This is a genomic window from Streptomyces sp. CA-111067, from assembly GCF_050956065.1.
Lineage (GTDB): Bacteria > Actinomycetota > Actinomycetes > Streptomycetales > Streptomycetaceae > Actinacidiphila.
In genome coordinates, this window is record NZ_CP192103.1 from 4,484,676 (window position 1) to 4,596,830 (window position 112,155).

The window sequence follows — 112,155 nt, forward strand, 5'->3', positions numbered from 1 at the left end:
GGTTCGGCATGTTCATCCACTTCGGGTCCTACTCCTACCTCGGCCACGGCGAGTGGGCCTTCACCAACGAGAGCTGGACGAAGGCGAACTACCAGTCCCAGGTGTCCGCCCGGTTCAACCCGGCCTCCTTCAACGCCGCCACCATCGCCGGGCTGGCCGCCGACGCCGGCATGAAGTACCTGGTGATCACCGCCAAGCACCACGAGGGCTTCGGCATGTGGGACTCCAATGTGGCCGGCTTCACCGACACCACCGGCGCCAAGACGTACGACCTGCACGACTACACCGCCTACCAGGGCGACCTGCTGGCGTCGCTGAAGACCGCGTGCGAGGCGCGGGGGATCAGGTTCGGCCTGTACTACTCGATCCTCGACTGGAACCACCCCTCCCAGACCGACCGCGGCGGCCTCACCCACATGTCCTCGCTGGCCGCCCGCACCAGCTACATCGCGGACATGAAGGGCCAGCTCCAGGAGCTGCTCGACCGCTACGACCCGGCGGTGCTGTGGTTCGACGGCGACTGGTTCGGCGAGCCGGCCAGCCCCACGCTGGACGACTGGTGGCTCAAGGCCGACGGCCAGGACCTCTACAACTGGCTGATCGCCCGCAAGCCGAACCTGGTCGTCAACGAGCGGGTCAAGCGCAACCTCGGCCTGGGTGACTTCATGTGCCCCGAGCAGACGGTGCCGGCCGCGCCGCTGGCCCGGCCGTGGGAGACCTGCGCCACCATGAACGGCGCCTGGGGCTACAACTCGGGCTCGGAGAACTCCTACCGGTCCGTCACCGACATCGTGCGCGAACTGGTCACCGTGGTCTCCCGGGACGGCAACTACCTGCTCAACATCGGCCCCAAGGGCGACGGCACCGTCACCCCCGGCTCGGTGACCGTCCTGCAGGGCCTCGCCTCCTGGATGTCCACCTACGGCGACAGCGTCCACGGCACCACCGCGAGCCCGTACGCCACCGACCCGTCCTGGGGCCGGGCCACCAAGAAGGACGGCACGCTGTTCGCCCACGTCTTCAGCTGGCCGGCCGGCGGAAAGCTGCAGATCCCGGCGCTCACCAACGCCGTCAGCCGGGTCTACCTGATGAACAACCCGTCGGCCTCGCTGCCGTTCACGATCAGCGGCGGCCAGATCAACGTCACCGTGCCGGCCGCGGCGCCGAACGCGTCCGACTCCGTGGTCTGCGTCGCGGTGAGCGGCACACCGGCCACCACGCTCAGCACGACGGCGTTCACGGACGTCGACTACGCCGGCGCGAGCGCGGCGCTGCCGCTCGGCACGTACACCGCCTCCCGGCTGTCGGCCGCGGGCGTCGGGCCGTCGGCGATCTCCTCGCTGCGGATCCCGCGCGGCTACCAGGTCACCGGCTACTCCGCGGACAACTTCGCGGGCACCGCCTGGACGTTCACCGCGGACGCCTCCGACCTGCGGCAGACGGGCAACAACGACGCGATCGTCTCGCTGAAGGTGACGTTCGACCCGTCCGGCTACTTCCAGCTGGTCAACGCCACTGACGGCCTCGCCCTCGACAGCGGCGGCAGCGTCGCCTCCGGCTCCAGCCTCAAGCAGTGGACGCCGGGGGACAGCACCAACCTCCAGTGGCAGGTGATCGACCTGGGCACCGGCTACTACCGGCTGGTGAACCGTACGAACGGCATGGTCGCCGACGGCTGGGGCTCGACGACCGCGGGCGACCCGGTCAGGGAGTCGGCCTGGAGCGGCGGCAACAACCAGCAGTGGCAGATCACCGACCGCGGCACGGCCCGCTACTCGATCGCGAACCGCGCCACCGGCCTGGTACTCGACGGCGGCGGCGCGGTGGCCTCGGGCTCGGTCTGCAAGCAGTGGACGTGGCAGGACAGCCCCAACTTGCTGTGGACGTTCCAGCCGGCGGGGTGACCGCGCGCTCGGGTCGGGAGCCGGTGACCGGTGACCGGTGACTGGCGACCGGGGCCGGGTCTCGGGTCTCGGGTCTCGGGTCAGGACCCGGTCACCGGGACCGGCGGGTTCGCGGCGGTCGCGCGGGCCTGGACCCGGGCGGGGTAGCGGGCCGTGAAGACCGCCGGCAGGACGAAGCCGGCGACCTGCACGGGAACGGAGACCGCGGCGCCGAGGCCGGCGGCGGCGACCGCGGTCAGGATGCCGGCCGTCACGGTGAAGGCCGCCGCCCAGGCCCTGGTGATCACGACGTTGACCCGCAGGAACACCGGGGTGTGCCAGATCTCCGGCGGGGTCTGCCGGCGGGCGATGCCCAGCGTGAACGGGCGGCGGACGGCGAGGGTGGCCCAGGCGGTGACCGCCAGCCAGCCGAGCGACAGCGCGCCGGTGTAGTGGTGCAGGCCGCTGTCGGTGCGGGCGAACGCGACGGCGGTCAGTACCGCGAAGTACAGCAGCGTGCTGTGCTCCAGGATCAGCGAGTCCGCGGCCTCGCCCGCCCTGCGGTACTTGACCACCAGCCGCAGCCCGAGCAGCAGGCCGGCCAGGGCGCCCCACTGCCAGCCGAACGGCGAGACGGCCGCGAAGGCGATCCACGGGATGAAGCCGCGCAGGTAGTTCATGGCGTTGCCCTCCGGCGTCCGACGGCGATCCGCGCCGCTCGACGGCGCCCGATCTCGTCATTCCAAGTTTGACATGGCAAACATAGAAGGTCGCTCAATGACCTGTCAACAGTGGAATGTCGGGTGAGGGCTCGGGGGTTGTCGGCGGGACGACAAGGAAATCCCGTCAGGGTGGCAGAGCGCCGGGAACCGGGGCAGGGTGGTGTCCGTTGGAGCCATTGGGCAAAGGAATCGTCAAGAGGCGCGGCCCGCGCCGAACTGAGCAGGGAGATCCACCATGGGTGTCAGCCTCTCCAAGGGCGGCAATGTCTCACTGACGAAGGAGGCCCCCGGCATGACGGCGGTCACCGTCGGCCTGGGCTGGGACGTCCGCACCACCACCGGATCGGACTTCGACCTCGACGCGAGCGCGCTGCTGCTCAACACCGAGGGCAAGGTCGTCTCCGACAAGCACTTCATCTTCTTCAACAACCTCAAGAGCCCTGACGGCTCCGTCGAGCACACCGGTGACAACCTCACCGGTGAGGGCGAGGGCGACGACGAGGCCATCAAGGTGAACCTGGCCACCGTGCCCGCCGAGATCGACAAGATCGTCTTCCCGGTCTCGATCTACGAGGGCGAGAGCCGGCAGCAGAGCTTCGGCCAGGTGCGCAACGCGTTCATCCGGGTGGTGAACCAGGCGGGCGGCGCCGAGATCGCCCGCTACGACCTGACCGAGGACGCCTCCACCGAGACCGCGATGGTCTTCGGCGAGCTGTACCGCAACGGCGCGGAGTGGAAGTTCCGGGCCGTCGGGCAGGGCTACGCGTCCGGGCTGCGCGGCATCGCGCAGGACTTCGGCGTCAATCTCTGACCGTTCATGACGGTGACCGTTCACGACGGTTGACGCGCGCGGGGCCCCTCGGTCGGTGAACCGAGGGGCCCCGTCTGCGCTTTGCCGGGTGCGCGGTGGACCGGGTGTGCGGGTGGACCGGGTGTGCGGGTGGCCCGGGCCTGCGCTTTACCGGTCTCAGGCGGCGGCGAGCTTGGCCGCCAGCGTCTTGGCCTTCGCCGCGGCATCCTCGTGCGCCTTGGCACGGGAGGCGTCGGCGGCGTCGATCAGCGGTGCCATCTGCGGGACGGTCCTGGCCAGCGTCAGCTCCGGGATGATGAAGTCCACGTCCAGGGCCAGCAGCTCGGTCAGCACCTTGCCCAGGTAGGTGGTGAGGAACTCGAACTCCTCACGCGGCGTACCGGGCCCGTAGCCGCCACCGCGGGCGGCGACCACGGTGGTCGGCTTGCCGGCCGTCGTCGAGGTGGGGCCGAGCGTCCGGCCGCCGATGATCACCTGGTCGAGCCACGCCTTCAGCGCGGACGGCACGGTGAAGTTGTACATCGGGGTGCCGATCACGATCGCGTCGGCCTGCTCGATCTCGTCGGCCAGCGCGTCGCGCAGCGCGACGGCCTCGGCCTGCGCCGGGGTGCGCTGCTCGGACGGGGTGTTGGAGCCGGTGAAGCCGTCGGCGGTCAGGTGCGGCAGCGGGTCCTTCGCGAGGTCGCGGTAGATCACGGTGCCCCCGGGGTGCTGGCTCTCCCACTCGCGCCGGAAGGTCGCGGTGACCTCGCGTGAGACGGACGACTCGTGGAAGGCCGAGGAGTCGATGTGCAGCAGGGTGGCCATGGATGCCTCATTCACAGATTCTCGGAAGACGTCTGACGAACCCGTAGTTCGTTCGTAGCTATTGATAACACAGATACTTACTTTTTTGCAGCACCTACGGTGCGTGAGTACGCGGGGAGTACGCTGTGAGCATGGGTCAGGGGCCGCAGGCGCGGGAGCACGTGGAGTGTTCGGCCGTCGACGTGGGGCTGACCAGGGTCTTCGAGCTGTTCGGCAAGCGCTGGACGGGGCTGATCGTGGCGGTGCTCACCCAGCGCGCGGCCTACTTCGCCGAGGTGCGGCGGGCGATCCCCAAGATCAGCGAGCGGATGCTCTCCGACCGGCTCTCGGAGCTGGCCGACGCGGGCCTGGTGGTGCGCGAGGTGGATCCGGGGCCGCCGCTGCGGGTCAGCTACGGGCTGACGGAGGCGGGCAAGGCCATCCGGCCGGCCCTCCAGGAGCTGACCCGGTGGGCCGAGGAGTATCTGCCCGAGACGGGGCCGTGCGTGGAGCAGCCCTGTACGGAGGTCGACGCGGAGGCGCTGGCCGCTCGGGCCGCCGAGAACTAGCCGGCGTGCGGGCCGCGGAGAACTAGTCCGTGGGCGCGTCGAGGTCCGGGTCCGGCGCGAGGTCCGGGTCGGGCGCTGCCGGGTACGGGTCAGCCGTCGAGTCCGGGTCCGGGTCGGGCGCCGGGTACGGGGCGGCGTCCTGGTTGTAGCGCACCAGGTACTCCGCGAAGCGCGAGAGGTCGTCCGCGTCCCAGCCGGCCAGCCGCTCCTGGAACGCCTCCCGGCGCCTGATCTGGGCCGCCGCCAGGATCTCGACGCCGCGCGGCGCGAGGTGCAGCACCTGCACCCGGTGGTCGGCGGCGTCCACCCGCCGCTCGATGTAGCCGAGCCGCTCCAGCGCGGCCACCTGCCGGCTCACCGTGGACTTGTCCAGCAGGTAGTGCGCGGCCAGGTCGGTCGCCCGGCAGTCCTGCTGGACCTCCAGGTGCGCCAGGATCGTGTACGACACCAGGGAGAGGTCCGGGTGCATCCGCGCGGCGGTGGCGCGGGCCCGGCGGGCGAATCCGGTCAGCTCGCGCTGGATCGTCTCCAGCGCCGACTGCCGCGCGGGCTCCGGTGCCTCCGGCGCTTCCGGCGCGCTTTCCGGCTTCCGTGCCGGCGACTGCTGTGACGACTCCTGTACCGGCATCGCGCCGCTCCTCCCCCGATAGGTTGCAGATTGCAACTATATCAGCTGTCGCTGTCTCAGGCGGGCAGCGGGAGCTCGAACCAGACGACCTTGCCGACCGCCTTCCGGCTGGTCCCCCAGCGCCGTGACAGATGCGAGACCAGCGCGAGACCGCGCCCCTCCACATCATCGGCGTCCGCGGGCTGCAACTGGGGCAGATTGTGATTGTCGTCGGTGACTTCGACGAGCAGCTTGCCGACCCGCATCAGCCGTACCTCGACCTCGTGCGAGGCGGCGCTGATCGCGTTGGTCACCAGCTCGCTGATCAGCAACTGGGCGGTGTCGCTGAGCCGTTCGAGTCCCCAGACGGCCAGCTGGCGGCGGGTCAGCTCCCGGGCGGTGGCCACCTCGCGGTAGTCCAGCGGCAGCGTCCACTGCACCACGTCCTGCGGGGCGATGCCCTCGAAGCGCGCGACGAGCAGCGCCACGTCGTCCGCCCGGTCCTCGGTGTGCACCCGGTCCAGGATCTGCGCGCAGACGTCCTCGGGGGTCTGCTGCGGTTCGATGACGTTGGCGCAGAGCGCGGCGAGCCCGACGTCTATCCCCTGCCCGCGCACCTCCACCAGGCCGTCGGTGCACAGCACCAGCCAGCTGCCGTCGGGCGCCGGGATCTCCACCGTCTCGAACGGCACGCCGCCGACGCCGATCGGCGCCCCGCCGGGGATCTGCAGCAGCTCGCCGCGCCCGTCGGAGCCGGCGAGCACGGGTGGGATGTGGCCGGCGTTGGCGAGGGTGAGGGTGCGGTTGATCGGGTCGTAGACCGCGTAGACGCAGGTGGCGAGGTGTTCGGTGCCCAGCCGGTGGGCCAGGTTGTCCAGGTGCCGCAGCAGCTGGGCCGGCGGCAGGTCGAGGGCGGCCATGGTGATCACGGACGTACGGAACTGGCCCATCACCGCCGCCGCCTGCAACCCGTGCCCCATCACGTCGCCGACGATCAGCGCGACCCGGCCGCCGGGCAGCTGGATCGCGTCGAACCAGTCGCCGCCGACCTGCGCCTGCCGGTCGCCGGGCATGTAGTGGTGCGCGATCCGGACGCCGGGGATCTTCGGCGGCTTGGTCGGCATCATCGAACGCTGCAAGGTGGCGGCGGCGCGCGATTCCAGCCGGTGCAGCCGGGCGTTGTCGATGTGCACCGCGCCGCGGGCGACGATCTCGGCCGCGCTCGCCGCGTCCCGCGCGTCGAACGGGCGGCGGCCCGGCGAGCGCAGGAAGCAGACCCGGCCGAGCACGGTGCCGCGCGCGGTCAGCGGCGCGATGATCATCGAGTGGCCGGGCAGCAGCGGGCCGAGCGCGGGCACCCCGAGGTCGGCGGCGATGTCCGGGGCGAGGGTGGCGTCCACCATGGGGATCAGTACGGGCTCGCCGAGCCGCGGCACGACGCCGTTCGCGACCAGCGTGAGCAGCTCGCCCTCCGGCAGCACCGGCTCCCAGACGCCCGGCGGGCCCTGGTAGGCGGTGGCCACCCGGCGGACCATCACGCTGGCCGGCGGGCGGTCGTCCTTGGGCGGCTCGGTGTCGGAGAAGAGCTGGTCCACGACGAGGACGGCCGCGAAGTCCGCGAAGCGCGGCACCGTCACCGAGCACAGCTCGCGGGCGGTGGTGTGCAGGTCGAGGGTCGAGCCGACGACGAAGCCGGTCTCGCGCAGCAGCGCCACCTGCTCGTCCAGCGCGTTGCCGGGCAGCCGGGCGGCGGAGGGGTGCTCGGCACGGGCCTGGCTCGCGTGCGGGCCGCCGCCGTTCTGCGGGTGGCCGGGGCCGAGCCCGGTGAGGACCGGGAAGGGGACGGCGGTGAGCGCGGACGCGCTCGAACGGTCCTCCCCGGCGGTTGCCGGTGGCGCGTCCTGGCCGGTGCCGTCGGGGTGGACGGTGCCGGGCGGGCTTCCGGGGTCCGCCGGTACCGGACGCGGGCCCGGCAGGATCTCGCGCCGGACGCTGCTGGGCGCGGGCTCGGTCCCGGACGCCGCCGCCACCCGGGCGTAGTCGTGCGGCACGACGGGCAGCCGGGCGCTGCCCTCGACCTCCAGCGCGGGCCGGCCGAGCGCCGCGATCTGCCGGGCGATCCGGTCCAGCCGGCCGGGGCTCGCTCCGGGCAGCGCGCTGCCCAGCCGGGCGGCCAGGGCGTGCGCCTGCGCCGGATCGGCGGCCGGGGCCAGCACGGCGGCCAGCGCGATGTCCTGCCGCTGCGGCCCCTCGGCGGTGTACGGCAGCATCCGGCCGCCGACTGCGATCCGCAGCCCGCCGGTGCGCAGCGGCTTGGCGTGCGCCGCGATGGCCAGCAGGGTGCTGCCGGCCGGCTCCTCGATCCGGTAGGTCCACCACAGGACGTCCCGCAGGGTGCCGTCCCGGTCGGTGGCCGCCAGGGTGCCGGACCAGGCGGTCTGGGTGAGCTCGTCCAGCAGGTCGAGGGTGTCGTGCTGCGGGACGGCGCCGGACGCCCGGGCCGCGGGAGCCGCGGCGGGGCGGGCCCCGGTGAGCAGCCCGGAGGCGCGGTGGCCGAAGACGTGTTCCCAGCGGTGGCCGAAGAGCTCCTCCGCGCCGCGGTTCCAGTACGAGATCCGGCCGTCGGGATCGACGCAGAGCACGGCGAGGCGCAGCAGGGCGGCCACCCCGGCGTCGGCCGGGGCGTCGTCGCCGGCCTTCACCGCCGCGGTTAACGGGCGGTCGTGGCCGGCCGGGCCGTCGCCCTGCGCGGCCCGGTCGTGGACGTCCCTGATGACCGCCTTGACCTGCCGGACGGCCTCGGGACTGCGGTGCTCGTACTCGTCGCGCTGCTCGTGTGACCGGGCCGGGGGCCCGGGCTGGTGATCTGCGTCGTGGTGGTCTGCGTCGGTGTCCTCGGGATACCGGGTGATCTCGTCCAACGTCGTGCACCTGCGGTTCGGCGCTGAGTGATGTCCTGCACCAAGGCAAGCACGAAACGGCGGGCAGGGCGACCGAATGGCCGGAATACCCCCTCCGTGGGGTAGTTGGGAGGCGTGGGGCTGACGCGGGGGCGGGCCGGGGCGCTGTCGCCGGGGCGGCGGGGCGGACGGCGGCCGGACCGTATGTGGCCGGGGGCGTGGTTCCACGTGGAACATCTCGGGCGCGCGGTTGCGTCCTTCCCCCGGGCTGATCACCGGCACCGGGCCGGCGCAGGGCCTAGGCTGTCCGGGTGACGAACACCTTCGGAACCGGCTCCCCGACCGCCTCCTCCGCCGCCTCGGCCGCGCCGGAGGCCGGCTCGCACGAGCGGCTGGCGAAGGCGGTCCGGGCGGCCGAGCAGGCACTGATCGAGCTCGAGATCGCCGTGGAGACCTTCCGGGTCGAGGTGGAGAACTTCTCCCGGCTGCACCACCAGCGGCTCGGCCCGATGTACGCCCGGCTCGACGAGCTGGACGCCCTCATCGCGGAGGCCGTCGCCGCGCACAGCGGTGAGCGCGCCGACATCGAGCGGGCCTGGGAGGCCCGGGCGCTGGTGATGCCGATGCCGGGGGTGGAGGAGCTGTTCGGCGGGCTGCTCGGCAGCGACGGCGTGCGGCCGGTCGAGGACCCCAACCCGCCGCGCCGGGTCCGGCCCGGCAAGGAGGCCCAGCGGCTCTACCGGGAGCTCGCCCGCAAGGCGCACCCCGACCTGGCCCAGGACGAGGCCGAGAAGGAGCGCCGCAGCGCCTTCATCGCCCGGGTGAACGAGGCCTACGCCTACGCCGACGAGGACGCCCTGCGCGCCCTGGCCGAGGAGTGGGCGGCCGGGCCGCCGCCGGAGGAGGCGCTGCCGGACGAGGCCGAGGTGCTCTACGCCCGGCTGGAGTGGCTGGCCGAGCGCAAGGAGAAGCTGTCGGTGATCGCGGCCGAGCTGGACCAGAGCGCCATCGGCCAGATGATGCGGCTCGCCCCCGACGACCCGGACGCGCTGCTCAACGAGATCGCCGAGCAGCTGCTCACCCAGGTCGGCGTGCGCGAGGCCAAGCTCGCCGAACTGGTCAAGGACGCCTCCGCCGGCTGAGGTAGTTTTTCCAGACTGCTGTGAACGGTTCGCGATTCGGGCGGACCGTGCTCCCCGTGCTCAGGAGGCGCGTCCGATGTTCAACTCCCAACTGCCCGCGGTGGATGCCGCCGCCGTGCCCGCCGACTCGTTCGTGCTGGACGTCCGGGAGAACGACGAGTGGGCCGCCGGGCACGCCGAGGGCGCGCTGCACATCCCGATGGGCGAGGTCGTCGGCCGGATCGGCGAGATCCCCGAGGGCGGCAGGATCCATGTGGTCTGCCGGGTCGGCGGGCGCTCCGCCCAGGTCACCCAGTACCTGGTCGGCCAGGGCCTGGACGCGGTCAACGTCAGCGGCGGCATGCTCGACTGGGAGGCCGCCGGCCGCCCGGTGGTCGACGACAGCGGCGCCGACGGCTACGTCGCCTAGCCCCTCCTCGCGCAGCCCCCGCCGGCGGCGCGTCCTGTCAGCCGTCGAAGTCCACCTCGACCACCGGCGTGACCGGGTGCGACTGGCAGGCCAGGACGTAGCCGGCCTCGGTCTCCTCCGGCTCCAGCGCGAAGTTGCGGTCCATCCGCACCTCGCCCGACACCAGCTTGGTCCTGCACGTCCCGCACACCCCGCCCTTGCAGGCGTAGGGCGCGTCGGACCGGTTGCGCAGCACCGTCTCCAGCACCGACTCGCCCTCCAGCGACGGCCAGCTGCCGCCGCGCCCGTCGAGCGTCGCCCGCACGGTGGCGCCGCCGGGTATCAGGGCCCCGACCGGGGTCGGCGCGGGGACCTCGTCCACGTGGAAGATCTCCTGGTGGACCCGGGACCGCGGCACCCCGAGCGCCCGCAGCGCCCGCTCGGCGGCGCTCACCAGCCCCAGCGGCCCGCACAGGTACCAGCCGTCCACCTCGGGCACCGGCAGCAGGGCGGGCAGCAGCGACGTCAGCCGGGCCTCGTCCAGCCGTCCTGAGGGCAGGCCGGCCTGCTGCTCCTCGCGGGACAGCGCGGACACCAGCTGGAACCGGTCCGGCCACCGGTCCTTGAAGTCCGCCACCTCCTCCAGGAACATCGTCGACGCCGCCGTCCGGTCACTGCGCACCAGGCAGAACGTGGCACCGGGCTCGCGGGACAGCACGGTGGCGATCTGGGACATCACCGGGGTGATCCCGCTGCCGCCCACCACCGCAGCGAAGCGGCCGGGGCGCGGGTCGAGCACGAAGCGGCCGGCCGGCGTCATCACATCCACCTCGTCGCCCACCGCCAGCTCCTTGGCCGCGTAGGTGGAGAACTCGCCCTGCTCCAGCAGCCGCACCCCCACCCGCAGCAGCCGCGGACCGGCACCGGGCGAGCCGCCGTCCGGGGCACTGCCCGGTGCGCCGTCCCCTGCCGCGACCGGGTCGCACAGCGAGTACGTGCGGCGCACCTCGGGGCCGTCGGACAGCCGGCGCAGCGCGATGTGCTGGCCGGGCGCGTAGCGGTAGGCGGCGCGCAGCTCCTCCGGGACCTCGAAGGCGATGGTCACCGAGTCCTCGGTGAGCCGGCGGATCTCCGCCACCCGCAGTGGATGGAACATTCACACCTCCTTGAAGTGGTCGAACGGCTCACGGCAGGACTCGCAGCGGCGCAGCGCCTTGCACGCGGTGGACGAGAAGCGGCTCAGCAGCACGGTGTCGGTGGAGCCGCAGTGCGGGCAGCGCACGGCCAGGTCCACCGCCACCGGGCCCGGCTCCCCGGCGGCCGGCAGCCGGCGCGGCGGCGCCACCCCGTGCTCGGCTAGCTTGCGGCGGCCCTCGGCGCTGATCGCGTCGGTGGACCAGGCGGGGGAGAGCACGGTCCGCACCGACACCTCGGACATGCCGTGCGCGGTGAGCACCTCGGTGATGTCGGCGGCCATCGTGTCCAGCGCCGGGCAGCCGGTCCAGGTCGGCGTCAGCTCCACCTGCACCCGGCCGGGCCCCGTGACCCGTATGCCGCGCAGCACGCCGAGCTCGGCCAGCGAGACCACCGGCAGCTCCGGGTCGGGCACCGCCCCGGCCAGCCGCAGCAGCTCCTCCTCCAGCGGGGTGGCGGTCGTGGTCACCATGACGCCCCCGGGTGGGCGCGGTGCAGATACTGCATCTCGGCCAGCAGTCTGCCGAGGGCCTCGGTGTGGACGCCCTGCCTGCCCGCCCCCGCCGACCACGCGATGCGGTCGGGGCCCTCCGGCATCTCCAGGGTGGCCCGGCGGACGGTGCCCGCGACCCGCTCCAGCCAGGCATCGCGCAGCGCGGGCAGCTCGACGCCGAGTCCTTCGAGCGGCTCGAACAGCTCGCCGGTGTACCGCCACAGCCCGTCCAGCGCGCGCTGCATCCGGCGGCGGCTCTCCTCCGTGCCGTCGCCGAGCCGCAGCGTCCACTGCTCGGCGTGGTCGCGGTGATAGGCGACCTCCTTGACCGCCTTGCCGGCCAGCGGGGCCAGCTCGCCGCCGGCGGCGGCCAGCGCCGCGTACAGCAGCTCCTGGTAGACGGAGTAGTACAGCTGCCGGGCGATGGTGTCGGCGAAGTCGCCGTTGGGCCGCTCGACCAGCTGCACGTTGCTGAACTCGTGCGGCTCCCTGCGGTAGGCCAGCTCGTCCTCGTCGCCGGTCAGGGACAGCAGGGTGCGGGCCTGGCCGAGCAGGTCCAGCGCGATGTTGGTGAGGGCGACGTCCTCTTCCAGCACCGGCGCGTTCCCGGCCCACTCCCCCAGCCGCTGGGCGAGCACCAGGGCGTCGTCGCCCAGCGCGAGCGCGGCGCGGGCGGTCGCCGCCGCGGCCGCCGGGCTGGCCTCGGGGGTGGCGGGCGGTGTGGTCGACGGCGTGGTCTGCGTGCTCACAGGTGCTTCACCCCTTCCGGGATCTCGTAGAACGTCGGGTGCCGGTACGGCTTGTCCGCGGCCGACTCGAAGAACGGGTCCTTCTCGTCCGGCGAGGACGCGGTGACCATCGCCGACGGCACGACCCAGATCGAGACGCCCTCGGCGCGCCGGGTGTAGAGGTCCCGGGCGTTGCGCAGCGCCATCTCCGCGTCGGGCGCGTGCAGGCTGCCCGCGTGGCTGTGGCTCAGCCCGCGCCGGCTCCTGACGAAGACCTCCCACAGCGGCCAGTCGCCCTGCTGCTGCCCGCTCATGCGACCGCCTCCGCGTCTTCCCCGCCGGCCGGTCCGGCCGGACCGGCCTTTCCCGCCGCCTGCTTGGCCGCGTACGCCGAGGCCGCCTCCCTGACCCAGGCGCCCTCCTCGTGCGCGGTGCGCCGCCGCTCCAGCCGCTCCTCGTTGCACGGCCCGTTGCCCCGCAGCACCTCCTGGAACTCCGTCCAGTCGATCGCCCCGTAGTCGTGGGCGCCGCGTGCCTCGTTCCACCGCAGATCGGGGTCCGGCAGGCTCAGGCCGAGCACCTCGGCCTGCGGGACGCATATGTCCACGAAGCGCTGGCGCAGCTCGTCGTTGGAGTGGCGCTTGATCTTCCACTCCATGGACTGCGAGGAGTGCGCCGACTCGTCGTCCGGCGGCCCGAACATCATCAGCGACGGCCACCACCAGCGGTCCACCGCGTCCTGCGCCATCGCGTGCTGGGCCGGGGTGCCGCGGCTGAGGGCGAGCAGCAGCTCGTACCCCTGCCGCTGGTGGAAGGACTCCTCCTTGCAGATCCGCACCATGGCCCGGGCGTAGGGGCCGTAGGAGCAGCGGCACAGCGGGACCTGGTTGGTGATCGCCGCGCCGTCCACCAGCCAGCCGATCGCGCCGACGTCCGCCCAGGTCAAGGTGGGGTAGTTGAAGATCGAGGAGTAGCGCTGGCGGCCGGCGTGCAGCTTGTCCAGCAGCTCGTCCCGGCCCACCCCGAGGGTCTCGGCGGCGCTGTAGAGGTAGAGGCCGTGGCCTGCCTCGTCCTGCACCTTGGCCATCAGGATCGCCTTGCGGCGCAGCGAGGGGGCCCGGCTGATCCAGTTGGCCTCCGGCTGCATGCCGATGATCTCGGAATGGGCGTGCTGGGCCATCTGGCGGACGAGCGTGGCCCGATAGGCGTCCGGCATCCAGTCCCGCGGCTCGATCCTGCCGTCCGCGGCCACCGTCGCGTCGAACGCGGCCAGCAGGGCGTCCGCGTCCCGCGCCGCCGCACCGCCGGCCGTCGGACCGGCCGTCGTCCCGCCCGCCGCCGCGGTCGTCGCCGTCGTCGTCATCCGGATGCCTCCCACTCCTGCTCGGCCGCCGATCGGTCCTGGACCAACCGACCGATCGTTCGGTTCACTCCATGGTCGGTGTGCCGCGGTAGGGGTGTCAACCCGTTCCTCAGCCTGTGGATAACTCGGTAAGGTCACCGCCGGAGCCCGTGATGGGTAGCGTGCTGCGCGGCAACCGCATTCGGGGCGCAGGTGAGAGCGGAGAGACCATGCAGTCATTGGACGGGCCGCCGCCCAGAACGGCGGGGCTTTCGCTGCCGGCGCGAATAGCCGTGGCGGTGATGGTGGGCGCCGTCGCGGTCGGCGCGCTCTACCACCTCGGCATGGTGTTCCTGCATGTCGCGCCGTCGAACTCGCTCAGCAAGGACCACAGCGCGGCGGTCACCGAGTACATCTATCCGGAGTTCGAGCAGAACTGGAAGCTGTTCGCGCCCGACCCGGTGCAGCAGAACGTGCACGTCCAGGCCCGTGCCGAGGTCCGCATGGCCGACGGCAGCACGCGGACCACCGGCTGGGTGGACCTGACCGCGCAGGACATCAGCGCGATGCGGCACGATCCGCTGCCCAGCCACGCACAGCAGAACGAGCTGCGGCGGGCGTGGGGCTTCTACACCGACACCCACGACGCGCAGGACCAGCCCAACAGCGGCGACCGCAGCGACCTGAGCCGGACCTACCTGCAGCGGATCATCCAGCAGCGGTTCGGCGCGCGACTCAACGGCGGCTCCGTGGTCCGGATCCAGGCGCGGTCGGCCACCACCCCGCTGCCGCAGCCGTTCGTCACCGGCGCGCAGACCGTCACCACCCAGTACCGGGTACTGCCCTGGTGGTCGCTCAGCGGCACCTCGGCCGGGCAGGAGAACGCCTCATGAGCGCCCCCCGCACGCACGCCGACCTCGCCGCCGACGGCCCGCCGCCCTCCCCGTTCGCCGGGCTGGCCGCCGGGATGGAGCGGGGCATCGCCCGCGGCCTGGCCCGGATCACCGGCGGCGCCATCGGCCAGTACCAGGTCGCGATCGTCCGGATCGGCTTCGCCCTGACCGAGCTGCTGTTCCTGCTGCGCGAGATCCCGCACCGCTCCGCGCTGTACGGACCGGACAGCGCCTGGGGCTTCGACCTGGCCACACAGCTGGTGGCCGGCAACCACGCCTTCACCGTGCTGCTGTGGAGCGACAGCCGCGCCTGGTTCGAGCTGGTCTACGTCGGGGCGATCGCGGCCTGCGTGATGCTGCTGCTCGGCTGGCGGACCAGGACCGCGTCGGTGCTGTTCATGATCGCCGTGCTGTCATTGCAGAACCGCAGCGTCTTCATGGGCGACGGCGGCGACAACGTCATCCACCTGATGGCGATCTATCTCGTCTTCACCCGCTGCGGCCAGGTCTGGTCGCTCGACCGCTGGCTCGCCGACCGGGCCGAGCGGACGCGGAAGGCGGCGACCAGCAGTCCGGACGGCGCGGAGCCCCCCGCCGCCGTTGCCCGGCCCCTCGGAGCCGGGCTCGACCCCGCCGGTATCGCGCTGTGGACGGTGCTCGGCGCCGCGCTGCTCGCCGCCTCGCTCGCGGGCAAGCTCAGCACCGGCTGGGCGCTGGCCTTCTGGGGCGGCTGGCTGCTCCAGGGCATCTGGTGGACGGTGCGCCGGTACGCGCCGGGCGAGCCGCGCACGGTGATGGACATCTTCGCCGACATCATCCACAACGGCGCGATGCTGGTGATCGTCGTCGAGGTGTGCCTGATCTACTCCACGGCCGGCTGGTACAAGATCCAGGGCAGCCGCTGGCAGGACGGCACCGCGCTGTACTACCCGCTGCATCTGGACGACTTCACGCCCTGGCCCGCGCTGTCGCACGCGCTGGCCGGCAACGAGCTGATGGTCATGCTGATCACCTACGGCACGGTCATGGTCCAGGTCGCCTTCCCCTTCACACTGTTCAACCGCCGGGTCAAGAACGTGCTGCTGGTGGCGATGATCCTGGAGCACGCCTCCATCGCCGTCGTACTCGGCCTGCCCTTCTTCTCGCTGGCGATGATCGCCGCCGACGTCGTCTTCCTGCCCACCGGCTTCCTGGTCTGGGCCGGCGACCGGCTCACCCGGCTGGTGCGCCCCCGCCGGGAGACACCGGCGCCGGTGATCCACGGGCAGCGCGAGGCGCCCTCCGAGGAGTCAGCGGTGGGCCGGCCGCCGCCCAGTGCGGTGACGTGATCCGGGCCGCCGCCGTCCCCGTACGCTGACGGCATGACCGAGGACGCCGGAACGGCGGCGGGCGGCACCGCCCCTGACGAGGGCGGCGAAGGGCCCGCGGAGGCCGTCGTAGGCCACTGGCGGGCGGCCGACGGCAGCGACGACGTAGTGCTGCTCGACGGCTTCCACGCCCTGAAGCACGCCCTGCGCTTCGGCGCGGACGTCCGGGTCGCGGTCAGCGCCGACAAGGACGCCACGCTGCGGCTCGCCGCCGACCTGGCCCCCGACCTGACCGCGGACCTCGCGGCCCGGCTCAGCCGGCTCCCGGCCGGTGTGCTGCGCGGCCTGGTCGGCCGGGTGCACCCCACCGGGGTGGCCGCGCTGGCCGGCCGCCGCGAGCGGGCGGCGAACCTGGCCGCCCTCTCCGGCACGCCCCGGCTCGCTCCGGTGGTCGTCCTGGACAGCCCGCGCAACCTCGGCAACGTGGGTGCGGTGATCCGGCTGGCCGCGGGATTCGGCGTCACCGGTGTCGTCACCACCGGCGACCTGGACCCCTGGCACCCCAACGCGGTGCGCTCCGGCGCCGGACTGCACTACGCGACCGCCGTGGAGCGCCTCACCCCGGACTCGCTGCCGCCGGGACCGCTCTACGTCCTCGACCCCGAAGGCGCCGACATCCGCCGCACCGAGCTGCCCGATGACGCGCTGGTCGTCTTCGGCTCGGAACGGCACGGGGTCTCCGACGAGCTACGGGGCCGGGCGGCCGCGCTGGTGGCACTGCCCATGCGGGCCCAGGTCTCCAGCTACAACCTGGCCACCAGTGTCGGCATGGCGCTCTACCACTGGGCCGCCACCTCCCGCTCCCCGCTGGTCCCCGGCCTGTCCGCCGCCGACCCGCACTGAGCGCCCGGCGCGCCGGGCGGCTCTCACGCCGGCCGCCGCACCTCCACCATCCGGAACCGGCTCGCCACGAACGCCCCGTCGCAGAGCGCCGCGTTGGCCGCCGGGTTGCCGCCCGAGCCGTGGAAGTCGGAGAACGCCGCCGTCTGGTTGACGTACACCCCGCCGGTCAGGTTCAGCGACAGCTGGGCGCACTCCTCCCAGCAGACCTCCTCCAGCCGCCGTTCCACCTCGGCGGAGGTGGTGTAGCCGCCGACGGTCATCGCGCCCTTGTCCCGGATCGTGCGGCCCAGCAGCTCCAGCGCGTCCTCGGTGGAGTCCACGGTCACGGCGAACGCGACCGGTCCGAAGCACTCCGACAGATACGCCGCCTCCGGGTCCGGCTTGGCCCCGTCCAGCTTGACCAGCACCGGGGTGCGGACCGTCGCACCGGGGAAGTCGGGATGGCTGACCTTCCGCGAGGCGAGGGCGACCTCTCCTATGCCGGGCGCGGCGTCGAGCCGCGCCTTGACCTCCGGGTTCACCAGGGCGCCCAGCAGCGCGTTGGCCCGGGCGTCGTCACCGAGCAGCCCGTCCACCGCGGCGGCAAGATCGGCCACCACCTCGTCGTACGTGCGCGGCCCCTGGTCGGTGGTGATGCCGTGCCGGGGGATCAGCAGGTTCTGCGGGGTGGTGCACATCTGGCCGCTGTAGAGGGACAGCGAGAAGGCGAGGTTGGCCAGCATCCCGCGGTAGTCGTCGGTGGAGTCCACCACCACCGTGTTGACGCCGGCCTTCTCGGTGAAGACCTGCGCCTGCCGGGCGTTGGCCTCCAGCCAGTCGCCGAAGCCGGTGGAGCCGGTGTAGTCGATGATCCGGACCTCGGGGCGCAGGGCCAGGGTCTTGGCCAGGCCCTCACCCGGACGGTCGGCGGCCAGGCAGACCAGATCGGGGGAGAAGCCCGCCTCGGACAGCACGTCACGGGCGATCCCGACGGTCAGCGCCAGCGGCAGCACCGCCCGCGGGTGCGGCTTGACCAGCACCGCGTTGCCGGTGGCCAGCGACGCGAACAGGCCCGGGTAGCCGTTCCAGGTCGGGAAGGTGTTGCAGCCGATCACCAGGCCGATGCCGCGCGGCACCGCCGTGAACGTCTTGCGCAGGTTGATCGGATCGCGCTTGCCCTGCGGCTTGATCCATTCGGCGCTGTCAGGGGTGCGCACCTGCTCCACATAGGCGTACGCCACCGCCTCCAGGCCGCGGTCCTGCGCGTGCGGGCCGCCCGCCTGGAAGGCCATCGTGAACGCCTGGCCCGAGGTGTGCATCACCGCGTGCGCGAACTCGTGGGTACGCGCGTTGATCCGGGCCAGGATCTCCAGGCACACCATCGCCCGGGCCTCGGGACCCGCGTCCCGCCAGCGGGGCATCGCCGCGCGCATCGCCGGCAGCAGCACGTCCGGATCGGGGTGCGGGTAGGTCACGCCCAGCTCGATGCCGTACGGCGACCGCTCGCCGCCGGTCCACTCGTCGGTGCCCGGCTGGTCGAGCGCGAAGCGGTGTCCGAGCAGCGCCTCGAAGGCCGCCCGGCCCTCCTCGGCGTCGGCATACGCTTTCGGGTGCTCGGGATACGGCGTCCAGTAGGCACGGGTCCTGATCGCGTCGAGCGCCTTGTCGAGCGTGCCGCGGTGGCGTTCGAGCAGGGGCGCGGGTTCGATCGTGGAGACGGGGGACGGATCGGCGGACATGGGACCAACTCCTTGCCGAGCTGGGCTGAGTGGATGCGACACGGCTAGATTAACCGAATGTTCGGTCGGGACAAGGGGAGAGATCCCGGCCTGTGGATAACTTCAGAACCCGGCAGGAACCGGCAGGAAGGCGTGCAGACCGTGACCGCACTTGACCGCGAGAGCACCGTGGCCGTCGTCGGCACCGGCACGATGGGCCAGGGGATCGCGCAGGTGGCGCTGCTGGCCGGCCATCGCGTGCTGCTCCACGACACCGCGCCCGGCCGGGCGCAGGCGGCGGCCGAGGGGATCGGCGGCCGGCTCGACCGGCTGGTGGCCAAGGGCCGGCTCGAACCCCGTGACCACCAGGCCGCGATGGCCCGGCTCACGCCGGCCGAGTCCGTCATGGAGCTGGCCGGATGCGCGCTGGTGGTGGAGGCCGTGGTGGAGGACCTGGCCGCCAAGCAGCGGCTCTTCTCGGAGCTGGAGGAGGTCGTCACCGAGGACTGCCTGCTGGCCACCAACACCTCCTCGCTGTCGGTGACGGCCGTGGCGGGCGCGCTGGCGCGGCCCGGCCGGCTGGTCGGGCTGCACTTCTTCAACCCGGCCCCGGTGCTGCCGCTGGTCGAGGTCGTCGCGGGCGCCGCCGGCGACGCCGCGGCCGTCGCGACCGCCTACGACACGGTCGCCGCCTGGGGGAAGACCCCGGTGCACTGCACCGACACCCCCGGCTTCCTGGTCAACCGCGTCGCGCGCCCCTTCTACGCCGAGGCGCTGCGGGTGTACGAGGAGCGGGCCGCGGACCCGGCCACCATCGACGCGCTGCTGCGCGAGAGCGGCGGCTTCGCCATGGGCCCGTTCGCACTGATGGACCTGATCGGCCAGGACGTCAACGAGGCCGTCACCCGTTCGGTCTGGGAGGCGTTCCTGCACGATCCCAAGTTCACCCCGTCGCTCGCCCAGCGCCGGCTGGTCGAGTCGGGCCGGCTCGGCCGCAAGTCCGGGCGCGGCTGGTTCTCGTACGACTCGCAGAACGAGGGCGCCCCGCACCGGATGGGCGGCGCGCACGGGGAGGCGGCGGGACCGCGGAACGCGCAGCCCGCCGCAGGGCCCGGCCGGGTGGTGGTGCGCGGCTCGCTGGGACCCGCGCGGGCGCTGGCGGAGCTGGCCGCGGAGTCCGGTATCGAGGTGGCCGTGGACCCCTCGGCGGGCGACGCCGCGATCCTGCTGCCGAGCGGGACACCGATGCGGCTGGCCGACGGGCGGCTGCCGGACGGGCCGGGGATCCAGTTCGACCTGGCGCTGGACTACCGGGCCGCCACCCGGATCGGCATCGCGCCCTCGGGCCCGGTGCACGCCGCGGACGTAGACCAGGCCGTCGGGTTCTTCCAGGCGCTGGGCAAGGAGGTCAGCGTCATCAGGGACGTGCCGGGCATGGTGGTGGCGCGGACGGTCGCGATGCTGGTCGACCTCGCGCTCGACGCACTGGCCGGCGAGATCGCCTCGGCCCGCGACATCGACACCGCCATGCGGCAGGGCGTGAACTACCCGCTGGGCCCGCTGGAGTGGGGCGAGCGGATCTCCGCCTCCTATGTGCGCGATCTGCTCGAGGCCCTGCACGTCTGGTACCCCGGCGGCCGGTACGCGCCCTGCCCCGAGCTGAGGCGGCGTGCGGCCGCGGAAGGAGGTGTGGTCTCCTCATGACCATGTCCAAGCGCGACACCTATACGCCTGATTCGCTGCTCGCCGTCGCCGTCGGGGTCTTCAACGAGCGCGGTTACGACGGCACGTCCATGGAGGACCTCTCGCGTGCGGCGGGCATCTCCAAGTCGTCGATCTACCACCATGTGCGCGGCAAGGAGGAACTCCTGAACCGGGCGGTGGGCCGCGCCCTGGACGGCCTCTTCGGCATCCTGGACGAGCCGGAGGCGCTCAGCGGGCGCGAGGTGGGCCGGCTCGAGCACGTCACCAGGCGTACGGCGGAGGTGCTGATGGACGAGCTGCCGTACGTCACCCTCCTGCTGCGGGTGCGCGGCAACACCAGGACCGAGCGCTGGGCGATGGAGCGGCGCAGGGAGTTCGACCAGCGGGTGGCGGAGCTGCTGCGGGCCGCGACCGCGGCGGGCGACCTGCGGGCCGACGTGGACGTCAGGCTGGCCACCCGGCTGCTGTTCGGGATGATCAACTCGATCGTGGAGTGGTACCGCCCCGACGCCAAGGGTTCGGCGGACCGTCAGCAGGTGGTGGACGCGGTGGTGCGGCTGGCGTTCGACGGCCTGCGCACGTAGGCGGGCCTGATCAACCGCGGGTCACCGGGTCCGTCTCCTCGAAGACCAGCAGCGTCCGGCTGCTGAGCACCTCCTCGATCGCCTGCAGCCGGGTCAGCACCAGCTCGCGCAGGCTGCGGTTGTCCACCGTGTGCACCAGCAGCAGCACATCGAAATCCCCGCTCACCAGTGCGATGTGGACGACGCCCGGAAGAGTGACGAGCTTCTCGCGGACGGTGCGCCAGGAGTTCTGGACGATCTTGAGCGTGATGTACGCCGAGGCGCCCTGCCCGGCCCGCTCGTGGTCCACCCGGGCGGTGAACCCGCGGATCACCCCGTCCTCCATCAGCCGGTTGATCCGGGCGTAGGCGTTGGCGCGGGAGACGTGCACCCGCTCGGCCACCGACCGTATGGAGGCCCGGCCGTCCTCCTGGAGCAGCCGCAGGATCGTGCGGTCGATGGAATCCAGCGGCCGGACCGCCGGCTCCTCTTCGGCCATCTGTTCGCTCGCCATCCCCCGGGGCCTCCTTACCATGGACGTACTGGCTCCATCTCAGGCTGTGCAGAACCGTTTGTCCACAGGCAGAACCACCCGGTAGCCAAAATGCCTCCGGCAACCGAACAATCGGTAGGGAGCGAACACGCTCACGCCCTTCGGTCACCGATCACAAGGAGGTGCTCGTGATGACCTTGCTTGACACCCCCGCGTGGCGTCCCCGCACTGCCGCCGCGCCGCTGCTGCCGGACCCGGAGCCGTACCGGCTGCTCGGCACCCCCGCCGCCGACGGCATCGACCCCGCACTGCTCGGCCGGCTGTACGGGCAGCTCGTGCGCGGCCGCCGGTTCAACCAGCAGGCCACCGCGCTGACCAGGCAGGGCCGGCTCGCCGTCTACCCGTCAAGCACCGGCCAGGAGGCCTGCGAGATCGCCGCCGCTCTCGCGCCGCGCCCCCAGGACTGGCTGTTCCCCAGCTACCGCGACACCCTCGCGGTCGTCGCCCGCGGGGTGGACCCGGTGCAGGCGCTCACCCTGCTGCGCGGCGACTGGCACACCGGCTACGACCCGCACGAGCACCGGGTGGCGCCGCTCAGCACCCCGCTGGCCACCCAGCTGCCGCACGCGGTCGGCCTGGCCCACGCGGCCCGGCTCAGCGGCGACGACGTGGCCGCGCTCGCCATGGTCGGCGACGGCGGCACCAGCGAGGGCGACTTCCACGAGGCGCTGAACTTCGCGGCCGTCTGGCGCGCCCCGGTGGTCTTCCTGGTGCAGAACAACGGCTTCGCCATCTCCGTACCGCTCGCCAAGCAGACCGCGGCCCCCAGCTTCGCCCACAAGGCGGTCGGCTACGGGATGCCCGGACGGCTGGTCGACGGCAACGACGTCGCGGCCGTGCACCAGGTGCTGACCGAGGCCCTCGACCGGGCGCGCGGCGGCGGCGGACCGACCCTGGTGGAGGCCGTCACCTACCGGATCGACGCGCACACCAACGCCGACGACGCCACCCGCTACCGCGAGGACACCGAGGTCGCCGCCTGGAAGGCACACGACCCGATCACGCTGCTCGAACGGGAGCTGACCGGCCGCGGGCTGCTGGACGACGCGGCCAGGAGCAGCGCGAAGGAGGCCGCCGAGACGATGGCCGCCGCGCTGCGCGAGGGCATGAACGCCGACCCGGCGCTCGACCCGATGGAGCTGTTCGAGCACGTCTACGCCGAACCCACCCAGCAGCTGACCCGCCAGGCGGCGCAGCTGCGGGCCGAACTGGCAGCGGAGCACCAGTCATGACGACCGCGGCACCCACGGCCGGCCGCGCCGCCGCGCCGGCCCGCAAACCCGCCACCATGGCGCAGGCCCTCAACCAGGCCCTGCGGGACTCGCTGGCCGCCGACCCGGCCGTGCACGTCATGGGCGAGGACATCGGCACGCTTGGCGGCGTCTTCCGGATCACCGACGGCCTGGCCGCGGAGTTCGGTGACGACCGCTGCACCGACACCCCGCTGGCCGAGGCCGGCATCCTCGGTACGGCCGTCGGCATGGCGATGTACGGGCTGCGGCCGGTGGTCGAGATGCAGTTCGACGCGTTCGCCTACCCGGCGTTCGAGCAGGTGGTCAGCCATGTCGCCCGGATGCGCAACCGCACCAGGGGCGCGCTCCCGCTGCCGATCACCATCCGCATCCCATACGGCGGCGGCATCGGCGGCGTCGAGCACCACAGCGACTCCTCCGAGGCGTACTACGCGCACACCCCCGGGCTGCACGTGGTCACCCCGGCCACCGTCGAGGACGCCTACGGGCTGCTGCGCGCGGCCATCGCCTCCGACGACCCGGTGGTCTTCCTCGAACCCAAGCGGCTGTACTGGTCCAAGGCCGACTGGTCCGCGGCGGAGCCGGCCGAGGTGGCGCCCATCGGGCGCGCACAGGTGCGGCGGGCCGGCCGCACGGCCACCCTGATCACCTACGGTCCCTCGCTGCCGGTCTGCCTGGAGGCGGCCGAGGCGGCGAAGGAAGAGGGCTGGGACCTGGGCGTGGTGGACCTGCGCAGCCTGGTGCCCTTCGACGAGGAGACCGTCGCGGCGGCCGTACGCGGCACCGGACGCGCGGTCGTCGTCCACGAGTCGTCGGGATTCGGCGGCATCGGCGCGGAGATCGCCGCGCGCGTCACCGAGCGCTGCTTCCACCATCTGGAGGCGCCGGTGCTGCGGGTCGCCGGATTCGACATCCCCTATCCGCCGCCGATGCTGGAACGGCACCACCTGCCCGGTGTCGACCGGATCCTGGACGCCGTCGGGCGCCTGCAGTGGGAGGAGGGGTGATGGCCGCGGTCAAGGAGTTCACCCTTCCCGACCTGGGCGAGGGACTCACCGAGGCGGAGATCGTCCGCTGGCTGGTGGAGGTCGGCGAGGTGGTGGCCGTCGACCAGCCGGTGGTCGAGGTGGAGACGGCCAAGGCGGTCGTCGAGGTGCCCTGCCCGTACGGCGGTGTGGTCACCGCGCGCTTCGGCGCGGAGGGCGACTCGCTGGCGGTCGGACGGCCGCTGGTGACGGTGGCGGTCGGGTCGTCGGGTGCGTCGGACGAGGCTCCCGGCGGTTCGGACGACGCGGGCTCGGGAAACGTGCTGGTCGGCTACGGCACCGGGGCAGCGGTGGCCCGGCGGCGGGGCCGGGTACGGGAGGTGGCGCACGCGGTCGCGGCCCCGGCCGCTCCGGAGACGGACGCGGGCGCGCGGGTGGCGGTCGCGGCGCCGGCCGCTGCCACGGATGTGCCTGCGGGCGCCGAGGACGGGCCGGTGGCCGTCATCTCGCCGCTGGTCAGGCGGCTGGCCAGGGAACACGGCCTGGACTTGCGGGCCTTGACCGGCAGCGGCCCCGAGGGGCTGATCCTGCGGGCCGACGTCGAGCGGGCGGTGACACGTGCCGCTGCCCCGGCCGTCGCCCCCGCTGCCGCCGCCACGTCCGCCGACGCGGCCGGGCAGCGGGTGCCGCTGCGGGGCATACGCGGCGCCGTCGCCGAGAAGCTGACCCGCAGCCGGCGTGAGATCCCCGACGCCACCTGCTGGGTCGACGCCGACGCCACCGAACTGCTCGCGGCCAGGGCGGCGATGAACGCGGCGGGCGACTGGCGGATCTCGGTGCTCGCGCTGTTCGCCCGGATCACCACGGCGGCACTGGCCAGGTTCCCCGACCTCAACGCCGCGGTGGACACCGAGCACAACGAGATCGTCCGGCTGCCCGCCGTCCACCTCGGTTTCGCCGCGCAGACCGAGCGCGGGCTCGTGGTGCCGGTCCTGCGGGACGCCCAGGACGGGACCACCGCGTCGCTCTCCGCCGAGATCGGCCGGCTGACCGAGGCGGCGCGCACCGGCGCGCTCTCGCCCGCCGAGCTGACCGGCGGCACCTTCACCCTGAACAACTACGGGGTGTTCGGGGTGGACGGTTCCACGCCGATCATCAACCACCCGGAGGCGGCGATGCTCGGGGTCGGCCGGATCGCGGCCAAACCGTGGGTGCACCAGGGCGAGCTGGCGGTACGCCAAGTGGTGCAGCTGTCCTTCACCTTCGACCACCGGGTGTGCGACGGCGGCACGGCGGGCGGTTTCCTGCGGTTCGTGGCCGACTGCGTGGAGCACCCGGCGGTGCTGCTCGCGGCGATATGAGCGGCGCCGGCAGCGGTGGGCCGGGGCGCGCGGCTCGGGGATACTCGCGGGCATGACGACAACGGGCTTCGACGCGGTGGTGCTGGCCGGCGGCGCCGCCAGCCGGCTCGGCGGCACGGACAAGCCCGCCCTGACGGTCGGCGGCCTGATGCTGCTCGACCGGGTGCTCGGGGCCTGCGCCTCGGCGGCCGGCACCGTGGTGGTCGGGCCGCGGCGGCCGACCGCGAGGCCGGTGCGGTGGACGCGGGAGGAACCGCCCGGCGGCGGCCCGCTGCCCGCGCTCGCCGCGGGACTGGCCGCACTCGGCGCCGGGGAGGGCGGTTCCGGCGGGCGGCAGCGCCCCGGCATCGTGCTGGTGCTCGCCGCCGACCTTCCGTTCCTGACGGCGGACACCGTGGCGGCACTGGCCGGCTCGCTCGCCGCGACGGAGGACGAGGGCGTGCTGCTCGTCGACGCCGGCGGCCGGGACCAGCCGCTCGCGGCCGCCTACCGCGCGGAGCCGCTGCGCCGCGAGATCGCGCTGCTGTCGGCCGAGCACGGCGGTCTGTCCGGGCTGCCGCTGCGGCTGCTGACCGGGGAGTTGGCGCTCCGCCGGATGCCCGATCCGACCGGCGAGGCGTCGTTCGACTGCGACACCTGGGACGATGTCGCGGCGGCCCGGGCCCGGTCTGACGCGGCGTCCGAGGGGTGAGCCTGCCGGGCACGGCGGGCCGGATCAGGGACGATGGTGCTTGTGTTGGACGAATGGATCGCAGCAGCCAAGACCGAACTGGGCATCGACCTCGACGTGGACACCGGCGTCCTGCTCGACCTCGCCCGTGACGCGGCGCACGGCGTCGCCCGCCCCGCCGCCCCGCTGACCACGTTCCTGGTCGGCTACGCGGCGGCGCAGGCCGGCGGCGGCCCCGAGGCGGTGCGCGAGGCGGCCCGCAAGGCCGCGGCGCTCGCCCTGCGCTGGGCCGAGGAGTCCGACGGCGACTCGGACCCGGCGAGATGAGCGGCCCAGGCGGTCAGGACGCCGCCGACCGGGCTCTCGACGACGCCCTGGCGCTGGCCAACGAGCGGCGCCGGCCGTCCGCCCCCGGCAGCCCCGCGACCCCCCCGGATCCCCACGACCCGCTGTCGGTCGCCCTCGGCCACGACGAGCCGCCGCGGCCCGCCCGGCCGGCCGAGCGACCGCGCGAACCCGGCGCGGCGGCCGATCCGCTGGCGGTGGCGCTGGGGCTCGGCCGCGAGGACACCGGGTCAGACCCCGCCGCCGAGCCGCCCGGCCGCCCGGGCCGCTCCCCCGCGCAGGCCGAGGACGGCATCCCGTGGCCCGAGGCGCGGAAGGCGGCCCGGCTCGCCGGGCGGCGGCTGCCCGCCCGGACCGCGGAGCTGGGCGAGGGCGCGCTCGGGATGGCGCTGGCCCGCGCGCTGGTGGCGCTGACCGACCTGCCGTCGTTCGACACCTCCGCGATGGACGGCTGGGCGGTGGCGGGCAACGGCCCCTGGCGGCTGCGCGGACGGCTGATGGCCGGACACCGCTCCGCCGAACCGCTGCACGACGGGCACGCCGTGGACATCGCGACCGGCGCCGCGCTGCCGCCCGGCGCGACCTCGGTGCTGCGCAGCGAGCACGGCCGGATCGAACGGCGCACCGACGGCGAGTGGCTGCGGTTGCGGCCGGACCGGCGGGCCCCGGAGCCCGGGCAGGAAGTGCGGCGGCGCGGCCAGGAGTGCCGGGGCGGCGACGAGCTGCTGCCCGCCGGGACCGTGGTCACCGCGGCCGTACTCGGCCTGGCGTCCGCGGCCGGCTACGACGAGCTGGCCGTCACCACCCGCCCCCGGGTCGAGGTGCTGGTGCTCGGCGACGAACTCCTGGACCACGGCCTGCCGCGGGCCGGCCGGGTACGGGACGCGCTGGGCCCGATGCTGCCGTCCTGGCTGCGCGCGCTCGGCGCCGAAGTGACCTCCGTGCGGCGGCTGGCGGACGACGAGGGACAGCTGTACGAGGCGGTGGCCGGCAGCACCGCCGAGCTGGTGATCACCACCGGCGGCACCGCGGGCGGACCGCGCGACCACGTCCACCCGGTGCTGGCCAGGGCCGGCGCCCGGCTGCTGGTCGACGGGGTGGCGGTACGCCCCGGGCACCCGATGCTGCTGGCCCGGCTGCCGTCCGGCGGTCACCTCATCGGACTTCCCGGCAACCCGCTCGCCGCCGTGGCAGGGGCGCTGACGCTCGCCGCTCCCCTGCTGCGCACCCTCGCCGGCCGGCCGGTGCCCGCCCCCTACGCGGCGCCGCTCACCGCCGACGTGCCCGGCCACCCGGTGGACACCCGGCTCGTGCCGGTCGTCTTCGACGACGAGTCCGCCGCCCGCCCGCTGGACTTCGCCGGCCCGGCGATGCTGCGCGGCCTGGCCGCCGCCGACGGCATGGCCGTGATCCCGCCCGGCGGCGCCCGGGCGGGAGACGACACCGCGGTGCTCGACACCGGCGTGCTCGACTCCGCCTGGGGGAGCGGCGGTTGACCCGTCGTCAACACGGGTGTGTCCAGCGGGCCGCCGGATGCCCCGTGGGACGCCGGGTGCGCGGGAATGCTTAGCTGTACGGCGAAACTCGAGGGAAGATCGAACCGGTCTCCGGCCCGATGCGCCTCGACCGGGCCCGGACTCCCCAGCGGGCGTCCGGCCACCCGGCCGGACCCGCCGCGGTCCGGGCTCCTCGTGGCACACCCCACCTCAAGGAGGCCATGTTGGTGAAGAAGAAGCTCCTCAGGGCCCTCGGCCTGCTCGCCGCGGCGGTGGGCCTGGTCACCCTGGCGGTGCCCGCGCAGGCCGCGGCCCCCGTGTACTCCGGGACGGGCTGGAAGATCGAGACCTACAACGGCATCCACTCGCTCAGCCCCGACCCGTATGTGATCCAGCTGGTCAAGCCCACCACCGGCGACAAGCTCACCGCCGCGCAGAACAAGACCGCCGAGGCACAACTGCGGGCGCAGCTGACCAGGACCGCCGCGCTGCTCACGTCGATCACCGGCACCACGTTCACCCTTTCCAGCACCTATCACTCGGCCGAGACCTCCTGCACCACCGCGGAGCGCCATGTGATCGTGGTGGGCCTGCGCTACCGGCCGGCCCCCGGCGCCAAGCCGGGCACGTCGCAGACCTGGCCCTGCTACGCCAGCGCCAACAATTCCGCCTGGGGCAGCTGGATCTGGATGGACAGCGAGTACTGGAACCCGGCCGTCTGGACCATCGACCCGTGGCGGCTGGCGAACGTCGAGAGCCACGAGATGGGGCACGCCGTCGGCCTCGATCACCCGAACGTGGACGGTTCGGACGCCGACTCCACTGCTGACCCGTACGAGTGCGTCACCAACAGCAGCAAGGACACCCCGCTGATGTGCTCGCCCAACGGCGGTTACGGCGCCGGCAGCGGCGGCAGCGTGACCCGGGCCGAGCAGCACGCCGGCGAGTACACCCCGTGGGACATCGCCGGCCTGAAGGCGCTCAAGGCGAACTTCGGCTGAGCCCGGCCTGCTCCCGCCGCTGCCCCGGGACCTGGCCGCGTATGGCGTGGCCGGTGCTCGGGTGCAGCCGCAGCGCGCCCGCGGTGGCCGCGAGCGCGCTCAGGGCGAGCAGGCAGAACGCGATCCCGTAGTCCGTGCCGAGCGAGACGCGGTGGCCGGTGGACAGCCGGCCCAGCGGCCCGCCCAGCCGCAGCGCGACGGTCGCGGCGGCGACGCCGAGGCCCGCGGCGAGCTGGCCCATGGTGGCGTTGAGGGTGTTGGCGTTGCGCATCTCCTCCGGCGGTATGTCGGCGAAGGCCAGCGTCGTGTAGCCGGTGAGGCCGAGCGAGCGGGCGGCGCCGCTCACCACGGCCATCACGGCGATCAGGACGAGCGGTGTGCCCGCGGTGATGAAGGCGAAGCCGGCCATGGTGCCCGCCAGCACCAGCCCGGACAGCGTCAGCAGCGGCCGGTAGCCGAACCGCGAGAACAGGTAGGTGGTCGCGGGCTTGATGCCGATGTTGCCGACGAAGACGAACAGCAGGACCGCGCCCGCCCTGACCGCGCTCCAGCCGAACACCACCTGGAACAGCAGCGGCAGCAGGAACGGCACCGCGCTGACCGCCACCCAGAACGCCGAGCCGCCGGAGACGGTCGCCCGGAACGACTGCAGCCGCAGCGTCCGCAGGTCGATCAGCGGGTGCCGCGCCCGCCGCAGGTGCCGGACGGCGAAGACGAGCAGCAGCAGCGACGCGGAGCCGAACGCCGTCGGCAGCTGCCACGATCCGCCGGTGCCGGACAGCAGATGGCCGGTGTACGTGAGGGCACCCAGGCCGGCCGAGGTCAGCAGCACGCCCAGCCAGTCCAGCGGCGGCGGCACGGACTGCGGCCCGGCCGTGATCAGCCGTCTGGCGAAGGCGAACGCGGCCGCTCCGAGCGGGATGTTGATCAGGAACAGCCAGCGCCAGCTGGCGTAGGTGGCGATCGCCCCGCCGAGCGGCGGCGCGATGACGGGGGCGAGCAGCGCGGGCCAGACCATGAACGACACCAGTCGCGGTATGTCCGGCTTGGCTGCGCCGCTCAGTGCCGTCAGCCGGCCGACCGGCACCATCATGGCGCCGCCGGCGCCCTGGAGCACCCGCAGCCCGACGAGCTCACCGAGGCTGGTGCTGCACGCGCAGGCCAGTGACGCGAAGGTGAACAGGGCGATGGCGGTGAGGAAGACCCGCCGGGCGCCGTGGCGCGCGGTCAGCCAGCCGCTGAGCGGGATCAGTACGGCCAGGGTGAGCAGGTACGCCGTGACGACCAGGCCGATCGCGGTCGCCGAGACGCCGAGCGAGGTGCCGATTCGCGGTGCGGCCGTCGCGACGATCGTGCCGTCCAGGTTCTCCATGAACAGGCAGCCCGAGACGAGAAGCGCGATGGCGCGTTGCCGAGAATCGATCATATGTCCACCCTGCGGGGTGGTAAATGCCGAGCACAAGGTCCGGACCATCGAACGGGGGCGCCGACCTTCGTCCCTGGTCCGGCGGGCGCTAACGTCGGGAGCATGCGTGCGATCACGATTGACGAGCCGGGCGGTCCCGAGGCGCTGGTCCTGGCGGACGTTGCCGACGCGGTGGCCGGGCCCGGCGAGGTGCTGGTCGAGGTCGCGGCCTCGGCGGTGAACCGGGCCGACGTGCTCCAGCGGCAGGGGCACTACGCGCCTCCGCCGGGTGCGTCGCCCTACCCCGGACTCGAGTGCTCCGGGCGGATCACCGAGGTCGGGGCCGGGGTGGTCGGCTGGGCGGTCGGCGACGAGGTCTGCGCGCTGCTGGCCGGCGGCGGCTACGCCGAGAAGATCGCCGTGCCGGCCGGGCAGCTGCTGCCGGTGCCCAAGGGCGTCGACCTGGTGACGGCGGCGGCGCTGCCCGAGGTCACCTCGACGGTGTGGTCGAACGTGTTCCAGCTCGCCCACCTGCACCTGGGGGAGACGCTGCTCGTGCACGGCGGGTCCAGCGGGATCGGGACGATGGCGATCCAGCTCGGCAAGGCGGTCGGGGCGAGGGTGGTCGCCACCGCCGGCAGCGCGGACAAGCTCGCGGTCTGCCGGGAGCTGGGCGCCGAGCTGGCCGTCAACTACCGGGAGCAGGACTTCGTCGCCGAACTGGGTGAGCACGGCGCCGACGTGATCCTGGACGTGGTCGGGGCGAAGTACCTGGACCGGAACCTGGACGCGCTGGCGCTCAACGGCCGGCTGGTGGTGATCGGCATGCAGGGTGGGACGAAGGCGGAGCTGAACCTCGGCAAGCTGATGGCCAAGCGCGGCGCCGTCCTCGCCACCAGCCTGCGGGCCCGGCCGCTGGACGAGAAGGCGGCGATCGTGGCGGCCGTGCGCGAGCACGTCTGGCCGCTGATCGAGTCGGGAGTCGTGCGGCCCGTGGTCGATCGGGTGGTGCCGCTCGGGGAGGCCGCCGACGCGCACCGGCTGATGGAGAGCAGCGCGCACATCGGAAAGATCCTGCTCGCCGTCTGACCGCGGGCCGGCCCTCCCCACCAGGCTTGCCTCGCGCCCGAGATGCCGGAATTGTCGCCGCGTGTGACGCTGAACGCACACAGGGTTCGGCGGAGAGGCGATACGCGTGCGGTGGCCATCCGGCAGGCGAGACGCAATACGCACCCGGCGGGGCACGGCCGGTCGCTCGGCGCCGGTCGCCGCTCCGGCTTCCGCCGCCGCGGGGGCCGCCGATCGGATTCCCAGCAGCGCGCCGACCGCGGTTCTCACCCGCCGGGCGACGCCCCTGATCCTGGCGGCCACCCTGCTCGGCCCGGCGGCAGCCACGGTGTGGGCCGCCGACCAGGCGGCCGCCGCCACACGGCACGACATCCGGCGGCCGGCCGTCACCAAGGCGCTGAGAATGCCGGGCGGAGCCGGACGGTTCCCCGTCGGCCCGGCCGCAGCCCCGCTGCCCTTGCCGTCCGTACCGGGCGAAACCGGCCTGTCCGCGCTGGTGGACGGCCTGCTGCCCGGACTCGCGGGTCCCGACCGGGATCCGGCCGTCGGCGGCCCGCCGGCCGGCGACCCGGGCTCCGCCGAGTCCGGCAGCGGCGGCACCGATCCGCGGCAGCCTCCCGCGGAGCCCGCCACCACCGAACCCCCCGCTGCTCCGCAGCACTCGGCGGCCGGATCCGGGCCGTCCGGCGCTCCGCTCGGGAGCGCGGTCGGCGCGGCGGGCGCCGCCGCCGATCCCGCTGAACCCGCCGCCGGGACCGGGATCACCGACGATCCGGGGCAGGGCCTGCCTTCGGCAGGCGGGGTCGCCGTCACGACGCCAACCCCCTCGTCTTCTCCCGCCGCGGCCTTTCCCTCCACGGCCGTGCCGACGACGGCGCCGCGGCCGCCGGCCCCGACCGCACCCGCGCGGGCGCCGGCCGGGGGAACGGCACTGCATCACCGGCCGCCGCCGATGCCGGCGCCGCGGCTGGACCTGACCGCCCGCGGGCTGGTCGTCCGGCCGCCCGCGCGGGGTTCGTCGGGTAGCCAGTCGCTGGTGCCGGACGCGGCCGGGGCCGCTCCGGTGGCGGTGGTTCCGGTCGCGGGGCCGGAGCAGCCCCGCGATCAGGTGGCCGCTTACATTCCCGCGCGTCGCGTGTTGCCGCTCGGGGCCGGACTGGCGCTGATCGGGCTGGGGTTGGGATTTCTGGGGATACGGCTGCGGCGTCAGTGACGTCTCGGCTGATTACTCTCTGTGATGACATGGGATCATGATTACCCCTCCCTCGGTCGATCTCAAAGCCCCGAGCTAATCGACCACTCGTTCGAGTGAAGTCGGATCCCCGATCCCGGATCGGCCTTGCCATCCACCACCTTACTCGGTATACATACTCAGTATGTCGATCCGTCACGGCCTGCTGGCCCTCCTCGACCGGGGCCCGCGCTACGGCTACCAGCTCCGCACCGAGTTCGAGACCCGCACCGGTTCCACCTGGCCGCTCAACGTCGGGCAGGTGTACACCACGCTTTCCCGGCTGGAACGGGACGGCCTGGTGGTGCCCGCGGGTGAGGACGAAGGAGGCCATGCCCTCTTCGCGATCACTGAGGGTGGCCGGGACGAGCTGCGCGCGTGGTTCGCCAGCCCGGTCGACCGGGCGAATCCGCCGAGGAACGAACTGGCCATCAAGCTCGCGATGGCGGTCGGCTCCGCGAAGGTGGACGTGCGCGCGGTCATCCAGGCCCAGCGCGTCCACACCATCCGGGCCATGCAGGACTACACGAGGCTGAAGAGCCAGGCCCTGGAGGCGGCGGCCCGCGGCGAGGGCGCTCCCGACACCGACGACGTGGCCTGGCAGCTGGTCCTCGACCAGCTGATCTTCCAGGCGGAGGCCGAGGCCCGCTGGCTCGACCACTGCGAGACCAGGCTCGTCCGGCTGTCGGCCACCGCGTACACCGACCCCGATGCCAACGCCGCAGCCAACGTGGCCGCCAAGTCCGCGACGACCGCCCCCGGCCCCGGTACCGCCCCGGCCGACCCCGCCGCCGACCCCGAACGCGAACCCGATCCGGGCCCCGTCGCCGCAGCCGCGGACGGAGGGCTGCGCGCCGCTCTGCGCCGCTCCCGTCCGCGCAACTAGCCCGCCCCACCCGCACGCCGACCGCCTAAGACCACGTCAGACCGCGGCAGACCGCTCCAGAAGCCCCACCAGCTCAGCAGCTCAGCAGCTCCAGACCGTGCCCGACCGCCGTACCGACCCAGGGGGATGCAGCACCGATGTCCAGCCGGCCCACACCACCCGCACCGCGCGAGCCTTCGGCCGCGCCGCCCGCCAAGTCCGCGGGCTCCGCCCCCGTCCTCCGCCTGGAGGGGCTCACCCGTGTCCACGGCAGCGGCGCCACCGAGGTGCACGCGCTGCGCGGGATCGATCTGGACGTCAATCCGGGCGAGCTCGTCGCCGTGATGGGACCGTCCGGCTCGGGCAAGTCCACCCTGCTGACCATCGCCGGCGGCCTGGACCTGCCGACCTCGGGCCGGGTGATCGTCGAGGGCACCGACCTGACCACCGCCGCCCGCAAGGACATCGCCGCCCTGCGCCGCCGCAGCATCGGCTATGTCTTCCAGGACTACAACCTCATCCCGGCGCTGACCGCCGTGGAGAACGTGGCGCTGCCCCGCGAACTGGACGGCAGCGGCGCCCGCAAGGCCCGCCGCGAAGCGCTCGCCTCGCTGGAGGAGATGGGCCTCGGGCACCTCGCCGACCGGTTCCCCGACGAGATGTCCGGTGGCCAGCAGCAGCGGGTGGCCATCGCCCGGGCGCTGGTCGGCGACCGCCGCCTGGTGCTCGCCGACGAACCCACCGGCGCCCTCGACTCGGAGACCGGCGACAGCGTCCTGGCGCTGCTGCGCTCCCGCTGCGACGCGGGTGCGGCCGGCATCCTGGTCACGCACGAGCCGCGGTTCGCGGCCTGGGCGGACCGGGTGGTCTTCCTGCGGGACGGCTCCGTGGTGGACATGACGCTGCGGTCCTCCGCGGACTCGCTGCTGACCGGGACCGGCGGTGCGGCGCAGTGAGCGAGGACACCACCGGCGCCGGCCGGCCGGGATCCGAGGGCCGGCTCAGCCTCGCCGGCCGGTTCAACTCCTGGCGGGTCGCGGTCCGGATCGCCCGGCGGGACGCCTGGCGCGCCAAGGGCCGCAGCGCGATGGTGCTGGCGATGATCGCGCTGCCGATCGTCGGGGTGAGCGCCGCCGACATCACCATCCGCAGCTCCCAGCTGTCGCCCGAGCAGAAGGTGACCCGGGACCTGGGGGCGGCCGACGCGCGGCTGAGCGACGGCGACTTCGGTCCGGTGCCGATCTACCAGGCGCCGGCGGGCGACGAGAGCCGGATGCCCGCCAAGGACGCGAACAGCACCGCGAGCAATGACGGCACGGACAACGCCGACCAGGGCGAGGAGGAAGACCTGCCGGCGGTGGACGTCCCGGCCGCGATGCCGCCCGGTGCGCGCTGGCTGCTCGACGCGAACGACTACGCGCAGTTCAAGTCGAAGTACGGCCTGCTCTACTCCGAGATGCGGGAGCTGAAGGCCGCCGACCCGATGGCCCGCGGAATCATGGATCTCGACCGGGGCCGCTACCCCGAGGCGCTCGACGAGGTGATGGCCACCAACGCGTTTCTCAAGTCCAGCGGTCTGCACGTCGGTTCCACCCTCAAGCCGCACGACCTGGACCGCACCTACCGGATCGTCGGGGCGTACGACCTGCCGAACGAGCTGAAGACCGTGCAGCTGAACGCGCTGCCGGGGGCGTTCATCGAGCCCTACGACGCCGACCAGACGGCCAATGGCGGCGCACCGTACTCCCGCAAGTCGTATCTGGTCTCGGTGCCCGGTGACTTCACCTGGCAGATGGTGATGAAGGCCAACACCAAGGGCGTCGTGGTGGACTCGCACGCGGTGCGCCTGCACCCGCCCGCCCACGCCGACGTGCCGCTGTTCACCGCGCCGCACGGCGGGACCCCGGCGCTCGAGGGCAGCAGCTCGCTGCGGGCGACCCAGGTGGCCGCCGCCACGACCATCGTGGGCCTGTCCATGCTGGAGATCTGCCTGCTGGCGGGCCCCGCGTTCGCCGTCGGCGCCCGCCGCTCCCGCCGGCAGCTCGGCCTCGTCGGCGCCAACGGCGGTGACCGCAGGCACATCAGGGCCATCGTGCTCTCCGGCGGTCTGGTGATCGGAGCCGCCGCGGCCGTCTGCGGCACGGTCCTCGGCCTGCTGCTGACAGCCGTGCTGCGCGGTCCGCTGGAGGAGTTCGTCGGCAAGCGGTTCGGCGGCCTGACCCTGCGCCCGCTGGAGCTGCTGGGGATCGCCGCGCTCGCCGTGCTCACCGGGCTGCTGGCGGCGATCGCGCCCGCGGTCACCGCCTCCCGGCAGAGCGTGCTGATGTCGCTGACCGGGCGCCGCGGGATCAGGCACGCCAACCGGGTGCTCCCGGTGGTCGGCCTCGGCGCGGTCTGCCTCGGCGCAGGCGTGGCCGTCTTCGGCTCGATGCGCACCAGCAACACCATGGCCGTCGGCGCCGGTTCCGGCATCGCGGAGCTGGGCGTGGTCGCCCTCACCCCGACCCTGGTCGGCCTGTTCGGCAAGCTCGGCAGGTGGCTGCCGCTGGCGCCGCGGCTCGCCCTGCGCGACGCCGTGCGCAACCGGGGCCGTACGGCGCCCGCTGTGGCCGCGGTGCTCGCCGCGGTGGCCGGCACCGTGGCGGTCGCCACCTACGCGACCAGCAACGACCGGGGGAGCCGTGACGAGTACCAGGCGCGGCTGCCCTACGGCACGGTGTCCGTCGTCGCCTATGACGGGAAGGACCTGGACACGGTGCGGGCGGCGGTCGAGAAGCGGTTCCCGGTCGAGCACCGCGCCGACGTGTCCCAACTGGCCGTCGGACCGACGAAGTGCGACTACGGCAGCTACTACAGCGCCACCAGCAAGGACTGCGGTGACATCCAACCGGAGGTGCCGAAGGCCAACAAGTGCCCGATGAACGAGGACAACGCCCAGGAGACGTACACAGAGGCGCAGCGGCGCGCGTTCGCCTTCGACTCGCGCTGTGCGAGCGGCAGCGACTCCCTGTCGGTGGCGATCTCCGGCAACTCGGGTGTGCTGGTCGGCGGTGCGGACGTGATGCACAGCCTCGGCGTGCACGACAAGGCGGCCGAGCAGGCACTGGCCCGCGGCGAGACCGTGCTGTTCGACAAGACCTACGCCGATCGCGGCAGCATGATGTTCAAGATCGTCACGGACGTCAACAAGTACGTCCCCGACGGCCAGGAGCCGGTGGGCCCGGTCAAGGCGGTACCCGTGTATGTGGCGCACGAGGGCGTCAAGCAGACCTACGGCCTGGTCGCCCTGGTGCCGCCGAAGGCGGCGGCCGACGCGGGGATCAGGACCATACCGGCCGGTTCCTACTACACCACCTCCCGGATGCCCGACAGCAAGGAGCGGCAGGGGCTGCAGAGCGATCTGGCCAAGATCGGCACCAACACCGAGACGTACGTGGAACGCGGCTACACCGCGAAGAACAGCCTGGTGCTGCTCGCGCTCACCCTCTTCGCGGGCCTGGTCACGGTCGGCGCGGCCGGTATCGCCACCGGTCTCGCACAGGCGGACGCCGAACCCGATCTCAAGACGCTGTCCGCGATCGGGGCGCCACCGCGGGTGCGTCGGCTGCTGTCCGCCTTCCAGTGCGGGGTGGTCGCGGCGATGGGCGTGCTGCTCGGATCGGCGGCAGGCGTCCTGCCGGCGATCGGGCTGCGGCGCAACGAGCGGCGGCTGGCCTGGGTGGACTACTGGAACGGCGTCAGCTCCGGCTGGGCGGGCCAGGGCAAGCCGCATGTGCCGATCGTCATACCGTGGAGCACGCTCGGGCTGCTGCTGATAGCCGTGCCGGTCGGCGCCGCGCTGCTCGCGGGGCTGGTGACCCGGTCCCGCGGTCAGCTGGGCCGGCGCGCCGAGACGTAGTCCGGGACCCGGGGGCCAGCCGCCGTCCTGGACGGGGGTGCGGGACACTGGGCACATGGAGATTCCCAGGAACGAACGGTCGCCGGAGAGCTCGCCGCACCACCAGGACGCGCAGAATCCGCAAGTCCTGGTGGTGGGGCCGGACGGGATGGCCCTGGGCGGCGGCACCGGCGGCGGTGAATCACGGGAGATCCCGGTCACCGAGATGGTCGAGCAGCCGGCGAAGGTCATGCGGATCGGCAGCATGATCAAGCAGCTTCTCGAGGAAGTACGGGCGGCACCTCTGGACGAGGCCAGCCGGGTCCGGCTCAAGGAGATCCACGCCAGCTCGGTGAAGGAGCTGGAAGCGGGTCTCGCCCCGGAACTGGTGGAGGAGCTGGAGCGGCTGTCGCTGCCCTTCACCGAGGAGAGCGTGCCGAGCGAGGCCGAGCTGCGGATCGCCCAGGCCCAGCTGGTCGGCTGGCTCGAGGGGCTGTTCCACGGCATCCAGACGGCGCTGTTCGCCCAGCAGATGGCGGCCCGCGCCCAGCTGGAGCAGATGCGCCGCGCGCTGCCGCCCGGCGTCGGCGGCGGTGACGACGACCCGGGCGACCACCAGGGCGCCCGCTCCGGCCCGTACCTGTAAACGGACGACCAGACGGACGACCAGACCGGCGACCAGACGCAGAGCGGGCCCCGGCCGTCGGCCGGGGCCCGCTGTCACGCGCGGAAGACGGTGCCCGGGGTCAGCCGGAGCCCTTGCCCGTGGACACCCAGATGGTGACCTTGTCCCCGGCCTTCGGGTTGAAGTCGTCCAGGTACTTCGGGGACTGGTCGGTGATCGCGCCCTTCCCCCACTGCTGCTCGTTCGTGTACTTGATCGTGTAGCTCCAGTGCGCCGCCTTCATGCAGGCGGTGACGGAGTCCACGTAGATCGAGGTGAAGTCCGGCATCGTGACGATGTTCGGATTGTTCGGGTTGATGATGTCGTTGTGCGCCTTGGTGCACTCGCCGGAGTCGATGGTCCGGCTCTGGTCGCCCTGGATCACGGCGTCGGCGCCCGTTGTGGCGGTCGGCGCCGTCGTCACGGGGGCCGTGGGGCTGGCCGTGGTGGTGGGCGGCGGAGTGGTGTTGTCCGCCTCGCCCTTGTCGGGGCTGCCGTTCATCGCCAGGACGATGGCGATGATGACCGCTATCGCGGCAACGGCGACGATCCCGCCGATGATGACCGGGGTGTTCTTCTTGCCCCCGGGACCACCGGCGCCCGGACCCCCGCCCGGTCCGCCACCCGTCCGGCCCGGCCCCTGGTGCTGGGCCGGCACCTGGTGCGAGGGCGTCAGGTTGTACGCCGAGGCGGGCGTGGCCGCGGGCGGCGGCGTGGCGGCCCGCTGCGGGTAGCCGTAGGCCGACGGCGGCGGCGTGGACGGCCGGTAGCCGCCCTGCTGCTGCGAGGGCTGCTGCTGGAAGGGCTGCGGCGTGGGCGCGTACGGCGTCTGCATCTGCTGCGGCGGGCTCTGCACCGGCCCCTGCGCGGACGGGAAGACCGAGGCGGACACGCCCTCGCCGCGGCTGCCGACGGCGCCGCCGCCGGAGATGATCGGCATGGTGTTGCGGGTGGTGGCCGCCAGCACCCGGTCGAGCTCCTCGTGCATGGTGTCGGCGCCGGGGAACCGCTCTGCGGGGTTCTTGCGCAGCGCGCGGGCCACCAGGGCGTCCATCGCCGGGGTGATCGCCCGGTTGAAGCCGGACGGCGCCGGCGGGGTCTCCTGCACGTGCTGGTAGGCCATCGCCAGCGGCGAGTCCGCGTCGAACGGCAGCCGGCCGGTGAGCAGTTCGAAGAGCATGCAGCCGACCGAGTACAGGTCGGAGCGCTCGTCCACGCCGCGCCCCAGCGCCTGCTCGGGCGACAGGTACTGCGGGGTGCCGACCACCATGCCGGTCTGGGTCATCGAGGTGACGCCCGACTGCATGGCCCGCGCGATGCCGAAGTCCATGACCTTGGTCACGCCGCGCTTGGTGAGCATGACGTTGCCGGGCTTGATGTCCCGGTGCACCAGGCCCATCTCGTGGCTGGCCGCGAGGGCCGCCAGCACGTCGCCGGTGATCCGCAGCGCCTGGTCGGCCGGCATCGCACCGTGCTGTGCCACGGCGGCGTCGAGGACGTCGCCGAGCGGCTGCCCCTCGACGTACTCCATGACGATGTACGGGACGTTCCGCTCGTCGATCGTGTCCTCGCCGGAGTCGAAGACCGAGACGATGTTGGTGTGGTTGAGCTTGGCGACGGCCTGTGCCTCGCGGCGGAAGCGCTCGCGGAAGGACTGCTCGCTGCCCAGGTTGGTGTGGAGGGTCTTGACGGCCACCGGGCGGTCCAGGACCGTGTCATGTGCCAGGTGCACCGAGGCCATGCCGCCCTGACCGAGCAGTTGACGCAGCACGTACCGCCCGCCGCCGACCGAGCGTCCCGTGTACTCGCCGCCGCCCTGCGTGGCGTCCCCGCTCATCAGTACCGCTACCCCCTGAGAAGTCCATCCGAGAAGTCCACCGGATTATCCACCGGACGGTCCGGGCGGGGGCACAGACCCCCCATCCTGCCCGCCAAGTCTGGCTGATCGGGCGGGCACGTCAAGTTCGTTGACCATCTCGTCACCTGATGCGCATCGGCCCCGCACATCGCGGTACTTGGCGCGGGCGTTCCTGGGACCTACCAGAAAGACGATACGGTGGCGCCCCCGGGCCCATGCGCGGAGCGCATTCAAGGCCATGGACGAAACGACGGCGAGGACTGATGGTCGACCCCAACGAGACGACCGCCGGCACCGGAGCGTCGGGGACCTCCGGCAGCTTCGGCGTGGGCACCGTCGTCGGCGAGGGCCGCTACCGGCTGACCGGTCGGCTCGGCCGCGGCGGGATGGCCGAGGTGTTCGCCGCGGAGGACGTGCGCCTCGGGCGGATCGTGGCGGTGAAGCTGCTGCGCGGCGACCTCGCGGAGGACCCGGTCTCCAAGGCCCGCTTCACCCGTGAGGCGCAGGCCGTGGCGGGCCTGAACCACCACGCGGTGGTCGCGGTCTACGACTCGGGCGAGGACCGTACGCCCGACGGCAGCGTCGTGCCGTACATCGTGATGGAGCTGGTCGAGGGCCACACCATCAAGGAGCTGCTCGGCGGCCCCACCCCGCCGCCGGTGGACCAGGCGCTGCTGATCATCTCCGGTGTGCTGGACGCGCTCGCCTACAGCCACCAGCACGGCATCGTGCACCGTGACATCAAGCCCGCCAACGTGATCATCACCATGACGGGCGCGGTCAAGGTGATGGACTTCGGCATCGCCCGCGCGCTGCACGGCGCCGCGAGCACCATGACGCAGACCGGCATGGTGATGGGCACCCCGCAGTACCTGTCGCCCGAGCAGGCGCTCGGCAAGTCCGTCGACCACCGCAGCGACCTGTACGCGACCGGCTGCCTGCTCTACGAGCTGCTGGCGCTGCGTCCGCCGTTCACCGGCGAGACCCCGCTGTCGGTGGTCTACCAGCACGTGCAGGACGAGGCGCAGCCGCCGTCGCTGGCCGCCGACCGGGTGCCGCCCGAGCTGGACGGAATGGTGCTGCGGGCGCTCGCCAAGCAGCCCGACGACCGCTTCCAGAGCGCCGAGGAGATGCGCGGGGTCGTCGGCTACGCGCACCAGGCGCTGACCCAGCAGGGCGGCTGGACCGGCGGCATGTGGAACACCGGCGAGGTGGCCGCGGTCGCGCCGCCGCGGGGCGGCCCGGGCACCGCGCCGACCGTCGTCGCGCAGGGCGGCCCCGGCGGGCGGACCGGCTCCACCGCGGAGCTCGGCCTGCCGCTGCTGACCGGCCTGTCCGGCGCCGGTGCGGACGACGGCGGGCAGGGTTACGGCGAGCGCCCGCCGGGCGCCGGCAACCGCTGGCTGAAGCCGGTGCTGTTCGCGATCGCCGTGGTGCTGGCGATCGCGCTCGGCGTGTACCTGGCCACCAAGGGCAACGGCGGGGGCGGCGGCGCCGACCCCGGCACCACGACGGCGCCCCCGGTGACGCAGACCAGCGGGCAGCAGACCGAGCAGCCGACCGACGAGCCGACGGACGACAGCCAGGTCCCCACCGATCCGACGCAGGAGGAGACGACGACGGCCCCGCGCAACGAGCCGACGTCCACGCCGCCGACGAAGGACACCACCCCGCCGACGACGCCGACGACGACCGCGCCGACGACGCCGGAGACCACGCCGCCCACGACGGCCCCGACGACGCCGGAGACCACCGCGCCGACGACGCCCGCGACGACGCCCACCACCGAAGAGCCCCCGCCGAACGACAACTGATCAGGGGCGACGGCCGACCCGGTCGGCCGTCACGGGAGCCGGGGCCTCAGCCGCCCCGGCTCACGCCGTGAAGGCGTCCAGCACCGCGTCGTACTCCTGCGTCCACCACACCGCGAGCGCCGCCGCGGCCGGGAAGAGCGGGTCGGAGCGCCGGTCGCGCCGCTCGTAGCGCCAGTGCAGCATCCAGAAGTCGTTCAGCCGCTCCCACCAGACCCGGTGCACGGCGGCGGCGATCTCGTCGCCGCCGACGCCCGCCGCGGCCCGGTAGGCGCGGGCGTAGGGCGCGATCTTCCGCAGGTCGAGACGGCCGTCCACCGGGTGGACGAAGAAGATCGCCGCGGCCCTGACCGCCTCCTCCGCGCGCGGCTGTACGGCCAGCCGGTCCCAGTCGACGATCGCGGCCGGCTCGTCGCCGCGGTAGAGCAGGTTCAGCGGGTGGAAGTCGCCGTGCACCCAGCCGCTGACCGGCCCCTGCGCGTCCGGCGGGCGGCGGTGCGCGTGCCGCAGCAGCAGGTCGCGGCGCTCCAGCAGCCGGTGCTCGGCCAGCTCGTCGAACGGCTCGTACGGGCGGTGGCCGCGCACCAGGGCCAGCAGCTGGTCGATCTGGGCGTGGGTGCGGACCGGGTGCGCGCTGGGGTGCAGGGGCGCGGACGGCGGCGGCTGCACCCGGACCAGGCCGGCGTGCACCAGCCCGAGCAGCCTGCCGAGCCGTCCCGACTGGCCCGTGGTGAGCTCGGTGCCCTCGCGGTGGCTGCCGTCGATCCACGGGAAGAGCGCGTAGCCGTCGCCGCCGAGCAGCGTCACCGTACGGCCGCAGACGTCCGGCAGCGGGGGCGCGGCGGGCAGCCCCAGCCGGGCGAGGCCGCGGGTGGCGCGGTGCTGGCGGGCGATCACCGCCGGATCGGCGGTATCGGGGGCGACGTACTGCTTGAGGAAGAACTCGCCGCGTGTGGTGCGGATCCGCCAGCCCCGGTTGAGCAGCCCGCGGGGGACGACTTCGCAGCTCAGCGGGGTGCCCGCGTCTTCGTACCGGTGCAGCAGAGCGGTCAGCGAGGCCCGCGCCGGCGGCTCCGTTGCCGTGCTCGTCACGTGCCAAAGCGTAGATCACAACGAGCTCGGGCTTCCGAGAACTGGCGGCGCGCACGGCGTTCGTGCTATTGGCCCCGCTCCCGGGCACCCTGCTGCCGTGCCACATAAGCCGCCGCCTGCGTGCGCCGCTCCATCCCCAGCTTCGACAGCAGCGAGGACACGTAGTTCTTGACGGTCTTCTCCGCCAGGTGCAGCCGCTCGCCGATCTGCCGGTTGGTCAGGCCCTCGCCGATCAGGTCAAGGATCCGCCGCTCCTGGTCGGTGAGCTCGGCCAGCGGGTCGCCGCCGCCGTCCGCGGCAGGGCCTGAGCCGTCCCGCCCGCCGCCCTGCCGCAGTCGCTCCAGCACCTTCCCGGTGGCCACCGGGTCCAGCAGCGAGCGGCCCGCGGCGACGTCGCGCACGGCGGTGATCAGGTCGGTGCCGCGGATCACCTTCAGCACGTAGCCGGCCGCGCCCGCCATGATCGCGTCGAACAGCGCCTCGTCGTCCGCGAAGGACGTGAGCATCAGGCACTTCACCGACGGGTCCTGGGAGCGGATCTCGCGGCACACCTCGACCCCGCTGCCGTCCGGCAGCCGGACGTCGAGCACGGCGACGTCGGGCCGGACCGCGGGGATGCGGGCCAGCGCCTCGGCCGCGTTACCGGCTTCGCCGACGATCTCGAGGCCCGGTTCGACCGAGAGCAGCTCGTGGACGCCCCGCCGGACCACCTCGTGGTCGTCGAGCAGGAATACCCGGACGTTTCGCTCCTCCGACACCCGTCCAGCCTCGCACCCCTGTGATCTTCCCGCCTCTTACGGAGTTTCTCCATCCGGGATACGGTGCCGTTGTTCCGGTGTGGCCTGCGGTAACGCCCACTTACTAGGAAATCCAAGCAAAACCGCAGGTCAGAAACTATGCCCCGCGCGTACGCGCAGGCGTTGCGTTATGGGTAACGTCTGAGTTGCAGGGCATTTGCCGGGGCACCTGTCACGCCTGGCTCGGCCATGCCGCACACACCCCGTGCGACACGTCGTACCAGGTAGGCCGCACTGGTCGCCCGGCGGATCCCGGGGGCCGGACAGACGGAGGAGCGAACGTGAGCGTGAAGAGCACTGCCGCTGGGGGCACCCCCGCCAAAAGCAGGGGGCGGACGACCCGCGGCACCGTTGCCAAGCGCCGTGGGGCCGCGACCGGGCCCGAGACCGAGCCCGGACTCGTACAGCTGCTGACCCCGCAGGGCGAGCGCGTCGAGCACAGTGAATACTCCATCGACCTGACGGCGGAAGAGCTGCGCGGCCTGTACCGGGACATGGTGCTGACCCGGCGGTTCGACGCCGAGGCGATCACCCTGCAACGGCAGGGCGAGCTGGGCCTGTGGGCCTCGCTGCTCGGCCAGGAGGCCGCCCAGATCGGCTCGGGGCGGGCCACCAGGGCCGACGACTACGTCTTCCCGACCTACCGCGAGCACGGCGTCGCCTGGACCCGTGACGTGGACCCGCTGAACCTGCTCGGCATGTTCCGCGGCGTCAACCACGGCGGCTGGGACCCCAACGAGAACAACTTCCACCTGTACACGATCGTCATCGGCTCGCAGACACTGCACGCCACCGGTTACGCCATGGGTGTGGCCAAGGACGGCTCGGACGCGGCCGTGATCGCCTACTTCGGCGACGGCGCCTCCAGCCAGGGCGACGTGGCCGAGGCGTTCACCTTCGCGGCGGTCTACAACGCCCCGGTGGTGTTCTTCTGCCAGAACAACCAGTGGGCGATCTCCGAGCCGACCGAGAAGCAGTCCCGGGTGCCGATCTACCAGCGCGCGGCCGGCTTCGGCTTCCCGGGCGTCCGGGTGGACGGCAACGACGTGCTCGCGGTGCTCGCCGTCACCCGTGCGGCCCTGGAGCACGCGCGCAGCGGGCAGGGGCCGATGCTGGTGGAGGCGTTCACGTACCGGATGGGCGCGCACACCACCACCGACGACCCGACCCGCTACCGGGACGACGAGGAGTACCGGGAGTGGGAGTCCAAGGACCCCATCGCGCGGCTGAAGACGTACCTGGAGAAGCAGGGCCTGGCCGACGAGGACTTCTACGCCGGCATCGACCAGGAGAGCGACGCGCTGGCCAAGCGGGTCCGCGAGGGCGTGCGGAGCATGCCGAACCCCGGCACGATGGCGATCTTCGACCATGTCTACGCCGACGGGCACGCGCTGGTGGACGAGGAGCGCGCGCAGTTCGCCGACTACCTGGCCTCGTTCGAGGACGCCGGCGCGGGCAGCCATGCCGGCGCCGGGGAAGAGGGGCACTGACATGACGCAGATGGCATTGGCCAAGGCCCTCAACGAGTCGCTGCGCAAGGCGCTGGAGAACGACTCCAAGGTGCTCATCATGGGCGAGGACGTCGGCAAGCTCGGCGGCGTCTTCCGGATCACCGACGGCCTGTACAAGGACTTCGGCGAGGGCCGGGTGATCGACACCCCGCTGGCCGAGTCCGGCATCGTCGGCACCGCGATCGGCCTGGCGCTGCGCGGGTACCGGCCGGTGGTGGAGATCCAGTTCGACGGCTTCGTCTTCCCCGCCTACGACCAGATCGTCACCCAGCTCGCCAAGATGCACGCCCGTGCGCTCGGCAAGGTCAAGGTGCCGGTCGTCATCCGGATCCCGTACGGCGGCGGCATCGGCGCGGTGGAGCACCACAGCGAGTCGCCCGAGACGCTGTTCGCGCACGTACCGGGCCTGAAGGTGGTCTCGCCCTCGAACCCCTTCGACGCGTACTGGATGCTCCAGCAGGCGATCGAGTGCGACGACCCGGTGATCTTCTTCGAGCCCAAGCGGCGCTATTGGGACAAGGGCGAGGTCGACACCTCCGCCGTCCCCGGGGCACTGCACAAGGCGGTGGTCGCCAGGCAGGGCACGGATGCGACGCTGGTGGCGTACGGCCCGATGGTGAAGGTCTGCCTGGAGGCCGCCGCGGCGGCCGCGAACGAGGGCCGCGACCTGGAGGTCGTCGACCTGCGGTCGATGTCGCCGATCGACTTCGACACGGTGCAGACCTCCGTGGAGAAGACCGGCCGGCTCGTCGTGGTGCACGAGGCGCCGGTCTTCTACGGTGCCGGTGCGGAGATCGCCGCGCGGATCACCGAGCGGTCCTTCTACCATCTGGAGGCCCCGGTGCTGCGGGTGGGCGGGTTCCACGCGCCCTATCCGCCGGCCCGCCTCGAAGAGGAGTACCTGCCCGGTCTCGACCGGGTACTGGACGCCGTCGATCGCGCTCTGGCGTTCTGAGGAGGAGGGTGGTGACGACCATGACCGCACAGGCACGGCCGCATGCACAGGCCCAGCGCTTCCGTGAGTTCAGGATGCCGGACGTCGGTGAGGGACTGACCGAGGCGGAGATCCTCAAGTGGTACGTGGCCGTGGGTGACGCGGTCACCGACGGCCAGGTGGTCTGCGAGGTGGAGACGGCCAAGGCCGCCGTCGAGCTGCCGATCCCGTTCGACGGGGTGGTCAGCGAGATCCGCTTCGACGAGGGCACGACGGTGGACGTCGGTACGCCGATCATCGTGGTGGACGCGGGTGCCGGCGGCGCCGGGCCCGCGGACGAGGCCCCTGGCGGCGGCGCTGCCGCTGCCGACGGCGGTCCGGTGACCGTCGAGCCGGAGCCTCCGGCCGAGCCGGCCGCCAAGCGGGAGGCCGTCCTCGTCGGATACGGGGTGTCGCAGGCGTCCACGACGCGCAGGCCGCGCAAGGCGGCGGTTCCGCCGCAGGGGGCGGAGCTGAACGGGCACGGCGGGGGTGCCGTTTCCGCGGCTCCGGTCGCTCAGGCTCCGGTTGCTCCGGCCGCTCCCGCTGCCCCGGCTTCCGCTGCCCCGGCTTCGGCTGTGGCGGCGCCGGCCGACCGGCCGCTGGCCAAGCCGCCGGTGCGCAAGCTGGCCAAGGACCTCGGCATCGACCTGGCGACCGTGGTGCCGACCGGGCCGAACGGGGTCGTCACGCGTGACGACATCCGGGCCGCGGCCGCGCCGCCGGCGCCGCTGCCGTCGGCCGCCGCCGAGGCGGCTGCCGCCGTGGCGCCCGGCGCGCGCGAGACGCGGGTGCCGATCAAGGGGGTGCGCAAGGCCACCGCGCAGGCGATGGTGGCCAGCGCCTTCACCGCGCCGCACGTCAGCGAGTTCGTGACGTTCGACATCACGCGGACGATGCGGCTGGTCCAGGAGCTCAAGGAGGACCGGGCCTTCGCAGGGCTGCGGGTCAGCCCGCTGCTGCTGGTCGCCAAGGCGCTGCTGGTCGCGATCAAGCGGCACCCGGAGGTCAACGCGGCGTGGGACGAGGCGAGCCAGGAGATCGTGCACAAGTCGTACGTGAACCTGGGGATCGCCGCGGCCACCCCGCGCGGCCTGATCGTGCCCAACATCAAGGACGCCCAGGACAAGACGCTGCCGGAGCTGGCGGCGTCCCTGTCCGAGCTGATCTCCACCGCGCGGGACGGCAAGACCTCGCCCGCCGCGATGCAGGGCGGCACGGTGACCATCACCAATGTGGGCGTCTTCGGGGTGGACACCGGTACGCCGATCCTCAACCCGGGTGAGTCGGCGATCCTCGCCTTCGGCGCGGTCAAGCTCCAGCCGTGGGTGCACAAGGGCAAGGTCAAGCCGCGCCAGGTCACCACGCTGGCGCTGTCGTTCGACCACCGGCTGGTGGACGGCGAGCTGGGGTCCAGGGTGCTGGCCGATGTGGCGGCGATCCTGGAGCAGCCCAAGCGGCTGATCACCTGGGCGTAACGCGCACAGAGGTGTGGTGCGCACAGAGGTGAGGCCCGCGCATATGTGCGGCGCGCACACAGGCGACGGGTACGGGTAGCGGGCCCGGTCGGGCATCTGCCGACACTCATGTGTCGGACAGGTGTGCGGCCGGGCCCTCTCCCGTGCGTGGTTCGCACACTTACCGGACGATTTGTGCTGCCATCAGCCCATGGTCGTCTCCGTGTCCGTCGTCCTGCTGCTCCTGGTCCTCACCGCGCTGCTGCTGAACGCCAAGACGCTCAAGCCCAGCCACGCCGTGACCTGCGTCCTGCTCGGCTTCTGCCTGGCGTCGACGAGCCTCGCCCCCACCATCCAGTCCACCGTGGCCTCGGCCGCCGACCTGGTCGGCACCCTCCACCCGTAGCCGCCCGGCCTACGCTCCGATCGCCGCCCGCAGCCGCTCGGGTCTGCGGGTCGGCACGACCCAGGTCAGGCTCTCCTCGCCGGTGAGCCGGGTGCGCAGCGGCCGTCCGGCGGCGTTGGGAAAGAACCAGGCGCTTCGGGTGGCCGGAAACCGCGCCCATCCACCGTCGAGCTCCACCACGAGAGCGGCCCGCATGAACGGCGAGGTGAGAACGCCCAGCTTGCAGACACCTGCACCGCGCGGCTTGCCCCAGCGGTTGGTGAGCGTGAAGAGGTCGGGCGACCGCTTGATCTGCCGGATCCGGGCGGGGTCGGTGACCACGTCCATGCTCCGCACCCCGGCCAGCGGGCAGCAGAACAGCGCGCGGCTCTGGTGGGTGACCGTCGGCCCGCGGCCCGCGGCCCGCCTGGAGCCGATGGCGCCGATCCACAGCTCGCCGCCGGTGATCCGGATGCCGGTCGGCCAGTTGCGGAAGGCGAGCGCGCCCCAGATCACCAGCACCAGCACGAGAGCCGGCGCCGCGACCCCCCACAGCGCCCCGACCCCCGTGACCACCCCCACGACGAACGCCACCGCGAGCACTCCCGGCGCGACCACCCCGACCCCCACGAGTGGCCACCGCAGCGCGACCCGCCGCTCCAGGTAGACCGGGTCCGTCCCGTCCGCTGACGCGCCGGGAGAGGACGGTGTCAGACCCCGGTGCCACGATCGGTTCATTGGGATCACACCGTACGGCGGTGTCCGCGGCGGCGACAGGAGGGGTGATGGGCGTTCGGTGGGGACTGACGATCGACTGCGCGAAGGCGGGGGAGCTGGCGGCTTTCTGGGGGGTGGCGCTGGGGTACGTGGAGAAGCCGCCGCCGGTGGGATACGGGAGCTGGGAGGAGTGGTTCGCGGAGATGGGGGTGCCCGAGGAGGAGTGGGGGGAGGGGGCCGCGCTGAGCGATCCCGACGGGGTGGGGCCGAGCATCTCGTTCCTCCAGGTGCCGGAGGGCAAGGTCGTCAAGAACCGCGTGCACATCGACATCCAGGCGGGCGGCGGGCGGGACACGCCCTGGGAGGTGCGCTGGCCGCGGGTGGTCGCGGCGGTCGAGCGGCTGACCGCCGCCGGGGCGAGCGTGATCCGGGAGGACCTGCTGCAGGGCAGGCCCGACCACGTGGTGATGGCCGATCCCGAGGGCAACGAGTTCTGCGTGGTCTGAGGGCCTGGCGGGGCCGCGGTGTCCGGATCGCGGACGGCCGTGCCGACGGGATACCTGTTGTATCTATGATGCGTGCATCATGGATGCCACCGCCCTCACGACACCCGCCGCCACCAAGTCACCGGCCGCCGCCGAGCGCGTCTACCTGCATGTGAAGGGCGGTGTGCTCGACCGCAGTTACGAGGGCGGCACGCTGCTGACCGAGGGCGACCTCGCCGAGGCCGTCGGGGTGTCGCGCACGCCCGTCCGGGAGGCGCTGCTGCGGCTGGAGGCGGAGGGGCTGCTCAAGCTCTACCCGAAGAAGGGCGCCCTGGTGCTGCCGGTGTCGGTGCAGGAGATCGCCGACGTGGTGGAGACCCGGCTGCTGGTGGAGCTGCACGCGGTGGCCAAGGTGGTGGACGCGGTGCCGCAGCGGCTCATCGAGCGGCTGGAGGAGTCGCTCGCCGAGCAGCGCGGACATGCCGAGGCCGGCGACCTGGCCGCGTTCGCCGTCGCTGACCGGCAGTTCCACGCGGAGATCGTCAAGGCGGCCGGCAACCGCATCCTCGCGCACCTCTACGACCAGCTCAGAGACCGGCAGTTGCGGATGGGCGTGGCCACCATGCACGCCGAGCCCAGCCGGGTCGCCAAGAACCTCGCCGAGCACACCGAGATCCTGCACGCGCTGCGCGACGGCGCGGCGCGGACCGCCGCCGACGTCGTCGAGCGGCACGTGTCCTGGGTGAACGTGCTGGCCAGGGGGGAAGGGTGAGCGCCAAGGCACTGCCGGGCGACCCACCGGGCGGCCGGCGCGCCGCCATGGTCTGGGGGGTCGGCACCTCGGTCTACCTCGTCGCGGTGGTGCACCGCACCAGCCTCGGCGTGGCCGGCATCGACGCCGCCCACCGCTTCCACATCGGCGCCTCCGCGCTGTCCACGTTCTCCATCCTCCAGGTGCTGGTCTACGCGGCCATGCAGATACCCGTCGGGCTGATGGTGGACCGGCTCGGCACCAAGAAGGTGCTGCTGTGCGGGGCGGTGCTCTTCACCGCGGGGCAGGGGGCGTTCGCGCTCTCGCACTCCTACGGCATGGCGCTCGCGGCCCGCGCGGTGCTCGGCTGCGGTGACGCGATGACGTTCGTGAGCGTGCTGCGGCTCGGCTCGCGCTGGTTCCCGGCCCGGCGCGGGCCGCTGATCGCGCAGGGCGCGGCGCTGTTCGGGGTGGCGGGGAACCTGGTGTCGACGGTGGCGCTGTCCCGGCTGCTGCACTCGGCGGGCTGGACCCCGACGTTCCTGGGCACGGCGATCGTCGGCGCGTTCGTGATCGTGCTGGTGGCGCTCTTCCTGAAGGACCACCCGGAGGGCCACGAGCCGGCGCCGGCCGAACACGCCGGACTGGCCTACGTACGGCGGCAGATCGCCGACGCCTGGCGGGAGCCCGGCACCCGGCTGGGCATGTGGACGCACTTCACCACGCAGTTCTCCGGGATGGTGTTCCTGCTGCTGTGGGGGCTGCCGTACCTGGTGGAGGACCAGGGGCTCTCGCGCGGCGCGGCCGGCGGGCTGCTGACCGTGGTGGTGGTCGCCAACATGGTGTTCGGCATGGTCTTCGGCCAGCTCATCGCCCGGCACCACAACGTGCGGATGCCGCTGACCCTCGGCGTGATCGGGGCGACGGCGCTGGCCTGGGCGGCGGTGCTCGGCTGGCCGGCGCTCGCGGGAGGCGGGCACGATCCGCTGTGGCTGCTGGTCGCGCTGTGCGTGGTGCTCGGCGCGTGCGGCCCCGGTTCGATGATCGGCTTCGACTTCGCTCGCCCGGCGAACCCGCCGGAACGATTCGGCACGGCGTCGGGGATCGTGAACATCGGCGGGTTCACGGCCTCGATGGTGACGCTGCTGGCGATCGGCGTGCTTCTGGACGCCACCGGCGACAACTACCGGATCGCGTGGAGCAGCGTCTTCGTCCTCCAGGCCGTGGGCACCTCCCAGATCCTGCGCCTGCGCCGCCGCAGCGAACGGCTGGAGCGCGAGCGGATCGCCGTCAGCCGGGTGGAGAGCGTCCACCGATCGGTGGCCCTGACCGAGTAGCCCGCGCCCCGGCTTACAGCGGGGTGAAGGTCACCGGCAGGGTGACCGGGCCGCGGAGCCAGATGGAGCGGCGCCATTGGAGCTGGGTCGGGGGCAGGGTCAACTGGAGGTCCGGGATGCGGTCCAGCAGGACTTCCACTGCCGCGCGGGCGATGATCTCGGCCATCTCCGGGGCGGGAGCCGGGCAGCGGTGGTCGCCGTGGCTGAACGACAGGTGGGCCTGGTTGCCGTTGCTGCCGGAGCCGAAGTCCGGGCGCACCGCGGGGTCGGTGTTCGCGGCGGCGAGGCCGAGCACCAGGCAGTCGCCCGCCGCGATCCGCTGACCGCCGAGCTGGGTGTCCCGGGTCGCCCAGCGGCCGATGAAGTTCTGCGTCGGCGTCTGCGTCCACAGCACCTCGCCGAGCGCCTGCCCCACACTGCGCCGCCCACCGGAGAGCGTCACCGCGAACCGGTCGTCGGTGAGCGTCAACCGCAGGGTGTTGGCGATCCAGTTGGCGGTCGGCTGCTGGCCGGTCGCCATCACCGCGATCAGGTCCTGGATGATCTCCTCGTCGCCGAGCCGGGCGGGGTGCGCGAGCAGCCGTGACGCCATGTCGGGGCCCGGCCGGCGCCTGCCCCGTTCGAGCAGCAGCTCCATCGTGCCGTGGATCCGCCCGTAGGCGGCCGCCGAGCCGGGCCCGTTGTCGAGCGACGCGGCCATGTCCCGTTCCAGCTCCGCCGGTTCGTCGCCGTCGAGCCCGAAGAGACCGGCCATCACCAGCATCGGCAGCGGTCCCGCGTACTCGGCCACCAGCTCCGCCCGCCCCACCCCCGCGAAGCGGTTGACGAGCGCGTCGGCCGTCCGTTCCGCGTCCAGCCGCAGCTGGTACGGGTCGAACGTGGACAGTACGTCGCTGATCGCGGCCGCCCGCCTGCGGTGGTCGGCGCCCTCGGTGAACAGCACGGAGGCGTTGTGCGCCACATAGGGCAGCAGCGGCCAGTCGTGCGGGATGCGGTCCCAGGCGTGCCAGCGGCGCGAGTCGCGGGCGAACAGCTCGGGGGCGCCGGTCACGTAGTGCACCTCGCGGTAACCGAGCACCAGCCAGGCCGGGATGTCGCCGTCGAGCAGCACGGGGGCGACCTGGCCGTAGGTCTGCCGCAGCATCCGGTACAGCTCGGCCGGGTCGTGCTGGAACGCGGGCGAGGACAGCCGCACCGGGCCCTGCGCCGTCATGGCGTGATCTCCCGCGGCTGCCCGGCCTCGGCGCCGGATTCGGCAGCGGCCTCGGAAACCGGCGCAACTGCGGCGGGTTGCCCGGACGCGCGCAACTGCGCGGCCTCCCCGGCCGCGCGCACTTGTGCGGCCTCCCCGGCCTCCCCGGCCTCCGCCGCCTCCCCGGCCATCCCCGAAGCCTGCGCCTCCCGCCTCTCCCGCGCCGCCGACAACCCGTGCAGATGGTCCACCAGCGTGATCAGCACCTGCTTGGCCGACGACCGCTGCCGCGCGTCGCAGTCGACGAGCGGCACGTGGTCGGGCAGCGAGAGCGCGTGCCGCAACTCCGCGAGCGTGTGGTCGGGTTCGGTGAAGTTGTTGCGGGCCACCACGAACGGCAGGCCGTGCTGCTCAAGGCGGTCGATCGCGTACCAGCAGTCGGCGATCCGCCGGGTGTCGACCAGCACGACCGCGCCCAGGGTGCCGGAGAAGAGCCGGTCCCACAGGAACCAGAACCGCTCCTGCCCGGGCGCGCCGAACAGGTACAGCACCATCTCGTCATCGAGCGTGATCCGGCCGAAGTCGAAGGCCACGGTGGTACGGGACTTGAGCCCGATGCCGTCCGGGTTGTCCAGGCCGATGGCCGCGGCCGTCATCGTCTCCTCGGTGCTCAGCGGGCGGATCTCGCTCACCGCGCCGACCAGCGTGGTCTTCCCGGCGCCGAAGCCGCCGACGATGACGATCTTCAGGCCGTCGGCGGCCGTCGACCGCAGCGGCGTCCCGGCCGCGTGCGGCGAGTCGTCCGGGTACGGCGAGTCGTCCGCGTACGACGCCGGCCCCGTACCGTCGTCTCCCGGGGGCGGGCCCCCGCCGCCGTCATAGTTTGTGAAGGCCACTGAGCACCTTCTTCAGCGTCTCGGACGGCGGCAGCCGGTCGCCTCGGGTCACGCTGCGCGGGCGCCGGGCGCTGACCCGGCCGTCCGCCAGCAGATCGCCGAGCAGGATCTTCACCACGCCCACCGGCATGTTCAGATGCGCGGCGATCTCCACCACCGCGACCGGGTACGCCCTGCACAACCGCATGATCCGTACGTGCTCGGACTGCATGCCCAGCACGGGTTCGCCCTCGCTGATCACGAACGTCACCAGGTCGAGCCCGTTGTCCCGCGGCCGGCTGCGCCCCCCGGTCACCGTGTAGAGCCGGTCAGGCCCGCCACTGTCCACCGGCCCCCCGCCGGTCACGCCGTCGACCCGCCACGCGCACCCGGGCCGCCCGGCACCGAGAGCTCCCGCTCCGCCGGTTCCCGCGCCCCCGTGTACTGCCGCGGCACGATCCGCAACTGCCGCCCGATCAGCGGCACCAGCTCGCTCATCGCGTGCCCGATCTCGCCCGCGTCCGCGAACTCCTCGCCGATCACCGCGAGATGTGCGCCCTCGCCCGCCGCCACGATGAACAGGATGCCGCCGTGGAACTCGGTCATCGACTGCCGCACCCCGCCGCTGCCGTCGCCGAACTCCACGGACGCGCCGTGCGCCAGGCTCTGGATCCCGCAGGCGATGGCCGCCAACTGGTCCCCCTGGTCCGCCGAGAGGCCGGACGAGTGGCACAGCTTGAGGCCGTCTCTCGACAGCACCAGCGCGTGCCGCGCGCCCGGCGTTCGTATCAGGAGCCGGTCCAGCTGGTCAGCCAGCTGCGCCAGGTTCTGCTCGGCGGTCGTCATCGGCCACGCTCCGGTCCCGGCGGCCGGCCGCCTGTGGTGTCGCCGCCGGGGGCGTCCCCGGTCGGGCGGTCGGCGGGGTGCTCGGTGTCCTGCGGGCCGGGCCGCTCGGCCGTCCACGGTTCGGCCGGGGCGGGCCCGGCCGTCGCGGGGTGGGTGGCGGTCTGCCCGGTCCACGGGTCGACGCCGCTGCGCTCGGCCGGTGCGCCGGCCCACTGGCCCATGGCGCCGCGCCCGCCTGAACGGTGCTGCGCCGTGGTGTCCTCGTCGGCGCTGGGCGGCCCCTGCGGCGGCTGCCGGTCCCAGGGTCCGGCGGGGCCGCGTTCGTCCGTCCACGGGCCCGTCGCGCCCCGTCCCGCGGCACGGTGCTGCCCGGCGGTCTCCTCCTCGGGCGGCCTGGCTCCCGTCCGGCTGTCCGGGGGGCTCCACGGCTCGCCCGTGGCGCGCTCGGCCCGCCGGCGGCCCGACGGGTCGTCACCGGCCGGCGCCCCCACCGAGCGTTCGCCCGCGGTGCGGCCGAGACTCGCGTCCCGGAACGCGGTGAAGCGGGCGCCCGCGTCGGCCCTGGCCCGCGCCTCGCGGTCCTGCCGCTCGCGTGCGTAGGGCGACGGCGGCGGCACCGGCGCGAGCCCTGCGGAGGACGACTGCCGGGCGCCGCCCGACTCGGCCCCGGGCTCGCCGTGCTCGGCGGCGGCCAGCGTCTGCCCCGGGGGCCGCTTGGGCAGTGCCACGGCGGCCGGGTCGGCGGCACCGCTGCGCGCGGGGGAGCGCTGCCCGCCGCGCGGATCGGCGTACTGCGGCTCCGGTACGGGGAAGTCGGCCGGCGGCTGGGTGAGCAGCCGCGGCGGGATCAGTACCACCACACCGGTGCCGCCGCGCGAGGACGGCCGGAAGGAGACCGTCAGGCCGTGCTTTCCGGCCAGCCGGCCGACCACCGCGAGTCCCAGCCGGGTGCCGGGCAGCGCACGGGCGTCCTGCGGCTGACCCGACACGAGGTGCTGCGCGCGGGACAGGGTGGTGTCGGGCATCGCGAGCCCGGCGTCCTCGATGGTGACGACCACGCCGGAGTGCGTCTCCTGCACGTAGACGTGCACTTCCTCGGTCGGCGGGGAGAAGTTCGCCGCGTTGTCCATGAGTTCGGCCAGCGCGTGCATGACGCCCTCGGCCGCGTGCCCGGCGACGGCGACCACGCTCGCGGAGTGCAGCTTCACCCGGCGGTAGGCGTCGATCCGGCCCATCGCGCCGCGCAGGATGCTCTCCATCACGATCGGCTTGGTCCAGCGGCGGCCGGTGCGCGCACCGGTGATGACGGCGATGCTGTCGGCCAGCCGGCCGGTCTGCGCGGTGCAGTGGTCCAGGTGCAGCAGGTCGCCGAGCACCTCCTCGCTGTGCCGGTTCTCCATCTCGCGCAGCGACGCCAGCATGTCCGTGGTCAGCGCCTGCATGCGCCCGGCGGCGCTCGCGCAGGCGGTCAGGCCGGCCGCCCGCATCCGTTCACCGGTGCCCAGTTCGTGCACCAGGACGCCCAGCAGCCGCTGGTGGGCGGTGCCGGTGGGCTGCGGGAGCCGGGCGAGCACGGTGTCGGCCGAGGTGCCCGCGCGCAGCCGCTCCACGGCGAGCGGGACGGTGACCTCGGCCAGCCGCGCCGTCTCGCCCTCCAGGGCCGCCGCCCGCGCCGTCTCCGACTTGAGCGCGGCCCGCAGCGACACCTGCGCCTCGCCGGCCGTACGCCGCTGGGTCTCGGCGATCCGCACCCGGCGCTGGGCGGCCTCCAGATCGAGGGCGGCGCGGCGCGCGGTGTCGGCGTGCTCGGCGACCGTGATGGCCGCCTCGGCGTGCAACGCCGTGACGCGCTGCCGCAGTTCAGCCGATAAGCGGCGCCTGGACATCGCCAGCGCGATGGCGGCGCCGAGCAGCACCGCGACCAGGACGCCGGCGCCGAGCACCAGCCGCCGGTCCTGTTCGGCGGCGCGGCCGAGCGCCCACCAGCAGCCGGCGCCGGCCGCGGCCATCGCCACCAGCGGAACACCGAAGGTCAGCACTACCGGGGGTCTGGCGCGCGGCGCCCCGGATATCGCGGGGGGTGTGGATAACGAGGAGTTATGGGCTGACATCAATCGGTACCTCATGACGGGAGGCCGACAGCCGCCCGCCGTGCCGGGGACGTTGACGTACTGGTACGGGGGGTGCGCGGGAAGTGCTGAGCGATCTGGCCACAATCTACTCGCTCAACCCACTGTTCCCGGGCGTATCCCGGATGATCGGTCATCGGACCGTTACCAGAAGATCACGCCCCGTACAATGCCCACATGCGCCGGCGCGCAACCCGGCGCACTCGAAGTCGTACCCGCAGTGCCCTGCTTGGGCTACTTCGTCACGGCGATGTGCGTGAGGATCGCCTCCGCCAGCTGCGGGTCGCCCTCGGTTTTCAGCCGGTCGGCCACCGCGGTCGCCCGCACCCGGCCGGCCAGCAGCCGCAGGAACGTCTCCCAGTCCACCACGAAGGTCACCGCCGGGCCGAGCGAGACGGCCGAGTCGATGGTGCCGTGGCCCTCGGCGTTCACCCGTACCGTCCGCATGAACTCCAGCTGGCCGTGCACGTCGAAGACCACCGCGGAGCCGGCCTTGGCGCCGGCCTCCTCGACCAGTTGCGGCAGCAGCCGCAGGACGTGGTCCCTGGCGAGGACGGCCGCGGGCGAGGCGAGGTTGCCCGGCTTGTCCAGCGCCCGGCGCAGGTCCTGCTCGTGCGTCCAGACGTCGAACACCCGTCCCCACAGCTGCTCTTCGAGGGTGGTCTCGCCGCCGCTGATCGCCCGGACCACCGCGTCCGGCTGCCGCGACTCGTTGCGCAGCTGGCGGGACCTGCGGATGATCGTGTACTCCAGCTCCGAGGTCATCTCGGGCGCGGTGTGGTGCCGCCGGATGTCGACCGGGACCTCGGTGTAGCGGGCGGACTCGCTGTGGATGTGCCGCAGGTCGCTGGGCAGGGTGTGGATCGGCCGCGGGTCGCCGAGCAGTTCGCACTCGAAGCCGATGATGTGCGAGACGATGTCGCGCACCGACCAGTAGGGGCACTCGGTGGCGCGGCTCCACTCCCCCTCGGTCAGCGGGGAGACGAGGTCGTTGATGGATTCTATGGAGTGGGTCCAGGCGTCGATATACGGCTGGAGCTTGCTGTGGACGGTCACGGGACCCCTCGACGGTCGGTGCTCGGTCGTGGCGGTTGGCGCCTAAGTTACGCTGCGCGCGGGCGCCCACGCAGTGCTTTCGAGTGACGATGGTAGGCCCGACTTGACGACCGGACGTATGGGCGGTGCACAGGTGCGCGTGACGCTGTTGCAGATCGACGTAGACCCGAAGGAAACGGTCGCCGCGCGGCGGGAACGGGTGGCGGCGTCCGTACGCGAGTCGGGACGCGGGTCGGGACGCGGGTCGGTACGGGGATCGGTGCGGGAACGTGGCGGCGCCGATCTGGTGGTGCTGCCCGAGCTGTGGCCGGTGGGCGCCTTCGCGGCCGCCGACTTCGCCGCCGAGGCGGAACGGGTGGACGGCGGGCCGACGGCGGTGGCGATGGCCGCCGCCGCACGGGACGCCGGGGTGTGGCTGCACGCCGGTTCGATCGTGGAGCGCGGCGAGGACGACGGCCTGCTCTACAACACCTCGCTGGTCTTCTCGCCGGAGGGCGAACTGCGGGCCTCCTACCGCAAGATCCACCGGTTCGGCTTCGACGAGGGCGAGGCCGCGCTGATGGCGGCGGGCACGCGGATCGTCACGGCGCGGCTGCCGCAGGCCGTGCTCGGCCTCGCCACGTGCTACGACCTGCGCTTCCCCGAGCAGTTCAGGCTGCTGGTGGACGCGGGCGCGCAGGTGCTGGTGGTTCCGGCCGGCTGGCCGGCCCGGCGGCTGGCGCACTGGCGGCTGCTGGTGCGGGCGCGCGCGGTGGAGTCGCAGGCTTACGTCGTCGCCTGCGGCACGGCGGGCACGCACGCCGGCGTGGAGCAGTCCGGCCACAGCATGGTCGTCGACCCGTGGGGCGAGATCCTGGCCGAGGCGGGCCCGTCGGAGCAGCCGCTGTCCGCGGAACTGGACATCCCCCGGGTGGCCGCGACGCGCGCGGACTTCCCGGTCCTGCGCGACCGCGTCCTCGGCCTGCCCCGGCCGGCCCCGGGTCGGTAGTCCCGGCCGGGGCGCGGCCCCGAGCGGCCGTCAGTCGTCGCCGTGCTCCTTGTCGACCAGCCGGTCCACGCAGATCGCGATGGCGATGAGCATGCCCGCGTCCGCGTCGTCCCGCTCCACGCCGATCGCGTACGCGTCGCGCAGCGTGAACCACTTGCGGGAGATCCGCGCCAGGCGCTCCCCCTCGTACTCGATGTCGAACTCCTTGTCCACGATGTCACCGCGGATCTCCAGCTCCTCGCCGGAGGCCAGCTCCGCCCGGAAGACGTCGTGCAGCAGGTGCAGCCGCTTCTTCTTGACCTCGACCAGCACCTCGCCCTCCCGCTCCACGGTCATCGTGTCGCGCAGGCTCACCAGCTTCTTGCGGATCACGGCGACCACGGCCCCGCTGGGGTCCTGCAGTTCCAGCGTCTCCCTGACCCGCATCACCTTGCCGTCGACGTAGAACGCCCTGCGGCCGTCCTCGTCCTCGATCCAGTAGTCGTCGCCGATGGCGAACATCTTCTCCCGCACCACGTATTTCATGGGGGAATGCCTACCCCGGACCATGCTGTTGGATGGGGATATGACTGCACGTGCACGCGTCCGGGCGCCCGAGCTGATCGGCAAGGGCGGCTGGCTCAATACTGGCGACAACCATCCCACCCTCGCTGACCTGCGCGGATCCATTGTGATCCTGGATTTCTGGACGTTCTGCTGCGTCAACTGCCTGCATGTCCTCGATGAGCTCAGGGAGCTCGAGGAGCGGCATCGTGACACTGTGGTGATCGTCGGGGTGCACTCGCCGAAGTTCGTGCACGAGGCCGAGCACCAGGCCGTGGTCGACGCCGTCGAGCGGTACGAGGTGCACCACCCGGTGCTCGACGACCCGGATCTGGCCACCTGGCGGCAGTACGCGGTGCGGGCCTGGCCGACGCTGGTGGTGATCGACCCCGAGGGGTACGTGGTCGCGCAGCACGCCGGCGAGGGGCACGCGCACGCGCTGGAGACCCTGGTCACCGCGCTGGAGGCCGAGCACGCCGCCAAGGGCACGCTGCGCCGCGGCGACGGGCCCTACGTGCCGCCGGAGCCGGTCGCGACGGATCTGCGCTTCCCCGGCAAGGCGCTCGCGCTGCCCGGCTCGGGCCACTACCTGGTCTCCGACTCCACCCGGCACGCCCTGGTGGAGCTCGCGGCGGACGGCGAGAGCGTCGTACGGCGGATCGGCACCGGGGAGCGCGGCCTGGTGGACGGCGACGCGGCCACCGCCCGGTTCAGCGAGCCGCAGGGGCTGGCGCTGCTGCCCGACGGGAGCGTCATCGTCGCCGACACCGTCAACCACGTGCTGCGCAGGCTCGACGTGGAGAGCGGCCGGGTGACCACCGTCGCGGGCACCGGCAGCCAGTGGTGGCAGGGCTCACCGAGCAGCGGACCGGCCCGCGAGGTCGAGCTGTCCTCGCCGTGGGACGTGGCCTGGTTCGAGGACCGGGTGTGGATCGCGATGGCGGGCGTCCACCAGCTGTGGACGTACGACCCGGCCACCGAGCGGGTCGAGGTCGCCGCCGGCACCACCAACGAGGGCCTGGTGGACGGGCACGCGTCCGACGCCTGGTTCGCGCAGCCGTCGGGCCTCGCGGCGGCCGGCAACGGCCTGGGCCGGCTGTGGGTCGCCGACTCCGAGAACTCCGCGCTGCGCTGGGTGGAGCGGTCCGAGGGCGACGGCTACGTGGTCCGCACCGCCGTCGGCACCGGCCTGTTCGACTTCGGGCACCGGGACGGCCCGGCCGGGCAGGCGCTGCTCCAGCACCCGCTGGGCGTCACCGTGCTGCCGGACGACTCGGTCGCCGTCAGCGACACGTACAACAACGCGCTGCGCCGCTACGACCCGGCGACCGGCGAGGTCAGCACGCTCGCCACCGATCTGCGCGAGCCGTCGGGCGCGGTGGTGGTGGACGGCGACATCGTGGTCGTGGAGTCCGCCCGGCACCGGCTGACCCGGATGCGGCTGCCGGAGGAGGCGGTACGGGTGGCGGCCGTCGCGCACCGCACGCGCCGCGCGGCCACCGACATGGCGCCCGGCCCGGTCCGGCTCGACGTGGTCTTCTCCGCGCCCGAGGGGCAGAAGCTGGACGAGCGCTACGGCCCGTCGACCCGGCTGCTGGTCAGCGCCACCCCGCCCGAACTCCTCGCGGAGGGCGCGGGCAAGGGCACGGACCTGGGCCGCGACCTGGTGCTGGATCCGGCCGTCGGCGAGGGCGTGCTGCACGTCTCGGCGATGGCGGCCTCCTGCGACGACCCCGCGGGCTCGCAGCCCGCGGCGGAGTACCCGGCCTGCCATGTGCACCAGCAGGACTGGGGAGTGCCGGTCCGCCTCACGGCGGACGGCGGGTCCCGGCTGGCCCTGGTACTGGCCGGCCTGGACGAGACGGGAATGGACGAGGGCTCCCAGCCGGCCTGAGTCCTGGCCTTCCAGGGAGCGGGGTGAACGGGCCGGCCGGGGCATTCCCCGGCCCGGCGCCCGCTCAGTACCGGCGCTCGCCGGGGTAGTACCGCTCCTCGACGACCGGCGGCACATCGCCGCTCGCCGTCGGAGGAATCCGCCGCCGCTTGAAGATGCTCACGTAGGCCGCGAGGCCGATCATGCCCACGGCCATCATGATCAGGCCGAGCAGATCGGTGTTGACGCCCTTCATGTGCCAATCGGTGGCGAAGGTGATGATCGCGCCGACCGCGATCAGGATGATGCAGCCTCCGATGCCCACGATGCCCGCCTCCAGAAGTAGTTTGAGCAACCACTGCTCGCGGACCGCCTACCCGAAGGCTTGACGTCCATTCAGCCGACCCCCCGGCCAAGCGGGTTCGGCGCCGGAGGCGGGCTGCGGCTCAGCCCGCCAGGAAGGATGTCAGGGCGGCGGCCAGGAGGGCGGGGTCGGTTGTGGCGCAGAGTTCGCGGGCGGAGTGCATCGAGAGGATCGGGACTCCGATGTCCACCGTGGTGATGCCGAGGCGGGCCGCGGTGAGGGGGCCGATGGTGGTGCCGCAGGGCATGGAGTTGCTGGAGACGAAGTGCTGGAAGGGGACGCCGGCGCGGTCGCAGGCCTCGGCGAAGAGGGCGCGGCCTGCGCTGTCGGTGGCGTAGCGCTGGTTGACGTTGGTCTTCAGGATGGGGCCGCCGCCGGCCAGGGGGTGGTGGGTCGGGTCGTGGCGCTCGGCGTAGTTGGGGTGGACGGAGTGGCCGACGTCGGAGGAGACGCAGACGGTGCCGGCCAGGGAGCGGCGGACCTCCTCGTAGGAGCCGCCGCGGGCGCGGACCGAGCGCTCCAGCACGTTGCCGAGCAGGGGGCTCTGCGCGCCGGTGTCGGAGACGCTGCCGGTCTCCTCGTGGTCGAAGGCGGCGAGCACCGGGACGAACGGCAGGTCGTCGCCCTCGGCGACGGCGATCAGCGCGGCCAGGCCGGCGTGCGTCGACAGCAGGTTGTCCAGCCGGGGCGAGGCCAGCAGCTCGCGGTCGCGGCCGAGGTAGGAGGGCGGCTGCACGTCGTGCGCGGCCAGGTCCCAGCCGGTGACGTCGTCGGCGGGGATTCCGGCCTCGTCGGCGAGGAAGCCGATCAGGTCGCCGTCGGCGGCGTCGCCGAGGCCCCACACCGGCTGGAGGTGCCGCTGCTTGTCGAGCTTGAGCCCGTTGTCGTTGACCCCTCGGTCCATGTGCACGGCCAGCTGCGGGACCCGCATCAGCGGGCGGTCCACGTTGACCAGCCGCGTCGAGCCGTCGCGCAGCGCCAGCCGGCCGGCCAGGCCGAGGTCCCGGTCGAGCCAGCTGTTCAGCAGCGGGCCGCCGTAGATCTCGACGGCGACCTGCCGCCAGCCCGCCGAGGACATGTCGGGCTGCGGCTTGACCCGCAGGCAGGGCGAGTCGGTGTGCGCGCCCGCGATCCGGAACGGCGTCTCGGGGCGCGCGCCGGCCGGCACGTACCAGGCGATGAGCGTGCCGCCGCGCAGCACGTAGTGCCCGCCGGGCTCCCCGTCCCAGGCGGCGGTCTCCACGGCCTGGCTGAATCCGGCCCTCTCCAGGCGTTCGGCCGCGGTGTGGGCGGCGTGGTACGGGGAGGGACTGGCCTGCACGTATGCGGCGAGGTCGTCGGTGTGGGCGCGGTCGAACGTACGAGGCTGTGGACTCATACGCGCCAGCATAGGAAAAACCGCGTGCCGCCACCCGGACGGGTCGCGGCACGCGGTTGCGGAAGGGAAGCGGAAGAGAAGCGGACGGCAAGCGGGCGGCAAGCGGGCGGGAGTCAGCCCCGGGGCGTCAGAAGGACTCCTCCGGCAGGTCCATCACGTCGAGCGTGACGGCCTCGGCCTGGGCCCGCTGCACACCGACGTTCGGCAGGATGTCGGTGGCGAAGAACTTCGCCGCGGCGACCTTGCCCGCGTAGAAGGCGCGGTCCTTGGGGCCGGCCGACGGCAGCTTCTCCGCGGCCACACCGGCACCGCGCAGCAGCAGGTAGCCGATCACCACGTCACCGGAGGCCAGCAGCAGCCGGGTGGTGTTCAGCCCGACCTTGTAGATCGAGCGGACGTCCTGCTCGGTGGCCGCGAGATCGGTGAGCATGGTGCCGACGATCGCCTCCAGGTCGGCGGCGGCCCGGGCGAGCTGGTCGCGGGCGACGGCGAGCTCCTCGCCGCCTACCGCCTCGGCCAGGAACTTCTTGATCTCCTCCGACAGCGAGGTCAGCGCCTGCCCCTGGTCGCGGACGATCTTCCGGAAGAAGTAGTCCTGGCCCTGGATCGCGGTGGTGCCCTCGTACAGGGTGTCGATCTTGGCGTCCCTGATGTACTGCTCGACCGGGTACTCCTGCAGGTAGCCGGAGCCGCCGTAGGTCTGCAGGGACTGGGCCAGCTGCTCGTAGGACTTCTCCGAGCCGTAGCCCTTCACGATCGGCAGCAGCAGGTCGTTGAGCCCGTGCAGCCGGGTGCTGTCGTCGCCCGCGGCCTCGGCGACCTGGATCGCGTCCTGCACCGAGGCGGTGTAGAGCACCAGCGCCCTCATCCCCTCGGCGTACGCCTTCTGCGTCATCAGCGAGCGGCGCACGTCCGGGTGGTGGGTGATGGTGACCTTGGGCGCGGACTTGTCCATGAACTGCGCGAGGTCGGGACCCTGCACTCGCTCCCTGGCGTACTCCAGCGCGTTGAGGTAGCCGGTGGACAGGGTGGCGATGGCCTTGGTGCCGACCATCATCCGGGCGAACTCGATGATCCGGAACATCTGCCGGATGCCGTCGTGCTTGCCGCCGATCAGCCAGCCCTTGGCGGGGTGCTTGTCGCCGAACGTCATCTCGCAGGTGTTGGACGCCTTCAGGCCCATCTTGTGCTCGACGTTGGTGGCGTACACGCCGTTGCGCTCGCCCAGCTCGCCGGTCTCGGCGTCGAACTCGAACTTCGGCACCATGAACAGGGACAGGCCCTTGGTGCCGGGCCCGGCGCCCTCGGGGCGGGCCAGCACGTAGTGGATGATGTTCTCCGACAGGTCGTGCTCGCCCGAGGTGATGAAGCGCTTGACGCCCTCGATGTGCCAGCTGCCGTCCTCCTGCTCGACGGCCTTGGTGCGGCCGGCGCCCACGTCGGAGCCGGCGTCCGGCTCGGTGAGCACCATGGTGGAGCCCCACTGCTTCTCGACGGCGAGGGCGGCCATCTTCTTCTGCTCCTCGGTGCCCTCCTCGTAGAGGATGCCGGCGAAGGCCGGGCCTGAGGAGTACATCCAGACCGCCGGGTTGGCGCCGAGCACCATCTCGGCGTACGACCAGATCAGCGAGCGCGGCGCGGTGGTGCCGCCGATCTCCTCGGGCAGTCCGAGCCGCCAGTACTCGGCGTCCATGAACGCCTGGTAGCTCTTCTTGAACGTCTCGGGGACCGGCGCGGTGCCGGTCTCCGGGTCGAACACCGGCGGATTGCGGTCGGCGTCGGCGTAGGACTGCGCGAGCTCGGTCTCGGACAGCCGTGCCAGCTCGCCGAGGATCTCCTTGGCGGTGTCCACGTCCATCTCCGCGAACGGTCCGGTGCCGTAGAGCTGGTCGCGGCCGAGCACCTCGAAGAGGTTGAACTCGATGTCGCGGAGGTTCGACTTGTAGTGGCCCATGACGGCGGCTCCGTATCGCTGCTGCTGTCGAAAACTGGTCGTTGGGAAAATGATGCTACCGGTCGGTAATAAGAAGCAACCCCGGACGGCGGGATGTGACCGGTTCCTCGCGGTGGCAGGAGGGCTCGGGTGGGGCGCCGCCCCCGTTACCCTAGGGGCCGTGTACGGCTACGAGCAGAGTGCGAACCCAGGTCCCGGGCCGGTCCCCGGGGCCGCCGCCATGCCCGGCGGCTACCCGGAGCCGTCCCCGCCGTCGCTCGCCGACGCGGTACGCGCCTTCACCACCGGATCGATGTCGGCCGAGGACTTCCAGGCGATCTTCGCCACGTCCAAGGTCTACTGCCCGCGCGGCGAGAACCCCGGGTTCCTCGCGCTGCACGACACCCAGCAGCCGGTCATCCCGATGTTCAGCTCGCTGAAGGAGCTGCGCCGGTACGCCGGCAAGGAGTCGAAGTACTTCGTGATCACCGGGGCGGAGGTGCTCGACCTGCTGCCGACGGGGTACGGGTTCGTGCTCGACATCGACGGCCGGCACCGGATGGTGTTCGACGCGAAGGCGGTCGAGCAGATGGTGGACTTCACCATGCGCCGGATGTACGGCTGAAAATCCCCGCGGGGCGGCGTGTCGGGCTTCCGTGCTGGCGGCCCGTGCTGGAATGATTACGCCTTGCGAGATGTTCAGAGTTCAACTAAATTGAACGCAGAGCATCCCAGAAGGAGGCCGTCATGCCCGCCGTGACCGTAGAGAACCCGCTGACCCTGCCGAGGGTCTCCGCGCCCGCGCCCGCTGAGACCCAGCAGCGCTCCGCCCTCGCCGTGAGCACCGCGCCCACCGGACTCGAGGGCGAGGGCTTCCCGGTCCGCCGCGCCTTCGCCGGCATCGACTACAAGCACCTCGACCCGTTCATCCTGATGGACCAGATGGGCGAGGTGGAGTACGCGGCGGGCGAGCCCAAGGGCACCCCCTGGCACCCGCACCGCGGGTTCGAGACGGTCACGTACATCATGGACGGAACGTTCATCCACCAGGACTCGCACGGTGGCGGCGGCACCATCACCAACGGCGACACCCAGTGGATGACCGCGGGCTCCGGGCTGCTGCACATCGAGACGCCGCCGGAGTCGCTGGTCATGAGCGGCGGGCTCTTCCACGGCCTCCAGCTCTGGGTGAACCTGCCCAAGGCGGACAAGATGATCGCGCCGAAGTACCAGGACATCAGGGCCGGCGGCCTCAAGCTGCTCACGTCGGACGACGGCGGCGCCCTCATCCGGCTGATCGCCGGCGACCTCGCGGGCCACACCGGCCCCGGCGCCACCCACACCCCGATCACGATGATCCACCTCACGCTGTCCCCCGGCGCCGAGGTCACGCTGCCCTGGCGCCCCGACTTCAACGCGCTCGCCTACGGCATGGCCGGCAGCGGCACGGCGGGCCCCGAGGCGCGGCCGTTCCACACGGGGCAGGCGGTGGTGTTCGGCGCCGGCAACGCTTTGACGCTGCGTGCTGACGGGGTGCAGGAGGCGCGGTCGCCGCGGTTCGAGGTGGTGCTGCTCGGGGGCCTCCCGATCCGGGAGCGGATGATGCAGTACGGGCCGTTCGTGATGAACACGCACGCGGAGCTGGCGCAGGCCTTCGACGATTTCCAGGCCGGCCGCCTGGGGACGATCCCGGCGGACTCGCCCCTCGGCCACTGACCCGCTCGCGCTGACGGCGCCAGATACATGCCCCGGCCAGGCCCGCGGGGCCTGCGCCCCGCCCAGAGGGCGCCCCTCAGCCGGGGCTAGCGGGACCAGGCGGGGGTCCAGGTGGCCGGGGCGGGGGGTGGGGCGGGGGAGAGGTGGGCGCGGAGGGCGGCGAGGGCCGGGTGGGGGTTGTCGGCGCGCCAGATCAGCGAGTGGGGGTAGAGCGGCACCGGCCCGCGGAGCCCGATCCGCCGCAGCCCCTGGCCGGCAGGCCACACGAGCCGGGTCTGCTCACCCACGAAGCTCGCGAGCCCCGGCGACTCCGCGATCACCTCCAGCAGCGCGTCCGTCCCGAAGTTCGGCCCCGCCGTGTCGATCGTGAAGCCGAACGCCTCGGCGAACGCGTCGTAGAACGCCCCCCACTCCGTGCCCGCGGCGATCGTCGGCATCCACAGCCGGTGCCGGGCCAGCTCGGCGGGCGTGACGGTACGGGCGGCGGCCAGCGCGTGGCCGGGACCGGTGAGCAGCTGGAGCGGCTCGTCCAGGACGCGGGCGGTCTCGACGCCCTCGGGCAGCCGGTCCGCGGGCCGCGTGACGGCCCGGAACGTCGCGTCGATCGCGCCCGAGCGGACTGCCTCCACGGCGCTGTCGGCGTCGAAGAGCGTCACCACGTCGAGGGCCGTGCCGGGGTGGGCGCGGTGGAATTCGCGCAGCAGCCCGGCGGGGGCGATCCGCGGGTTGATCACGTCGACCCGCAGCGCGCGGTGGCCGGGGCGTACGGAGGCGGCGGCCCGTTCCGCGGCCCGCAGCAGGTCCCGGGCGTGCGGCAGGAACGCCTGCCCGTCGGTGGTGAGCCGCGCGCCGCGCGCGGTGCGGGTGAACAGCCGCACGCCGAGGTCCCGCTCCAGCGCGGCGATCCGCTTCGACACGGCCTGCTGGCTGACCCCGAGGTCGACCGCGGCCTCCTGGAACTGCCCCGCGTCCGCCGCGGCCACGAAGGTGCGAACGGCCCCGAGCTCCATGCGGGCTGAGCGTAGCCGCCCGGGCCGGACGTGCCCCGCGTGGGCGCGCACAACGCGCGGTTGTGGGCGGCGGGCGCGGCGGTTGTTTGATCGCCGGGGCCGGCCTCGATTGGATGCTCGGGTCCCGGGCGGGCCGGGGAGCGAGGGGGCGGGCGCGGCGTGGGCAGGGTGGCTCTGGGGGAGCGGTTCGGGTGGCTCTGGGGGGCGTTCGCCGTCAGCACCTTCGGGACGTGGCTGGCGTTCGACGCGCTCCCGCTGATCGCCGTCGTCGTGCTGCACTCGGGGGCCGCCGCCGTGTCGGCGCTCGCGGCCGCCGGGCTCGCGGTCGGGGCGGTGGTGGCGGTGCCGCTGGGGCCCTGGGTGGAGTTCCGGCGGAAGCGGCCGGTGATGGTGGCGATGGACCTGATCCGGTGCGGGGCGATGCTTTCCGTTCCGCTCGCGTACGGGTTCGGACGGCTCGGGTACGGGCAGCTCGTCGTCGTGTCCGTGGTCGTCGCGGCGGCCGACATCACGTTCACCTCGGCGGCCGGCGCCTGCGTGAAGGCCCTGGTGCGGCCGGAGCACCTGCTCGTCGCGAACGCCAGGTTCGAGTCGACGAACTGGACCGCGAGCGTGATCGGGCCGCCGGTCGGGGGCGCGGCGATCGGGATGTTCGGGCCGGTGACGACGGTGGTGGCGGACGCCGTCAGCTACCTGCTGTCCGCCGCCGGGATCCGGGCGATCGGCGGGACGGAGCGGCACCCGGAACGCACCGAGGCGTCCCGGGGGCGGGTCGGCGACCTGCTCGAAGGGTGGCGCTACCTGCTGACGCACCGGGGGCTGCGTCCGCTGTTCCTGAACGCCGTGCTCGTCAACGGGCTGATCATGGCGGCGTCGCCGGTGCTTGCCGTGCTCATGCTGGGGCGGCTGGGGTTCGCGCCGTGGCAGTACGGGCTGGCCTTCTCGGTGCCGTGCGTGGGCGGACTGGTCGGCTCCCGGCTGGCCCGGCCGCTCGTCGCGCGGTACGGACGGCGCGGGGTCATGCTCACGTCGGGGGTGCTGCGGGTGTGCTGGTCGGTGGGGCTGGCGTTCGTGCGCCCGGGGGTGGCCGGGCTGGTCACGGTGATGGCGGTGGAGCTCGGCGTGATCACGTCGATGGGGGTGTACACGCCGGTCCTTGCGACGTACCGGCTGGAGCAGACGCCCTCCGACCGGCTCGCGCGCACGCTTTCCGCCTGGTCGGTCACCAGCAAGGCGGTGATCGCGGCGACCACCGCGCTCTGGGGCCTGCTGGCCGCCCTCACCGGCCCCCGCTTCGCCCTGGCGGCGGCCGGCCTCCTCCTCCTGACCACCCCGGCCCTCCTCCTCCACACCCCCGCCCTCTCCCCCGCCGACCCCGTCCCGGCCCCGGAATACGCCCCGTAGCCGGGCGCGGCCCCACCGGTCCGGTGGCGCTAAGCCGCTCCCACCCCCGCCGGAGGCGCCTCGTAGAGCTCGAACCAGATCGACTTTCCGTCGCCCCGCGGGTCCACCCCCCACGCGTCTGCCAGTTCCTCCATCAGGAGGAGGCCGCGGCCGGAGGAGGCCATTTCGCCGGGGGAGCGGCGGTGGGGCATGTCGTCGGAGCGGTCGCCCACCTCCACGTGGAGGCGGCGGGTGCCGGGCATGCCGGTGACCTGGGCCACCAGGACCGCGTCCTCGTCGGTGTGGACGAGGACGTTCGTGACCAGCTCGGAGACCAGGAGCACGCCGGACTCGACCTGGTCGCCGGAGACCCAGTCGTGCAGCAGCGCCCTGATGTCCTCGCGGCAGGACCTGATCTGGCCGGGGTCGTCCTGCGAGACGGTGAGCACCGTGCGGCGCACGGGCACCGCGCAGGTCGGGCCGTCCGGCTCGCGGCGCAGCAGCACCAGCGCGATGTCGTCCTCGCGGCGGTCGGCCAGCGGGCCGGTGGTGTGGTGGGAGGCGGGGCCGTGCACCGCGCCGACCAGGGCGTCGGCGAGCTCCTCCAGGTCGTCGGCGGGACCGGCCGCGAGCACGTTGCTGAGCCGCCGCCAGCCGGTGTCCAGGTCGTGGCCGCCGGTCTCGATGAGGCCGTCGGTGCACAGCAGCAGCACCTCGCCGGGTTCGAGCACCAGCCGGGTGGTGGGGTAGTCGGTGTCGGGCTCGATGCCCAGCGGCAGCCCGCCGGCGGTGCGGCGCTGGATCGTGGTGCCGTCGCCGAGCCTGATCGCCGGCTCGGGGTGGCCGGCCCGTACGACGTCGATGGTGCCGGTCAGCGGGTCGACCTCCAGGTAGAGGCAGGTCGCGAACCGTACGTCGGCCGAGCGCCCCTGGTCGGCCAGGCCCGCCAGGAACCGGGAGGTGCGGGAGAGCACCGCGTCCGGCCCGTGCCCCTCGGCCGCGTAGGCGCGCAGCGCGATCCGCAGCTGGCCCATCAGGCCCGCGGCCTGCACGTCATGCCCCTGGACGTCGCCGATCACGATCGCGGTGCGGCCGGACGGCAGGTCGATCACGTCGTACCAGTCGCCGCCGACCTGGAGCCCGCCGCCGGTGGGCACGTACCGGGTGGCGACGGCCATCCCGCTGACGCCCGGCTCGCTGGCCGGGAGCATCGTGCGCTGGAGGCCGTCGGACAGGGCCCGCTCGGACTCCTGCTGCTGCGCCCGGGACAGCGCCTGCCCCAGCATCCTGGCCACCGTCGTCAGCACCGACCGCTCGTCGGGCGTGAAGTCCACCGGATCGCGGAAGGCGGCCATCCAGGCGCCGATCGTCCGGCCCGCCACGATCAGCGGCAGATACGCCCAGGAGGTGCGGCCGTACGGCTTGATCAGCGGCCAGGTGACCGGGAAGCGCTCCTCGTACGCGGCCGGGCTCGGCAGGTAGACCGCCTGCCCGGTGCGGGCGACCAGCGCGGCCGGGTAGTCGGTGGCCAGCGGCATGTCCAGCGGGAAGCCCTCGGCGAGCTCCTGGCCGTGGTGGCCGCGCATCGCCAGCCGGTCGCCCTCCACGCCGAAGACCGCGAGGCCGTCCGGTGAGAAGCCGGGCATGGACAAGGTGGCGGCCACCCGCAGCACCTCGGCGGTGGAGTCGGCCTCGGCCAGCGCCCGGCCCGCGTCCAGCAGGAACGCCTCGCGGGCCCGCCGCCAGTCGCCGGTGGGCAGCGCGCCGCGCGGCAGGCTGCCGCCGCGCACCTCGTGCACGATGCCGAGGATCGCCCGGCCCTCGGGGCGCATCCGGGTGCGGATCGTCCTGATGATCTGCCCGCCGTCGCCGACCACCCGCAGCAGCGCCTCCGCGACGGTGCCCTCGGCGGCGGCCAGCGACACCGCGGCGGACAGCGACACGTAGTCGGCCGCGTGCAGACAGGCCCGCACGGTGGACGACCGGTGCGTCGCGGCGCCGCCTGGGAGCCCCAGCAGCCGGGCCGTGCGGTCGTCCACCGTGACGGAGCCGGTGGCCTCGTCCCACTGCCACAGGCCGGAGCCGACGGCGTCGAGGACGTCCTCGGTGCGCATTTTCCCAGTTTATGGGGCTTGGGATGGTATAGGGCAATGTGGGGCGCCTCCCGAGCCGTCCGGGGCTGCCCGGGGGCGCCCTTGACCGGATGGGGGCGGGCACCTCGCGCCGGTAGGCTGAGTGCGGCCACTGGCCCGGCCAAACCCCTGAACCGCGATCCCCTAGGACGAAGCGAATGCACCGGTACCGGTCCCACACCTGCGGCGAGCTGCGCGCCACCGACGTCGGAGCCGACGTCCGCCTCTCCGGCTGGCTGCACAATCGCCGCGATCTGGGCGGCATCCTCTTCGTGGACCTGCGCGACCACTACGGCTTCACCCAGCTCGTCGTGCACCCGGGATCGGCCGTCTACGACCGGCTCAGCGGCCAGTCCAAGGAGTCGGTGCTGCGGATCGACGGCCGGGTGGTGGCGCGCTCCGCGGAGAACGTCAACCCGGAGCTGCCGACCGGCGAGGTCGAGGTCGAGGTCACCTCCCTCGAAGTGCTCGGCGCCGCCGACCCGCTGCCGTTCCCGGTCTTCCCCGAGGACAACGCGAACGAGGAGATGCGGCTCACCAACCGCTTCCTGGACCTGCGCAGGCAGCGCATGCACCGCAACATCATGCTGCGCAGCCAGGTCATCTCCTTCCTGCGCCGCGAGATGACCGCGCTCGGCTTCAACGAGCTGGCCACCCCGATCCTGTCCGCGACCTCCCCCGAGGGCGCGCGCGACTTCCTGGTGCCCTCCCGGGTGCACGCGGGCAAGTTCTACGCGCTGCCGCAGGCCCCGCAGCAGTTCAAGCAGCTGCTGATGATCTCCGGCTTCGACCGCTACTTCCAGATCGCGCCCTGCTTCCGCGACGAGGACTCCCGCGCCGACCGCTCGCCCGGCGAGTTCTACCAGCTCGACGTCGAGATGAGCTTCGTGGAGCAGGAGGACGTGTTCGGCGTCATCGAGAAGGTGATGACGGACCTGTTCACCGAGCTCGGCGGCGGCCGGAGCGTGACCTCGCCGTTCCCGCGGATCCCGTTCCGCGAGTCGATGCTCAAGTACGGCAACGACAAGCCCGACCTGCGCGCCGCGCTCGAACTCGTGGACGTCTCCGCGGTGTTCGCCGGCTCCGGGTTCAAGGCGTTCGCCGGCAAGCACGTACGGGCGCTGGCCGTGCCGGACACCGCGGGCCAGTCCCGGAAGTTCTTCGACCAGCTCGGCGAGTACGCGGTCTCGCTCGGCGCCAAGGGCCTGGCGTGGGTGCGGGTCGGCGACGACAACGCGCTCAGCGGGCCGATCGCGAAGTTCCTCACCGAGGAGGACGTGGCGGCGCTCACCGCCGCGGTCGGCGCGAAGCCGGGCACCGCGATCTTCTTCGGCGCGGGGGAGTTCGACGAGGTCTCCAAGATCATGGGCCCGGTGCGGGTCGAGGCGGCCAAGCGGGCCGGGCAGTTCGAGGAGGACGTGTTCCGGTTCTGCTGGATCGTGGACTTCCCGATGTTCGAGCGGAACGAGGACACCGGCGCGGTCGAGTTCTCGCACAACCCGTTCTCCATGCCGCAGGGCGGCCTCGACGCGCTGGAGACCAAGGACCCGCTGGACATCCTGGCCTGGCAGTACGACATCGTCTGCAACGGCATCGAGCTGTCGTCCGGCGCGATCAGGAACCACGAGCCCGACGTGATGTACAAGGCGTTCGAGATCGCCGGGTACTCGCGGGAGACGGTCGAGGCGGAGTTCGGCGGCATGCTGCGGGCGTTCCACTTCGGCGCCCCGCCGCACGGCGGGATCGCCCCCGGCGTCGACCGGATGGTGATGCTGCTCGCGGACGAGCCGAACATCCGCGAGACGATCGCGTTCCCGCTGAACCAGAACGCGCAGGACCTCCTGATGGGAGCGCCGTCGGAGGTCGAGGAGAGCCGGCTGCGCGAGCTCCACATCGCGCTCCGCAAGCCCGCTCCCAAGGTCTAGCCCCGGGGGCCCGCGCGCCGGTGGTGAGGCGCGCCACCGTCCTGGCTTGTCGCGCAGTTCCCCGCGCCCCTATCGGGGCGCACCCTTGCCGGGAGGCAACCTCCGCCAGGAGGCAACCGGGGGGCCGGGTCACCCGGTTAACGGGGGTGTGGAAGGGAAACACGTTGGGCGACGGCGGGTTCGAGCAGTTCGTGGCGGCGCGCGGGCAGCGACTGCTGCGCGTCGCCTGGCTGCTCACCGGCGACGCGCACCTCGCGGAGGACCTGCTCCAGACCGTCCTCGCCCGGGTCTGGCCCAAGTGGCAGCGGCTGGCGGACGAGAGCCCGGAAGCGTACGTGCGCAAAGCCCTCGTGCACACCTACGCCTCCTGGTGGCGGCGCCGCTGGCGCGGCGAGGTGCCGCACGCCGAACTGCCGGACCGGGCCGCGCCGTCGGACCCGTTCGCCGGCGTCGACCTGGAGCAGACCCTCGCCTCGGCGATCCGCGCACTGCCCGTACGGCAGCGGGCCGTGGTCGTGCTGCGCTACTTCGAGGACCTGAGCGTGGCCGAGACCGCCGAGGTGCTCGGCTGCTCGGAGGGCACCGTCAAGAGCCAGGCGTCCAAGGCGCTGCACTCGCTGCGCGGCCGGCTGCCGGCGACGGCGGAGGAGGTGGACGTCTGTGAGTGAGCCGACGCCTCAGGAACGCGAGCTGCGGGTGCTGCTGGAGCGGGTGGTGCCGCAACTGCCCAGGCCCGCGCAGCGGTTGGAACGGATCAAGGCCCGCGCCCGGGTCCGCAGGCGGCGCCGGCAGGCGGGGCTGGCCGCGACCGCGGTCGCGGCCGTCGCGCTGGCCGGGCTGACGCTGCCCGGCACCGTACGGTCCCAGGAGTCGGCCGGGGCGCCGGCCGGCACCTCGGCCGCGCTCATCGCGCCGACCACCCGCGCGTCCGCCACCGGGACCGAGCCGCCCACCCACCCGCCGACCCGGGCGTCGACCACCGACTCGCGCTACGACGAGGCCGCCTTCCCGGACGCCGGCGGGGTGACGCTCGCGCTGCCCCCGGGCTGGTACCGGGCGGCCACGACCGGCACCGGGTATGTGGCCACCCAGCCGCTCGCGCCCGCCAAGTGCCTGGTCAAGAAGATCCCTTACTGCTCGCCGCTGGCGGCCCCGCTGCGGCCCGGCGGGGTGCTGGTGCTGCTCGTGGCGGAGCACAACGCGGTGCTCGCCAGGAAGGCCGGCTTCGACCGCTCGGCCCGGGCGGTCGACACGCCCAAGTCCTGCCGGGTCGTCGGCGGCAGCAGCGAGCTGGAGGTGCTGCTCGCCGACGCGAGCCGACCCAAGAGCGACGTGGTGGTCACCGCGTCGATATGCATGGCGCCACCCACCGGCCGGCGGAAGGACGAGGCCCGCGAGCTCGTGCTCGGCGCCAAGTTCACCTGACGCCCGCGGCCCACCGCGGCCGCCCGTAGTCCCCCCACCGATCAACGCCCCGCTCCGAAAGGCCCGTTCCATGCTCTCGACCCGCCGCTCCGCCGCCACGGCGACCCTGGCGGCCCTCGCCGCGGCCTCCCTGCTCGCCGTCGCAGGCTGCTCCGGTTCCGGTGCGGGCGTCCGGCGGTCGCACGTGTCGGAGGAGGGCCCGCTGAGCACCGTCGTCAACGGCAAGGCGGGCCGCTCCGCGCCGGTCCCGGCGAACGCCGCGCCGGCGACCACCCCGGCCCCGGCCGGGCTGCCCGGCGTCGGCCCGAAGACCGCCGCAGAGGTGCCGGCCGACGCGACCCAGGCCGTCCTGGTCACCGGCGCGGGCCCGGACGCGAACACGTCCAGCGTCACCCTCTACGTCCGCACCGACGCGGACGCGAGCTGGACGGCGGCCGGCCCCGCCTGGCCGGCCCACAACGCGCTGCGCGGCTGGACCGCACAGCACCACACCGGTGATCTGCGGTCCCCGGTCGGGGTGTTCGACCTCACCGACGCGGGCGGCCGGCTGCCGGACCCGGGCACCAGGCTCAGCTACGACCACGCGCCGATCGGCTTCACCGTGCACGGCACCGGCTTCCACGGCGAGTCGCTCAGGGGCGCGTTCGACTACGTGATCGCCATCAACTACAACCGCAAGCCCGGCACTTCACCGCGCGACTGGACCCGCCCGCTGGGCGAGTCCCGCGGCGGCGGCATCTGGCTGCACGTGGACCACGGCGGCCCCACCCAGGGCTGCGTGTCGCTGCCGCCCGCGGTGATGAAGACGCTGCTGCGCACCCTGACCCCGGCCCACCACCCGGTGGTGGTGATGGGAGACGCCAAGTCGCTGGCACAGTAAGCGCGTCGGGCCGGGCGGACCGGGCCGCCCGGCCGGTCCCGCTACGCCGCCGAGTCCGCGTCCGGGTCGCCGCCGAACCGCTCGACGTATCCCGCGAGATCGTCCTCGGTGATCTTGGTGAAGAGCACCGGGGGCACCGTGAACGGGGTGCCCGCGGGCACGCTGGACAGCGTCAGCGCCTCGGACCGGGTCACCCAGTCCGCGTCGTCGCCGGGCAGTGTGAACGCGGCCCGCATCGCGGCGGCGGAGGACGGGATGAACGGCGCGGAGACCACCGCGTAGAGCCGGATCAGGTTCATCGCGATCCGCAGGGTGAGCGCGGCGCCCTCGGGGTCGGTCTTGATCTCCATCCAGGGCGCCTTCTCCTCCAGGTAGGAGTTGCCCGCGCTCCACAGCGCGCGCAGCGACTGCGCGGCCTTGCGGAACTGGAGGGTTTCCATGTGGCCCTCGTATTCGGCCAGCAGGCCGGCGATCTGCACGCCGAGCCGCTCCTCGGCCGGTCCGGCCGCGGCGCCGGCCGGCACCTCGTCACCGAAGCGCTTGCGCGAGAACGACAGCACCCGGTTGACGAAATTGCCGAGAGTGTCGGCGAGATCCTTGTTCACCGAAGCCGCGAACAACTCCCAGGTGAACGAAGTGTCATCGGATTCCGGCGCATTGGCGATCAGGAAGTAGCGCCAGTAGTCGGCGGGCAGCAGTTCGAGTGCGGCGTCGGTGAAGACGCCGCGGCGCTGCGAGGTGGAGAACTTGCCGCCGTAGTAGTTGAGCCAGTTGAACGCCTTGACGAAGTCGACCTTCTTCCACGGTTCCCTGGTGCCCAGTTGGGTCGCCGGGAACATCACGGTGTGGAAGGGCACGTTGTCCTTGGCCATGAACTGGGTGTAGCGGACCGGGTCTTGAGGGCCGTCCGCCTCGTACCACCACGACTTCCAGTCCCGCACTTCACCGTCCGGCGCCGAGTCCGCCCACTCCTTGGTGGAACCGATGTACTCGATCGGCGCGTCGAACCAGACGTAGAACACCTTTCCTTCGGCGGCCAACTCAGGCCAGGTGTCCGCGGGGACGGGAACCCCCCAGTCGAGGTCGCGGGTGATCGCCCGGTCCTGAAGTCCCTCGGTGAGCCATTTACGGGCGATCGAGGAAGCCAGGGTGGGCCAGTCGTCGCCATTGGCGTCGATCCACTCCTCGACCTCGCCGGCCAGCTTCGACTGGAGGAGGAAGAGGTGCTTGGTCTCGCGGACCTCCAGCGCGCTGCTGCCGCTGATGGCCGAGCGCGGGTCGATCAGGTCGGTCGGGTCGAGCACCCGGGTGCAGTTCTCGCACTGGTCGCCGCGGGCCTTGTCGTAGCCGCAGTGCGGGCAGGTGCCGACGATGTAGCGGTCCGGCAGGAAGCGCTCGTCGGCCAGCGAGTAGACCTGGCGGATGGCCCGCTCCTCGATGAAGCCGTTGGCCTGGAGGGTCCGCGCGAAGTGCTGGGTGATGTCCCGGTTCTGCGCCGAGGAGCTGCGGCCGAAGTGGTCGAAGGACAGCGCGAAGCCGTCGTAGATCGCCTTCTGCGCGTCGTGCGCCTGCGCGCAGAAGACGTCGACCGGCAGCCCGGCCTCCTTCGCGGCGAGTTCCGCGGGGGTGCCGTGCTCGTCGGTGGCGCAGATGTACAGGACGTCGTGCCCGCGGCTGCGCAGATACCTGGCGTGCACGTCGGCCGGGAGCATGGACCCCACCATGTTGCCCAGGTGCTTGATCCCGTTGATATAGGGGAGGGCAGAGGTGATGAGGTGACGAGCCATTGCAGGCTGCTCCCAATTCGTTGCGTGGAGTGAGGAATTCAGCTTCCGACCGTCAATCGTATCTGACGGTACGGGGGTAACCGCGACCGCATTTCACATTACGGGCGATGACGGTCACGGGTCGGGCCTGAAGATCACGCGCCGTGACTGCACGTGCACATGCACGTGCACATGCACGTGCTCTCGACACGAGTTATCATCACTGGTACCAGACAATGGCACCTATTGGGAGTGGCTATGCGCCGGACGCACAACGGAATGGCCGCAGAAGACCTTACGGGCGTGGTCTGGCAGAAGAGCAGGCACAGCAATGCCAATGGCACCTGTGTGGAGTTCGCGGCGCTGCCGGACGGCGACGTCGCGGTGCGCAATTCACGCTTTCCGGACGGCCCGGCGCTCATATACACCAGGGCCGAGATCGAATCGATGATCATCGGGGTCAAGGCGGGCGAGTTCGATCACCTGGCGGGGCAGCCGTAAGGCGGCCCCGTGCCCGATGCGTCAGCAGGGCCCGCCGGGCGCCAGAAAAAGCGCCCAGACCACCTTTCCGGCTCCGCTCAGCGGTGCCCAGCCCCACTTCTCACTGAACGACTCGACCAGATGCAGCCCGCGGCCGGTCTCGGCCACGAAGTCCGCCTCCTTGGTGACCGGTGCCACGCCGCTGGGGTCGCGCACCGCGCAGACCACGCGTGAGGTCCAGCGCACCAGGCTGAGCCGTACCGGCGCGCCGGGGGTGCCGGCCGGTACCGCGTAGCGCAGGGCGTTGGTGACCAGTTCGGACGAGACCAGTTCCATGGAATCGCGCAGCGCGCCCAGTTCCCAGCGCTGAAGGGTGCTCCGGGTGAAGCGGCGCGCCTCGCGCACCGACTCGAGGACGGCGGGCAGCTCACAGGTGGCGCCGTTACCGGCGGCGAGTCGCTCGGGCGCGAGCACGCCTTGCCATAACGGCTCCAACACGGGTGCCGCCATCTCTGACCTCATACGTGCCCCCGGAGTATCTGCACGCCCACCATGCTCATGGATCAGCACCCTGCTGTGCAAGGGCGTCTGCACGTGCATCTGCAAGGAATTTATGCACGTGACGATGGAGAGTGACCGTACGGGTACTGCCCGGAGTCCATTAGTGGCAGACTGCTGACGAACCAAGGGCGGAGCGTGACTTATGAGCGCAGGGCAGCCGGGAGGCGGGTCCATCGTGCGACGAATGCTGCTCGGGGCGCAGCTGCGGCGGCTGCGTGAGTCCAGGGGCATCAGCAGGGAGGACGCGGGCTACTCGATCCGCGCGTCCGAATCGAAGATCAGCCGCATGGAGCTGGGCAGGGTCAGCTTCAAGGAGCGCGATGTGGCCGACCTGCTGTCGCTCTACAACGTGACCGAGGAAGGCGAGCGACAGGCGATGCTGGGCCTGGTCAGGGAGGCCAACGCGGCCGGCTGGTGGCACGGTTACGGCGAGGTGATGCCGACCTGGTTCCAGACCTACGTGGGCCTGGAGGAGTCGGCGGCGCTGATCCGCACCTTCGAGGTGCAGTTCGTGCACGGCCTGCTGCAGACGGAGGACTACATCAGGTCGGTGATCCGGCTTGGTCACCCCGACGGAGCAGACGCCTGGGTGGAGAGACGAGTCGGTCTACGCCTGGAGCGGCAGAAGCTGCTCGTCTCCGAGCGGGCACCGCACTTCGTGGCGGTGATGGACGAGGGAGCGCTGCGTCGGCCGTTCGGCGGATCCAAGGTGATGCGCGATCAGGTCCGGCACATACTCGACGCGGCCGCCGCGCCCAACGTCGACGTCCGGGTGCTGCCGTTCAGCACCGGCGGCCACGCGGCCGGCGGCGGCGCGTTCACGCTGCTGAGCTTCCCGGAGTCCGATCTGCCCGATCTGGTGTATCTCGAACAGCTCACCGGCGCCCTCTACATCGACAAGCACGACGAGATGGTCGAGTACAGCCGGGCGATGAACGGCCTTGAACGGGCAGCCCTTACGCCGACCGAATCCCTTGACTGGTTGAATTCATTTCAGCGCGAGCTGTGAATCGAGTTCACCCTGACGAAAGGGATGATGTGTCCTACTTTTCCGACCTGGCGCAGCAGTACATAGCCGGAAGTTGGAGTTCCGGTTCCGGTTCGTGGGACATAGTCGATTTCAATCCGTACAACGGTGACAAACTGGCCTCCATAGCGGTGGCCACCACCGACGAGGTCGACCAGGCGTACCGGTCCGCGGAGCGGGTGCAGCGCGAGTGGGCCGGGACGAACCCGTACGCCCGCAGGCTGGTGTTCGAACGGGCGCTGCGGATCATCGAGGAGCGCGAGGCCGACATCACCGCGGCGATCATCGCGGAGCTCGGCGGCACGTACCTGAAGGCCGCCTTCGAGATCGGCCTCACCAAGGACATGCTGCGCGAGGCGATGCAGATCGCGCTGCGCCCCGAGGGGCGCATCCTGCCCTCGCCGGTCGACGGCAAGGAGAACCGCGTCTACCGGGTGCCGGTCGGCGTGGTCGGGGTGATCAGCCCGTTCAACTTCCCGCTGTTCCTGGGCATGAAGTCCATCGCGCCGGCGCTCGCGCTGGGCAACGGCGTGGTGCTCAAGCCGCACCAGAACACCCCGATCGTCGGCGGCACCCTGATCGCGAAGATCTTCGAGGACGCCGGCCTGCCGCCCGGCCTGTTCAACGTGGTGATCACCGACATCGCCGAGATAGAGGACGCCTTCCTCGAGCACCCGGTGCCCAAGGTGATCTCCTTCACCGGCTCCGACTACATCGGCCGCCATGTCGCCACCGTCGCCGCCTCGCACTTCAAGCGGACGGTGCTGGAGCTCGGCGGCAACAGCGCGCTGGTCGTGCTGGAGGACGCCGACATCGACTACGCCGTGGACGCCGCGGTCTTCAGCCGGTTCGCGCACCAGGGCCAGGTCTGCATGGCCGCCAACCGGGTGCTGGTCGACCGGTCGGTGGAGCAGGAGTTCACCGAGAAGTTCGTCGCCAAGGTGGCCTCGCTGCGGGTCGGCGACCCGGCCGACCCCGACACCCAGCTCGGCCCGCTGATCAACGCCACCCAGGCCGACCACCTGAGCACCGCGGTCAACGAGGCGATCGAGCAGGGCGCCACCGCGCTGCTGCACGGCGAGCTCGACGGCACCCTGATGTCCCCCTCGGTGCTCACCGGGCTCGCACCGGACGCGTCGATCCTGCACCGCGAACTCTTCGGCCCGGTGGTGCTGCTGGTGCCCTTCGACGGGGAGGACGAGGCGGTGCGGATCGCCAACGACACCCCGTTCGGGCTGAGCGGCGCGGTGCACACCGCCGACACCGAGCGCGGCGTGCGCTTCGCCCGGCGGGTCGCCACCGGCATGATGCACGTCAACGACGGCACCATCGCCGACGAGCCGATCGTGCCGTTCGGCGGCGAGAAGGCGTCCGGCGTCGGCCGGCTGAACGGGGAGGCGACGGTGGACGCGTTCACCACCGTGCAGTGGATCTCGATCCAGCACGGCAGGAGCGGGTTCCCGTTCTGACGGCGACTGCTCTGGCGGCGAGTGCTCTGACGGCCACGGCCTCGGCGGCGGCTGCCCCGTTCTGACGGGGCCGGCCGCTCTGCCGGGGCCGCCCGTGCCGGTACCCGCCGTATCGTCCCCGGATGCGATCTTCATCCCTCCGGGTGAACATCGACCCCTTATGCCCTTGGCGGCCTCCCGAACCGCCACAGGGCGCCGCTACGTTTACCGCAGGTCACGTGAGGGGGACGAGGGTGCACCAGGGGGAACCGCCGGAGCCGGTGGGGCGGTCCGGCGACGCACCGCCGCCGCCGACTCCGTACGCCCGTACGTACCGGTCCGGTGAGGCCGTGGTGGTCGAGCTGCGCGGCGAGCTGGACCTGGGCACGGCGCAGCACGTCCACCAGCACCTGGACGCGGTGACGCTGTGGCGTTCGCCACGCCGGGTGGTGGTCGATCTCGGGCCGCTGGAGTTCATCGACTGCTACGGGCTGTCGCTGCTGGTACGCACCCGGCGCCGGGTGCTCGACGGCGGCGGCTCGTTCCGGCTGGCCTGCGACCACCGGCCGACCCGCAAGCTGCTGTCCATGACGGGTCTTGACGGGGTGTTCCATCCGGTCAGGACGCTGCCGGAGGCGCTGGCCGAGTAGCCGGACCGGGGCCGGGCGGTAAGCCGGCCGCCCCGGTGCGGAGCGCAATGCGGCAATTCCGCTATTACCGCCGAACCCTCACCCATCCCGCATTTATGGTCACCGAATTCCGGACCACGTACAGTGGCTGGCCGGGCAACCGCCCGAGCCTGTAACAGATGTGACCCACGTCATAGAACGGCCGGGTCACTGATGGTAAACGTGGGGCCTCGCCGACGTGCGCGCGAGCCACCGGACCGAAGGTGTGGGAATGGGCGTTCGTGGGCGCAAGCCTGAGAAACGCAGTCGCAAGCGGTGGATCATCGCGATAGCGGTGTCGTTCGTCGTGCTGCTCGTGGGCGGCGCCGGGGCGATCTACCTCAAGCTCAACGCCAACATCGCCACCTTCGACTCCGCCGGGCTGAGCAAGAACCGCCCGTCGGCGGCAGCCGCCGACGCCAACGGGGACAAGGCCGAGAACGTCCTGCTGATCGGCTCCGACACCCGCGCCGGTGAGAACGGGGCGCTCGGCGGCTCCGCCTCCGGCCCGGTCGGCCGCTCGGACACCACGATCCTGCTGCACGTCTACCCCGACCACAAACACGCGGTCGGCGTCTCGATACCGCGTGACTCGCTGGTGGACATACCGCCCTGCCTGCTGCCGAACGGCAAGTGGTCGCCGGACCAGCCGAACGCCCAGTTCAACTCGGCGTTCTCGATGGGCGACACGGCCAAGGGCAACCCGGCCTGCACACAGAACACCGTGGAGAAGCTCTCCGGGCTGCGGGTGGACCACACCATGGTGGTGGACTTCGCCGGCTTCGCCTCCATGACCTCCGCCGTGCACGGCGTGAGCGTCTGCGTGCCCAACGACATCTACCAGGGGGACATGAACCCCAACCTGGGCTACAAGGGCAAGATCGTCCTCCACAAGGGCACGCAGAGCCTGCAGGGGCAGCAGGCGCTGGACTACGTACGGGTACGGCACGGGGTCGGTGACAACTCCGACGTCGGACGGATGCTGCGCCAGCAGGCGTTCCTGTCCGCGCTGATCAGCAAGGTCAAGGGCGAGGGCATGAACCCGACGACGCTGCTGCCGCTGGCCAATGCCGCCACCAAGTCGCTGACCGTCGACTCCGGGCTGGGCAGCGCCAAGAAGCTGCTGTCGTTCGGGCTGTCGCTGAAGAACATCGACCTGAAGAACATCCAGTTCATCACCGCGCCGTGGAAGTACGCCGGAGCCCGGATCGACCTGGTGCACCCCGACGTCGACAACCTCTTCGCCGAACTGCGCGCCGACCGCACGCTGGAAGGCGTGAACGCGTCCGGCAAGACCACCACGGCCACGCCGAAGCCGACGGCGCCGCCGGCGATCGACGGCAAGGGGATCATGGTGTCGGTCTACAACGGCACCGTCACCGACGGCCTGGCCGGCAAGGGCGCGGACAAGCTCAAGGCCGCGGGCTTCGAGGTGATGAACGTGACCACCGCGCAGTCCCAGGACCACGACACGACGAGGATCGAGTACGGCACGGCCCCCGACGCGAAGACCCAGGCCGAAACGGTGGCCAGGCTCTTCCCCGGCGCGCAGCTCGTCCAGCTCGACACGACAGGCGTGAACGTCGTCCTGGGCAAGGACTTCGCCGCGAACCCGACGGCCACGGCCGCCCCGACCCCGGCCACCCCGAAGCCCCTCCCCTCGACGCTCACCCAGCAGGCGAGGAGCGCGGACGCGGACCCGTGCTCCAAGCTCTCCTACGGCTGAGCCCCTTTCCCGCCCGCGGGGCGCCCCTGGCCGGGGGTGGGTGCTGGGGGGCCCGCGGCGGCGGCTATGCTCCGGCTTTCCAGCCCCTCGCGTTCCGCGACGGCTGTTGAGACCTGTGGGGGGTCACCGATGCGCGATACGCGCACCCGGCGGCGTGCGATTTTCCGCACGTCCGTCTTCGTCACCACCGCCGCGATCGGTGCGGCACTCGCACCCGCGGCCGTCGCCGACGCGAACTCCGCCTCGGCGCCGGAACAGGTGACGAGCATCACCACCAACGCCGACGGCACGATCTCCGTCGGCCTGCGGGGCGACACGACACCGGACTGGGTCCAGATCACCGTCAGGGCCTCGGGCGCGCCCGACTCCGCGGCCCTGTACAGCACCAAGGACGTCACCGAGACGCCGTCCGCCGGCGCCGTCACCGCGACCACCGACGCCCTCGTCACACTCCCGTCCGGCACCGCCTACGGCGACTACCCGGTCGACGTCGACTTCCAGCTGCCCGGCGGCGACGTCCAGCACTACGCCGCGGGCCTGACCGACGACGCCAACTGGCTCAAATACCTCAAGCACGCCTCGGTCGGCGGCCTGATGTACGACCGCGAGAACACCGACTGGTGGCACCGCACCGCGGCGCTGAGCGGCCACGTCAACGTGCTCGACCCGGCGACCGGCCGCACCGGCCCGGCCCCGGCCGGCACCAAGGTCAAGCTCAACTGGTCCGAGCAGCAGACCCCGGCGGCGAACGTCCCCGAGACCGCCGTCGCCCAGACCGACGACAACGGCGACTTCCGCTACTCCACGGACGTCGACGGCGCGGTGACCGGCGGCGCGGCCTTCGTCACCGCCGCGGGCCCGGACACGATGCCCGGGAACCCGGGCAAGAGCCCGGACCTGCCGATCGTCGTCTCCAGCTACCGGCTCACGGCCGCGCCCAACCCGCCCTCGGTGCACCGCGGCACGGTCTTCCGCATCCAGGGCAAGGTGGAGTTCCAGACCACCGGCGGCGACTGGAAGCCGTTCCCGGCCGGTGCGCTGGTCTACACCGCGACGCACGAGCCGGACTACACCACCGGCCGGCAGAACGGCATGATCGCCGCGGGCGCCACCAACGACTCCGGCGCGTACTCGTACCCGATCACCGGCTACAACACGACGGTGCTGCACAGCTACCTGTACCCGTCGCCGTACCTGGTGCCGGCGGGCGCGGTCAGCACGGTGTACGTGCCGACGGCCGGTTCGATCACGCTGCCGAAGTTCACGATCGACGAGTTCGCGACGGTGAAGACCACCGGGCGGCTGAACGGCGACTGCGCCGACCAGACGCTGGACTTCCAGTACTCGGCGAACGGCACGACCGGCTGGCGGACGATCGCCAAGACGGTCACGGGCGCGGCCACGAACGGCTACTGCTCGTACTTCATCGCGGCGGACGGCGGCTGGGACGGCTGGTACCGGGTCTACCACCCCGAGACGCAAGCGATGCTGACCGTCCAGACCCAGACCCCGCGGCTGCGCCGCACCCGCACCCAGATGTCGATCGCGGTCTCCTCGACCCGCCCGGCCAACCACGCCAAGTTCACGGTCAGCGGCGTGGTGATCCAGCTCGGCGCGAACGGCTGGGTGCACGAGAACAAGGCGCACGTGGTGCTCCTCTTCCGCCCGAAGGGCGACACCCAGTGGTACTGGGTGGTGAAGGGCTACACGAACACCGCGGGCCGCTACACGTTCAACCTGAACACCGGCGACTTCACCGACGGCACGTGGGCGGCGTACCTGGACACGGACGCCACGCACTTCTACAGCGAGACCCCGCAGATCCCGGTGGACATCCGCTAGCCCCACCGGACTGACCCGTTGTCCCAACAGGGGGGCGCCGCACCGGAGTTGCTCCGGCGCAGGCGCCCCCTTTCGCCGTCTACCGGGTGCCGCGGTTCAGCGCGGTGACGACGGTGGCGTGGAAACGGTCCACGGCCTCGTCCACGCTGCGGATGAAGCCGGTTTCGGCGCTGCCGCGGGTGCTGCCCATCGTCTTGAGCAGCGACAGCCGGAAACCGGTGATGGCGGCGCCGTCCCGGGGGAGCAGGTCGGCCGGTTCGGGCCGCAGGCGCTCCAGGGTGCCGCGGGGGCCGTTGCCCGGTCCGTCGGTGAGGGTCTCCACGTGCACGTCGGCCGGGGCGTCCGCGAGTTGGCGCACCAGCCGCTTGGCCCAGGTGAGCGGCTGCCCCTGCTCGGGCGCCGGGATCTCGATCGAGGTACGCAGCCGCCCGGTACGAAGGTCGGCGTGCAGCGCTTTGTCGCGTGCGCGGCTCCGCGTGCGGGCGCTCCCGGCTTCACTAGGGGGGCGGGGCTGTGTCCGATGTGCGGCTCCGCCGCGTGGGCGTTCCCGGCTTCACCAGGGGCGCGGGGAACTGCGCGACAAGCCACCGATGGCCGGGGGCCGGCAAACTACCGCAAGTGGCTTGGCAGTCGGCCCGCCCGCAGGGCGCGCTGTGGCTGAGCGCGCAGTTCCCCGCGCCCCTGACGGGGCGAGTTCCGGCCCGATCGAGCCCCCGGCCGACGGGGGCGTCGGCGCCCGGTATCGGCAGCACCCTCTGGCCAGCGCGCGCCGAGCGGCGATGTCGAGGTAGTCCTGCACCTGGACGGCGCGGAGCGGGTTGCCGTTGGTCTTCGTCTCGACCAGCGCCGTCCACAGCTTGCCGGCCCGCTCGACCCGGATCAGGCCGTCCGGGCGGCGCGGGCTGTCGCCGTGCGGCAGCGAGACCTCGGTGAACGTCTCCATCCGGCCGGCCGGGGCGCCGAACGCGGCCGTCAACCGCCGCCCGAACTCCGGGACCTGGGTCATCACGGCGAGCAGCACGGAGGTCGCCCGCATCTCGCGCTCGCGGTCGCTCTTGAGGGTGCCGACCGGGAACAGCCGGGCCTGGTGCCAACTGTCGTTCTCCGCGAGGGACTTCTTGGCGACGACGGGGAGGGTGATCTTCTTTCTGGCGGTACGGGGGCGGCGCGCCGGGGCGGGCGGCTGCGGGGCCGTTGCCGTTTGCTGTTGCTGCTCCTGCGCCGGGGGAGGCGGCGGGACCAGCGACTTGACGGGTTCGGGCGCCGGGGCCGGTTCCAGCGGTTCGGCGGCCGCCTCCGCCACCTGCTCGTCGTCGTCATCGACGTCGATGCCGAAGTCGGTGGCCAGCCCGGCGAGACCGGATTCGTAACCCTGCCCGACGGCCCGGAACTTCCAGCCGCCGTCCCGCCGGTAGAGCTCGCCGAAGATCATCGCGCGGATCTCGCCGGCGTCCTCGACGGCGAACCGCAGCAGGTCCTCGCCGGCCCGGTCGGCCAGCACCAGGCACAGGTCGTCCAGGTCCCCGAACCCGGCGCCCCCGTACCGGCTGGCCGCCAGCACGATCCGCTGCACCTCGGGCGGCGTCGCCGCCAGGTCGAGGCTGATCCGGTCCTCGCTGCCGTCGCCCGTCGGCGTCTTCCCGAGCAATTGCACGGTGCCGTCCTCGGCGGCCGGGTGGTTGTAGAAGTAGAAGTCCGCGTCGCTCCGGACCTTCCCGTCCCCGTCGAGCAGCAACACGGACACATCCGCGTCCCCGTCCCCACTCGCGCCCGGCCGGGGCCCGAAGGTGCGGCTCCGGTTACCCCAGGGGCGCGGGGAACTGCGCTACCAGCCCTCCACCGGCCGGTGGTCCGGCAACGACCGGAAGTGGCTTGGCGGTCGGGCCGCCTGCGGGCGCGCTCTGGCTGAGCGCGCAGTTCCCCGCGCCCCTTCGGGGCGCTGACCGGGCCTGATCGCGTCCCGCGCGCTTCGCACCTTATCGCCGCCCGAGCACTGTTCACCCCGCCTTCCCACCATTTGCCGGTCCGCCGTCCGCAGCTGCCGCCGCCCGTCGCGATGCGCCCCTGTCGGGGCGGCCCTCCGGAGAGCCGGTAAGCTCCGGCGTCCGGCACTTCGCCTTCTGCGAGGGGCCGTTGAGACCTGTGGGGGGTCCTTGATGCGCATTGCGCGCACCTGGCGGCGTGCGGGGTTCCGTGCGGGCGTCTTCGTCATGGCCGGTGCGATCGGGGCGGCGGTGGCTCCGGCCGCGTTCGGCGACGGGCGGCCGCCGGAGACGGTGTTCAGTGTGGCGACCAAGGCTGACGGGACCGTGGCCGTGCGGATGAACGGGCAGGTCGCGCCCGACTGGCTGCAGATCAACGTCCGGGCCACGGACGCGGCGGACGCGGCCACGCTCTACAGCACCCGGGACGTCACCAACGGCATCATCGGCGGCAGCGACTACGCGACCACCAGCGCCCGCGTCGTGCTGCCGGCCGGCACCCCGTACGGCAGCTATCCGATCGACGTGGACTTCCAGTTGCCGGGCGGTGACGTCCAGCACTGGTCCGCCGCCGGACACGCCGCCGGCAACTGGCTCGACTACCGCAAGCACGCCTCCGTCACCAGCGCCACGTTCGACCGCGCCAGCACCGACTGGGACCACCGGACCGCCACCCTGACCGGGCACGTCGAAGTGCTCGACCCGGTCACCGGGGCGAAGTCCCCAGCCCCGGCGGGCACTTCGGTGGACGTCCGCTATCAGGTGGGGTGGGCGTCGCAGTGGACGGGCACATCGGGCGAGGACGTCACCACGGACGCCGACGGCGACTTCAGCTACACCTCCGCGCCCGGAGGCGATGTCCTCGGCTACGTCCAGGCGCTCGCCTCCGCCGACATCACCCCCGGCGACTGGGCAGAGGTCAGGCTGCCCGTCGTCGTCTCGCAGTACCGGATCACGGCGGTGCCGCGACCGGCCGTCCTCTACCGGGGCGACAGGTTCGCCGCCGAGGGCAAGGTGGAGCGGCTCACGGCCGACGGCTGGAAGCCGTTCGCCGGGGCGGCCGTGGACGTCGCGACCCGCATGCCCGACTACGACCAGGGCTACCCCGAGTCGGTGATCACCAGCGGCGCCGCCAAGGCCGACGGCACCTACTCGTTCCCGATCACGGCGAAGCAGACGACCACGCTCTACACGTACGTCTACCCGTCGCCGTACCTGTCCCCCGTGGTCGCGACGAGCACGGTCTCCACGACGGCGGGGTCGATCACGCTGCCGAAGTTCACGATCGACCAGGACGCCACCGTCAAGACCACCGGGCGGCTGAACGGCGACTGCGCCCACCAGACGCTGGACTTCCAGTTCTCGCCCAACGGCACCACGGGCTGGCGGACGATCGCGCACACCGTCACCGGCGCGGCCACCGGCGGCTACTGCTCGTACTACATCGCCGCCAACGGCGGTTGGGACGGCTGGTACCGGGTCCGGCACGCGGCGACCAGCCAGATGGTCACCGTGCAGACTCAGACGCCCCGGCTGCGCCGCACCCGCACGCAGATGTCGATCGCGGTCTCCTCGACCCACCCGGCCTACGGCACCACCTACACGATCAGCGGCGTGGTCATCCAACTGACCGGCGCCGGCTGGGTGCATGAGAACAAGGCGCACGTGCAGCTGTACTTCCGCGCAAAGGGCGACACCTTGTGGGGCGGGGCCGTCGGGCTCGACGCCTACACCGACGCCGCCGGCCGCTACTCCTTCCGAATGGAGGCCGGCAGATACGGCTCCGGCTCCTGGACGGCGGCACTGCTGCCCGACTCCACACACTTCTCCACCGGGGCGGGTTACGTCACGGTGAACGACGCCTGACCGGGAACCTGACCCGCCGGCCGTTCGGGAAGCTTTGCCCTTTCTAGACCGGCGGGGCCATTTAGGTGGCGGGGACACGGGTTAGGCTCCGGCGTCCGGCACTTCGCGTTCTGCGAGGGGCCGTTGAGACCTGTGGGGGGTCCTTGATGCGCATTGCGCGCACCTGGCGGCGGGCCGCGGCCCGTACCGCTGTCTTCGTCATCGCCGGCGCGCTCGGGGCGGGGGTCGCTCCGAACGCGTTCGCCGGCGGGCCGCCACCGGCATCGGTGTTCAGCGTGATCACCAATGCCGACGGAACGGTGTCGGTGTATCTGGACCATGACGTCACACCGGACTGGCTGAAGGTCACCGTCAGGAGTTCGACCGCGGCGGACGCCGCCGTCCTCTACAGCACCGAGGACGTCTCGCTGAGCCACCCCGTGCCCGACCTGGCCGAGGAGACCACCGACGCGATGGTCAGGCTCCCGGCCGGCACCGGCTACGGCTACTACCCGGTGGACGTGGACTTCCAAGTGTCCGGCGGCACCGTTCAGCACTGGACGTCCGGCCTCGACCCCCTGCACCAGAACATGCTCGACTACCGCAGGCACGTTGCCATCAGCGACGTCTCGTTCGACCGCGCCAGCACGGACTATGACCACCCCACGGCCGTGTTGAGCGGGCATGCCGACCTGGTCGATCCGGCGACCGGTGAACGGGGTCCGCTCCCGTCGAGCATCCCCCTGTCGGCGAACTACGAGGTTTCCGGACCGGGCAGCAGCGAGTCGAGGTCAGCCGCTCTCTCGACGGATGCCAAGGGCGACTTCCGCGGTTCCCTGGTGCCCGGCGGGGAGGTGTTCCTGGGAACGGTCTACACGCCCACGACCGCCGACACCGACGTCCCCGCCAACGCTCCGTCGATCCACATCCCCGACCTGCCCGCCGTCGTCACCCAGTACCGCGTCTCGGCGGCGCCGACCCCCGGCGTCGTGCACAAGGGCGGCACGTTCACCGTGCACGGCTCGGTGCAGCGGCTGGTCGGCAGCACCTGGGAGCCGTTCGCCGGGGTGCCGGTCTACACCGCTTCGCGCGGGCCGAACTGGTCGCGGGGGACGGCGGATCACCTCCTCGCTTCGATGCCCACGAACGCGGACGGCACGTTCTCCTACCAGATCACCGGCAACGCGACGACGACGCTCAGCACGTTCCTGTATCCGTCGGCCTACCTCTCGACCACCTCCGTGGAGAGCACGATCTACGTGCCGACGCCGGGCAGCATCACGCTTCCCAAGTTCACCATCGACCAGGACGCGACCGTGAAGACCACCGGGCGGCTGAACGGGAACTGCGCGGGTCAGCCGCTCTACCTCCAGTATTCGGCCGACGGCAGGACCGGCTGGCGGAACATCGGCGAGAGCACCGCCCCGGCCGCGACGAACGGCTACTGCTCGTACTACCTCTTCGCGAACGGCGGTTGGGACGGCTGGTACCGCGTCTACCACCCGGAGACCAAGGAGATGCTCGCCGTTCAGACCCAGACGCCCCGGCTGCGCCGCACCCGTACGCAGATGTCGCTCAAGGTGTCCACCACCCGCCCGGCGCACGGCAGCAAGGTCACGTTCAGCGGTGTGGTCATCCAGCTCGGCTCCACCGGCTGGGTGCACGAGAACAAGGCACATGTGGTGCTGCGTCACGCGTACCAGTCCGGCAACTACTCGGACTGGTGGCCGACGGTCAGCGGTTACACCGATGCGGCCGGCCGCTTCTCGTTCACCCTGGACGTCGGCAAGTACGGACACGCCTTCTGGTCCGCTGCCCTGGAACCGGACTCCACGCACTACGTCAGCGCCAGCCCGGTGATCGGGGTCCAGGCGTACTGAGGACGGCCGGCTGGTTGGATGGGGGGATGGACGTCGTGCTGGTGGTCGAAGCGGGTCCGGGCGAGCCGGAGTTGGAGCTGCGGGCCTGGCGGGACGCGGACGCCGCCGCGCTCGCCGCGGAGCATCGTGATCCGGAGATGCGGCTGCGGCTGGCCCGGTGGGTGGACGGCGAGGACGACGCCCGGAGTTGGCTGGCGGATCAGGCCAAGGGGTGGGCCACCGGGGAGCGGTTCGCGTTCGCCGTGGTCGAACGAGGGGACGGCGGGCGGCTGATCGGGCACGTCGCCGTCAAGCGGGCAGAGAGGGCGGGGGCGGCGGAGATCGGGTACTGGACCGGTGCCGCGGCCCGCGGGCGGGGGATCGCGCCGCGGGTGGTGCGGACGGTCACGGACTGGGTGTTCGCGCCGGGATTCCCGTGGCCGGTCAGCCACATCGAGCTGATGCACGCCGTGGCCAACCCCGCTTCCTGCCGGGTCGCGACCAAGTGCGGCTACGAACTGCGGTCGGAACTGGCCCCGTTCCCGCCGATGTTCCCGCACCGGGGGCACCTGCACGTCAGAAACGCGCCCGAGGCAAACGCCCCCGACGCAACCCCATCCGAGGCAACCCCACCCGGCGCCTAGGGCCGCGGACCCCACCTCAGAGGTCCCCCTCAGAGGTCGGCGATCTCCTCCGCGTAGATCCGGCTCAACGGCTGCGGCCCCACGTACTGCTGGCACGTACAAGACCCCGGCGCGTAGCTGGTGGGCTTGCGGTCCGCGTCCCACCCGGTCGGCACCTCGACCGCCTCATGGCACCGGCCGCTCTTGTCGTGCTTGGCCAGGTGGTGGGTGCAGCCGCAGACCGGCTCGGGCGGCCGGTTCGCCGCCTCCAGCGCCTGCCGCTCCCGGCGTTCGTGCTTCAGCCGCTCCATCTTGCGCTTGTGCCGGGTCCGCAGCGCGTTGCGCCCGGCCTCGCGAACGGACGCGAAGCCGCCGAAGGCGAAGAAGAGGCCGACCAGCCACCACATCCACTGCTGCATTCGGCAACCCCCGTGTCGTGCAGTCCTTGACCCGTCAAGACCCGTCAAGAGTAGAACGCCCCGGGCCCCGGAGCACAGTTCAGTCCGCGCGCACACCGATCGTGAGCAGCAGATTGGCGTAAGTGCGCCGGTCGCCGGTGGCGATGACGAGCGCGGTGTCGGCGGTCCGGGCGGCGGCGTAGAAGGCGAACCGGTCCAGGGCGTCGAGGCCGGGCAGGGCCGGCAGCGCGGCGCGGAAGTCGGCGAAGATCGCGGGCTCGGGGTCCTCGGGCGGCGGCGACATCACGGTCGCGGACTCGATCGGCACGGCGTCGGTCAGCGCGTCCAGCACCTCCGTCACCAGCAGCCGGTCGGGGCTGAGGTTGAGGTAGACGCGTTCGGCGGCCGGGTTGGCGCCGGTGGTGTGCGGGTAGTGACCGTCACTGATGAGTACCCGGGAGCCGTGGCCGGCGGAGGCCAGCGCGGCGAGAATCGTCGGGTGGGTGAGCTGGTAGCGCAGCATGGCGGCGACTCCTGGGCATGGCGGACGAGAGATACGTCCGATCTCTGACGCGGACCGCCCCGAGCGTAGAGGGCCCGGCCGGACACCGCACGCGCGCCCCGCACGCGCCGGTACCTCCCGGCCGGGCCCCGCTGCCGTCCCGCTGCGGCAGCCCGACACCCGTCGTCCCGCCACGGCAGCCCGGAGCCGCCGTTCCCGCTACGGCAGCGTGAGGATCTGGTACGAGTCCCCGTACGTCTTCCACTTCAGCGGCGGGTCCAGGTTGAGGTTGCCCGCCTGGAGGAACACCCGCTGCTCGGTGTCCACCCGGCTGGTGTCGTCGTGCGCGTCCTCCGTCTTCATCGCGGCCTTGCGCGCGTCGAGGAACGCGTTCAGGTACGTCGTCTCGTTGCCGCCCTGCGCCGGCGTCTTGGCCTTCTTCATCGCCGTCTTGCGGATGCCGCCGAAGCTGACCGGGTCGTCGCCGGGGCCGTGCATGACGATGGCGTCGTAGTAGATGAACTGCCCGAGCGTGCCCAGGCCGTCGGACTTGGCCTGGTTGACCGACGGGTTGAAGTAGACGCTGTCCCGCTCGTCGTTCTGCGCGGTCTGGAAGACGGTGTCCTTCGCCGCGGTCTTCCACGCGCTGACGAAGGCCGAGCCGAGCCCGTCGTGCGAGTCGGAGCCGTTCACGTCCTCCAGCGCCGGCAGGTACTTGGCCAGCCCGTTGCCCGGCTTGAGGTCGGTGTAGTGCTGGACGAGCTCCAGCATGTCGCCGGTGCCCGAGCAGAAGCCGATGATGCCGGCGGTGTAGCCGCGGCCGTCGCCGATGTCCTCGATGTACTTGTACTGGGCCTTCCAGTCCAGCGAGGAGTTCTCCGCGCTGGAGACCAGCTCCATCGCGATCTCCTTCTTGTGCGGGTCGGCGAGGCCGGGCCCCGACGCCTTCGGCGCGACGGCGGTGACAGCGCCCTCCCCGTGCGTGACGGCGGCGCTGCCGGTGCCGGCCAGGGCGAGGCTGGTGCCGCCCGCGGCCAGGACGCCCGCGGCGGCGATCATGGCTATCCGGCGGCGGGAGCGGTGTGCGGCGTGGCCGGCCCGGCGAGGTGAGGAAGGAGTGGAGTGGGGGGAGGAAGGCAGCACGTGCGTCTCCGTTTCCGGCCGCGGACAGCGGCCAACTGCGGGGGCTGACGGTGCAGTTAGGAAAGGTTCCTAACCAATGCGGAGTATTGAAGCACTGTGACGGCCGCGAGCCAAGGGGCGGGCGTGAATCGGGATCGCGGCCGCGCATGACGTCGGAACGGTCCGCGCGCCACACTGGAGGCATGTGCCGAAGCATCAAGACCCTCCGCCCCCCGATGACCCCCGACGTCCACGACGAGGACATCACCGCGGCCGCCCTCCAGTACGTCAGGAAGATCTCCGGCTTCCGGGCGCCCGCCGCGCACAACCGCGAGGCGTTCGACGCCGCCGTGGCCGCCGTCGCCGCGGCCACCGCCGAACTGCTCGACCACCTCGAGGTGCGCGGCGCGGGGACGCGCGCCGCCGCCGGGTGAGTCCTACGCTGACCGTATGCATCACATGAACGACGCCGAGTGGCGCACCTTCGTATCGACCGGCACCCGCACCGGGAAGATCGCCGTCGAACGGGCCAACGGCCGCCCGCACGTCACGCCCGTCTGGTTCGTGCTCGACGACAGCGACCCGTCCGACGTCCGTGTGGTGTTCAACACCGGCGTCGACACGCTCAAGGGCAAGGCGCTGCGCCGCGACCCGCACTTCGCGCTCGCCGTGGACGACCAGCGGCCGCCGTACTCGTTCGTCCTGCTGGAGTGCACCGCGGAACTCATCGAGGACCCGGAGCCGCTGCGCACGTGGGCGACCAGGATCGCGCACCGCTACATGGGCCCCGAGCAGGCGGAGGCGTTCGGCGCGCGCAACGGGGTGCCCGGCGAGTACCTGGTCAGGGCCCGGATCGACAAGGTCACCGCGCAGGCCGACCTGGCCGGCTGAGGCCCGGGACGTTCTACAAGGTCCCGGTCACGGCTGCCGGGCCGACGGGATGCGGATGCGGAAGGTCGCGCCCTCGCCCGGTGCGGTGGTGAGGTCGACGTGGCCCCGGTGGGCGGTGATCAGCGCCGCCGCGATGGACAGGCCGAGGCCCGCGCCGCCGCCCGCCTGGCGGCTGCGGGAGGCGTCCACCCGGTAGAAGCGTTCGAAGACCCGGGCCGCCTGCGGGGCGGTGAGGCCGGGGCCCGCGTCGGACACCTCCAGGACGCCGTGGCCGTCCACCGTGCCGACGCCGATCCGCACCGGCGTGCCCGGCGGGGTGTGGGCGACCGCGTTGCCGACCAGGTTGGTGACCACCTGGCGCAGCCGCGACTCGTCGCCGAGGACGGGTGCCGGCCCCGGCGCGGTGCCGGGGCCGCCGGGACCGGTCAGCGAGACCGGGCGGGACGGGTCGAGGGCCGTCGTGTCGTGCAGCGCGTCCACCGCCAGCGAGCGCAGGTCCATCGGCGCCAGCTGGACGGGCCGCTGCTCGTCCATCCTGACCAGCGTCAGCAGGTCCTCGACCAGGCCGCCGAGCCGGACGGACTCGCTCTCGATCCGGGCCATCGTGCGCTTGACGTCGGCCTCGTCGGGCAGCGCGCCCATCCGGTACAGCTCGGCGAAGCCGCGGATCCCGGCGAGCGGGGTGCGCAGCTCGTGGCTGGCGTCGGCGACGAACCGGCGCATCTGCTCCTCGGACGCGGCGCGCGCGGCGAACGCCGACTCGATCTGCGCGAGCATGCTGTTCAGGGCGGTGGACAGCCGGCCCGCCTCGGTGCGCGGTGACGCCTCCGGCATCCGGTGCGACAGCGGCCGGCCGGCCGCGATCTGGACGGCGGTGGCCTCGATCTGCCGCAGCGGGCGCAGCCCGGCCCGTACCGCGAACCAGCCCGCGATGCCGAGCAGCGCGGTGACCACGCCGCCGATCAGCAGGAAGGCTGTGCTGAGGTGGTTCGTGGTGGAGGACACCTCGTCGAGCGAGGCGGCGACGACCACGCCGGCGGGCAGCGCGCTGCCGTCACGAGCACGGGCCGCCGGGGCCGGGCCGGACGCACCCGCCCCCGTCGAACCCGTCGTCCCCGTCGTCGCCGTCGAACCCGTCGTCCCGGCCGGTATCCGACCCGCGCCCCCGCGGTGGCCCGGCACGCCCCCCGTCCCCGTCGCGCTCACCGGCACGATCAGCACCCGCCACCGGCCGCCCCCGTGGTCCGCGGCGACGTCGAACGGCTTGTCCAGGTGCGCCCGCAGCGAGGCCGCGTCCATCGTCGGCCACAGCGGCTGCGGGTCGCCGGCGGCAACCGGCAGCCGGAACTGGTCCGATATCGTCCCGTCGGCCGCCGCGAACGCGACCACGAACTGGCTCGGCAGCCACGGCCTGCCGTCCCCGCCGGGCCGGACGAAGCGCGGCGCCGGCACCCCGTCGGTGCCCAGCCGCGCGGCCAGCGGCTCGCCGTACCGCTGGAGCTGCTGGTCCTCGCGCTGCACGAGCTGGCCGCGCACCGAGCCGAGTACGACGGTGTCGCTGACCGCGAGCCCGAGCAGCACCAGCACCAGCGCGAGCAGCACCAGCCGGGAGCGCAGCGACAGCGCGGACGGCCGCAGCGCGGCGAGCGAGGACCGGCCGGGCACGGAGAAGCGGCGTCCGGGAAGCCCGCGCACGCCGACGCCGGGCACGCCGAAGCCGCGCACGCCGACGCCGGGCACGCGGAAGCCGCGTACGCGGAAGGCGCGCACGTCAGCCCTGGCCCTGCGGGCGGCGCAGCACGTAACCAACCCCGCGCACCGTGTGGATCAGCTTCGCCGCCCCGTCCGCGCCGGAATCCACCTTGCGCCGTACATACGAGATGTACGACTCGACGATGCTGAGGTCGCCGCCGAAGTCGTACGCCCACACGTGGTCCAGGATCTGGAGCTTGGACACCACCCGGTCCGCGTTGGCCATCAGGTACGCGAGCAGCTTGAACTCGGTGGGGGACAGCGACACCGGCCGCCCGGCGCGCAGCACCTGGTGGCCGACCGGGTCGAGCTCCAGGTCGCCCGCGACCAGCCGGCCGTCGTCGGTGGGGCCGCCGCTGCGGCGCAGGATCGCCCGGATCCGGGCGATCAGCTCCTCCAGGCTGAACGGCTTGGTGACGTAGTCGTCGCCGCCCGCCGTCAGCCCGCTGATCTTGTCCTCGACGCCGTCCTTCGCGGTGAGGAAGAGCACCGGCAGCCGGTCGTCGGCGCCGCTGCCGTTGCGTGCGTAGGGCCCGGACTCCTCGCGCAGCCGCTTGACGACCGCGAAACCGGTCATGTCGGGCAGCATCACGTCCAGGACGACCAGGTCGGGGCGCTCGCGGGCGACGGCGGCCAGCGCGTCGGCGCCGGAGGCGGCGGACACGACCTTGAAGCCGACGAAGCGCAGGGACGCGGAGAGCAGTTCCCTGATGTTCGGTTCGTCGTCCACGACCAGCAGGCTGGCCTCGGGCATGTCCATGGGTCCTCCGCAATCCTCCTCAGCGTCGCCGCCGCACACTACGCCTCACCAGCGTAAACGCGGCATCAACCCTGGCTGCCGCCGGCCGTCGCACCGCCCGTGCCGCCCGCTGAACCGCCGCCGAAGCCCCCGAAGCCGCCGCCGAACCCGCCGGTGGGCAGCGCGCCCTCGGTGACGGTGCTCGCGGCGATGTCGCCGGAGGAGTTCGCGGTGCCGCGTACGGTCACGCTCTGGCCCGGCTTGAGGTCGCCGACCTTGCCGTCCTTGGACTCGCTGACCTTCGTGGTGCCCTTGGTGGTGACCTTGACGATGTCGCCCTGGGCGTCGGTGACGTAGATGGTGCTGCCGTCCACCAGCTTGATGGTGCCGGCGGTCACCCCGCTCGCCGTCCCGCCGCCGGCGCCACCGGACGCGGTGCCGGTGCCCGTTCCCGTACCGCCCGCGCCGCCGAACGTCCGGCCGCCGGTGCCCGCGGTGCTGCCGCCGGCCCGGCCCGCGACCGCCTGCTGGAAGGCGCGGGCGGCGCCGCCCGACGAGCCGTTCAGGTGGTTCTTCTCCACCAGCGCCCCGCCGGCGAACGCGCCCGCGGCCACCACGCACGCGGACAGCAGCAGCGTCAGCCACGGCAGTTTGCGCCGTGGCGGCGCGGCCAGCTCCGCGGAGATGTCCCGCGCGTCCGGCGGCGAGGCGAGGACGTCCTCGGGCCGCTCGGCGACCTCGCCGCCGAACCCGTGCCCGTCCTGCTGCTCCATGATCTCGATCCGGCCGGCCTCGGGGACGCGCGGCAGCAGGTCCGTGTCGGCGTCGGCCTTGACAAGCTCGGTGCGGCGTCGCGCCATGTCCGCTTCTCCCTTTTCCCTGTCTGTGCGTCGTCTGTCCGTGGGTGGCCGCCCCTGGTGGCGGGACGGCCGGGGCTCACTCGCGTGGTGCCTCACTCGTGCCGTACCTCACTCGTGCCGCAGCGCCTCGATCGGCCGCAGGCTCGCCGCCCGGTTCGCCGGGTAGCTGCCGAAGAACAGCCCGATCGCCACCGCGATGCCGAACGCCCCCCACACCGACTCCGGGATGATCACCGGTTTGATGCCGACGATGGTGAAGCGCGAGCCGATCAGCCCGGCCAGTACCCCGAGCCCGCCGCCGACCAGCGACAACAGCGTCGACTCCGCGAGGAACTGCCCGAGTATCACGCCCTTGGGCGCGCCGATCGCCTTGCGGATGCCGATCTCGCGGGTCCGCTCGGTCACCGTGACCAGCATGATGTTGGTGATGCCGATCCCGCCGACCAGCAGCGAGATCGCCGCTACCGCGCCGAGCAGCACGGTGAACGTCTTGTTGGTGTCGGACTGCGTGCTCAGCAGCGACTCCTGGCTGCTGACCCTGAAGTCCAGCGAGTTGGCGTTCTTGATGCCGTGCTGCGCCATCAGCACGGTGGTGATCTCGTTCTGCGCGGGCGTGGTGGCGTGCGCCGACTTGGCCTCCACCAGGATCTGGCTGACCGGGCCGAAGCCGGTGAACGCGTTCTGCACGGTCGGCAGCGGCGCGACCACGGTGTCGTCCGGGTCCTGGAAGCCGGTGCCGCCCTTGGTCTCCAGCACGCCGACCACGGTGAACGGGGTGCCGCCGATGACGATCTTCTTGCCGACCGGGCTCACCGTGCCGAACAGGTCGGTGGCCGTGGTCGAGCCGATCACCGCCACCTTGCGGGAGTTGAGCACGTCGTCGGCGCTGAAGTAGTCGCCCTTGGCGACCTTGCTGTTGGACGTCTTGAAATACGCCGGGTAGGTGCCGACGACCTGGCCGACGGTGTGCGAGGTGCTGCCGTACAGCGCGGTCTGCGAGGTGGTCACCTCGGGCGCGACGGACTCGATGTCGGGCGCGCTGGTCGGGTCGGCGAGCGCGCGGGCGTCGTCCACGGTCAGCGGCTTGGTGCCGGTGCCCGACGAGGCGCCGCCGGTCGAACCGCCGCCTGAGGAGATGGTCAGCGAGTTGGTGCCGAGCTTCTCGATCGAGTCCTTGACGGACTGCGAGGAGCCGTTGCCGACCGCCAGCAGGATGATCACGGCGGCGACGCCGATCAGCACGCCGAGCATCGTCAGCCCGGAGCGGACCTTGTTCGCGGCGAGCCCGCCGACGGCGAAGCGCAGGGTCTCGAAGGGGTTCACAGGTGGGTGCCTCCGCCCGTCAGTCCGCCGCTGTTGCCGCCGGTCAGGGCGTGCGGCGAGTGCGCGGCGAAGACGCCGGGGTTGGCGAGGGCCGGCGGCGGGCCGTCGACGGGCGCCCGCCGCACGTCCTCCACGATCTGGCCGTCCACCAGCCGCAGTACCCGCTTGGCGTGCCGGGCCACCTCGTCCTCGTGGGTGATCAGGACGACGGTGCGGCCGGAGGCGTTCAACCGGTCGACGATGGCGAGGACTTCCTCGGTGCTGTGGCTGTCGAGGTTGCCGGTCGGCTCGTCGGCGAGCAGCATCGCCGGGGCGGTGACCAGCGCGCGGGCCACCGCGACCCGCTGCTGTTGGCCGCCGGACAGCTCGTTGGGACGGTGGTCCACCCGGTCGGCCAGGCCCACCAGGGAGAGCGCGGCGAGCGCCCGGCGGCGCCGCTCGGCGGACCGCACCCCGGCGTAGGCCAGGGGGAGTTCGACCTGCGCGAGGGCGGGGGTGCGCGGCACCAGGTTGAACGACTGGAAGACGAAGCCGATCTTGCGGTTGCGGACCAGCGAGAGCTGGTGCTCGTCCAGGCCGCCGACGTCGATGCCGTCCAGCAGGTAGCGGCCGGAGGTGGGGACGTCCAGGCAGCCGATGATGTTCATCAGGGTGGACTTGCCGGAGCCCGAACTGCCCATCACCGCGACCATGTCGCCCTGCTCGACCAGCAGGTCGACACCGGGGGACTCGCCGGTCGCCGGGTCGGCCGGGCCGCCGAGCGCGCGGACGGCGGCGTCGCCGATGCCGTACGTCTTCAGCAGGGACCGCACCTCGATGACGGGGGGCGGCCCCCAGGGGCTCTGCTCGGGGTCGTCTGCCAGGGGGTCCGCCGCGTCGTCGCTCCTGCGGTGCTGGCCGGGCCGGCTCAGGCGCGAACCGAGTTTCTGCCAGGGCCTGCTGCGCACCGAACGGCTTCCGGGAGCCGGCCCGGAACGGCTGTCCGGGCTCATCCGCGGCCACCTCCGCCGAACCCGCTGAAGCCGCCCGCTCCACCCGCGCCGCCGCGCAGACCGCCGGCCGTGCCGCCGCCGAGCCGGCCCGCGCCGCCGGGGAAGGCACCGCTCGGGAAGCCGCCGTTGCCGGACGAGGCGACCGTCGGGATCTGCACCTGCTGGCCTGCCTTGAGGCCGGTGGTGATCTGGTCGGTGCTGTCGCCCTCGACGCCGACGGTGACGTTGGTACGGGTGGTGGAGCCGTCGGCGTTGACCACCAGCACGGTGCGGTTGGCGCCGGTGCCCGACACGGCGGCGGTCGGCACGCTGAGCGCGTCCGACGCGGAGCCGGTGGTGACGGAGATGCTGGCGCTCAGACCGGTGCGCAGGCTGGAGGTGTCACTGGTGATGGACAGGGTGGCCGCGTACTGCACGGCGCTGCCGCTCGAACTCCCGGAGCCCGAGCCGGAACCGCTGCTGACCGGGAGCGAACTGATCGACAGCACCTTGGCGTTGAGCACGGTGCCGGACTCGGCGTTCAGCGTGACGGTCGCGGACTGGCCGGCCTTGATCTTCAGCGAGTCGGCCTCGGAGAAGTCGGCGGAGACCTGCATGCCGGAGGGGTTGGTCAGCACGACGAAGCCCGAAGGGGTGGAGCTGGAGGAGGAGCTGGAGCTGCTCGACCCGGTGCTGGAGCCGCTGCCCGAACCCGATCCGGCGCCTGAGCTGCTGCCGTTGCCGCCGGTGCCCGTCACCGTGTCGCCCTTGGCGGCGGAGACGGAGGCGACCGTGCCGGAGACGGCGGCCTTCAGTACGCAGCCGTCCACCGCGCGCTGGTCGGCGTCCACGGCGTTCTGCGCCTGGGCCAACTGGGCTTGCGCCTGGGCGAGTTGAGCGGGGTCGACGGTCGGGGTGGGCGAGGGGGTGGGGGTCGGGGTGACGGCGTCGCGGCCGTCGACGGAGCCGGAGCCTGAATTGGAGCCCGAGTTGCCGGTGGACGCGGGGAGTTCGCCGGCCTCCACCTTGGTCAGGTTGGCCTGGGCGGCGGTCAGCGACGCCTCGTCCTGCGTCAGCGTCTCCTTGGCCGACGTCGGGTCGACCTTCGCCAGCACCTGGCCCTTCTTGACCTTGTCACCGGGTTTCACGTCCACCTCGGTGAGCGTGCCGCCGGTGGTGAAGTCCAGGCCCGCGTCGCTGGGCGAGGCGAGCGTCCCGGAGCCGGACACGGTGGCGAGCACCGTTCCCGTGGACACCGTGGCCACCCGCGCGCTGCCGCTGCCGGACGAGCCGCTGCTGTCGCCGCTGTGCACCGCCGCGTAGGCACCGCCGGCGCCCGCGAGGACCACCACGCCGAGCACCGAGTTGATCAGGACGGCCCTGCGCCGCCGTGGGAGCACCTTCATGCCGCGCATCCTGGCCGGGTACGCCTTTGAAGCCCTGGGAGAACCCTGGGAGTTCGCTGGGAGCGGCGGGTCGCGTGCGGGGGCGTGAGCCGTCAGCGAACCCTGCCAAATAGGTAGAGAAGCGGTCATTGAGTGACCCCGGGCGGGGATATCCACCGGTCTGACTCCCCGCGAACTCACAGCCGGCCCCCTGGGAGTCCCTACCTCCGTGCGGTTCAGTCATGGGCCCGCCACCACCGGCGTGCGCGCGCCAGCCGCGAGCCCGCCCCTTCTGCCGCTTCTTCCGAGGAGACCACGGACATGACCAGGACCACTCTCCGGCCGACCACGCCGCGCGGCACCGCGCTGCGGGCCGGCGCGTCCGTCGCCGTCCTCGCATCCGGCGCGCTGCTGCTGCTGTCCGCGTGCGGTTCTAGCTCCGGCTCGTCCTCGGCGTCGAGCACGACGGGCGCGTCGGCCTCCACGTCGGCCTCGGCCTCGGGGAAGGCGGGCGGCTCGGGCGTCGACGCGCAGGCGATGAGCAAGTACCGCGACTGCCTGACCCAGCACGGCGTGACGCTCCCGTCCTTCTCGCCGGGCGCCGGCCGCCCGTCGGGAGCGCCGAGCGGACGTCCGTCAGGACGCCCCTCAGGCTCGGGCGGCGGCGGTGGCCGGGGCGGCTTCGGAGGCTACGGCGGCTTCGGCGGGGCGTCGGCCGACCCGAAGACGGCGGCGGCGATGAAGGCGTGCGACTCGCTGCGCCCCCAGTTCAACGGCCAGCGCGGTGGCGCAGGCGGCATGGACAGCACGGCACTCAAGGCGTTCACCAGCTGCCTGAAGGACCACGGCGTCACCCTCCCGACCCCGTCCCCCGGCGCCACCAACGCAAGGGGCGCCGGCGGCTTCGGCGGAATGCGCGGCCTCAACACGTCGGACCCGAAGACGGCCAAGGCGTACAACACGTGCAAGGCCCTCCTCCCCCAACGCCCCTCCGGCGCCCCGACCTCCACCCCGTCCTAGCCGCCACGCGCCCGCCCGAAAAGGCATACTCCCGCCCGGGTGTCCGGGTGCGTTAGTGTCCGGGCGCATGACGTCGATGCCTGTGTTACCCCGCCCGAGCCGCCGCCGCCCGGCGGCGCGGTCCCTGGTGTGCGCGGCCGCCACGGTGGCGCTCGCGCTGACGGCGTCGGCATGCAGCTCGTCGCCGTCCGGCCCGAAGGCGAAGGAGTCAGCGGCGAAGATGGCGGCGGACGCGCGCTGGCTGGCGCAGTATGCCCGGGGCTACTTCACCGCTACGACCGACTACAAGGTGACCCAGGACGCCACACAGGCGGTGTCCTGCGGGCACGGCAAGGAGCGCTACTCCTTCGCCGGGCACCAGACGTTCCGCATCGGACCTGTGCACACGTACCTGAACCACAGCACGGTGGCGACGGAGTCGTGGCTCATGCCCCGTGGATATGGCCTTGATTTCGACGTGGAGCCGGACAACGACTACTACACCCGCAACTCAGAGGTGTTGATCAACAAGAAGGCTCACATCCACCTGACAGTGACGGCGACCGCGTCAGGCGATCACCCCACCACCGAACTCTGGACCACCACCGGCCGGACGGATTGCCTGCGCACCGGCTGAGCCGCGCCATCTGACCGCACGGCTCAGCCAGGTCGTCAGCCCTCATCCACCTCGTGGGCGATGAGGTCGGCCGCGTTGTTGTTCAGCAGACTGCCGGCGATGGACTGCTTGTGCTGGAGCGCCTCCGGCCCGCCGCGTTGCTCGTTGACCCAGTCGTCGAAGTCGTCGAGCTTCTTGTCCTTGGCCAACTCCTCGTACGGTTTGAGCTTCCCGTCAGGGCCCCGGAGGTCATCGGGCAGCGGCGTGGTGACTTTCCAGCCGCCGTCCAGCAGCGTGGAGGTCATCGTGTAGCGGGTCTGCATGAGCATCTCGTAGTTCTTGTCCTCGACCCCTTCAGTGCGCTCCACGCCTGAATCGACGTACGCCGAGCCGCCGAACTCCTTGACCGTGAACATGCCAGCCCGCCAGCCCTGCCTGAGGGCGAAGTTCAACTCCGGCTCGCCGGCCAGCTCGCCGCCGAGGATGAGCAACCGCTTCTGATTCTCGCGGGTGGCCTCGTCCATGGCGTCCTTGTCGCCGCGCACCTTGATCTCTGCCTCGTACTGCATCCGTTGCACGGTTCCAAAGCCTTGGGCGGCATCTTCGTAGTGCTGCGGGTCCTGTTTGCCGGCTCGTACGGCCGCGTTGTCCACCTGGGCGCACTTGATGAGCACGGTGTGCTGGAGGCTCCCCATGACCTCGTCGTAGGGCGCGGTGGAGGAGTCGTCGCCGGCAAAGGTCTCCAGGAAGCTGTAGGTGTCCTCGGGACTGAGCACGAAAGACGGGGTCACGCCCGGGATGTCGGTGTAGTCAGTCGGGACGCCGAGCGTGGACTGCTTGATGTTGGAGTTGAGCCCGTTGCCGCCCGAGAACAACTCGTTCGGGTAGGACGCCGCCAGCCGCCCCAGGTCCATCTTGGACGTGCCGTCGTAGGACGCGTTGATCTCGTTCCTGTTGCGGCCGGCCGCGATCATCGCGGCCATGGCGAACGCGTTCTGGTAGTCGTCGTGGCTCTCGGGGTCCACGTGCCAGTCGCCCGCGGAGTCCGTGTGGCCCTTCACTCCCGCCCCGGCGTTGACCGCCCGGGTCAGGCCGTCCTGCGCGTCCGGGTCCGCCTTCGCGTACTGGAAGAGGGTGTCCAGGTTGGTCTGGAGGTCGGGGTGCTTCGGGTCGCCCATCTGGGAGAACGCGGTGTAGGCCGCGGTGCCGTCGTGGTCCAGGTCGGAGAGGGCCAACGCCACCGTGTCCTGCGGCAGTCCGAGCGCGATGCTGTCGGTGAGGCTGCCGCTGAAGTCCTGGTCCTTGTCCTTGGCCACCTGGTCGAGGACGGACGCGCGGGTGGCGGACGCCAGGAACTTCGTGTCGAAGTCGCCGAAGTGCATCATCGCCGCCCGGTTCCAGCCGGCCTGGTACTCCGTCTTGGGGACCGGCGTGGTGTAGAGCTTCTTCACCTGGTCGAAGCCGGGGTCAGGGTACGGGTCGCGGGTGGCGCTGCCGAGCGCCTTGCTGTAGATCACCAGGTCGTCCGCGGCGGTCTTGCTGCCCGTCGCCGGTAACAGGCTGGGCAGGTCCTGCGCGCGGGTTCTGGGGTCGAGCGACCCGTAGAAGGCCGCGCAGAACTCGGGATCGTCCTTGTGGGCGGCCAGGTCGAGGGCGATGGTGTGGAACTGGTCGCCTGCGTCGCCGTCCAGCCGGGTGATCGAACTCATCTGTGTGGCGAGCTGCTTGGCCTCTTTCCGCGCCTCCGTGGTGCTGATCACCGGCTCCGGCACCTGCACCACGTGCTTGAAGTCGCCGCCTCGCTCCAGGCCCATCGCCAGGGAGTAGCGGCGCTTGAGGCCGGGTAGTTGGTCGTCCATCCACAGCGCGACGCTGCTGAGGCCGCTGAGCGGCTGGGTGTCGAGACCGTACTCACTGAAGCGGTAGAAGTACGAGTTGTAGGCGCCGTGCAAGGTCTCCTTGTCGGTGCTGAACGACGCCATCATGGTGTGTAACGCGAGCGGGTCTATCCCCGAGAAGTCGTTTTTTCCAGGCATGACTTGCTCCCCCATCGGCGGTCTTCGGCGGCGTGGGTGCCTCCGCGGCACCGACGTTGGTCAGGCGTTGTAGTAGTGCTGCTGGTTCCACTGCCTGGCCTGGTCCGCCGTGACTTCGGCCGGTGTCCTGGCGATCTCCGCGTCGATGATGGGCAGCAGCTTGTCGACCAGGGACGTCACCCTGGACCGCTGGTGGTTGACGGTCTGCTCCCAGCCGAAGGCCGCTCTGCCGGTCCACACCTTCTGGCCGCCCATGTCGGCGGCGGTGGTCTTCAGTGCCGCGCGGAACGTCTCGGTCGCGGCGGCGAGATCGGAGCGTAACTGCCTGAGCGCGGCCAGGTGCGGATTGGCCACTTTCTGGGTCGTCGGGTCGCCCATGGTTCCCCCCTTGTTCGGTCCCTTCGACACCGTAGCGACTGAGAGCGAACGCGCAACCACGCCTCGTGCGGGCCTGGCGGGCGGGCGGGGGGAACCGGGGGGTCTACCAGGCGAAGGACTCCGGGGACGGGCCGGGGCTTGGGAAGATGGCGTCCAGGGACGTCAACAGGTCTGCGGTCAGGGTGAGTTCTACGGCGTTCAGGGCCGAGGTCAGGTGGGCGGGGGTGCGGGGGCCGATGATCGGGCCGGTCACTCCGGGGCGGGTGAGGAGCCAGGCCAGGGCCACTTCGCCGGGTTCCAGGGCGTGCTTGGCGAGCAGGTCCTCGTAACGCTGGACCTTCGACCGGACCACCGGGTCGGCGAGGCCGGCCGCCGAGCGGCCGGCCTTCGTGCGGGTGCCGGTGCCCTCGCGTTCCTTGCGGAGTGCGCCGCCCAGCAGGCCCTGGTGCAGGGGGGACCACGGGATGATGCCGAGGCCGTACGCCTGAGCCGCCGGGATGACGTCCATCTCGGCGCGCCGCTCGGCCAGGTTGTACAGGCACTGCTCCGAGGTCAGCCCGAGTGAACTGCGGCGCGCCGCCGCCTCGTTGGCCTGGGCGATGTGCCAGCCGGCGAAGTTGCTGGAACCGGCGTAGAGGATCTTGCCCTGGGCGACCAGGACGTCCATCGCCTGCCAGATCTCCTCCCACGGAGTGGCCCGGTCGATGTGGTGGAACTGGTAGACGTCGATGTGGTCGGTGCGCAGCCTGCGCAGGCTGGCCTCCACCTCGCGGCGGATGTTCAGCGCGCTGAGCCGGTGGTGGTTGGGCCAGGACTCCTGGTGCCACGGCGTGCCGTCGTTGGTCATGTTGCCGTAGAGCTTGGTGGCGAGCACGACCTTGTCCCGGCGGCCCGCGCCGCCCGCGAACCAGCTGCCGATCAGCTCCTCGGTGAGGCCCTTGTGGTCGTCCTCGCCGTAGATGTTGGCGGTGTCGAAGAAGTTGATGCCCGCGTCCAGCGCCGAGTCCATGATGGCGTGGCTGCCGGTCTCGCCGGTCTCGGCGCCGAAGTTCATGGTGCCGAGCACGAGCCGGCTGACCTTCAGTCCGGTGCGTCCGAGCTGCGTGTATCTCATGCGACGACAGCAAACACCTTGGAGTGCGCTCGATGGCAAGCGTCCCGGAGCGCGCGCCGCGCCAGCCGGTCCGGTCCGGTCCGGTCCGGCCCTACGCGGGCGGCACGTCCCGGGTGAGCTGGTGCACTCGGCGCATCCGGCCGTCGGCGGCGAGCTCGGCGATCAGCTGGACGTCGATGACGGCCGGGCCGGCTTTGCGCATCCGGGAGTGGATCGTGTAGCGGGCGGCGATGCGGGGGCCGTCGGCGAGGGCCTCGTGCACCTCGAAACGGCAGTCGAGGAGGTTGCGGCGGAGCGGGCCGAGGTGGCTGGTGATCCGCTCGCGGTCGAAGCTGACGCCGTCGCTGATCTGGCGGAGGTCGGGGGTGTAGTAGCGGTCGACGACGTCGGCGGGGGGTTCGTCGCCGAGGGCGGCCTCGGTGAAGGAGGTGAAGAATTCGGCGATGAACGCTTCGGGGGTGGCGGCGCCACGGCAGGCCCATATCTCTGACATGACTGTAAGATATGGCGCAGGAGTAAATTTGACAAGGGTGTATGAGTTTGGCTGAGCGGGGTTCGATGGAGGACGGGGCGGCGGGCGCGGGGGACGGCTCCGCGGCGCCCAGGCGGCGGCGGGCCGACGCCGAGCGGAGCAGGGGCGCGGTGCTGGACGCGGCGGTGCGGTGCTTCGCGGAGCGGCCGGACGCGGGGCTGGCGGCGGTCGCGGAGGCGGCCGGGGTCACCCGGCAGACGGTCTACGCGCACTTCGCCTCGCGGGAGGCGCTGGTCGCGGCGGTGGCGGACCGCCTCACCGCCGAGGCGACCGGGGCGATGGACGCGGCGGGGCTCGACCAGGGCTCCGCGCCGGCGGCGCTGCTGCGGCTGATCGACATCGGGTGGCGGCTGGCCGCCCACTACCCCGTGCTCAGCCAGGTGACGGCGGGGGAGCTGCCCGGCGACACCGGGCGCCACGAGTCCGTCAGCGTCCGGCTGGTCCGGCTCGTGCGGCGGGGGCAGCGGGACGGCGACTTCGACCCGGCGCTCGACCCCGTCTGGGCCGCGGCCGCGGTGATCGCCCTGTCCCACACGGCGTCCACTGAGGCGGCGGCGGGCCGCATGTCCTCGCCCGACGCCCGCGCCTCCCTCTCGACGGCGGTCCTCCGGGTTCTCGGCGCGCTCTGACGGCCCCGGCCGGGCGGGCGCGGCTAGAGCGGGTCCGGGGGAAGGGCGCGGTCCAGCTGGGTGGCCAGGGCGACGCGTTGGCCGGGCGTGAGGTCGCCGGCCGCGACCGTGGAGGGGATGTGGGCCAGGGCCAGCAGGTCGTGGGTGTCGTAGGCGCCGACGCCGGGGAGCGCCCGGACCAGGGCGGAGACGGTCAGCCCGGCCGCGTCGGGATCACCGGCGGCGGCCCGCCTCAGTACCCGGTAGAGGCCGATCGGCCCCTCCACGGCCACCTCGCTCAAGACGAGCGCCCGCCGGTGCCCGTCCTCCAGGACGGCGGGGTCCACACTTCTGCGGTGCTCCGAACCAGTGGTGGACATGCCCACACCTCGTTCCGTTTTGCGGTGGTTCACACCCTCCACGGTCGAGCGTACGCCCGCCGCCCCGCCGCGCAAACGCGCTGCCCGGGTCAGCCCAGCCCGGCCGGGTGCAGGGTCCCGCAGAGCGCCGGGTCGGTGGCCTCGGCCGGCAGCGACGGGTCCAGCTCGCTCGCGCCGAGCACGCCGTCGTACGTCCCGTTGTGGTTGTAGTCGATGCCGTGCACGACGACCACGGCCTTGCCGGCCTTGACGTTCGCGACCGTGTCGGCGGACAGGTGCAGCAGCCGCTGGTAGTGGAACGTCCCGTGCGCCGGGAAGCGGTCCACCGCGAGCCCGCTGGCCGGGCTGCTGTCGCCGCTGGTGGTGAGCGAGGTGCCGATCATGCCGTAGTTCGCCATCGCGTCGGCCACGTTGATCGTCTTGTGGCCGTTGTGGTCGCGGGCCGCGGCGGCGGTCGGGCAGGTGCCGGCGCCGTCGATGTGGATGTGCATGGCGTGCGGCACGCCGTCGAGCAGGCCGGTCGCGTCCACGGTGACCAGCGCGGTGTCGCCGACGACGCTGACCGAGGCGTGCCCGATCGCGCGGACGTGGTTGGTCGGCACCGGCAGCAGCGTGCCGCCCGCCTGAGCGGCACCGAAGGCACCGAAGGCACCGAAGGCACCGAAGGAGGGGCCTGAGCCCGAGGGTGCCACGGCGGTTGCGGCGCCTGCGGCCAGAGCCAGGGATGCGGTGGCGGCGGCAGCGATCGCGCCGGCGCGCTTGATGGTGAGCATGGGTACGGCGGTCCTTCCGGTCGGTGGTGCGGTGTCGGTACGGGCTCGCGCCGTGTCGCGGCGCGGGTCGGTACGGGCCCGCGCCGTGTCGCGGCGCGGGTCGGGGCTGCCGGGCGGAATCCCGACCCCTGCCATCGACCGTGCACGCTGCGTGACCACCCCGCAGCACGGGTTGCTCCAGTCGGTCCACAGCGCCGCCCCCGAAGCGGCCGTCAAGGCCCCGTCAAGGCCGCCACCTGCGACGACAGGGACCCGTTAACGCCCGCGACGCGACCCCGCCCCCGGGGTTTCAGTGGATTCGGTGAGTCCCGGCGCCTCCCCGCGCCGGGCCCGCCCAAGAAGCCCTGAACCCACAGAGCCATCGCGTCGATCCAAGGATTCCCGCCCATGTCCGATGTCGTATTCATCGCCGTGACCATCGCGGTGTTCGCCGTTCTCGCCCTCGTGGCCAAGGGGGTCGAGCGGCTGTGAGCGTGGACAACGTCGTCGGCCTCATCGTGGCCTGCTGTCTGCTCGGCTATCTCGCGCTGGCCCTGATCTTCCCGGAGAAGTTCTAGTGAACGACACTCTCGCGGGCTGGCTCCAGATCCTCGCCCTGCTGGCGGTCCTGGCGCTGTCGTACCGCCCGCTGGGCGACTACATCGCCCACGTCCTCACCACCAAGAAGCACCTGAGGGTCGAGCGCGGCATCTACAAGCTCGGCGGCATCGACGGCGAGGCGGACCAGAAGTGGTCGGCCTACCTGCGCAGCGTGCTGGCGTTCTCGGTGATCAGCGTGCTGTTCCTGTACGGCTTCCAGCGGCTGCAGAACCACCTGATGCTGTCGCTGGGCTTCGCACCGGTCAAGCCCGACCAGGCATTCAACACCGCGGCCTCCTTCGTCACCAACACCAACTGGCAGTCCTACAGCGGCGAAGTGACCATGGGCCACCTGGTCCAGATGGCCGGCCTCGCCGTGCAGAACTTCGTCTCCGCGGCCGTCGGCATCGCCGTGGTCGCCGCGCTGATCCGCGGCTTCACCCGCAACAGGACCGAGCGGGTCGGCAACTTCTGGGTGGACCTCACCCGGATCACCGTCCGGCTGCTGCTGCCGATCGCGTTCGTCTTCGCGATCGTGCTGGTGGCGTGCGGCGCGATCCAGAACTTCCACGGCGTCCACGAGATCGGCACCCTGCTCGGCGACAAGCAGTCGCTGACCGGCGGTCCGGTCGCGTCCCAGGAAGTGATCAAGGAGCTCGGCACCAACGGCGGCGGCTTCTACAACGCCAACTCCGCCCACCCGTTCGAGAATCCGACCGGGCTGAGCAACATCATCGAGATCTACCTGCTGCTGGTGATCTCCGTCTGCCTGCCCCGCACGTTCGGCAGGATGGTCGGCGACCACCGGCAGGGCTACGCGATCCTGTCGGTGATGGCGGTCATCTGGGCCGCGTCGGTGGCGATCATCACCGTCAACGAGCTGCACAGCGTGAGCAGTTCGGCCGGCCACGCGGCCGGCGGCATGCTGGAGGGCAAGGAACAGCGGTTCGGCGTCTGGGCGTCGGCGCTCTTCGCCACGTCCACCACGCTGACCTCCACCGGAGCCGTCGACTCCTTCCACGACTCGTTCTCGCCCGGTGGCGGCGGGATGACGATCTTCAACATGATGCTCGGCGAGATCGCGCCCGGTGGTACAGGCTCCGGCCTGTACGGGATCCTGATCCTGGCGGTCATCGCGGTGTTCGTGGCCGGTCTGATGGTCGGGCGCACCCCTGAGTACCTGGGCAAGAAGCTCGGCGCCCGGGAGATGAAGTTCGCCTCGCTGTACATCCTGACCACTCCCGCGGTGGTGCTGATCGGCACCGGCACGGCGATGTCGCTCAAGGGCGAGCGGGCCTCGATGCTCAACTCCGGCCCGCACGGCTTCTCCGAGGTGCTCTACGCGTTCGCCTCGGCGGCCAACAACAACGGTTCGGCGTTCGCCGGCATCGGGGTCAACACCCACTGGTACAACACCGCGCTCGGCCTCGCGATGCTCTTCGGCCGCTTCCTGCCGATGATCTTCGTTCTGGCGCTGGCCGGTTCGCTGGCCAGGCAGCAGCCGGTCCCGGTCACCGCCGGCACGCTGCCCACCCACCGTCCGCAGTTCGTCGGCCTGCTCACCGCGGTGATCGTCGTCGTGGTCGGCCTCACCTACTTCCCCGCACTCTCGCTGGGCCCGCTCGCGGAAGGTCTGCACTGATGTCCCTGACCACTGACCGGCCACCGGTCCCCTCCGGCGGCTCCGGCGGCCCTGGCGGCAAGGCCGTTCCCGACGGCGGGCAGCACCGGATCTCCGGCGGCCTGCTCGACCCGAAGATGCTGCTCGTGTCGTTCCCCGACGCGGTGCGCAAGCTCAACCCCCGTGTGCTGGGCCGCAATCCGGTGATGTTCGTCGTCGGGGTCGGCGCGCTGCTGACCACGGTGTCCGCGATCAAGGACCCCGGGGTCTTCGCCTGGGTGATCACGGTCTGGCTGTGGCTGACGGTGATCTTCGCCAACCTGGCGGAGGCGGTCGCCGAGGGCCGCGGCAAGGCGCAGGCCGAGACGCTGCGCAGGACCAGGACCGAGACGGTCGCCCGCCGGCTGACCGGCTGGCGGCACGGCGCCCCGGTGGCCGGCGCCGCCGAGGAGCCGGCGCCGGCGGCCGAACTGCGGCTCGGCGACCACGTGGTGGTCGAGGCCGGCCAGATCATCCCCGGTGACGGCGATGTGGTGGACGGCATCGCCTCGGTGGACGAGTCGGCGATCACCGGCGAGTCCGCGCCCGTCATCCGCGAGTCCGGCGGCGACCGCAGCGCGGTCACCGGCGGCACCCGGGTGCTGTCCGACCGGATCGTCGTGCGGATCACCTCCAAGCCCGGCGAGACGTTCATCGACCGGATGATCGCCCTGGTCGAGGGCGCCGCCCGGCAGAAGACGCCGAACGAGATCGCGCTGAACATCCTGCTGGCCTCGTTGACCGTCGTCTTCCTGCTGGCCGTCGTCACCCTCCAGCCGCTGGCGGTCTACGCGGGCGCCGAGCAGTCCCTCGTGGTGCTCACCGCGCTGGTGGTGGCGCTGATCCCGACCACGATCGGCGCGCTGCTGTCCGCGATCGGCATCGCCGGCATGGACCGGCTGGTGCAGCGCAACGTCCTGGCGATGTCGGGACGGGCCGTCGAGGCGGCCGGCGACGTCAACACGCTGCTGCTCGACAAGACCGGCACCATCACGCTGGGCAACCGGCAGGCCGCCGAGTTCCTGCCGGTGGACAAGGTCTCGCTCGAAGTCCTCGCCGACGCCGCCCAGTTGTCGTCGCTGTCCGACGAGACGCCTGAGGGCCGCTCCATCGTGGTGCTGGCCAAGGAGCGCTACGGGCTGCGCGGCCGGGCCCAAGGGGAGCTGGGCAACGCGGAGTTCGTGCCGTTCACCGCGCAGACCCGGATGAGCGGGGTGGACCTGGTGACGGACGGCGGCCGGCGGTTCCTGCGCAAGGGCGCCGCCACCGCCGTCATGCACTGGATCAGGCAGAACGGCGGCCACCCCACCGAGGGCGTCGGCCCGCTGGTGGACACCATCGCCGCCTCGGGCGGCACCCCGCTGGTGGTCGGCGAGGTCGTCCGGCGCGGCGAGACGGTCACCGCCGAGGTGCTCGGCGTGATCAACCTCAAGGACGTCGTCAAGGAGGGCATCCGCGAACGGTTCGACGAGCTGCGCGCGATGGGCATCCGCACCGTGATGATCACCGGCGACAACCCGGTGACGGCCCGGGCCATCGCGGAGGAGGCGGGCGTGGACGACTTCCTCGCCGAGGCCACCCCCGAGGACAAGATGGCGCTGATCAAGCGGGAGCAGGCCGGCGGCAAGCTGGTCGCGATGACCGGCGACGGCACCAACGACGCACCCGCGCTGGCCCAGGCCGACGTCGGCGTGGCCATGAACACCGGCACCTCGGCCGCCAAGGAGGCCGGGAACATGGTGGACCTGGACTCCAACCCCACCAAGCTGATCGAGATCGTCGAGATCGGCAAGCAACTGCTCATCACCCGGGGCGCGTTGACGACCTTCTCGATCGCCAACGACGTGGCGAAGTACTTCGCGATCATCCCGGCGATGTTCGCCGGCGTGTACCCGGGCCTGGACAAGCTCAACATCATGAAGCTGCACAGCCCGACGTCGGCGATCTCGTCCGCGATCATCTTCAACGCGCTGATCATCGTCGCGCTGATCCCGCTCGCGCTGCGCGGAGTGCGCTACCGGCCGTCGTCGGCGTCCCAACTGCTCAACCGCAACATCTGGGTGTACGGCCTCGGCGGCCTGGTGCTGCCGTTCCTCTGCATCAAACTCATCGACCTCGTCATCCAGTTCATCCCGGGACTGCGCTGACCGCGGACCGACCGTCTACAGAAAGAAGGTGTACGACATGTCCCACTCCCTTCCCGCCGTGGTCCGCCGCTATCTGTCCGCGCTGCGCCTGCTGCTCCTGCTCACGGTGATCACCGGGGTCATCTATCCGCTGGCCGTCACCGGTGTCGCCCAGGCGGCGTTCGGCAACAAGGCCGACGGCTCGCAGGTGAAGGTGGACGGCAAGGTCGTCGGCTCCCGGCTGATCGGCCAGAACTTCGACCTGCCGAAGAAGAACCCGGACGACGCCAACGAGGCGGCGAGGCCCGACCCGAAGTTCTTCCAGCCGCGCCCGTCGGCCGGGTCCTACGACCCG

General features: G+C 72.4%; 101 protein-coding genes and 3 pseudogenes (2 of these 104 running past the window's edge). 57 read left to right on the forward strand and 47 right to left on the reverse strand.

Features of this window, described 5'->3' with window-relative positions; translation table 11 throughout:
• A protein-coding gene (locus ACQPW6_RS19530) for an alpha-L-fucosidase (RefSeq protein WP_433890928.1) crosses the window boundary here: on the forward strand, positions 1-1,904 show its 3' portion. Its footprint begins 154 nt before the window's first position; the window shows 1,904 of its 2,058 coding nt (coding positions 155-2,058); its start codon lies off the left edge, out of view; its stop codon occupies positions 1,902-1,904.
• A gap of 80 nt (positions 1,905-1,984) precedes the next feature.
• On the opposite strand, the gene ACQPW6_RS19535 is transcribed toward ACQPW6_RS19530, so the two are convergent.
• On the reverse strand, positions 1,985-2,563 hold the full coding sequence (locus tag ACQPW6_RS19535; protein ID WP_433890929.1) for a hypothetical protein: 579 nt from the start codon (positions 2,561-2,563) through the stop codon (positions 1,985-1,987).
• A gap of 277 nt (positions 2,564-2,840) precedes the next feature.
• Between ACQPW6_RS19535 and ACQPW6_RS19540 the strand changes: the two genes are divergently transcribed.
• Positions 2,841-3,416, forward strand: a complete 576-nt coding sequence (locus ACQPW6_RS19540; RefSeq protein ID WP_433890930.1) for a TerD family protein — start codon at positions 2,841-2,843, stop codon at positions 3,414-3,416.
• A 156-nt stretch (positions 3,417-3,572) separates the two neighbouring features.
• Here ACQPW6_RS19540 and ACQPW6_RS19545 read toward each other — a convergent pair whose 3' ends face one another.
• Positions 3,573-4,223, reverse strand: coding sequence for an FMN-dependent NADH-azoreductase (locus ACQPW6_RS19545; RefSeq protein WP_433890931.1), 651 nt, complete (start codon positions 4,221-4,223; stop codon positions 3,573-3,575).
• A 131-nt stretch (positions 4,224-4,354) separates the two neighbouring features.
• On the opposite strand from ACQPW6_RS19545, the gene ACQPW6_RS19550 reads away from it, so the two are divergent.
• Positions 4,355-4,771, forward strand: a complete 417-nt coding sequence (locus ACQPW6_RS19550) for a winged helix-turn-helix transcriptional regulator (RefSeq protein ID WP_433890932.1) — start codon at positions 4,355-4,357, stop codon at positions 4,769-4,771.
• A gap of 22 nt (positions 4,772-4,793) precedes the next feature.
• On the opposite strand, the gene ACQPW6_RS19555 is transcribed toward ACQPW6_RS19550, so the two are convergent.
• Positions 4,794-5,303, reverse strand: coding sequence for a MarR family winged helix-turn-helix transcriptional regulator (locus tag ACQPW6_RS19555; protein ID WP_433894592.1), 510 nt, complete (start codon positions 5,301-5,303; stop codon positions 4,794-4,796).
• Positions 5,304-5,455: 152 nt separating this feature from the next.
• The gene (locus ACQPW6_RS19560) at positions 5,456-8,299 is read right to left on the reverse strand and encodes a SpoIIE family protein phosphatase (RefSeq protein WP_433890933.1); all 2,844 of its coding nucleotides are present in this window, start codon (positions 8,297-8,299) and stop codon (positions 5,456-5,458) included.
• Between the two features lie 290 nt (positions 8,300-8,589).
• On the opposite strand from ACQPW6_RS19560, the gene ACQPW6_RS19565 reads away from it, so the two are divergent.
• Positions 8,590-9,420 carry a hypothetical protein gene (locus ACQPW6_RS19565; RefSeq protein ID WP_433890934.1) on the forward strand — a complete coding sequence of 277 codons (831 nt, stop codon included), beginning with the start codon at positions 8,590-8,592 and terminating at the stop codon, positions 9,418-9,420.
• 76 nt (positions 9,421-9,496) lie between these two features.
• The gene (locus ACQPW6_RS19570) at positions 9,497-9,829 is read left to right on the forward strand and encodes a rhodanese-like domain-containing protein (RefSeq protein ID WP_433890935.1); all 333 of its coding nucleotides are present in this window, start codon (positions 9,497-9,499) and stop codon (positions 9,827-9,829) included.
• Between the two features lie 37 nt (positions 9,830-9,866).
• On the opposite strand, the gene ACQPW6_RS19575 is transcribed toward ACQPW6_RS19570, so the two are convergent.
• Genes ACQPW6_RS19575 through paaA form a run of 5 tightly spaced genes read right to left on the reverse strand, consistent with a single transcriptional unit; the run spans position 9,867 to position 13,586 of the window.
• The gene (locus ACQPW6_RS19575) at positions 9,867-10,964 is read right to left on the reverse strand and encodes a 2Fe-2S iron-sulfur cluster-binding protein (RefSeq protein ID WP_433890936.1); all 1,098 of its coding nucleotides are present in this window, start codon (positions 10,962-10,964) and stop codon (positions 9,867-9,869) included.
• On the reverse strand, positions 10,965-11,474 hold the full coding sequence (paaD, locus tag ACQPW6_RS19580; protein WP_433890937.1) for a 1,2-phenylacetyl-CoA epoxidase subunit PaaD: 510 nt from the start codon (positions 11,472-11,474) through the stop codon (positions 10,965-10,967).
• Complete coding sequence (gene paaC, locus ACQPW6_RS19585; protein WP_433890938.1) at positions 11,468-12,244, reverse strand: 1,2-phenylacetyl-CoA epoxidase subunit PaaC; 777 nt, start codon at positions 12,242-12,244, stop codon at positions 11,468-11,470. Before paaC ends, paaD begins: the two co-directional genes overlap by 7 nt.
• On the reverse strand, positions 12,241-12,537 hold the full coding sequence (gene paaB / locus ACQPW6_RS19590; RefSeq protein ID WP_433890939.1) for a 1,2-phenylacetyl-CoA epoxidase subunit PaaB: 297 nt from the start codon (positions 12,535-12,537) through the stop codon (positions 12,241-12,243). The genes paaC and paaB overlap by 4 nt, the downstream gene beginning before the upstream one ends.
• The gene (paaA, locus tag ACQPW6_RS19595) at positions 12,534-13,586 is read right to left on the reverse strand and encodes a 1,2-phenylacetyl-CoA epoxidase subunit PaaA (RefSeq protein WP_433890940.1); all 1,053 of its coding nucleotides are present in this window, start codon (positions 13,584-13,586) and stop codon (positions 12,534-12,536) included. The genes paaB and paaA overlap by 4 nt, the downstream gene beginning before the upstream one ends.
• 209 nt (positions 13,587-13,795) lie before the next feature.
• On the opposite strand from paaA, the gene ACQPW6_RS19600 reads away from it, so the two are divergent.
• Genes ACQPW6_RS19600 through ACQPW6_RS19610 form a run of 3 tightly spaced genes read left to right on the forward strand, consistent with a single transcriptional unit; the run spans position 13,796 to position 16,668 of the window.
• On the forward strand, positions 13,796-14,458 hold the full coding sequence (locus ACQPW6_RS19600) for a DUF5819 family protein (protein ID WP_433890941.1): 663 nt from the start codon (positions 13,796-13,798) through the stop codon (positions 14,456-14,458).
• Positions 14,455-15,786, forward strand: coding sequence for an HTTM domain-containing protein (locus ACQPW6_RS19605; protein WP_433890942.1), 1,332 nt, complete (start codon positions 14,455-14,457; stop codon positions 15,784-15,786). Before ACQPW6_RS19600 ends, ACQPW6_RS19605 begins: the two co-directional genes overlap by 4 nt.
• A 33-nt stretch (positions 15,787-15,819) precedes the next feature.
• A complete protein-coding gene (locus ACQPW6_RS19610) occupies positions 15,820-16,668 on the forward strand; it encodes a TrmH family RNA methyltransferase (RefSeq protein WP_433890943.1) in 849 nt (282 codons plus the stop codon).
• A 23-nt stretch (positions 16,669-16,691) separates the two neighbouring features.
• Here the strand turns inward: ACQPW6_RS19610 and paaN are convergent, their stop codons facing one another.
• Positions 16,692-18,386, reverse strand: coding sequence for a phenylacetic acid degradation protein PaaN (paaN, locus tag ACQPW6_RS19615; protein WP_433890944.1), 1,695 nt, complete (start codon positions 18,384-18,386; stop codon positions 16,692-16,694).
• Positions 18,387-18,527: 141 nt separating this feature from the next.
• On the opposite strand from paaN, the gene ACQPW6_RS19620 reads away from it, so the two are divergent.
• Both ACQPW6_RS19620 and ACQPW6_RS19625 read left to right on the forward strand, forming a co-directional pair.
• The gene (locus ACQPW6_RS19620) at positions 18,528-20,069 is read left to right on the forward strand and encodes a 3-hydroxyacyl-CoA dehydrogenase (RefSeq protein WP_433890945.1); all 1,542 of its coding nucleotides are present in this window, start codon (positions 18,528-18,530) and stop codon (positions 20,067-20,069) included.
• Positions 20,066-20,653: a TetR/AcrR family transcriptional regulator gene (locus tag ACQPW6_RS19625; protein ID WP_433890946.1), complete on the forward strand. Its 588-nt coding sequence runs from the start codon at positions 20,066-20,068 to the stop codon at positions 20,651-20,653. Before ACQPW6_RS19620 ends, ACQPW6_RS19625 begins: the two co-directional genes overlap by 4 nt.
• 10 nt (positions 20,654-20,663) lie before the next feature.
• Here the strand turns inward: ACQPW6_RS19625 and ACQPW6_RS19630 are convergent, their stop codons facing one another.
• Complete coding sequence (locus tag ACQPW6_RS19630) at positions 20,664-21,146, reverse strand: Lrp/AsnC family transcriptional regulator (RefSeq protein WP_433890947.1); 483 nt, start codon at positions 21,144-21,146, stop codon at positions 20,664-20,666.
• 170 nt (positions 21,147-21,316) lie between these two features.
• On the opposite strand from ACQPW6_RS19630, the gene pdhA (ACQPW6_RS19635) reads away from it, so the two are divergent.
• The 6 genes and pseudogenes from pdhA (ACQPW6_RS19635) (at position 21,317) to ACQPW6_RS19660 (ending at position 28,297) form a co-directional block, all read left to right on the forward strand.
• Positions 21,317-22,417 carry a pyruvate dehydrogenase (acetyl-transferring) E1 component subunit alpha gene (gene pdhA, locus ACQPW6_RS19635; RefSeq protein WP_433890948.1) on the forward strand — a complete coding sequence of 367 codons (1,101 nt, stop codon included), beginning with the start codon at positions 21,317-21,319 and terminating at the stop codon, positions 22,415-22,417.
• Positions 22,414-23,445, forward strand: a complete 1,032-nt coding sequence (locus tag ACQPW6_RS19640; RefSeq protein ID WP_433890949.1) for an alpha-ketoacid dehydrogenase subunit beta — start codon at positions 22,414-22,416, stop codon at positions 23,443-23,445. The genes pdhA (ACQPW6_RS19635) and ACQPW6_RS19640 overlap by 4 nt, the downstream gene beginning before the upstream one ends.
• The gene (locus ACQPW6_RS19645) at positions 23,445-24,785 is read left to right on the forward strand and encodes a dihydrolipoamide acetyltransferase family protein (protein ID WP_433890950.1); all 1,341 of its coding nucleotides are present in this window, start codon (positions 23,445-23,447) and stop codon (positions 24,783-24,785) included. Before ACQPW6_RS19640 ends, ACQPW6_RS19645 begins: the two co-directional genes overlap by 1 nt.
• A 52-nt stretch (positions 24,786-24,837) precedes the next feature.
• Positions 24,838-25,758, forward strand: a pseudogene (locus ACQPW6_RS19650) (NTP transferase domain-containing protein); the annotation flags it as partial.
• Positions 25,759-25,778: 20 nt separating this feature from the next.
• Complete coding sequence (locus tag ACQPW6_RS19655) at positions 25,779-27,296, forward strand: molybdopterin-binding protein (protein ID WP_433890951.1); 1,518 nt, start codon at positions 25,779-25,781, stop codon at positions 27,294-27,296.
• A gap of 227 nt (positions 27,297-27,523) precedes the next feature.
• Positions 27,524-28,297, forward strand: a complete 774-nt coding sequence (locus tag ACQPW6_RS19660) for a hypothetical protein (protein WP_433890952.1) — start codon at positions 27,524-27,526, stop codon at positions 28,295-28,297.
• On the opposite strand, the gene ACQPW6_RS19665 is transcribed toward ACQPW6_RS19660, so the two are convergent.
• Positions 28,278-29,723, reverse strand: a complete 1,446-nt coding sequence (locus ACQPW6_RS19665) for an MFS transporter (protein ID WP_433890953.1) — start codon at positions 29,721-29,723, stop codon at positions 28,278-28,280. The genes ACQPW6_RS19660 and ACQPW6_RS19665 overlap by 20 nt on opposite strands.
• A gap of 102 nt (positions 29,724-29,825) precedes the next feature.
• Here ACQPW6_RS19665 and ACQPW6_RS19670 point away from each other — a divergent pair, with 102 nt between their 5' ends.
• From ACQPW6_RS19670 to ACQPW6_RS19695, 6 genes are all read left to right on the forward strand, one after another.
• A complete protein-coding gene (locus ACQPW6_RS19670; RefSeq protein ID WP_433890954.1) occupies positions 29,826-30,791 on the forward strand; it encodes an NAD(P)H-quinone oxidoreductase in 966 nt (321 codons plus the stop codon).
• A 106-nt stretch (positions 30,792-30,897) separates the two neighbouring features.
• Positions 30,898-31,983 (forward strand): hypothetical protein, encoded by a 1,086-nt coding sequence (locus ACQPW6_RS19675; RefSeq protein WP_433890955.1) that lies wholly within the window; start codon positions 30,898-30,900, stop codon positions 31,981-31,983.
• A 163-nt stretch (positions 31,984-32,146) separates the two neighbouring features.
• Entirely contained in the window at positions 32,147-32,887 is a 741-nt protein-coding gene (locus tag ACQPW6_RS19680) for a PadR family transcriptional regulator (protein ID WP_433890956.1), read from the forward strand.
• Positions 32,888-33,024: 137 nt separating this feature from the next.
• On the forward strand, positions 33,025-33,822 hold the full coding sequence (locus tag ACQPW6_RS19685) for an ABC transporter ATP-binding protein (protein ID WP_433890957.1): 798 nt from the start codon (positions 33,025-33,027) through the stop codon (positions 33,820-33,822).
• Entirely contained in the window at positions 33,819-36,764 is a 2,946-nt protein-coding gene (locus ACQPW6_RS19690) for an FtsX-like permease family protein (RefSeq protein WP_433890958.1), read from the forward strand. The genes ACQPW6_RS19685 and ACQPW6_RS19690 overlap by 4 nt, the downstream gene beginning before the upstream one ends.
• A 55-nt stretch (positions 36,765-36,819) precedes the next feature.
• Positions 36,820-37,389 carry a bacterial proteasome activator family protein gene (locus ACQPW6_RS19695; RefSeq protein WP_433890959.1) on the forward strand — a complete coding sequence of 190 codons (570 nt, stop codon included), beginning with the start codon at positions 36,820-36,822 and terminating at the stop codon, positions 37,387-37,389.
• Between the two features lie 100 nt (positions 37,390-37,489).
• Here ACQPW6_RS19695 and ACQPW6_RS19700 read toward each other — a convergent pair whose 3' ends face one another.
• Positions 37,490-39,244: a protein kinase domain-containing protein gene (locus ACQPW6_RS19700; protein ID WP_433890960.1), complete on the reverse strand. Its 1,755-nt coding sequence runs from the start codon at positions 39,242-39,244 to the stop codon at positions 37,490-37,492.
• Between the two features lie 284 nt (positions 39,245-39,528).
• On the opposite strand from ACQPW6_RS19700, the gene ACQPW6_RS19705 reads away from it, so the two are divergent.
• Complete coding sequence (locus tag ACQPW6_RS19705; RefSeq protein ID WP_433890961.1) at positions 39,529-41,079, forward strand: protein kinase domain-containing protein; 1,551 nt, start codon at positions 39,529-39,531, stop codon at positions 41,077-41,079.
• 60 nt (positions 41,080-41,139) lie between these two features.
• Here ACQPW6_RS19705 and ACQPW6_RS19710 read toward each other — a convergent pair whose 3' ends face one another.
• Together ACQPW6_RS19710 and ACQPW6_RS19715 are read right to left on the reverse strand one after the other, a co-directional pair.
• Entirely contained in the window at positions 41,140-42,168 is a 1,029-nt protein-coding gene (locus tag ACQPW6_RS19710; RefSeq protein WP_433890962.1) for a phosphotransferase, read from the reverse strand.
• A 65-nt stretch (positions 42,169-42,233) separates the two neighbouring features.
• Positions 42,234-42,926 (reverse strand): response regulator, encoded by a 693-nt coding sequence (locus ACQPW6_RS19715; protein WP_433890963.1) that lies wholly within the window; start codon positions 42,924-42,926, stop codon positions 42,234-42,236.
• Between the two features lie 320 nt (positions 42,927-43,246).
• Between ACQPW6_RS19715 and pdhA (ACQPW6_RS19720) the strand changes: the two genes are divergently transcribed.
• The 4 genes from pdhA (ACQPW6_RS19720) (at position 43,247) to ACQPW6_RS19735 (ending at position 47,312) form a co-directional block, all read left to right on the forward strand.
• The gene (pdhA, locus tag ACQPW6_RS19720) at positions 43,247-44,455 is read left to right on the forward strand and encodes a pyruvate dehydrogenase (acetyl-transferring) E1 component subunit alpha (protein ID WP_433890964.1); all 1,209 of its coding nucleotides are present in this window, start codon (positions 43,247-43,249) and stop codon (positions 44,453-44,455) included.
• Between the two features lies 1 nt (position 44,456).
• On the forward strand, positions 44,457-45,431 hold the full coding sequence (locus ACQPW6_RS19725) for an alpha-ketoacid dehydrogenase subunit beta (RefSeq protein ID WP_433890965.1): 975 nt from the start codon (positions 44,457-44,459) through the stop codon (positions 45,429-45,431).
• Positions 45,432-45,451: 20 nt separating this feature from the next.
• Positions 45,452-46,927 carry a dihydrolipoamide acetyltransferase family protein gene (locus ACQPW6_RS19730; RefSeq protein WP_433894593.1) on the forward strand — a complete coding sequence of 492 codons (1,476 nt, stop codon included), beginning with the start codon at positions 45,452-45,454 and terminating at the stop codon, positions 46,925-46,927.
• 190 nt (positions 46,928-47,117) lie between these two features.
• The gene (locus tag ACQPW6_RS19735) at positions 47,118-47,312 is read left to right on the forward strand and encodes a hypothetical protein (RefSeq protein WP_433890966.1); all 195 of its coding nucleotides are present in this window, start codon (positions 47,118-47,120) and stop codon (positions 47,310-47,312) included.
• 9 nt (positions 47,313-47,321) lie between these two features.
• Here the strand turns inward: ACQPW6_RS19735 and ACQPW6_RS19740 are convergent, their stop codons facing one another.
• Positions 47,322-48,029: a hypothetical protein gene (locus ACQPW6_RS19740; RefSeq protein ID WP_433890967.1), complete on the reverse strand. Its 708-nt coding sequence runs from the start codon at positions 48,027-48,029 to the stop codon at positions 47,322-47,324.
• A 47-nt stretch (positions 48,030-48,076) separates the two neighbouring features.
• Between ACQPW6_RS19740 and ACQPW6_RS19745 the strand changes: the two genes are divergently transcribed.
• From ACQPW6_RS19745 to ACQPW6_RS19755, 3 genes are all read left to right on the forward strand, one after another.
• Positions 48,077-48,514, forward strand: coding sequence for a VOC family protein (locus ACQPW6_RS19745; protein ID WP_433890968.1), 438 nt, complete (start codon positions 48,077-48,079; stop codon positions 48,512-48,514).
• Between the two features lie 79 nt (positions 48,515-48,593).
• Entirely contained in the window at positions 48,594-49,265 is a 672-nt protein-coding gene (locus ACQPW6_RS19750; protein ID WP_433890969.1) for a GntR family transcriptional regulator, read from the forward strand.
• A gap of 47 nt (positions 49,266-49,312) precedes the next feature.
• The gene (locus ACQPW6_RS19755; protein ID WP_433894594.1) at positions 49,313-50,581 is read left to right on the forward strand and encodes an MFS transporter; all 1,269 of its coding nucleotides are present in this window, start codon (positions 49,313-49,315) and stop codon (positions 50,579-50,581) included.
• A gap of 13 nt (positions 50,582-50,594) precedes the next feature.
• Here the strand turns inward: ACQPW6_RS19755 and ACQPW6_RS19760 are convergent, their stop codons facing one another.
• From ACQPW6_RS19760 to ACQPW6_RS19785, 6 genes and pseudogenes are all read right to left on the reverse strand, one after another.
• Positions 50,595-51,794, reverse strand: a complete 1,200-nt coding sequence (locus tag ACQPW6_RS19760) for a cytochrome P450 (RefSeq protein ID WP_433890970.1) — start codon at positions 51,792-51,794, stop codon at positions 50,595-50,597.
• A gap of 194 nt (positions 51,795-51,988) precedes the next feature.
• Positions 51,989-52,546 (reverse strand): annotated as a pseudogene (locus ACQPW6_RS19765) (GTP-binding protein); the annotation flags it as partial.
• Positions 52,547-52,649: 103 nt separating this feature from the next.
• Positions 52,650-53,015, reverse strand: coding sequence for a DUF742 domain-containing protein (locus tag ACQPW6_RS19770; protein ID WP_433890971.1), 366 nt, complete (start codon positions 53,013-53,015; stop codon positions 52,650-52,652).
• A complete protein-coding gene (locus ACQPW6_RS19775; protein ID WP_433890972.1) occupies positions 53,012-53,494 on the reverse strand; it encodes a roadblock/LC7 domain-containing protein in 483 nt (160 codons plus the stop codon). The genes ACQPW6_RS19770 and ACQPW6_RS19775 overlap by 4 nt, the downstream gene beginning before the upstream one ends.
• Positions 53,491-55,533: an ATP-binding protein gene (locus ACQPW6_RS19780; protein ID WP_433890973.1), complete on the reverse strand. Its 2,043-nt coding sequence runs from the start codon at positions 55,531-55,533 to the stop codon at positions 53,491-53,493. Before ACQPW6_RS19780 ends, ACQPW6_RS19775 begins: the two co-directional genes overlap by 4 nt.
• A 324-nt stretch (positions 55,534-55,857) precedes the next feature.
• Positions 55,858-56,679, reverse strand: coding sequence for a maleylpyruvate isomerase family mycothiol-dependent enzyme (locus ACQPW6_RS19785; protein ID WP_433890974.1), 822 nt, complete (start codon positions 56,677-56,679; stop codon positions 55,858-55,860).
• 133 nt (positions 56,680-56,812) lie between these two features.
• Here ACQPW6_RS19785 and ACQPW6_RS19790 point away from each other — a divergent pair, with 133 nt between their 5' ends.
• Positions 56,813-57,667 (forward strand): carbon-nitrogen family hydrolase, encoded by an 855-nt coding sequence (locus ACQPW6_RS19790; protein ID WP_433894595.1) that lies wholly within the window; start codon positions 56,813-56,815, stop codon positions 57,665-57,667.
• Between the two features lie 30 nt (positions 57,668-57,697).
• Here the strand turns inward: ACQPW6_RS19790 and ACQPW6_RS19795 are convergent, their stop codons facing one another.
• On the reverse strand, positions 57,698-58,192 hold the full coding sequence (locus ACQPW6_RS19795; RefSeq protein WP_433890975.1) for an LURP-one-related/scramblase family protein: 495 nt from the start codon (positions 58,190-58,192) through the stop codon (positions 57,698-57,700).
• A gap of 40 nt (positions 58,193-58,232) precedes the next feature.
• Between ACQPW6_RS19795 and ACQPW6_RS19800 the strand changes: the two genes are divergently transcribed.
• Entirely contained in the window at positions 58,233-60,104 is a 1,872-nt protein-coding gene (locus ACQPW6_RS19800; protein WP_433890976.1) for an NHL domain-containing thioredoxin family protein, read from the forward strand.
• A gap of 64 nt (positions 60,105-60,168) precedes the next feature.
• Here the strand turns inward: ACQPW6_RS19800 and ACQPW6_RS19805 are convergent, their stop codons facing one another.
• The 3 genes from ACQPW6_RS19805 to ACQPW6_RS19815 all read right to left on the reverse strand — a co-directional run bounded on the left by ACQPW6_RS19805 (position 60,169) and on the right by ACQPW6_RS19815 (position 63,779).
• On the reverse strand, positions 60,169-60,408 hold the full coding sequence (locus ACQPW6_RS19805) for a hypothetical protein (RefSeq protein ID WP_433890977.1): 240 nt from the start codon (positions 60,406-60,408) through the stop codon (positions 60,169-60,171).
• A gap of 121 nt (positions 60,409-60,529) precedes the next feature.
• Complete coding sequence (locus ACQPW6_RS19810) at positions 60,530-61,825, reverse strand: M18 family aminopeptidase (RefSeq protein ID WP_433890978.1); 1,296 nt, start codon at positions 61,823-61,825, stop codon at positions 60,530-60,532.
• A gap of 127 nt (positions 61,826-61,952) precedes the next feature.
• Positions 61,953-63,779 carry an acyl-CoA dehydrogenase gene (locus tag ACQPW6_RS19815; RefSeq protein WP_433890979.1) on the reverse strand — a complete coding sequence of 609 codons (1,827 nt, stop codon included), beginning with the start codon at positions 63,777-63,779 and terminating at the stop codon, positions 61,953-61,955.
• 160 nt (positions 63,780-63,939) lie between these two features.
• Between ACQPW6_RS19815 and ACQPW6_RS19820 the strand changes: the two genes are divergently transcribed.
• Both ACQPW6_RS19820 and ACQPW6_RS19825 read left to right on the forward strand, forming a co-directional pair.
• Entirely contained in the window at positions 63,940-64,383 is a 444-nt protein-coding gene (locus tag ACQPW6_RS19820) for an SseB family protein (RefSeq protein WP_433890980.1), read from the forward strand.
• A gap of 122 nt (positions 64,384-64,505) precedes the next feature.
• Entirely contained in the window at positions 64,506-65,474 is a 969-nt protein-coding gene (locus tag ACQPW6_RS19825) for a pirin family protein (RefSeq protein ID WP_433890981.1), read from the forward strand.
• Between the two features lie 86 nt (positions 65,475-65,560).
• Here ACQPW6_RS19825 and ACQPW6_RS19830 read toward each other — a convergent pair whose 3' ends face one another.
• Positions 65,561-66,484, reverse strand: a complete 924-nt coding sequence (locus tag ACQPW6_RS19830; protein WP_433890982.1) for a LysR family transcriptional regulator — start codon at positions 66,482-66,484, stop codon at positions 65,561-65,563.
• Between the two features lie 159 nt (positions 66,485-66,643).
• Between ACQPW6_RS19830 and ACQPW6_RS19835 the strand changes: the two genes are divergently transcribed.
• Positions 66,644-67,888: an MFS transporter gene (locus tag ACQPW6_RS19835; RefSeq protein WP_433890983.1), complete on the forward strand. Its 1,245-nt coding sequence runs from the start codon at positions 66,644-66,646 to the stop codon at positions 67,886-67,888.
• A 29-nt stretch (positions 67,889-67,917) separates the two neighbouring features.
• On the opposite strand, the gene ACQPW6_RS19840 is transcribed toward ACQPW6_RS19835, so the two are convergent.
• Complete coding sequence (locus ACQPW6_RS19840) at positions 67,918-69,981, reverse strand: ATP-binding SpoIIE family protein phosphatase (RefSeq protein WP_433890984.1); 2,064 nt, start codon at positions 69,979-69,981, stop codon at positions 67,918-67,920.
• A gap of 176 nt (positions 69,982-70,157) precedes the next feature.
• Between ACQPW6_RS19840 and aspS the strand changes: the two genes are divergently transcribed.
• The 4 genes from aspS to ACQPW6_RS19860 all read left to right on the forward strand — a co-directional run bounded on the left by aspS (position 70,158) and on the right by ACQPW6_RS19860 (position 74,229).
• Complete coding sequence (gene aspS, locus ACQPW6_RS19845; RefSeq protein WP_433890985.1) at positions 70,158-71,924, forward strand: aspartate--tRNA ligase; 1,767 nt, start codon at positions 70,158-70,160, stop codon at positions 71,922-71,924.
• 164 nt (positions 71,925-72,088) lie between these two features.
• Positions 72,089-72,592: a SigE family RNA polymerase sigma factor gene (locus tag ACQPW6_RS19850; protein ID WP_433890986.1), complete on the forward strand. Its 504-nt coding sequence runs from the start codon at positions 72,089-72,091 to the stop codon at positions 72,590-72,592.
• Positions 72,585-73,349: a hypothetical protein gene (locus ACQPW6_RS19855; RefSeq protein WP_433890987.1), complete on the forward strand. Its 765-nt coding sequence runs from the start codon at positions 72,585-72,587 to the stop codon at positions 73,347-73,349. Before ACQPW6_RS19850 ends, ACQPW6_RS19855 begins: the two co-directional genes overlap by 8 nt.
• A 70-nt stretch (positions 73,350-73,419) precedes the next feature.
• A complete protein-coding gene (locus ACQPW6_RS19860; RefSeq protein WP_433890988.1) occupies positions 73,420-74,229 on the forward strand; it encodes a hypothetical protein in 810 nt (269 codons plus the stop codon).
• 41 nt (positions 74,230-74,270) lie between these two features.
• On the opposite strand, the gene metG is transcribed toward ACQPW6_RS19860, so the two are convergent.
• Positions 74,271-76,016: a methionine--tRNA ligase gene (metG, locus tag ACQPW6_RS19865; protein WP_433890989.1), complete on the reverse strand. Its 1,746-nt coding sequence runs from the start codon at positions 76,014-76,016 to the stop codon at positions 74,271-74,273.
• Between the two features lie 237 nt (positions 76,017-76,253).
• Between metG and ACQPW6_RS19870 the strand changes: the two genes are divergently transcribed.
• Positions 76,254-76,496: a DUF397 domain-containing protein gene (locus tag ACQPW6_RS19870; protein WP_433890990.1), complete on the forward strand. Its 243-nt coding sequence runs from the start codon at positions 76,254-76,256 to the stop codon at positions 76,494-76,496.
• Between the two features lie 21 nt (positions 76,497-76,517).
• Here ACQPW6_RS19870 and ACQPW6_RS19875 read toward each other — a convergent pair whose 3' ends face one another.
• Positions 76,518-76,985 (reverse strand): ATP-binding protein, encoded by a 468-nt coding sequence (locus ACQPW6_RS19875; protein ID WP_433890991.1) that lies wholly within the window; start codon positions 76,983-76,985, stop codon positions 76,518-76,520.
• Positions 76,986-77,178: 193 nt separating this feature from the next.
• On the opposite strand from ACQPW6_RS19875, the gene ACQPW6_RS19880 reads away from it, so the two are divergent.
• The 5 genes from ACQPW6_RS19880 (at position 77,179) to ACQPW6_RS19900 (ending at position 83,747) form a co-directional block, all read left to right on the forward strand.
• Positions 77,179-78,045, forward strand: a complete 867-nt coding sequence (locus ACQPW6_RS19880) for a helix-turn-helix domain-containing protein (RefSeq protein ID WP_433890992.1) — start codon at positions 77,179-77,181, stop codon at positions 78,043-78,045.
• A 29-nt stretch (positions 78,046-78,074) separates the two neighbouring features.
• Positions 78,075-79,532 carry an aldehyde dehydrogenase family protein gene (locus ACQPW6_RS19885; protein WP_433890994.1) on the forward strand — a complete coding sequence of 486 codons (1,458 nt, stop codon included), beginning with the start codon at positions 78,075-78,077 and terminating at the stop codon, positions 79,530-79,532.
• A 218-nt stretch (positions 79,533-79,750) separates the two neighbouring features.
• On the forward strand, positions 79,751-80,161 hold the full coding sequence (locus ACQPW6_RS19890) for an STAS domain-containing protein (RefSeq protein ID WP_433890996.1): 411 nt from the start codon (positions 79,751-79,753) through the stop codon (positions 80,159-80,161).
• A 250-nt stretch (positions 80,162-80,411) separates the two neighbouring features.
• On the forward strand, positions 80,412-81,905 hold the full coding sequence (locus ACQPW6_RS19895) for an LCP family protein (RefSeq protein ID WP_433890997.1): 1,494 nt from the start codon (positions 80,412-80,414) through the stop codon (positions 81,903-81,905).
• 129 nt (positions 81,906-82,034) lie between these two features.
• On the forward strand, positions 82,035-83,747 hold the full coding sequence (locus ACQPW6_RS19900) for a hypothetical protein (protein WP_433890998.1): 1,713 nt from the start codon (positions 82,035-82,037) through the stop codon (positions 83,745-83,747).
• 79 nt (positions 83,748-83,826) lie between these two features.
• On the opposite strand, the pseudogene ACQPW6_RS19905 reads toward ACQPW6_RS19900, so the two are convergent.
• Positions 83,827-85,512 (reverse strand): annotated as a pseudogene (locus ACQPW6_RS19905) (TerD family protein); the annotation flags it as partial.
• Positions 85,513-85,903: 391 nt separating this feature from the next.
• On the opposite strand from ACQPW6_RS19905, the gene ACQPW6_RS19910 reads away from it, so the two are divergent.
• The 3 genes from ACQPW6_RS19910 to ACQPW6_RS19920 all read left to right on the forward strand — a co-directional run bounded on the left by ACQPW6_RS19910 (position 85,904) and on the right by ACQPW6_RS19920 (position 90,077).
• On the forward strand, positions 85,904-87,595 hold the full coding sequence (locus tag ACQPW6_RS19910; RefSeq protein ID WP_433890999.1) for a hypothetical protein: 1,692 nt from the start codon (positions 85,904-85,906) through the stop codon (positions 87,593-87,595).
• Between the two features lie 146 nt (positions 87,596-87,741).
• Positions 87,742-89,454, forward strand: a complete 1,713-nt coding sequence (locus ACQPW6_RS19915) for a hypothetical protein (RefSeq protein ID WP_433891000.1) — start codon at positions 87,742-87,744, stop codon at positions 89,452-89,454.
• A gap of 26 nt (positions 89,455-89,480) precedes the next feature.
• A complete protein-coding gene (locus ACQPW6_RS19920; RefSeq protein WP_433891001.1) occupies positions 89,481-90,077 on the forward strand; it encodes a GNAT family N-acetyltransferase in 597 nt (198 codons plus the stop codon).
• 29 nt (positions 90,078-90,106) lie between these two features.
• Here ACQPW6_RS19920 and ACQPW6_RS19925 read toward each other — a convergent pair whose 3' ends face one another.
• From ACQPW6_RS19925 to ACQPW6_RS19935, 3 genes are all read right to left on the reverse strand, one after another.
• Positions 90,107-90,475 (reverse strand): hypothetical protein, encoded by a 369-nt coding sequence (locus ACQPW6_RS19925; protein ID WP_433891002.1) that lies wholly within the window; start codon positions 90,473-90,475, stop codon positions 90,107-90,109.
• A gap of 79 nt (positions 90,476-90,554) precedes the next feature.
• The gene (locus tag ACQPW6_RS19930; protein WP_433891003.1) at positions 90,555-90,977 is read right to left on the reverse strand and encodes an RbsD/FucU family protein; all 423 of its coding nucleotides are present in this window, start codon (positions 90,975-90,977) and stop codon (positions 90,555-90,557) included.
• Between the two features lie 198 nt (positions 90,978-91,175).
• On the reverse strand, positions 91,176-92,015 hold the full coding sequence (locus ACQPW6_RS19935) for a chitosanase (RefSeq protein WP_433894596.1): 840 nt from the start codon (positions 92,013-92,015) through the stop codon (positions 91,176-91,178).
• 266 nt (positions 92,016-92,281) lie between these two features.
• Here ACQPW6_RS19935 and ACQPW6_RS19940 point away from each other — a divergent pair, with 266 nt between their 5' ends.
• Positions 92,282-92,512 (forward strand): DUF2277 domain-containing protein, encoded by a 231-nt coding sequence (locus ACQPW6_RS19940; RefSeq protein ID WP_433891004.1) that lies wholly within the window; start codon positions 92,282-92,284, stop codon positions 92,510-92,512.
• A gap of 25 nt (positions 92,513-92,537) precedes the next feature.
• Complete coding sequence (locus ACQPW6_RS19945; RefSeq protein ID WP_433894597.1) at positions 92,538-92,969, forward strand: PPOX class F420-dependent oxidoreductase; 432 nt, start codon at positions 92,538-92,540, stop codon at positions 92,967-92,969.
• 27 nt (positions 92,970-92,996) lie between these two features.
• On the opposite strand, the gene ACQPW6_RS19950 is transcribed toward ACQPW6_RS19945, so the two are convergent.
• The 7 genes from ACQPW6_RS19950 to ACQPW6_RS19980 all read right to left on the reverse strand — a co-directional run bounded on the left by ACQPW6_RS19950 (position 92,997) and on the right by ACQPW6_RS19980 (position 100,544).
• Entirely contained in the window at positions 92,997-94,739 is a 1,743-nt protein-coding gene (locus ACQPW6_RS19950; protein WP_433891005.1) for a sensor histidine kinase, read from the reverse strand.
• Position 94,740: 1 nt separating this feature from the next.
• Positions 94,741-95,481 (reverse strand): response regulator transcription factor, encoded by a 741-nt coding sequence (locus ACQPW6_RS19955; protein ID WP_433891006.1) that lies wholly within the window; start codon positions 95,479-95,481, stop codon positions 94,741-94,743.
• 65 nt (positions 95,482-95,546) lie between these two features.
• Positions 95,547-96,320, reverse strand: coding sequence for a hypothetical protein (locus tag ACQPW6_RS19960; protein ID WP_433891007.1), 774 nt, complete (start codon positions 96,318-96,320; stop codon positions 95,547-95,549).
• 108 nt (positions 96,321-96,428) lie between these two features.
• Positions 96,429-97,643, reverse strand: coding sequence for an ABC transporter permease (locus ACQPW6_RS19965; RefSeq protein ID WP_433891008.1), 1,215 nt, complete (start codon positions 97,641-97,643; stop codon positions 96,429-96,431).
• Positions 97,640-98,635, reverse strand: coding sequence for an ABC transporter ATP-binding protein (locus ACQPW6_RS19970; RefSeq protein WP_433891009.1), 996 nt, complete (start codon positions 98,633-98,635; stop codon positions 97,640-97,642). Before ACQPW6_RS19970 ends, ACQPW6_RS19965 begins: the two co-directional genes overlap by 4 nt.
• Positions 98,632-100,020, reverse strand: a complete 1,389-nt coding sequence (locus tag ACQPW6_RS19975; protein ID WP_433891010.1) for an efflux RND transporter periplasmic adaptor subunit — start codon at positions 100,018-100,020, stop codon at positions 98,632-98,634. The genes ACQPW6_RS19970 and ACQPW6_RS19975 overlap by 4 nt, the downstream gene beginning before the upstream one ends.
• Positions 100,021-100,235: 215 nt before the next feature.
• Entirely contained in the window at positions 100,236-100,544 is a 309-nt protein-coding gene (locus ACQPW6_RS19980; protein WP_433891011.1) for a hypothetical protein, read from the reverse strand.
• Here ACQPW6_RS19980 and ACQPW6_RS19985 point away from each other — a divergent pair.
• Together ACQPW6_RS19985 and ACQPW6_RS19990 are read left to right on the forward strand one after the other, a co-directional pair.
• Positions 100,537-101,019, forward strand: coding sequence for a hypothetical protein (locus ACQPW6_RS19985; protein ID WP_433891012.1), 483 nt, complete (start codon positions 100,537-100,539; stop codon positions 101,017-101,019). The genes ACQPW6_RS19980 and ACQPW6_RS19985 overlap by 8 nt on opposite strands.
• Positions 101,020-101,086: 67 nt before the next feature.
• Complete coding sequence (locus ACQPW6_RS19990) at positions 101,087-101,635, forward strand: hypothetical protein (protein WP_433891013.1); 549 nt, start codon at positions 101,087-101,089, stop codon at positions 101,633-101,635.
• Between the two features lie 35 nt (positions 101,636-101,670).
• Here the strand turns inward: ACQPW6_RS19990 and ACQPW6_RS19995 are convergent, their stop codons facing one another.
• The 4 genes from ACQPW6_RS19995 to ACQPW6_RS20010 form a co-directional block, all read right to left on the reverse strand.
• A complete protein-coding gene (locus ACQPW6_RS19995; RefSeq protein ID WP_433891014.1) occupies positions 101,671-103,650 on the reverse strand; it encodes a hypothetical protein in 1,980 nt (659 codons plus the stop codon).
• A 60-nt stretch (positions 103,651-103,710) separates the two neighbouring features.
• On the reverse strand, positions 103,711-104,028 hold the full coding sequence (locus ACQPW6_RS20000; protein WP_433891015.1) for a hypothetical protein: 318 nt from the start codon (positions 104,026-104,028) through the stop codon (positions 103,711-103,713).
• A gap of 103 nt (positions 104,029-104,131) precedes the next feature.
• A complete protein-coding gene (locus ACQPW6_RS20005) occupies positions 104,132-105,142 on the reverse strand; it encodes an aldo/keto reductase (RefSeq protein ID WP_433891016.1) in 1,011 nt (336 codons plus the stop codon).
• Positions 105,143-105,233: 91 nt separating this feature from the next.
• A complete protein-coding gene (locus ACQPW6_RS20010) occupies positions 105,234-105,635 on the reverse strand; it encodes a nuclear transport factor 2 family protein (protein WP_433891017.1) in 402 nt (133 codons plus the stop codon).
• A 41-nt stretch (positions 105,636-105,676) separates the two neighbouring features.
• Between ACQPW6_RS20010 and ACQPW6_RS20015 the strand changes: the two genes are divergently transcribed.
• Positions 105,677-106,303 carry a TetR/AcrR family transcriptional regulator gene (locus ACQPW6_RS20015; RefSeq protein ID WP_433891018.1) on the forward strand — a complete coding sequence of 209 codons (627 nt, stop codon included), beginning with the start codon at positions 105,677-105,679 and terminating at the stop codon, positions 106,301-106,303.
• 23 nt (positions 106,304-106,326) lie between these two features.
• Here the strand turns inward: ACQPW6_RS20015 and ACQPW6_RS20020 are convergent, their stop codons facing one another.
• Both ACQPW6_RS20020 and ACQPW6_RS20025 read right to left on the reverse strand, forming a co-directional pair.
• On the reverse strand, positions 106,327-106,662 hold the full coding sequence (locus ACQPW6_RS20020; protein ID WP_433891019.1) for a hypothetical protein: 336 nt from the start codon (positions 106,660-106,662) through the stop codon (positions 106,327-106,329).
• An 89-nt stretch (positions 106,663-106,751) separates the two neighbouring features.
• Positions 106,752-107,435, reverse strand: coding sequence for a hypothetical protein (locus ACQPW6_RS20025; protein WP_433891020.1), 684 nt, complete (start codon positions 107,433-107,435; stop codon positions 106,752-106,754).
• A gap of 467 nt (positions 107,436-107,902) precedes the next feature.
• Between ACQPW6_RS20025 and kdpF the strand changes: the two genes are divergently transcribed.
• The 4 genes in view from kdpF to kdpC are tightly spaced (at most 37 nt apart) and all read left to right on the forward strand, a layout consistent with a single transcriptional unit that may run on beyond the window.
• Positions 107,903-107,992, forward strand: a complete 90-nt coding sequence (gene kdpF, locus ACQPW6_RS20030) for a K(+)-transporting ATPase subunit F (RefSeq protein WP_433891021.1) — start codon at positions 107,903-107,905, stop codon at positions 107,990-107,992.
• Positions 107,992-109,656, forward strand: coding sequence for a potassium-transporting ATPase subunit KdpA (gene kdpA / locus ACQPW6_RS20035; RefSeq protein WP_433891022.1), 1,665 nt, complete (start codon positions 107,992-107,994; stop codon positions 109,654-109,656). The genes kdpF and kdpA overlap by 1 nt, the downstream gene beginning before the upstream one ends.
• The gene (kdpB, locus tag ACQPW6_RS20040; RefSeq protein ID WP_433891023.1) at positions 109,656-111,821 is read left to right on the forward strand and encodes a potassium-transporting ATPase subunit KdpB; all 2,166 of its coding nucleotides are present in this window, start codon (positions 109,656-109,658) and stop codon (positions 111,819-111,821) included. The genes kdpA and kdpB overlap by 1 nt, the downstream gene beginning before the upstream one ends.
• Positions 111,822-111,858: 37 nt before the next feature.
• A protein-coding gene (gene kdpC / locus ACQPW6_RS20045) for a potassium-transporting ATPase subunit KdpC (protein WP_433891024.1) crosses the window boundary here: on the forward strand, positions 111,859-112,155 show its 5' portion. Its footprint extends 336 nt past the window's final position; the window shows 297 of its 633 coding nt (coding positions 1-297); its start codon is at positions 111,859-111,861; the stop codon falls past the right edge of the window.

Coding starts and splice junctions, on each gene's coding strand:
- ACQPW6_RS19535 (WP_433890929.1), bottom strand. CDS start 2,563: ATGAACTACCTGCGCGGCTTCATCCCGTGGATCGCCTTCGCGGCCGTC.
- ACQPW6_RS19540 (WP_433890930.1), top strand. CDS start 2,841: ATGGGTGTCAGCCTCTCCAAGGGCGGCAATGTCTCACTGACGAAGGAG.
- ACQPW6_RS19545 (WP_433890931.1), bottom strand. CDS start 4,223: ATGGCCACCCTGCTGCACATCGACTCCTCGGCCTTCCACGAGTCGTCC.
- ACQPW6_RS19550 (WP_433890932.1), top strand. CDS start 4,355: ATGGGTCAGGGGCCGCAGGCGCGGGAGCACGTGGAGTGTTCGGCCGTC.
- ACQPW6_RS19570 (WP_433890935.1), top strand. CDS start 9,497: ATGTTCAACTCCCAACTGCCCGCGGTGGATGCCGCCGCCGTGCCCGCC.
- ACQPW6_RS19575 (WP_433890936.1), bottom strand. CDS start 10,964: ATGTTCCATCCACTGCGGGTGGCGGAGATCCGCCGGCTCACCGAGGAC.
- paaD (WP_433890937.1), bottom strand. CDS start 11,474: ATGGTGACCACGACCGCCACCCCGCTGGAGGAGGAGCTGCTGCGGCTG.
- paaB (WP_433890939.1), bottom strand. CDS start 12,537: ATGAGCGGGCAGCAGCAGGGCGACTGGCCGCTGTGGGAGGTCTTCGTC.
- paaA (WP_433890940.1), bottom strand. CDS start 13,586: ATGACGACGACGGCGACGACCGCGGCGGCGGGCGGGACGACGGCCGGT.
- ACQPW6_RS19600 (WP_433890941.1), top strand. CDS start 13,796: ATGCAGTCATTGGACGGGCCGCCGCCCAGAACGGCGGGGCTTTCGCTG.
- ACQPW6_RS19605 (WP_433890942.1), top strand. CDS start 14,455: ATGAGCGCCCCCCGCACGCACGCCGACCTCGCCGCCGACGGCCCGCCG.
- ACQPW6_RS19610 (WP_433890943.1), top strand. CDS start 15,820: ATGACCGAGGACGCCGGAACGGCGGCGGGCGGCACCGCCCCTGACGAG.
- paaN (WP_433890944.1), bottom strand. CDS start 18,386: ATGTCCGCCGATCCGTCCCCCGTCTCCACGATCGAACCCGCGCCCCTG.
- ACQPW6_RS19625 (WP_433890946.1), top strand. CDS start 20,066: ATGACCATGTCCAAGCGCGACACCTATACGCCTGATTCGCTGCTCGCC.
- ACQPW6_RS19630 (WP_433890947.1), bottom strand. CDS start 21,146: ATGGCGAGCGAACAGATGGCCGAAGAGGAGCCGGCGGTCCGGCCGCTG.
- pdhA (WP_433890948.1), top strand. CDS start 21,317: ATGACCTTGCTTGACACCCCCGCGTGGCGTCCCCGCACTGCCGCCGCG.
- ACQPW6_RS19640 (WP_433890949.1), top strand. CDS start 22,414: ATGACGACCGCGGCACCCACGGCCGGCCGCGCCGCCGCGCCGGCCCGC.
- ACQPW6_RS19645 (WP_433890950.1), top strand. CDS start 23,445: ATGGCCGCGGTCAAGGAGTTCACCCTTCCCGACCTGGGCGAGGGACTC.
- ACQPW6_RS19655 (WP_433890951.1), top strand. CDS start 25,779: ATGAGCGGCCCAGGCGGTCAGGACGCCGCCGACCGGGCTCTCGACGAC.
- ACQPW6_RS19665 (WP_433890953.1), bottom strand. CDS start 29,723: ATGATCGATTCTCGGCAACGCGCCATCGCGCTTCTCGTCTCGGGCTGC.
- ACQPW6_RS19670 (WP_433890954.1), top strand. CDS start 29,826: ATGCGTGCGATCACGATTGACGAGCCGGGCGGTCCCGAGGCGCTGGTC.
- ACQPW6_RS19680 (WP_433890956.1), top strand. CDS start 32,147: ATGTCGATCCGTCACGGCCTGCTGGCCCTCCTCGACCGGGGCCCGCGC.
- ACQPW6_RS19685 (WP_433890957.1), top strand. CDS start 33,025: ATGTCCAGCCGGCCCACACCACCCGCACCGCGCGAGCCTTCGGCCGCG.
- ACQPW6_RS19695 (WP_433890959.1), top strand. CDS start 36,820: ATGGAGATTCCCAGGAACGAACGGTCGCCGGAGAGCTCGCCGCACCAC.
- ACQPW6_RS19700 (WP_433890960.1), bottom strand. CDS start 39,244: ATGAGCGGGGACGCCACGCAGGGCGGCGGCGAGTACACGGGACGCTCG.
- ACQPW6_RS19705 (WP_433890961.1), top strand. CDS start 39,529: ATGGTCGACCCCAACGAGACGACCGCCGGCACCGGAGCGTCGGGGACC.
- ACQPW6_RS19725 (WP_433890965.1), top strand. CDS start 44,457: ATGACGCAGATGGCATTGGCCAAGGCCCTCAACGAGTCGCTGCGCAAG.
- ACQPW6_RS19730 (WP_433894593.1), top strand. CDS start 45,452: ATGACCGCACAGGCACGGCCGCATGCACAGGCCCAGCGCTTCCGTGAG.
- ACQPW6_RS19735 (WP_433890966.1), top strand. CDS start 47,118: ATGGTCGTCTCCGTGTCCGTCGTCCTGCTGCTCCTGGTCCTCACCGCG.
- ACQPW6_RS19740 (WP_433890967.1), bottom strand. CDS start 48,029: ATGAACCGATCGTGGCACCGGGGTCTGACACCGTCCTCTCCCGGCGCG.
- ACQPW6_RS19745 (WP_433890968.1), top strand. CDS start 48,077: ATGGGCGTTCGGTGGGGACTGACGATCGACTGCGCGAAGGCGGGGGAG.
- ACQPW6_RS19750 (WP_433890969.1), top strand. CDS start 48,594: ATGGATGCCACCGCCCTCACGACACCCGCCGCCACCAAGTCACCGGCC.
- ACQPW6_RS19755 (WP_433894594.1), top strand. CDS start 49,313: ATGGTCTGGGGGGTCGGCACCTCGGTCTACCTCGTCGCGGTGGTGCAC.
- ACQPW6_RS19760 (WP_433890970.1), bottom strand. CDS start 51,794: ATGACGGCGCAGGGCCCGGTGCGGCTGTCCTCGCCCGCGTTCCAGCAC.
- ACQPW6_RS19775 (WP_433890972.1), bottom strand. CDS start 53,494: ATGACGACCGCCGAGCAGAACCTGGCGCAGCTGGCTGACCAGCTGGAC.
- ACQPW6_RS19795 (WP_433890975.1), bottom strand. CDS start 58,192: ATGAAATACGTGGTGCGGGAGAAGATGTTCGCCATCGGCGACGACTAC.
- ACQPW6_RS19800 (WP_433890976.1), top strand. CDS start 58,233: ATGACTGCACGTGCACGCGTCCGGGCGCCCGAGCTGATCGGCAAGGGC.
- ACQPW6_RS19810 (WP_433890978.1), bottom strand. CDS start 61,825: ATGAGTCCACAGCCTCGTACGTTCGACCGCGCCCACACCGACGACCTC.
- ACQPW6_RS19815 (WP_433890979.1), bottom strand. CDS start 63,779: ATGGGCCACTACAAGTCGAACCTCCGCGACATCGAGTTCAACCTCTTC.
- ACQPW6_RS19825 (WP_433890981.1), top strand. CDS start 64,506: ATGCCCGCCGTGACCGTAGAGAACCCGCTGACCCTGCCGAGGGTCTCC.
- ACQPW6_RS19830 (WP_433890982.1), bottom strand. CDS start 66,484: ATGGAGCTCGGGGCCGTTCGCACCTTCGTGGCCGCGGCGGACGCGGGG.
- ACQPW6_RS19840 (WP_433890984.1), bottom strand. CDS start 69,981: ATGCGCACCGAGGACGTCCTCGACGCCGTCGGCTCCGGCCTGTGGCAG.
- aspS (WP_433890985.1), top strand. CDS start 70,158: ATGCACCGGTACCGGTCCCACACCTGCGGCGAGCTGCGCGCCACCGAC.
- ACQPW6_RS19860 (WP_433890988.1), top strand. CDS start 73,420: ATGCTCTCGACCCGCCGCTCCGCCGCCACGGCGACCCTGGCGGCCCTC.
- metG (WP_433890989.1), bottom strand. CDS start 76,016: ATGGCTCGTCACCTCATCACCTCTGCCCTCCCCTATATCAACGGGATC.
- ACQPW6_RS19870 (WP_433890990.1), top strand. CDS start 76,254: ATGCGCCGGACGCACAACGGAATGGCCGCAGAAGACCTTACGGGCGTG.
- ACQPW6_RS19875 (WP_433890991.1), bottom strand. CDS start 76,985: ATGGCGGCACCCGTGTTGGAGCCGTTATGGCAAGGCGTGCTCGCGCCC.
- ACQPW6_RS19880 (WP_433890992.1), top strand. CDS start 77,179: ATGAGCGCAGGGCAGCCGGGAGGCGGGTCCATCGTGCGACGAATGCTG.
- ACQPW6_RS19895 (WP_433890997.1), top strand. CDS start 80,412: ATGGGCGTTCGTGGGCGCAAGCCTGAGAAACGCAGTCGCAAGCGGTGG.
- ACQPW6_RS19900 (WP_433890998.1), top strand. CDS start 82,035: ATGCGCGATACGCGCACCCGGCGGCGTGCGATTTTCCGCACGTCCGTC.
- ACQPW6_RS19910 (WP_433890999.1), top strand. CDS start 85,904: ATGCGCATTGCGCGCACCTGGCGGCGTGCGGGGTTCCGTGCGGGCGTC.
- ACQPW6_RS19915 (WP_433891000.1), top strand. CDS start 87,742: ATGCGCATTGCGCGCACCTGGCGGCGGGCCGCGGCCCGTACCGCTGTC.
- ACQPW6_RS19920 (WP_433891001.1), top strand. CDS start 89,481: ATGGACGTCGTGCTGGTGGTCGAAGCGGGTCCGGGCGAGCCGGAGTTG.
- ACQPW6_RS19925 (WP_433891002.1), bottom strand. CDS start 90,475: ATGCAGCAGTGGATGTGGTGGCTGGTCGGCCTCTTCTTCGCCTTCGGC.
- ACQPW6_RS19930 (WP_433891003.1), bottom strand. CDS start 90,977: ATGCTGCGCTACCAGCTCACCCACCCGACGATTCTCGCCGCGCTGGCC.
- ACQPW6_RS19935 (WP_433894596.1), bottom strand. CDS start 92,015: ATGATCGCCGCCGCGGGCGTCCTGGCCGCGGGCGGCACCAGCCTCGCC.
- ACQPW6_RS19940 (WP_433891004.1), top strand. CDS start 92,282: ATGTGCCGAAGCATCAAGACCCTCCGCCCCCCGATGACCCCCGACGTC.
- ACQPW6_RS19945 (WP_433894597.1), top strand. CDS start 92,538: ATGAACGACGCCGAGTGGCGCACCTTCGTATCGACCGGCACCCGCACC.
- ACQPW6_RS19955 (WP_433891006.1), bottom strand. CDS start 95,481: ATGGACATGCCCGAGGCCAGCCTGCTGGTCGTGGACGACGAACCGAAC.
- ACQPW6_RS19960 (WP_433891007.1), bottom strand. CDS start 96,320: ATGGCGCGACGCCGCACCGAGCTTGTCAAGGCCGACGCCGACACGGAC.
- ACQPW6_RS19970 (WP_433891009.1), bottom strand. CDS start 98,635: ATGAGCCCGGACAGCCGTTCCGGGCCGGCTCCCGGAAGCCGTTCGGTG.
- ACQPW6_RS19975 (WP_433891010.1), bottom strand. CDS start 100,020: ATGAAGGTGCTCCCACGGCGGCGCAGGGCCGTCCTGATCAACTCGGTG.
- ACQPW6_RS19985 (WP_433891012.1), top strand. CDS start 100,537: ATGAGCAAGTACCGCGACTGCCTGACCCAGCACGGCGTGACGCTCCCG.
- ACQPW6_RS19990 (WP_433891013.1), top strand. CDS start 101,087: ATGACGTCGATGCCTGTGTTACCCCGCCCGAGCCGCCGCCGCCCGGCG.
- ACQPW6_RS19995 (WP_433891014.1), bottom strand. CDS start 103,650: ATGCCTGGAAAAAACGACTTCTCGGGGATAGACCCGCTCGCGTTACAC.
- ACQPW6_RS20000 (WP_433891015.1), bottom strand. CDS start 104,028: ATGGGCGACCCGACGACCCAGAAAGTGGCCAATCCGCACCTGGCCGCG.
- ACQPW6_RS20005 (WP_433891016.1), bottom strand. CDS start 105,142: ATGAGATACACGCAGCTCGGACGCACCGGACTGAAGGTCAGCCGGCTC.
- ACQPW6_RS20010 (WP_433891017.1), bottom strand. CDS start 105,635: ATGTCAGAGATATGGGCCTGCCGTGGCGCCGCCACCCCCGAAGCGTTC.
- ACQPW6_RS20015 (WP_433891018.1), top strand. CDS start 105,677: ATGAGTTTGGCTGAGCGGGGTTCGATGGAGGACGGGGCGGCGGGCGCG.
- ACQPW6_RS20020 (WP_433891019.1), bottom strand. CDS start 106,662: ATGTCCACCACTGGTTCGGAGCACCGCAGAAGTGTGGACCCCGCCGTC.
- ACQPW6_RS20025 (WP_433891020.1), bottom strand. CDS start 107,435: ATGCTCACCATCAAGCGCGCCGGCGCGATCGCTGCCGCCGCCACCGCA.
- kdpB (WP_433891023.1), top strand. CDS start 109,656: ATGTCCCTGACCACTGACCGGCCACCGGTCCCCTCCGGCGGCTCCGGC.